At 33.0% G+C, this 115,343-nt stretch carries 105 protein-coding genes, 4 tRNA genes and 3 rRNA genes (2 of these 112 cut by a window edge); 48 read left to right on the top strand and 64 right to left on the bottom strand.

Going from position 1 to position 115,343, the window contains the following annotated elements:
• Positions 1–6: the beginning of a putative type IX sorting system protein PorV2 gene (locus ACUN3A_RS05760; protein ID WP_445550380.1), read on the bottom strand. 1,065 nt of this gene lie to the left of the window's left edge; 6 of the gene's 1,071 nt are visible here — the first part of the coding sequence; its start codon is at positions 4–6; its stop codon lies off the left edge, out of view.
• Between the two features lie 189 nt (positions 7–195).
• Between ACUN3A_RS05760 and ACUN3A_RS05755 the strand changes: the two genes are divergently transcribed.
• Together ACUN3A_RS05755 and ACUN3A_RS05750 are read left to right on the top strand one after the other, a co-directional pair.
• Positions 196–918 (top strand): CDP-alcohol phosphatidyltransferase family protein, encoded by a 723-nt coding sequence (locus ACUN3A_RS05755; RefSeq protein ID WP_445550379.1) that lies wholly within the window; start codon positions 196–198, stop codon positions 916–918.
• Positions 919–929: 11 nt separating this feature from the next.
• Positions 930–1,778 carry a glycoside hydrolase family 25 protein gene (locus tag ACUN3A_RS05750; protein ID WP_445550378.1) on the top strand — a complete coding sequence of 283 codons (849 nt, stop codon included), beginning with the start codon at positions 930–932 and terminating at the stop codon, positions 1,776–1,778.
• A gap of 104 nt (positions 1,779–1,882) precedes the next feature.
• Here ACUN3A_RS05750 and lptB read toward each other — a convergent pair whose 3' ends face one another.
• The 4 genes from lptB to ACUN3A_RS05730 form a co-directional block, all read right to left on the bottom strand.
• Positions 1,883–2,623, bottom strand: a complete 741-nt coding sequence (gene lptB / locus ACUN3A_RS05745; protein WP_315199096.1) for an LPS export ABC transporter ATP-binding protein — start codon at positions 2,621–2,623, stop codon at positions 1,883–1,885.
• An 86-nt stretch (positions 2,624–2,709) separates the two neighbouring features.
• Positions 2,710–3,063: a carboxymuconolactone decarboxylase family protein gene (locus ACUN3A_RS05740; protein WP_445550377.1), complete on the bottom strand. Its 354-nt coding sequence runs from the start codon at positions 3,061–3,063 to the stop codon at positions 2,710–2,712.
• Positions 3,056–3,871: a twin-arginine translocase subunit TatC gene (gene tatC / locus ACUN3A_RS05735; protein WP_445550376.1), complete on the bottom strand. Its 816-nt coding sequence runs from the start codon at positions 3,869–3,871 to the stop codon at positions 3,056–3,058. Before tatC ends, ACUN3A_RS05740 begins: the two co-directional genes overlap by 8 nt.
• Positions 3,871–4,836: a KpsF/GutQ family sugar-phosphate isomerase gene (locus ACUN3A_RS05730; protein WP_445550375.1), complete on the bottom strand. Its 966-nt coding sequence runs from the start codon at positions 4,834–4,836 to the stop codon at positions 3,871–3,873. The genes tatC and ACUN3A_RS05730 overlap by 1 nt, the downstream gene beginning before the upstream one ends.
• An 84-nt stretch (positions 4,837–4,920) precedes the next feature.
• On the opposite strand from ACUN3A_RS05730, the gene recQ reads away from it, so the two are divergent.
• Positions 4,921–7,116 carry a DNA helicase RecQ gene (gene recQ / locus ACUN3A_RS05725; RefSeq protein ID WP_445550374.1) on the top strand — a complete coding sequence of 732 codons (2,196 nt, stop codon included), beginning with the start codon at positions 4,921–4,923 and terminating at the stop codon, positions 7,114–7,116.
• 60 nt (positions 7,117–7,176) lie between these two features.
• Here recQ and ACUN3A_RS05720 read toward each other — a convergent pair whose 3' ends face one another.
• Positions 7,177–7,428 carry a hypothetical protein gene (locus ACUN3A_RS05720; RefSeq protein WP_445550373.1) on the bottom strand — a complete coding sequence of 84 codons (252 nt, stop codon included), beginning with the start codon at positions 7,426–7,428 and terminating at the stop codon, positions 7,177–7,179.
• A 170-nt stretch (positions 7,429–7,598) separates the two neighbouring features.
• Here ACUN3A_RS05720 and ACUN3A_RS05715 point away from each other — a divergent pair, with 170 nt between their 5' ends.
• On the top strand, positions 7,599–9,161 hold the full coding sequence (locus ACUN3A_RS05715; RefSeq protein WP_445550372.1) for an NAD(P)/FAD-dependent oxidoreductase: 1,563 nt from the start codon (positions 7,599–7,601) through the stop codon (positions 9,159–9,161).
• Positions 9,162–9,290: 129 nt separating this feature from the next.
• Here ACUN3A_RS05715 and ACUN3A_RS05710 read toward each other — a convergent pair whose 3' ends face one another.
• Entirely contained in the window at positions 9,291–10,250 is a 960-nt protein-coding gene (locus ACUN3A_RS05710; RefSeq protein WP_445550371.1) for a quinone oxidoreductase family protein, read from the bottom strand.
• 248 nt (positions 10,251–10,498) lie between these two features.
• Positions 10,499–11,038, bottom strand: coding sequence for a MepB family protein (locus ACUN3A_RS05705; protein ID WP_445550370.1), 540 nt, complete (start codon positions 11,036–11,038; stop codon positions 10,499–10,501).
• A gap of 450 nt (positions 11,039–11,488) precedes the next feature.
• Between ACUN3A_RS05705 and ACUN3A_RS05700 the strand changes: the two genes are divergently transcribed.
• Positions 11,489–12,298 carry a polysaccharide lyase family 7 protein gene (locus ACUN3A_RS05700; protein ID WP_445550369.1) on the top strand — a complete coding sequence of 270 codons (810 nt, stop codon included), beginning with the start codon at positions 11,489–11,491 and terminating at the stop codon, positions 12,296–12,298.
• Positions 12,299–12,443: 145 nt separating this feature from the next.
• On the opposite strand, the gene msrA is transcribed toward ACUN3A_RS05700, so the two are convergent.
• Together msrA and msrB are read right to left on the bottom strand one after the other, a co-directional pair.
• A complete protein-coding gene (msrA, locus tag ACUN3A_RS05695; protein ID WP_445550368.1) occupies positions 12,444–13,073 on the bottom strand; it encodes a peptide-methionine (S)-S-oxide reductase MsrA in 630 nt (209 codons plus the stop codon).
• Between the two features lie 14 nt (positions 13,074–13,087).
• The gene (msrB, locus tag ACUN3A_RS05690) at positions 13,088–13,630 is read right to left on the bottom strand and encodes a peptide-methionine (R)-S-oxide reductase MsrB (protein WP_445550367.1); all 543 of its coding nucleotides are present in this window, start codon (positions 13,628–13,630) and stop codon (positions 13,088–13,090) included.
• A 437-nt stretch (positions 13,631–14,067) separates the two neighbouring features.
• Here msrB and idi point away from each other — a divergent pair, with 437 nt between their 5' ends.
• The 11 genes from idi to ACUN3A_RS05635 all read left to right on the top strand — a co-directional run bounded on the left by idi (position 14,068) and on the right by ACUN3A_RS05635 (position 20,606).
• Entirely contained in the window at positions 14,068–14,607 is a 540-nt protein-coding gene (gene idi / locus ACUN3A_RS05685; RefSeq protein WP_445550366.1) for an isopentenyl-diphosphate Delta-isomerase, read from the top strand.
• 36 nt (positions 14,608–14,643) lie between these two features.
• Complete coding sequence (locus ACUN3A_RS05680) at positions 14,644–15,054, top strand: 6-pyruvoyl trahydropterin synthase family protein (RefSeq protein ID WP_445550365.1); 411 nt, start codon at positions 14,644–14,646, stop codon at positions 15,052–15,054.
• Positions 15,054–15,512: a peroxiredoxin gene (locus tag ACUN3A_RS05675; protein WP_445550364.1), complete on the top strand. Its 459-nt coding sequence runs from the start codon at positions 15,054–15,056 to the stop codon at positions 15,510–15,512. Before ACUN3A_RS05680 ends, ACUN3A_RS05675 begins: the two co-directional genes overlap by 1 nt.
• A gap of 53 nt (positions 15,513–15,565) precedes the next feature.
• Positions 15,566–16,534 (top strand): type I phosphomannose isomerase catalytic subunit, encoded by a 969-nt coding sequence (locus ACUN3A_RS05670; RefSeq protein ID WP_445550363.1) that lies wholly within the window; start codon positions 15,566–15,568, stop codon positions 16,532–16,534.
• A 56-nt stretch (positions 16,535–16,590) separates the two neighbouring features.
• On the top strand, positions 16,591–16,857 hold the full coding sequence (locus ACUN3A_RS05665; protein WP_445550362.1) for a hypothetical protein: 267 nt from the start codon (positions 16,591–16,593) through the stop codon (positions 16,855–16,857).
• 78 nt (positions 16,858–16,935) lie between these two features.
• Positions 16,936–17,009: transfer RNA gene (locus tag ACUN3A_RS05660), tRNA-Thr, on the top strand.
• Between the two features lie 70 nt (positions 17,010–17,079).
• Positions 17,080–17,153 (top strand) — tRNA-Thr (locus ACUN3A_RS05655).
• A 122-nt stretch (positions 17,154–17,275) separates the two neighbouring features.
• A complete protein-coding gene (locus ACUN3A_RS05650) occupies positions 17,276–18,145 on the top strand; it encodes a chromate resistance protein ChrB domain-containing protein (RefSeq protein ID WP_445550361.1) in 870 nt (289 codons plus the stop codon).
• 60 nt (positions 18,146–18,205) lie between these two features.
• Positions 18,206–18,706 (top strand): hypothetical protein, encoded by a 501-nt coding sequence (locus tag ACUN3A_RS05645; RefSeq protein WP_445550360.1) that lies wholly within the window; start codon positions 18,206–18,208, stop codon positions 18,704–18,706.
• 8 nt (positions 18,707–18,714) lie between these two features.
• Positions 18,715–19,881: a chromate transporter gene (locus ACUN3A_RS05640; protein ID WP_445550359.1), complete on the top strand. Its 1,167-nt coding sequence runs from the start codon at positions 18,715–18,717 to the stop codon at positions 19,879–19,881.
• Positions 19,878–20,606 carry a superoxide dismutase gene (locus tag ACUN3A_RS05635; protein ID WP_445550358.1) on the top strand — a complete coding sequence of 243 codons (729 nt, stop codon included), beginning with the start codon at positions 19,878–19,880 and terminating at the stop codon, positions 20,604–20,606. Before ACUN3A_RS05640 ends, ACUN3A_RS05635 begins: the two co-directional genes overlap by 4 nt.
• Positions 20,607–20,786: 180 nt before the next feature.
• Here the strand turns inward: ACUN3A_RS05635 and ACUN3A_RS05630 are convergent, their stop codons facing one another.
• The 8 genes from ACUN3A_RS05630 to ACUN3A_RS05595 form a co-directional block, all read right to left on the bottom strand.
• Entirely contained in the window at positions 20,787–21,794 is a 1,008-nt protein-coding gene (locus ACUN3A_RS05630; protein ID WP_445549790.1) for an IS110 family transposase, read from the bottom strand.
• A gap of 369 nt (positions 21,795–22,163) precedes the next feature.
• Complete coding sequence (locus ACUN3A_RS05625; protein ID WP_445550357.1) at positions 22,164–22,880, bottom strand: DUF4369 domain-containing protein; 717 nt, start codon at positions 22,878–22,880, stop codon at positions 22,164–22,166.
• Positions 22,881–23,072: 192 nt separating this feature from the next.
• Positions 23,073–24,935 (bottom strand): M61 family metallopeptidase, encoded by a 1,863-nt coding sequence (locus ACUN3A_RS05620; RefSeq protein WP_445550356.1) that lies wholly within the window; start codon positions 24,933–24,935, stop codon positions 23,073–23,075.
• Positions 24,936–25,144: 209 nt separating this feature from the next.
• A complete protein-coding gene (locus ACUN3A_RS05615; RefSeq protein WP_445550355.1) occupies positions 25,145–25,423 on the bottom strand; it encodes a DUF2805 domain-containing protein in 279 nt (92 codons plus the stop codon).
• 170 nt (positions 25,424–25,593) lie between these two features.
• Positions 25,594–26,196 carry an alpha-ketoglutarate-dependent dioxygenase AlkB family protein gene (locus ACUN3A_RS05610; protein ID WP_445550354.1) on the bottom strand — a complete coding sequence of 201 codons (603 nt, stop codon included), beginning with the start codon at positions 26,194–26,196 and terminating at the stop codon, positions 25,594–25,596.
• Between the two features lie 79 nt (positions 26,197–26,275).
• On the bottom strand, positions 26,276–26,983 hold the full coding sequence (aqpZ, locus tag ACUN3A_RS05605; protein ID WP_445550353.1) for an aquaporin Z: 708 nt from the start codon (positions 26,981–26,983) through the stop codon (positions 26,276–26,278).
• Positions 26,984–27,151: 168 nt separating this feature from the next.
• The gene (locus tag ACUN3A_RS05600; protein WP_445550352.1) at positions 27,152–28,045 is read right to left on the bottom strand and encodes an EamA family transporter; all 894 of its coding nucleotides are present in this window, start codon (positions 28,043–28,045) and stop codon (positions 27,152–27,154) included.
• A 31-nt stretch (positions 28,046–28,076) separates the two neighbouring features.
• Positions 28,077–28,508 (bottom strand): DUF2721 domain-containing protein, encoded by a 432-nt coding sequence (locus tag ACUN3A_RS05595; protein ID WP_445550351.1) that lies wholly within the window; start codon positions 28,506–28,508, stop codon positions 28,077–28,079.
• Between the two features lie 990 nt (positions 28,509–29,498).
• Between ACUN3A_RS05595 and ACUN3A_RS05590 the strand changes: the two genes are divergently transcribed.
• From ACUN3A_RS05590 to ACUN3A_RS05565, 6 genes are all read left to right on the top strand, one after another.
• Positions 29,499–31,012 (top strand): 16S ribosomal RNA (locus ACUN3A_RS05590).
• A gap of 165 nt (positions 31,013–31,177) precedes the next feature.
• Positions 31,178–31,251: transfer RNA gene (locus tag ACUN3A_RS05585), tRNA-Ile, on the top strand.
• A gap of 89 nt (positions 31,252–31,340) precedes the next feature.
• Positions 31,341–31,414, top strand: a tRNA-Ala gene (locus ACUN3A_RS05580).
• 181 nt (positions 31,415–31,595) lie between these two features.
• A 23S ribosomal RNA gene (locus ACUN3A_RS05575) occupies positions 31,596–34,478 on the top strand.
• A 156-nt stretch (positions 34,479–34,634) separates the two neighbouring features.
• A 5S ribosomal RNA gene (gene rrf, locus ACUN3A_RS05570) occupies positions 34,635–34,744 on the top strand.
• The 16S, 23S and 5S rRNA genes sit together here with 2 tRNA genes alongside, the layout of an rRNA operon.
• A 501-nt stretch (positions 34,745–35,245) precedes the next feature.
• The gene (locus tag ACUN3A_RS05565; RefSeq protein ID WP_445550350.1) at positions 35,246–35,653 is read left to right on the top strand and encodes a secretion protein; all 408 of its coding nucleotides are present in this window, start codon (positions 35,246–35,248) and stop codon (positions 35,651–35,653) included.
• 260 nt (positions 35,654–35,913) lie between these two features.
• On the opposite strand, the gene ACUN3A_RS05560 is transcribed toward ACUN3A_RS05565, so the two are convergent.
• The 3 genes from ACUN3A_RS05560 to htpG all read right to left on the bottom strand — a co-directional run bounded on the left by ACUN3A_RS05560 (position 35,914) and on the right by htpG (position 40,077).
• Positions 35,914–36,861: an MASE1 domain-containing protein gene (locus tag ACUN3A_RS05560; protein WP_445550349.1), complete on the bottom strand. Its 948-nt coding sequence runs from the start codon at positions 36,859–36,861 to the stop codon at positions 35,914–35,916.
• Between the two features lie 228 nt (positions 36,862–37,089).
• On the bottom strand, positions 37,090–37,896 hold the full coding sequence (locus ACUN3A_RS05555) for a hypothetical protein (protein WP_445550348.1): 807 nt from the start codon (positions 37,894–37,896) through the stop codon (positions 37,090–37,092).
• 294 nt (positions 37,897–38,190) lie between these two features.
• On the bottom strand, positions 38,191–40,077 hold the full coding sequence (gene htpG / locus ACUN3A_RS05550; RefSeq protein WP_445550347.1) for a molecular chaperone HtpG: 1,887 nt from the start codon (positions 40,075–40,077) through the stop codon (positions 38,191–38,193).
• Between the two features lie 402 nt (positions 40,078–40,479).
• Between htpG and ACUN3A_RS05545 the strand changes: the two genes are divergently transcribed.
• The 5 genes from ACUN3A_RS05545 (at position 40,480) to argS (ending at position 46,014) form a co-directional block, all read left to right on the top strand.
• Positions 40,480–40,992, top strand: a complete 513-nt coding sequence (locus tag ACUN3A_RS05545; protein ID WP_445550346.1) for a hypothetical protein — start codon at positions 40,480–40,482, stop codon at positions 40,990–40,992.
• A 14-nt stretch (positions 40,993–41,006) separates the two neighbouring features.
• Positions 41,007–41,690: an OmpA family protein gene (locus ACUN3A_RS05540; protein ID WP_445550345.1), complete on the top strand. Its 684-nt coding sequence runs from the start codon at positions 41,007–41,009 to the stop codon at positions 41,688–41,690.
• Between the two features lie 130 nt (positions 41,691–41,820).
• Positions 41,821–42,765 carry an ABC transporter ATP-binding protein gene (locus ACUN3A_RS05535; RefSeq protein ID WP_445550344.1) on the top strand — a complete coding sequence of 315 codons (945 nt, stop codon included), beginning with the start codon at positions 41,821–41,823 and terminating at the stop codon, positions 42,763–42,765.
• 72 nt (positions 42,766–42,837) lie between these two features.
• Positions 42,838–43,845, top strand: coding sequence for a 3-oxoacyl-ACP synthase III family protein (locus ACUN3A_RS05530; protein ID WP_445550343.1), 1,008 nt, complete (start codon positions 42,838–42,840; stop codon positions 43,843–43,845).
• A 390-nt stretch (positions 43,846–44,235) separates the two neighbouring features.
• Positions 44,236–46,014, top strand: a complete 1,779-nt coding sequence (gene argS / locus ACUN3A_RS05525; RefSeq protein WP_445550342.1) for an arginine--tRNA ligase — start codon at positions 44,236–44,238, stop codon at positions 46,012–46,014.
• 486 nt (positions 46,015–46,500) lie between these two features.
• Here the strand turns inward: argS and ACUN3A_RS05520 are convergent, their stop codons facing one another.
• Positions 46,501–46,845: a DUF6686 family protein gene (locus ACUN3A_RS05520; protein ID WP_445550341.1), complete on the bottom strand. Its 345-nt coding sequence runs from the start codon at positions 46,843–46,845 to the stop codon at positions 46,501–46,503.
• Between the two features lie 15 nt (positions 46,846–46,860).
• The gene (locus ACUN3A_RS05515; RefSeq protein WP_445550340.1) at positions 46,861–47,772 is read right to left on the bottom strand and encodes a DUF6607 family protein; all 912 of its coding nucleotides are present in this window, start codon (positions 47,770–47,772) and stop codon (positions 46,861–46,863) included.
• A 106-nt stretch (positions 47,773–47,878) separates the two neighbouring features.
• Between ACUN3A_RS05515 and ACUN3A_RS05510 the strand changes: the two genes are divergently transcribed.
• The 4 genes from ACUN3A_RS05510 to ACUN3A_RS05495 all read left to right on the top strand — a co-directional run bounded on the left by ACUN3A_RS05510 (position 47,879) and on the right by ACUN3A_RS05495 (position 54,063).
• Positions 47,879–50,026, top strand: a complete 2,148-nt coding sequence (locus ACUN3A_RS05510; protein ID WP_445550339.1) for a TonB-dependent receptor plug domain-containing protein — start codon at positions 47,879–47,881, stop codon at positions 50,024–50,026.
• A 13-nt stretch (positions 50,027–50,039) separates the two neighbouring features.
• The gene (locus ACUN3A_RS05505) at positions 50,040–51,449 is read left to right on the top strand and encodes an HmuY family protein (protein WP_445550338.1); all 1,410 of its coding nucleotides are present in this window, start codon (positions 50,040–50,042) and stop codon (positions 51,447–51,449) included.
• A 297-nt stretch (positions 51,450–51,746) separates the two neighbouring features.
• Positions 51,747–53,108: a signal recognition particle protein gene (ffh, locus tag ACUN3A_RS05500; RefSeq protein WP_445550337.1), complete on the top strand. Its 1,362-nt coding sequence runs from the start codon at positions 51,747–51,749 to the stop codon at positions 53,106–53,108.
• A gap of 73 nt (positions 53,109–53,181) precedes the next feature.
• Positions 53,182–54,063: a bifunctional 5,10-methylenetetrahydrofolate dehydrogenase/5,10-methenyltetrahydrofolate cyclohydrolase gene (locus tag ACUN3A_RS05495; protein ID WP_445550336.1), complete on the top strand. Its 882-nt coding sequence runs from the start codon at positions 53,182–53,184 to the stop codon at positions 54,061–54,063.
• Between the two features lie 132 nt (positions 54,064–54,195).
• On the opposite strand, the gene ACUN3A_RS05490 is transcribed toward ACUN3A_RS05495, so the two are convergent.
• On the bottom strand, positions 54,196–55,233 hold the full coding sequence (locus ACUN3A_RS05490) for a glycoside hydrolase family 43 protein (protein WP_445550335.1): 1,038 nt from the start codon (positions 55,231–55,233) through the stop codon (positions 54,196–54,198).
• 778 nt (positions 55,234–56,011) lie between these two features.
• Here ACUN3A_RS05490 and ACUN3A_RS05485 point away from each other — a divergent pair.
• Positions 56,012–58,735 carry an outer membrane beta-barrel protein gene (locus tag ACUN3A_RS05485; RefSeq protein ID WP_445550334.1) on the top strand — a complete coding sequence of 908 codons (2,724 nt, stop codon included), beginning with the start codon at positions 56,012–56,014 and terminating at the stop codon, positions 58,733–58,735.
• Positions 58,736–58,997: 262 nt separating this feature from the next.
• Positions 58,998–59,426, top strand: a complete 429-nt coding sequence (locus ACUN3A_RS05480; RefSeq protein ID WP_445550333.1) for a PBECR3 domain-containing polyvalent protein — start codon at positions 58,998–59,000, stop codon at positions 59,424–59,426.
• Between the two features lie 132 nt (positions 59,427–59,558).
• Here the strand turns inward: ACUN3A_RS05480 and rluF are convergent, their stop codons facing one another.
• The 5 genes from rluF to ACUN3A_RS05455 all read right to left on the bottom strand — a co-directional run bounded on the left by rluF (position 59,559) and on the right by ACUN3A_RS05455 (position 63,633).
• Positions 59,559–60,371, bottom strand: coding sequence for a 23S rRNA pseudouridine(2604) synthase RluF (rluF, locus tag ACUN3A_RS05475; RefSeq protein ID WP_445550332.1), 813 nt, complete (start codon positions 60,369–60,371; stop codon positions 59,559–59,561).
• 63 nt (positions 60,372–60,434) lie between these two features.
• Positions 60,435–60,782, bottom strand: a complete 348-nt coding sequence (locus ACUN3A_RS05470) for an antibiotic biosynthesis monooxygenase family protein (RefSeq protein WP_445550331.1) — start codon at positions 60,780–60,782, stop codon at positions 60,435–60,437.
• Between the two features lie 65 nt (positions 60,783–60,847).
• Positions 60,848–61,705 carry an alpha/beta fold hydrolase gene (locus ACUN3A_RS05465; RefSeq protein ID WP_445550330.1) on the bottom strand — a complete coding sequence of 286 codons (858 nt, stop codon included), beginning with the start codon at positions 61,703–61,705 and terminating at the stop codon, positions 60,848–60,850.
• Between the two features lie 47 nt (positions 61,706–61,752).
• The gene (locus ACUN3A_RS05460) at positions 61,753–62,532 is read right to left on the bottom strand and encodes a zinc ribbon domain-containing protein (protein ID WP_445550329.1); all 780 of its coding nucleotides are present in this window, start codon (positions 62,530–62,532) and stop codon (positions 61,753–61,755) included.
• Between the two features lie 3 nt (positions 62,533–62,535).
• Positions 62,536–63,633, bottom strand: coding sequence for a Nif3-like dinuclear metal center hexameric protein (locus tag ACUN3A_RS05455; RefSeq protein WP_445550328.1), 1,098 nt, complete (start codon positions 63,631–63,633; stop codon positions 62,536–62,538).
• Positions 63,634–64,000: 367 nt separating this feature from the next.
• Between ACUN3A_RS05455 and lpxK the strand changes: the two genes are divergently transcribed.
• A complete protein-coding gene (lpxK, locus tag ACUN3A_RS05450) occupies positions 64,001–65,020 on the top strand; it encodes a tetraacyldisaccharide 4'-kinase (RefSeq protein WP_445550327.1) in 1,020 nt (339 codons plus the stop codon).
• A 14-nt stretch (positions 65,021–65,034) separates the two neighbouring features.
• Here the strand turns inward: lpxK and ACUN3A_RS05445 are convergent, their stop codons facing one another.
• The gene (locus tag ACUN3A_RS05445) at positions 65,035–66,192 is read right to left on the bottom strand and encodes a hypothetical protein (RefSeq protein WP_445550326.1); all 1,158 of its coding nucleotides are present in this window, start codon (positions 66,190–66,192) and stop codon (positions 65,035–65,037) included.
• Between the two features lie 100 nt (positions 66,193–66,292).
• On the bottom strand, positions 66,293–66,667 hold the full coding sequence (locus ACUN3A_RS05440) for a hypothetical protein (protein WP_445550325.1): 375 nt from the start codon (positions 66,665–66,667) through the stop codon (positions 66,293–66,295).
• A 379-nt stretch (positions 66,668–67,046) separates the two neighbouring features.
• Here ACUN3A_RS05440 and ACUN3A_RS05435 point away from each other — a divergent pair, with 379 nt between their 5' ends.
• Positions 67,047–67,859, top strand: coding sequence for a purine-nucleoside phosphorylase (locus ACUN3A_RS05435; protein ID WP_445550324.1), 813 nt, complete (start codon positions 67,047–67,049; stop codon positions 67,857–67,859).
• On the opposite strand, the gene ACUN3A_RS05430 is transcribed toward ACUN3A_RS05435, so the two are convergent.
• The 3 genes from ACUN3A_RS05430 to lipA form a co-directional block, all read right to left on the bottom strand.
• Complete coding sequence (locus ACUN3A_RS05430; protein WP_445550323.1) at positions 67,856–70,042, bottom strand: ATP-binding protein; 2,187 nt, start codon at positions 70,040–70,042, stop codon at positions 67,856–67,858. The genes ACUN3A_RS05435 and ACUN3A_RS05430 overlap by 4 nt on opposite strands.
• 76 nt (positions 70,043–70,118) lie before the next feature.
• Complete coding sequence (gap, locus tag ACUN3A_RS05425; protein WP_445550322.1) at positions 70,119–71,123, bottom strand: type I glyceraldehyde-3-phosphate dehydrogenase; 1,005 nt, start codon at positions 71,121–71,123, stop codon at positions 70,119–70,121.
• Positions 71,124–71,198: 75 nt separating this feature from the next.
• Positions 71,199–72,068 (bottom strand): lipoyl synthase, encoded by an 870-nt coding sequence (lipA, locus tag ACUN3A_RS05420; RefSeq protein ID WP_445550321.1) that lies wholly within the window; start codon positions 72,066–72,068, stop codon positions 71,199–71,201.
• A 179-nt stretch (positions 72,069–72,247) separates the two neighbouring features.
• Here lipA and ACUN3A_RS05415 point away from each other — a divergent pair, with 179 nt between their 5' ends.
• Positions 72,248–73,135: a M48 family metalloprotease gene (locus tag ACUN3A_RS05415; RefSeq protein WP_445550320.1), complete on the top strand. Its 888-nt coding sequence runs from the start codon at positions 72,248–72,250 to the stop codon at positions 73,133–73,135.
• 83 nt (positions 73,136–73,218) lie between these two features.
• On the opposite strand, the gene ACUN3A_RS05410 is transcribed toward ACUN3A_RS05415, so the two are convergent.
• The 11 genes from ACUN3A_RS05410 to ACUN3A_RS05360 form a co-directional block, all read right to left on the bottom strand.
• Entirely contained in the window at positions 73,219–74,064 is an 846-nt protein-coding gene (locus ACUN3A_RS05410; RefSeq protein WP_445550319.1) for an energy transducer TonB, read from the bottom strand.
• Positions 74,065–74,250: 186 nt separating this feature from the next.
• The gene (locus tag ACUN3A_RS05405) at positions 74,251–74,802 is read right to left on the bottom strand and encodes an RNA polymerase sigma factor (RefSeq protein ID WP_445550318.1); all 552 of its coding nucleotides are present in this window, start codon (positions 74,800–74,802) and stop codon (positions 74,251–74,253) included.
• The gene (locus tag ACUN3A_RS05400; RefSeq protein WP_445552813.1) at positions 74,793–75,899 is read right to left on the bottom strand and encodes a glycosyltransferase; all 1,107 of its coding nucleotides are present in this window, start codon (positions 75,897–75,899) and stop codon (positions 74,793–74,795) included. Before ACUN3A_RS05400 ends, ACUN3A_RS05405 begins: the two co-directional genes overlap by 10 nt.
• A 73-nt stretch (positions 75,900–75,972) precedes the next feature.
• Complete coding sequence (locus tag ACUN3A_RS05395) at positions 75,973–76,587, bottom strand: FMN-binding negative transcriptional regulator (RefSeq protein WP_445550317.1); 615 nt, start codon at positions 76,585–76,587, stop codon at positions 75,973–75,975.
• Between the two features lie 17 nt (positions 76,588–76,604).
• Positions 76,605–77,063 (bottom strand): GNAT family N-acetyltransferase, encoded by a 459-nt coding sequence (locus ACUN3A_RS05390; protein WP_445550316.1) that lies wholly within the window; start codon positions 77,061–77,063, stop codon positions 76,605–76,607.
• A 23-nt stretch (positions 77,064–77,086) separates the two neighbouring features.
• A complete protein-coding gene (gene murB, locus ACUN3A_RS05385; RefSeq protein ID WP_445550315.1) occupies positions 77,087–78,100 on the bottom strand; it encodes a UDP-N-acetylmuramate dehydrogenase in 1,014 nt (337 codons plus the stop codon).
• Positions 78,101–78,183: 83 nt separating this feature from the next.
• Positions 78,184–79,737 carry a rhomboid family intramembrane serine protease gene (locus ACUN3A_RS05380; protein ID WP_445550314.1) on the bottom strand — a complete coding sequence of 518 codons (1,554 nt, stop codon included), beginning with the start codon at positions 79,735–79,737 and terminating at the stop codon, positions 78,184–78,186.
• Between the two features lie 147 nt (positions 79,738–79,884).
• The gene (locus tag ACUN3A_RS05375; protein WP_445550313.1) at positions 79,885–80,556 is read right to left on the bottom strand and encodes a DUF2461 domain-containing protein; all 672 of its coding nucleotides are present in this window, start codon (positions 80,554–80,556) and stop codon (positions 79,885–79,887) included.
• Positions 80,557–80,566: 10 nt separating this feature from the next.
• Positions 80,567–81,256 (bottom strand): thioredoxin domain-containing protein, encoded by a 690-nt coding sequence (locus tag ACUN3A_RS05370; protein ID WP_445550312.1) that lies wholly within the window; start codon positions 81,254–81,256, stop codon positions 80,567–80,569.
• A 76-nt stretch (positions 81,257–81,332) separates the two neighbouring features.
• Positions 81,333–82,412 (bottom strand): DNA replication/repair protein RecF, encoded by a 1,080-nt coding sequence (gene recF / locus ACUN3A_RS05365; RefSeq protein WP_445550311.1) that lies wholly within the window; start codon positions 82,410–82,412, stop codon positions 81,333–81,335.
• 192 nt (positions 82,413–82,604) lie between these two features.
• Positions 82,605–83,369: an N-acetylmuramoyl-L-alanine amidase family protein gene (locus ACUN3A_RS05360; protein WP_445550310.1), complete on the bottom strand. Its 765-nt coding sequence runs from the start codon at positions 83,367–83,369 to the stop codon at positions 82,605–82,607.
• Positions 83,370–83,746: 377 nt separating this feature from the next.
• On the opposite strand from ACUN3A_RS05360, the gene ACUN3A_RS05355 reads away from it, so the two are divergent.
• The 6 genes from ACUN3A_RS05355 (at position 83,747) to ACUN3A_RS05330 (ending at position 90,285) form a co-directional block, all read left to right on the top strand.
• Positions 83,747–84,523, top strand: a complete 777-nt coding sequence (locus ACUN3A_RS05355; RefSeq protein ID WP_445550309.1) for a tetratricopeptide repeat protein — start codon at positions 83,747–83,749, stop codon at positions 84,521–84,523.
• A gap of 105 nt (positions 84,524–84,628) precedes the next feature.
• Positions 84,629–85,201 carry a 6,7-dimethyl-8-ribityllumazine synthase gene (ribH, locus tag ACUN3A_RS05350; protein ID WP_445550308.1) on the top strand — a complete coding sequence of 191 codons (573 nt, stop codon included), beginning with the start codon at positions 84,629–84,631 and terminating at the stop codon, positions 85,199–85,201.
• Between the two features lie 374 nt (positions 85,202–85,575).
• Complete coding sequence (mutL, locus tag ACUN3A_RS05345) at positions 85,576–87,474, top strand: DNA mismatch repair endonuclease MutL (RefSeq protein WP_445550307.1); 1,899 nt, start codon at positions 85,576–85,578, stop codon at positions 87,472–87,474.
• Positions 87,471–88,229, top strand: coding sequence for a rhomboid family intramembrane serine protease (locus ACUN3A_RS05340; protein WP_445550306.1), 759 nt, complete (start codon positions 87,471–87,473; stop codon positions 88,227–88,229). The genes mutL and ACUN3A_RS05340 overlap by 4 nt, the downstream gene beginning before the upstream one ends.
• 76 nt (positions 88,230–88,305) lie before the next feature.
• Positions 88,306–89,166: a rhomboid family intramembrane serine protease gene (locus ACUN3A_RS05335; protein WP_445550305.1), complete on the top strand. Its 861-nt coding sequence runs from the start codon at positions 88,306–88,308 to the stop codon at positions 89,164–89,166.
• Between the two features lie 72 nt (positions 89,167–89,238).
• Positions 89,239–90,285, top strand: coding sequence for an endonuclease/exonuclease/phosphatase family protein (locus ACUN3A_RS05330; protein ID WP_445550304.1), 1,047 nt, complete (start codon positions 89,239–89,241; stop codon positions 90,283–90,285).
• Positions 90,286–90,378: 93 nt separating this feature from the next.
• Here the strand turns inward: ACUN3A_RS05330 and ACUN3A_RS05325 are convergent, their stop codons facing one another.
• From ACUN3A_RS05325 to dnaA, 12 genes are all read right to left on the bottom strand, one after another.
• Complete coding sequence (locus ACUN3A_RS05325) at positions 90,379–91,002, bottom strand: WbqC family protein (protein ID WP_445550303.1); 624 nt, start codon at positions 91,000–91,002, stop codon at positions 90,379–90,381.
• A gap of 50 nt (positions 91,003–91,052) precedes the next feature.
• Entirely contained in the window at positions 91,053–92,612 is a 1,560-nt protein-coding gene (lepB, locus tag ACUN3A_RS05320) for a signal peptidase I (protein WP_445550302.1), read from the bottom strand.
• A gap of 80 nt (positions 92,613–92,692) precedes the next feature.
• Positions 92,693–93,397 (bottom strand): 4-hydroxy-tetrahydrodipicolinate reductase, encoded by a 705-nt coding sequence (dapB, locus tag ACUN3A_RS05315; RefSeq protein ID WP_445550301.1) that lies wholly within the window; start codon positions 93,395–93,397, stop codon positions 92,693–92,695.
• Positions 93,398–93,445: 48 nt separating this feature from the next.
• Positions 93,446–94,012, bottom strand: coding sequence for a DUF5683 domain-containing protein (locus tag ACUN3A_RS05310; protein ID WP_445550300.1), 567 nt, complete (start codon positions 94,010–94,012; stop codon positions 93,446–93,448).
• Positions 94,012–94,911 carry a ParB/RepB/Spo0J family partition protein gene (locus tag ACUN3A_RS05305; RefSeq protein ID WP_445550299.1) on the bottom strand — a complete coding sequence of 300 codons (900 nt, stop codon included), beginning with the start codon at positions 94,909–94,911 and terminating at the stop codon, positions 94,012–94,014. The genes ACUN3A_RS05310 and ACUN3A_RS05305 overlap by 1 nt, the downstream gene beginning before the upstream one ends.
• Before the next feature lie 4 nt (positions 94,912–94,915).
• On the bottom strand, positions 94,916–95,683 hold the full coding sequence (locus tag ACUN3A_RS05300; RefSeq protein WP_445550298.1) for a ParA family protein: 768 nt from the start codon (positions 95,681–95,683) through the stop codon (positions 94,916–94,918).
• 236 nt (positions 95,684–95,919) lie between these two features.
• Positions 95,920–96,801 carry an SDR family oxidoreductase gene (locus tag ACUN3A_RS05295; RefSeq protein ID WP_445550297.1) on the bottom strand — a complete coding sequence of 294 codons (882 nt, stop codon included), beginning with the start codon at positions 96,799–96,801 and terminating at the stop codon, positions 95,920–95,922.
• A gap of 144 nt (positions 96,802–96,945) precedes the next feature.
• Positions 96,946–98,073, bottom strand: coding sequence for a methionine aminotransferase (locus tag ACUN3A_RS05290; RefSeq protein WP_445550296.1), 1,128 nt, complete (start codon positions 98,071–98,073; stop codon positions 96,946–96,948).
• A 44-nt stretch (positions 98,074–98,117) separates the two neighbouring features.
• A complete protein-coding gene (locus tag ACUN3A_RS05285) occupies positions 98,118–98,963 on the bottom strand; it encodes a tetratricopeptide repeat protein (RefSeq protein ID WP_445550295.1) in 846 nt (281 codons plus the stop codon).
• A 381-nt stretch (positions 98,964–99,344) separates the two neighbouring features.
• On the bottom strand, positions 99,345–100,067 hold the full coding sequence (locus ACUN3A_RS05280; protein ID WP_445550294.1) for an SAM-dependent methyltransferase: 723 nt from the start codon (positions 100,065–100,067) through the stop codon (positions 99,345–99,347).
• Positions 100,068–100,169: 102 nt separating this feature from the next.
• Positions 100,170–100,640: a low molecular weight protein-tyrosine-phosphatase gene (locus tag ACUN3A_RS05275; RefSeq protein ID WP_445550293.1), complete on the bottom strand. Its 471-nt coding sequence runs from the start codon at positions 100,638–100,640 to the stop codon at positions 100,170–100,172.
• Positions 100,641–100,644: 4 nt separating this feature from the next.
• Positions 100,645–102,072 carry a chromosomal replication initiator protein DnaA gene (gene dnaA, locus ACUN3A_RS05270; RefSeq protein ID WP_100433499.1) on the bottom strand — a complete coding sequence of 476 codons (1,428 nt, stop codon included), beginning with the start codon at positions 102,070–102,072 and terminating at the stop codon, positions 100,645–100,647.
• 184 nt (positions 102,073–102,256) lie between these two features.
• Here dnaA and ACUN3A_RS05265 point away from each other — a divergent pair, with 184 nt between their 5' ends.
• Positions 102,257–102,661: an acyl-CoA thioesterase gene (locus tag ACUN3A_RS05265; RefSeq protein WP_445550292.1), complete on the top strand. Its 405-nt coding sequence runs from the start codon at positions 102,257–102,259 to the stop codon at positions 102,659–102,661.
• A gap of 30 nt (positions 102,662–102,691) precedes the next feature.
• On the opposite strand, the gene ACUN3A_RS05260 is transcribed toward ACUN3A_RS05265, so the two are convergent.
• The 3 genes from ACUN3A_RS05260 to ribD form a co-directional block, all read right to left on the bottom strand.
• Complete coding sequence (locus ACUN3A_RS05260; RefSeq protein WP_445550291.1) at positions 102,692–103,321, bottom strand: IMPACT family protein; 630 nt, start codon at positions 103,319–103,321, stop codon at positions 102,692–102,694.
• A 151-nt stretch (positions 103,322–103,472) separates the two neighbouring features.
• Positions 103,473–104,078 (bottom strand): HAD family hydrolase, encoded by a 606-nt coding sequence (locus tag ACUN3A_RS05255; RefSeq protein ID WP_445550290.1) that lies wholly within the window; start codon positions 104,076–104,078, stop codon positions 103,473–103,475.
• Positions 104,071–105,114, bottom strand: coding sequence for a bifunctional diaminohydroxyphosphoribosylaminopyrimidine deaminase/5-amino-6-(5-phosphoribosylamino)uracil reductase RibD (gene ribD / locus ACUN3A_RS05250; protein ID WP_445550289.1), 1,044 nt, complete (start codon positions 105,112–105,114; stop codon positions 104,071–104,073). Before ribD ends, ACUN3A_RS05255 begins: the two co-directional genes overlap by 8 nt.
• A 107-nt stretch (positions 105,115–105,221) precedes the next feature.
• Here ribD and ACUN3A_RS05245 point away from each other — a divergent pair, with 107 nt between their 5' ends.
• Positions 105,222–105,707 (top strand): GNAT family N-acetyltransferase, encoded by a 486-nt coding sequence (locus tag ACUN3A_RS05245; RefSeq protein WP_445550288.1) that lies wholly within the window; start codon positions 105,222–105,224, stop codon positions 105,705–105,707.
• A 41-nt stretch (positions 105,708–105,748) separates the two neighbouring features.
• Positions 105,749–106,606: a peptide chain release factor N(5)-glutamine methyltransferase gene (gene prmC / locus ACUN3A_RS05240; protein ID WP_445550287.1), complete on the top strand. Its 858-nt coding sequence runs from the start codon at positions 105,749–105,751 to the stop codon at positions 106,604–106,606.
• Between the two features lie 95 nt (positions 106,607–106,701).
• Here the strand turns inward: prmC and ACUN3A_RS05235 are convergent, their stop codons facing one another.
• Positions 106,702–107,709: an IS110 family transposase gene (locus ACUN3A_RS05235; protein ID WP_445549790.1), complete on the bottom strand. Its 1,008-nt coding sequence runs from the start codon at positions 107,707–107,709 to the stop codon at positions 106,702–106,704.
• Positions 107,710–108,025: 316 nt separating this feature from the next.
• Entirely contained in the window at positions 108,026–109,270 is a 1,245-nt protein-coding gene (locus tag ACUN3A_RS05230) for an ABC transporter permease (protein WP_445550286.1), read from the bottom strand.
• 313 nt (positions 109,271–109,583) lie between these two features.
• Between ACUN3A_RS05230 and hisS the strand changes: the two genes are divergently transcribed.
• Positions 109,584–111,008, top strand: coding sequence for a histidine--tRNA ligase (gene hisS / locus ACUN3A_RS05225; RefSeq protein WP_445550285.1), 1,425 nt, complete (start codon positions 109,584–109,586; stop codon positions 111,006–111,008).
• An 82-nt stretch (positions 111,009–111,090) separates the two neighbouring features.
• On the opposite strand, the gene ACUN3A_RS05220 is transcribed toward hisS, so the two are convergent.
• Complete coding sequence (locus tag ACUN3A_RS05220) at positions 111,091–111,894, bottom strand: hypothetical protein (RefSeq protein ID WP_445550284.1); 804 nt, start codon at positions 111,892–111,894, stop codon at positions 111,091–111,093.
• Positions 111,895–112,451: 557 nt separating this feature from the next.
• Positions 112,452–113,192 (bottom strand): tyrosine-protein phosphatase, encoded by a 741-nt coding sequence (locus ACUN3A_RS05215; protein WP_445550283.1) that lies wholly within the window; start codon positions 113,190–113,192, stop codon positions 112,452–112,454.
• Positions 113,193–113,840: 648 nt separating this feature from the next.
• On the opposite strand from ACUN3A_RS05215, the gene ACUN3A_RS05210 reads away from it, so the two are divergent.
• The gene (locus ACUN3A_RS05210) at positions 113,841–114,791 is read left to right on the top strand and encodes a GDP-L-fucose synthase family protein (protein WP_445550282.1); all 951 of its coding nucleotides are present in this window, start codon (positions 113,841–113,843) and stop codon (positions 114,789–114,791) included.
• A gap of 93 nt (positions 114,792–114,884) precedes the next feature.
• Positions 114,885–115,343 carry the start of a GDP-mannose 4,6-dehydratase gene (gene gmd, locus ACUN3A_RS05205; RefSeq protein WP_445550281.1) on the top strand. Its footprint extends 636 nt past the window's final position, so only the first 459 of its 1,095 coding nucleotides appear in the window; it begins with the start codon at positions 114,885–114,887; the stop codon falls past the right edge of the window.

The raw sequence follows: 115,343 nt of genomic DNA, 5'->3' as shown, positions 1-115,343 counted from the left end.
TTTCAAGAGCTGTTATTTGTATGTTTAAAACCTTTAATTATTTTCCAAAAATAAAGTTTTTTGATGATGTAGCTACTTCAATTCAAATAATTAATAATTTTTGTTGTTAAGAATTTAAAATCTCTCAGTAAAATCAGTATCACTTTCACATATTGTATTAAATTTGCCGAGCCTATTATTCAATTAAAAAACACTATGAACATCAAAAAACACATTCCAAATACGATTACGTTACTAAACCTTTTTTGTGGTTGTATCGCTCTGATATTTGTAAGTAAGGATCAATTTGAAATGGCTTTCTATTTCGTTTGTCTCGGAATATTTTTAGACTTTTTTGATGGTTTTTTTGCTCGTTTATTCAAAGTATCAGGACCTTTAGGATTACAATTAGATTCTCTTGCTGATATGATAACTAGTGGTGTCGTTCCAGGTTTCGTAATGTTTAAAATGATGCTTTCTAGTAATGTTAACATGAGCGAAGGGTATCTTCAATATTTTCCATATTTAGGTTTTATCATTACTTTAGGTTCTTGCATGCGTTTGGCTAAATTCAATATTGATACCCGTCAAACCGATTCATTTATAGGATTACCAACTCCAGCAAATGCACTTTTTATATTGAGCCTTCCGTTAGTGCTCGATTATTATTCTGTAGAGTCATTAATGGTACTTGAAATTTTGACAGAAAAATGGGTTTTACTTTTTATATCCTTGTTCAGTGCTTATATTCTGAATGCTGAAATACCTTTGTTTTCTTTAAAAATAAAAAAGTTTAATTTTAAGGATAATGCTCTTCAAATAGTGTTTTTGGCTATCGCTGTTTTATTATTGATTTCACTAAACTATTTAGCGATTCCGTTAATCATTATCTTGTATGTTTTACTTTCAGTAATCAACAATAAGTTTCTAAAAAAGTAGTTTTATTTTGGATGAAAAATAAGAATACAAGAACTACTTATACTCGAAAGACCAAAAAGAAAAGTACTGTTTTTACCGCTAAGTTTTTTGGTAATTTGATACTTGTTTTTTTCTTCTTTGTTGTCGTTTCCATTGCTTATCATTATCGTTCTAGTTTTGCCCGTTATTTGGGTTTTAAATCGCAATATACTAATGAAAATACAGATGTTTTTTCGGAAGCCCGCAATTTAAAAGTTTTAGAGAAGAATGATGGTAAAGTGGTTGGGATAGATGTTTCCGAATATCAGGGCGAAATTCGTTGGTCTTATGTTGATACTATAGAAGATAAATATCCTTTGCGATATGTTTTAATTCGTGCAACTGTTGGAAGGGACAGGTTAGATCGTCAGTTTAAAAGAAATTGGCTTGGGGCCAAAGAAAATAAAATGATTCGCGGCGCTTATCATTATTATCGACCAAACGAAAACTCTCTAGAACAAGCAGAACTTTTTATTAAAACTGTTACTTTAAAAAAAGGTGATTTGCCTCCTGTTTTAGATATCGAAAAATTACCGAAAGAACAATCTATTGAACGTTTGAAAGTAGGTTTAAAACGCTGGTTAAAAGCGGTCGAAAAGCATTATGGGGTGAGACCAATAATTTATTCGGGAGAGAAATACTATGATGATTTCTTGAAAGAGGAGTTTAGTGATTATCTTTTTTGGATAGCCAATTATAATTTTTATCGAGAAGAAATTCAAGATGATTGGCTTTTTTGGCAATTCACAGAGAAAGCCAAAGTGCCTGGAATTGATTGTAAAGTAGATGTTAACATCTACAATGGAGACTTACAACAGTTGGAATACATTACGGTTGAGTAGAGTGTTCAGATTTCAGATTTCAGATTTCAGATTTCAGATTTCAGATTAAGAATGTTAAGCATCTAGTCTGAAATCTGTTTTTTATTTTTTCTGTGAACTGTTATTTAAAACTCTAGTTTTTTCTTTCTTAATTCGAAATTCTGACCCAAATACACACGACGAACCATTTCGTCTTCAACCAATTCTTCAGGGATACCCGCTTTTAGAATACCTCCTTCAAACATCAAATAAGTTTTGTCAGTGATGGCAAGTGTTTCTTGAACGTTGTGGTCGGTAATTAAAATCCCTATGTTTTTGTTTTTTAGCTGAGCAACAATTCTCTGAATGTCCTCTACGGCGACAGGGTCAACCCCTGCAAAAGGTTCGTCAAGTAAAATAAATTTAGGATCGGTAGCCAAACAACGAGCAATCTCGGTACGACGACGCTCTCCTCCCGAAAGTAAATCTCCACGGTTGGTGCGAATGTGTTCCAAACTAAATTCGGCAATCAAGCTTTCCATTTTAGCTACTTGTGCTTCTTTTGAAAGTTTGGTCAATTGTAATACACTCAGGATATTATCTTCAATACTTAATTTTCTAAAAACAGAAGCTTCTTGTGCCAAATATCCAATTCCTTGCTGAGCTCTTTTGTACATTGGATAATCAGTAATATTCAAATCGTCCAGATAAATGTTTCCAGAATTTGGTTTTACTAAACCTACAATCATATAAAAAGAAGTCGTTTTTCCAGCACCATTAGGTCCCAAAAGACCAACAATCTCACCTTGATTTACTTCTACCGAAATCCCTTTTACAACACTTCGACCTTTGTAGGTTTTTATTAAATTTTCTGCTCTTAATTTCATTTTTTGAGTTTAATCGTTTAAACGTTTGATTCGTTTATTCGCCCAAATTAACGAATAAACGAATCAACAAATAAACCTATTAACAATTATTTAGTCTCCGTTTCTTCCAAAGCTTCCCAAAATTCATAGGCTCTGCGTAAATGAGGTACTACGATTGTTCCTCCAACTAGAGTTGCAATTCCCATAGCTTCCATCATTTCTTCTTTGGTAACTCCTTCTTTGTAACTGGTTTCCAAGTGGTATTTTACGCAATCGTCACATCTCAAAACTGCCGAAGCAACTAATCCAAGCAGTTCTTTAGTTTTTACATCTAAGGCTCCAGGAGCATAAGCATTGGTGTCAAGATTGAAAATACGTTTTACAATTTTATTATTGTCGGCCAATAATTTTTCGTTCATTTTAGAACGGTAGTCATTGAATTCTTGTACGATATCAGACATTTGCTTTCTTTTTATTTAATACTACAATTTTTGAAATCAAGATACTTACTTCATAAATAATCAGCATTGGGATAGCAACAATAGTTTGACTAACCACATCTGGAGGTGTTACAATTGCAGCTACAATCAAGATGATTACAACGGCATACTTCCAGTATTTTCTTAAAAAAGTAGGTGTTACTAAATCTAATTTTGTTAAGAAATAAATAATTATAGGGAGTTCAAAGAACAATCCACTGGCCAGAATACTGGTTTTTACCATTCCGATATAAGAGTCTAATGTAAATTGGTTTTTTACAACATCACTAATCGTAAAAGTTGCCACAAAATTTACAGACATCGGAATTACAACAAAATAACCAAATAAAACCCCCAAAAAGAACAGTAAAGAAGAAGAAAATATAAACGTTCTCGCATTTTTCTTTTCTTTTTCATACAAAGCAGGGCCAATAAATTTCCAGACTTCCCACAAAATATAAGGGAAACTTAAAATAAAACCAGCCAAAATACACATCCATACAAAAATATTAACCTGACCTTCCATTTCTGTATTTTGGATTATAAATGGCATTTCGGTTATACAAATGCTATCAGCAAATCCTAATTGATGAGATAATTCACAGAAATAGCGGTAGGTGAAAAAAGTTGCTCTTGTTGGTCCAAATATAATGGTGTCAAACAAATAATCACTTATAAAATAAGTAAAACAAGCCATGATAATTACTGCCGTTGTACTTCTAACTAAAAGCCATCTTAACTCTTCAAGATGGTCTAAAAAAGACATTTCGCCTAGGTTTTTCTTTGCCATTATACAATTCCCTCTTTTAAAATGTCATGCAAATGCAATACGCCTTTGTATTCTCCATTATCAACAACTATTAATTGAGTGATGGAGAAATCTTCCATAATGTTAAAAGCATCTACTACCATGGCAGTAGATTGTATTGTTTTTGGGCTTTTTGTCATAATGTCTTTAGCTGTTAAATCGGCAATAGTGTCTCTGTCGTTTAACATTCTACGAATATCACCATCTGTGATTATTCCAATTACCTTGTTGTTCTCTACAACTGCAGTTACTCCTAAGCGTTTTTCCGAAATTTCGAAAATTGCTTTTTTGACAGGAGTATCTGGGCTCACTTCGGGTTTTAAAGTATGTTCTAACATGTCTTTTACGCGAAGCAATAATTTTTTACCTAAAGCACCACCAGGATGATAAACAGCAAAATCTTCTGCTTTAAAATCTCTCATCTCCATAAGACAAACAACCATGGCATCTCCCATAACTAATTGAGCAGTTGTACTGTTGGTAGGCGCTAAGTTCAATGGGCAAGCTTCTGCATCAACGGTTGTGTTCAATACGTAATTAGAACCTTTAGCTAAAAAGGAAGTTATATTTCCTGTCATGCCGATTAGTTTATTTCCAAAACGAGTCAAAAGAGGAACTAATGCTTTGATTTCTGGACTATTGCCACTTTTGGATATGCAGATAACGACATCGTCTTTTTGTAGCATTCCTAAATCACCATGAATGGCTTCTGAGGCATGTAAAAATAATGATGGGGTTCCGGTTGAATTGAATGAGGCTACCATTTTTTGAGCAATAATAGCACTTTTTCCTATGCCGGTAACGACTAATCTCCCTTTAGAATTGTAGATACATTGTACTGCTTCTACAAACGTATTGTCAATAAAATCAATTAGTTTGGCAATAGATTGGCTCTCGGATTCAATTGTTTTTTTAGCTTTGGCTAATATGTTTTCAGTTGTAATCAAACTAGATAATTTAAATTTGTAAGTGTAAAAGAAAATTGTATCTTTATGTGCCGCAAATTTATATAAAATACCACATATTAAAGAATGAATTCAAACGAAATTGACATAGACAAAGAATTAAAGAAGTATTTTGGCTTTAGCAAGTTCAAAGGACTTCAAGAAAATGTTATAAAAACTTTGCTTAATAAGCAAAATACGTTTGTGATTATGCCTACCGGTGGTGGGAAATCACTATGTTATCAATTACCTGCTTTAATTCAAGATGGAACCGCAATCGTTGTATCTCCTTTGATTGCATTAATGAAAAATCAAGTAGACGCTATCCGAAGTCTTTCTTCCGAAAATGGGATTGCCCACGTTTTAAATTCTTCACTTACCAAAACTGAAATAGCACAAGTTAAATCCGATATTTCAGCGGGTATTACTAAGCTGCTTTATGTTGCACCTGAATCTTTAACAAAAGAAGAATATGTTGCTTTTCTACAAACTGTCCCAATTTCATTTGTAGCGATTGATGAAGCGCATTGTATTTCAGAATGGGGGCATGATTTTAGACCAGAATATCGTAATTTAAAAAATATTATAAAGCAATTAGGGGAAGTGCCAATTATTGGTCTTACCGCTACTGCAACTCCAAAAGTACAAGAGGATATCTTGAAGAATTTGGAAATGGCTAACGCAACTACTTTTAAAGCTTCATTTAATAGAGCCAATTTATTTTATGAAGTGCGTACCAAAACAAAAAATGTTGAATCGGATATTATTCGGTTTATCAAACAACACAAAGGGAAATCAGGTATTATTTACTGTCTGAGCCGTAAAAAAGTAGAATCAATCGCCGAAGTTTTACAAGTAAACGGAATAAGTGCTGTTCCTTATCATGCAGGTTTAGACGCTAAAACAAGAGCAAAGCATCAAGACATGTTTTTGATGGAAGATGTAGAAGTTGTTGTTGCTACAATTGCTTTCGGTATGGGAATCGATAAACCCGATGTGCGTTTTGTGATTCACCATGATATTCCAAAATCATTAGAAAGTTATTACCAAGAAACGGGTAGAGCGGGTCGTGATGGAGGTGAAGGGCACTGCCTAGCGTATTACTCGTATAAAGATGTAGAGAAATTAGAAAAATTTCTTTCTGGAAAGCCAATTGCTGAACAAGAAATAGGTTTCGCTTTATTGCAGGAAGTAGTCGCTTATGCCGAAACTTCAATGTCTAGACGAAAATTTTTGCTTCATTATTTTGGTGAAGAGTTTGATAGCGAAACAGGCGAAGGTGCCGATATGGATGATAATGTCCGCAATCGAAAAACAAAAGTGGAAGCCAAAGATGAAGTGCTGAAACTGTTGGAAGTTGTCAAAAAAACTAAGCATATTTATAAATCAAAAGAGATTGTTTTTACACTAATTGGCCGTGTAAATGCAGTTATCAACGCGCATAAAACAGATTCTCAGTCCTTTTTTGGATCAGGTTCCAATCACGATGAGAAATTTTGGATGGCATTATTGCGACAAGTTCTTGTGGCAGGTTTGTTGTCAAAAGATATTGAAACTTATGGCATTATAGAAATCACAAAAGAAGGTCTGGCTTTTATGAAAAACCCAGAATCTTTTATGATGTCCGAGGATCACGAATACAATGAATCCGAAGATGAAGCAATAGTAACTGCAGCGAAATCATCGGGAACTGCCGATGAATTATTAATGCAAATGTTGCGTGAGTTACGTAAAAAAGTAGCCAAAAAACTTGGAGTTCCTCCGTTTGTGGTTTTTCAAGATCCTTCTTTAGAAGATATGGCTTTGAAATACCCAATTTCTCAAGCGGAATTAATTAATATCCATGGTGTTGGAGAAGGAAAAGCAAAAAAATATGGTAAAGAATTCATTGAATTAATAAACCGTTATGTAGAAGAAAACGATATTATTCGCCCTGATGATTTGGTTGTGAAATCTACAGGAGTTAATTCAGTCAATAAATTATATATCATTCAAAATATTGATAGAAAATTAGCTTTGACAGATATCGCTTCCGCAAAAGGGTTAAAGATGGACGATTTAATAAAAGAGATGGAACAAATTGTGTATTCTGGAACCAAATTGAATATCAAATATTGGATAGACGAAATGCTAGACGAAGACCAGCAGGAAGAAATCCATGACTATTTTATGGATTCAGAATCGGATAATATTGAAAAAGCTCTTAAAGAATTTGATGGAGATTATGATATAGATGAATTGCGTTTGATGCGTATTAAATTCATTAGTGAAGTGGCTAATTAAGTCTTAAAGTTATAAAGTCAAAAGTCTTAAAGTCCCAAGTTTGTGTTTAAACTTTTGATTTTAAGACTTTTGACTTTCTACATATGTTTCCCCACGATGCGGTTTCAAAGCATCTCTTACCTGAATCATATTTTCTTCCATTACGACCATATAGGCGATTGCATACATTTCATCCAAGATTTGGAATCCGGTAATGTTTAACGGTAATTTTTCAATGGCGATGTATTCTTTCAAATGGATTTCGTGATGTTCGGCTGTTTTTGCAGATGCAGTACCACGAAAATCCCATATTAGTTTTATTTTTCTAGACATTATATTGTTGCGAATTTGATTTGATTTAAGTGTGTAAAGTTACACAGTCTTCTGGTAAATAAATATGATTTTGCATTGGATTCTTGTTTGATTAATTAGAATTGGATTCAAAATACTACTTTTGCAAACAGATTATTTATTTAATAGTCTAAAATTGAAGTATAGAAAACATGCCACAAGAACTCCTATTACAAGTTTCTCCAGAAATTGCCTCTAACGAATCGTTGCTGAAAGATTATTTGTCTAAACAAATAAAAGTTTCGGCAAATGAGATGCAGCATGTCGTTATTTTGAAACGATCTATTGATGCAAGACAAAAAGCAATCAAAATCAACTTGAAGGTTTCGATTTATTTAAAAGGAGAACCTTTTCAAGAACAGAAAATAGAACTTCCAGATTATAAAAACGTTTCAACTGCTCAAGAAGTAATTGTTGTTGGAGCAGGGCCAGCGGGACTTTTTGCTGCTTTGCAATTAATTGAGTTAGGTTTAAAACCTATAGTAATCGAACGCGGAAAAGACGTTCGTGGTCGCCGCCGCGATTTGAAAGCAATTAATAGAGATCATATTGTAGATGAAGATTCTAATTATTGTTTTGGTGAAGGAGGAGCAGGAACTTATTCGGATGGAAAATTATATACCCGTTCTAAAAAACGTGGTGATGTTACCCGAATATTAGAATTGCTTGTTGCCTTTGGTGCTACTGGAGATATTTTGGTAGATGCGCATCCGCACATTGGAACCAATAAATTGCCTCAAATTATACAAGATATTCGAGAGAAAATTATCGAATATGGCGGGCAGGTTTTGTTCGAAACTCGTTTGACCGATATTTTGATAAAAAATAATGAAGTACAAGGAATTGTAACTCAAAGTGGAGAAACTATTTTAGCTAATAAATTAATTCTGGCGACAGGACATTCCGCTCGAGATATATTTGAATTGTTAGACAAGAAGAAAGTGTTTATTGAAGCCAAGCCTTTTGCCCTTGGCGTAAGAGCCGAGCATCCACAATCGTTGATTGATAGTATTCAGTATAGTTGTGATTATCGCGGAGAGCATTTGCCACCAGCACCTTATTCTATAGTGAAACAGGTGAACGGTCGTGGTATGTATTCATTTTGTATGTGTCCAGGAGGCGTTATTGCACCTTGTGCTACAAGTCCTGGGGAAGTGGTTACGAATGGTTGGTCACCATCTAAACGTGATCAGGTAACTGCTAATTCAGGAATTGTAATTGAATTGAAATTGGAAGATTTTAAACCTTTTGCCAAGTTCGGAGCTTTAGCCGGAATGGAATTTCAAAAAAGTATTGAACAAAAAGCATGGCATTTAGCTGGACAAACTCAAAAAGTTCCAGCACAGCGCATGATCGATTTTACACAAAATAAAGTTTCATCAGATATTCCAAAAACATCTTATGTTCCAGGAACTACTTCGGTGGAAATGGGACAGGTTTTTCCAGGATTTTTATCTCAAATTTTAAGAGAAGGATTTACAGAATTTGGTAAATCTATGCGTGGCTATTTGACAAACGAAGCCATTTTACACGCACCAGAATCGAGAACTTCCTCACCAGTTCGTATTCCTAGAGACGGTATTTCTTATGAGCATTTGCAAATAAAAGGATTGTATCCTTGCGGTGAAGGAGCGGGTTATGCAGGTGGAATTATTTCGGCGGCTATAGATGGAGAAAAATGTGCTTTGAAAATTGCAGAGGCGTTAAAAAATTAAAGGTTTCTTGTACGCGTGAGGGATAGGAGCTAACTACCAAAGTAGCGTATAGCCCGACAGCATTATAAAAAGGGGCGACTAAGCGGTGCTAAAAGTCAGCCCCTTTTTATAATGGTGGCACGCCCTAATTTAAGGAATCAATATAATTTTACCGGTACTTTTTCGGCTTTCTAAATAGTCGTGAGCTAGTTTTCCTTCGGATAATTTGAAAGAAGTTGGTGTAGCAAGTGTAATTTTTTCTTCAATAATCCAATCGAATAATTGATTTGCTCTTTTGATTCTTTCTTCTCTGGAATTTAAATAACTCCATAAATCTCCTCCTGTCAAGGTTTTTGAAGTATCCATTAGCATTCTTGGATTTATAAATTCTGGATCGCCACCTGCCATACCAAAGAAGACAACCTGACCACATTCTTTAGTCACTTCAAAACTATCCATTAGAGTACTTCCGATACTATCATAGACAACATCAACACCATTTGGAATTGTTTTGAGAATCTGAGATTTCCAATCTTCATTGTATAGAAAAACATGATCAGCGCCTTGTTCGATGGCAACTTTTGCTTTCTCTGATGATGAGGTTAAACCAACAACATTGGCGCCAAAAAGCTTGCTGATTTGAGTCAAGAATTGACCAACTCCGCCAGCAATGGCATGAATTAAAACGGTATCATCTTTTACGGTTTTGTGACTATCTGTTGCTAAATAATGGGCGGTTAAACCTTGCAATAATATAGAGGCTGCCGTTTCAAAAGAAATGGCTTCTGGTAAAGGAAGCACATGATTTATATTGACCGCAACCAGTTCGGCGTTAGCAAAAGGAACATCGGCGAAAGCTACGCGATCTCCAATTTTAAAATCAGAATTTCCATTGGTTTCTACAACAATTCCTGCGCCTTCATAACCAGCAATAAATGGAGGATTTCCTTTTAGATGATAATTTCCTTTTCTCCTGTAAACATCGGCAAAGTTTAATCCGATGGCTTTCATTTCTACTAAAATCTCATCGGATTTTAATGTAGGTGAAGGAATTTCAATATATTCGAGTACATCTGAATTTCCGAATGCTGAAAAGGTAAGTGCTTTCATTTTATTTGTTTTGAAGATACAAAGAAAACTAATTTTCATCAGTTAATGGAAATTTCAAATCAATGATCGTAGCTTATCATTCTTGAAATTTTCCATTGGTTGTCAATTTTTTTCCAAATAGCAACAAATAGCTTCATATTTATTGGTTTCAGTTGGATAGATTTTTTTAAGATTATAAATATGTAATCGATTTGTTTTTAGATGTATATTGTTAGAAAGATAAGAAAAGATTACTTTGTCTATAAAAATCAACTGTTGATTAAAAGAGCATGTAATCGTGGTTGATCAAAATCTGATATTGCGTTTTGTGGTATTTCTAAGAAATAATCCAGTTGCCATTTTTGTGTTTTTTGTGCTTGTTTACTAGTTGTTATGTCCCAAGGTGGATAAACACGAATAGCACGTTTGCCTTCTTTTTTGTCTGAAACAATTTCTTTGGTTATAAGAACAGATTTTGGGAAAATAAATAGTCCGAAATGATTATCCTTTCGAACACTAATAATGAATAAATCTATAGGATCGATACTGTCAAATGGCTGAATTGTTCCTTGATTCATTCTTTTCCAAAGTGTAACAAATTGCCCAGTTTTGGTAGGCGTAATTTTGGCAGTACGAAACAAAATGGTTGAGTTATTTATAAGAAAACGACAGGCTCCATATTCCGTACTTTCTAATTCAATTGTGGGCTGGTTGATTTTTAAGGTTTCAATTTTGGATACTAATTTTTCTATATATATGAACTCTTCTGGTAATTCTTTACTTGTGATTTTTGGATTTTGAATGCTCATCTGATTTGGATTAGTAGGGACTAAGTTGTTTTAGCTAAAGTAGCCATAAAATACTCCAGATAATGACTGTTTTTCGGGTAATTTATTTTTTTATAAATAGATTGTTTGCGCTTTAAAATGTTTTTTAATTTTCTTTTAAAAAATGCTCAAAAATACAGTTGATGTTTTGCTTTTTTTATTGATGATATCTGATTAATTAGTAGTAATTATTGGATATATATTTTTTAAAATCTTATTTTTTATTTATTTAATAAAAAATAATGGCAAATAAGTAGTAAAATTGAAAAAAAAATCTAATTTTTGTAATCGATTACAAAAGACATTATGAAGTTTTATTTGAAGATTAAAAGTCATTTTTAAAATTTGTTTTTTTTTAATGATTTTGTCATTTATATACTTCTTATTAAAAACTAACTGCTTAATAATTTTAAACCTTAAATAACCTATAATATGAAAAAAATTAGAACTTATCTTTTATTATTATTTACAAGTGCTTCATTTATTAGTCATGCTCAAAAAGTGGCAAAAATTGATTTAACCTTATGGAAGCTTACGATACCAGCAGGAACGGTAACAACATTTAAAGGTCAGAAACTTTTTGATTATAGTGAAAACTTAGATATTCAGAAATTCATGTTTAATGATTTGAATGATAAGTCTTTAGTGTTTTTTGTTAATCCATCTACAAAAGCTAAAAAAACTGAATTAAAAGAACAAAATTCATTTGGAGGTGATGCAGGCTGGACTTTTAAACAAGGTGCTAGTCTAAAAACAGTTTTGAAAATGGGTGAAGTTTCTAAAAAGGATGCTGATTATGCACGAGTTATTTTTGTTCAGATTGGTGGTAGATTAAAAGAAGAACAAGTTAGTTTAATAGGTGCAAAAGATAAAAAAGCGCCATCAATATTAAAAGTTTATTGGGATAATGGATATGTAAAATTAAGATCAAAGCGAATTGCAAATCCATCTATTTCTGGAAATGATTTATTAAAAGAAGAATCCTGGATTGATGATGATGGTTTTACATTTAAAAAGCAAGTAGGTTTTGATAAATTTACTTTGCAAATTGTAATCAAAGAAGGAAAGATGGAAGTGAGTGTTGATGGTGAGAAAAAAGTATACTCAGGTGACAATTATGAAAAATGGGGTTTGTTTGATAATTATTTTACTGTTGGATGTAATCCTCAAAGTGATACTACAAGTGATGATGCTGGTGCTTCAGCAAAAGTTAAATATTATTCGTTAGAAGTTGCTCACTAATCGAATAACATTGAAAATATAGATATTTAAATGTTTGATTTTTTAGGTAAAAAAGGCTGTTTCGCGATTGTGAAACAGCCTTTTTTCTATTGGTTGAGTATGGATTTCAAATATTGAATCCTTAAAATGGATTGCGAGTGACTCTTTATTTTTTTAATTTGTCTTTAAAGACTTTTTCGAATTTCTCAATTTTTGGCTGAATTACCATTTGGCAATAAGGCTGGTTTTTGTTATTAGCATAATAGTTTTGGTGGTAATCTTCTGCAGGATAAAATTCTGTAAAAGGTTCTATCGTAGTAACAATTGGGCTGTGGTAAACTTTTGCCTTATTTAATTCGTCAATAATAGATTTGGCTTCTTGTTTTTGTTTTTCATTTGCATAAAAAATCACAGATCGGTATTGTGTTCCTATGTCGGCACCTTGTCTATTAAGAGTTGTTGGGTCGTGTACGGTAAAGAACACTTTAAAAATTTCATCTAGATTGGTCACGGTTTTGTCAAAAGTAATTTGAACAACTTCAGCATGTCCTGTTGTGCCAGTACATACATCCTCATAACTTGGATCGGCAGTTTTTCCTCCTGAAAATCCAGAAACAACTGATTTTACGCCTTTTAAATTTTCATATACAGCTTCTACACACCAGTAGCAACCTCCGCCAAGGGTTATCGTTTCAAAATTAGATTGTGTCATTTTTTTATTTTTTTTAGTATTGTCTTGAGAAAATAGAGCTCCAGTAAAGAGCAGACCTATCAAAATTAATGCTTTTGTTTTCATAATCATAGTATTTTTTAGTGTGTATCAGGTACAAAATCAAGAGCGATAGAATTCATACAGTATCTTTTTCCTGTTGGAGCTGGTCCATCGTCAAATAAATGACCTAAATGACCACCACATCTTCCGCAAAGTGCTTCTATTCGTTCCATTCCTATAGAATTATCGTCTTTAAAAACGATGCTGCTTTTGTTTTCTTGTTCAAAAAAACTTGGCCAACCACACTCACTAGCAAATTTAGCTCCAGATCGGAAAAGTGTATTGCCACAGGCTGCACAATAATAAGTGCCTTTTACGTCGGTATTCCAGTATTTACCTGTGAAAGGTCTTTCGGTATCTGCTTTTCGGGAAACTAAGTAAACGTCTTCGGGTAGAATTTTTTTCCACTCAGCATCAGTCAGATTTAATTTCTTTGTATCGGTATGCGAATAATACGGATTTTTAGGTTTGGTTTCAATCGAAGTCATTTCGCTACTTTTAGTCTCTTTGTTTTGTCCACAGGCTTGGAAGACAAATAGAGGAAGTAATAGTAAAATGCAAAAAAGAGTTGTTGTTTTCATAATGCTGATTTTTAAGTACATCAAATGTAATGGAAGATTATCGATAGAAATATCGAGTAGGTTACAATTTGCGTTGATTTATATAATTTTTAACTATTGATAGTTACGTTAAAAATGTCTTTTTGGATTTAAGATACAATATAAAGATGTTTTTGATAAACCGTACTCAGTTCGTAGATCGAATCTGATTTTGGTTATTGCTGTAATTGGGTTTGAAAAATTATTATGGTTTTCTTTAGCCCCGATAGAAGTGGAAATCCTTGTTGCCCGGGGTTCGGGCAACAAGATTGGAACGGATAGCGGGACGATGTTTCTTGAAAGCCCTCATGTTTTTGCTACTAAAAATAAATCTTGAAGAGGTAGATTTCTAATTCTGAATTGGAGTTTTGACCTTTATAAGGCTAAGTTTTTGTATTTTTGTGTTATCAATACAGAATATGGAAGAAGAGAAAGTAATATTAGTTAATGAATTGGATCAACAGATTGGATTGATGCCAAAGTTAGAAGCACATGAAAAGGCTATTTTGCATCGTGCTTTTTCTGTTTTTGTTTTAAATGATCAAAATGAGATTATGTTACAACAAAGAGCACATCAAAAATACCATTCGCCTTTGTTGTGGACCAACACTTGTTGTAGTCACCAAAGGGATGGAGAGTCAAATATGGAGGCGGGGAATCGCAGATTGTATGAAGAAATGGGTTTTAGTACTGAATTAAAGGAACTTTTTCATTTCATTTATAAAGCTCCTTTTGATAATGGTTTGACGGAGCATGAGCTCGATCATGTAATGATTGGTTATTATAATGAAGAGCCTGTAATTAATACCGAAGAAGTGGAAGCTTGGAAATGGATGAAAATTGAAGATGTAAAGGATGATATGCTTTTGAATCCGGATAGTTATACGGTTTGGTTTAAAATTATTTTTGATGAGTTTTATCACTTTTTGGAAGAACATGCTTTAGAGCAAAAGAACTAATCTTATAATTTTCAAATTTAAATTCTAAAATTTCCCATGAGAGTAACCTTATCTAGAAAAGCCCATTTTAATGCAGCGCATAGATTGTATAGAAAAGATTGGACTTTTGAACAAAATGATGCTGTTTTTGGTAAATGTAATAATCCTAATTTTCACGGTCATAACTACGAACTAATAGTTAGTATTACAGGAGAAATTGACAAAGAAACGGGTTATGTTATGGATGTAAAATTCTTAGCAGATATCATAAAAGAAGAAGTTGAAGACCAATTTGATCATAAAAATTTGAATTTAGATGTTCCAGAATTTCAAGATTTGAATCCTACAGCCGAGAATATTGTAGTAGTGATCTGGAATAAAATTAGAAGGAAAGTAAAGCTGGAATTCGATTTAGAAGTAGTTCTTTATGAAACGCCTCGTAATTTTGTAACGTATAAAGGAGAATAATGGGGTTAAAAGTAGGAGATAAAATTCCAAATTTTACGGCTAAAGATACTAATGGAAATGATTTTGATAGTCAGAACGTGATAGGTAAAAAGCCATTGGTTATTTATTTTTATCCGAAAGATAATACTCCAGGATGTACAACTCAAGCTTGTAGTTTTAGAGATCAATATCAAGATTTTAAAGATTTTGGAGCTGAAGTAATTGGAATTAGTAGTGATAGTGTTGCTTCACATCTACAGTTTTCGCAACAATTTAAATTGCCTTTTATTCTTTTATCAGATTTAGATAAGAAAATTAGAACTCTTTTTGGAGTTCCAAATAGTTTGTTTGGATTATTGCCGGGTAGGGTAACTTACGTTGTCGATAAAAAAGGAATAATCATTATGGTATTTGATAGTATGAGAGCAAAAAATCATATTTCAAATGTGCTTGAAGCGATCAGAAACATAATAGAATAATAAACACTAACCCTGTTTGATTATAAAAATATAGAAATTTGTAAATAAAAGATATGAGTTCAAAGAATTATCCACTACAGTTTAATGCCATTCTGAAAGAAAGAATTTGGGGAGGAGAAAAATTAAAAACTATTTTGAATAAACCAATTACGTCTAGTATTACTGGGGAAAGTTGGGAATTGTCTACGGTAGAAGGAGATGTGAGCGTAGTAGCAAACGGAGAATATAAGGGGAAACCATTGACGGAATTAATCAATGAATATCCAAATGAAATTTTAGGAACTGCTGTTCATGAAAGATTTGGAAAACAATTTCCATTGCTTTTTAAATACTTAGATGCTCGTGAAGATTTGTCGATTCAAGTACATCCTAATGACGAATTAGCTAAAAAACGTCACAATTCATTTGGTAAAACTGAAATGTGGTATGTTACACAGGCTGATAAAGATGCTAGAATTATTGTAGGGTTTAAAGAGGATTCTAGTCCTGAGGAATATGTAGAGCATTTGAATAATAAGACTTTGGTAGATATACTTGATGATGTAAAAGCAAAACCAGGAGATGTTTTTTTCTTAGAAACAGGGACAGTTCATGCTATTGGAGCAGGATTGGTAGTTGCCGAGATACAGCAAACTTCGGATATAACCTATCGTTTGTATGATTTTGATAGAAAGGATGCGCAAGGAAATACAAGAGAACTTCATATAGATTTAGCATTAGATGCTATCAATTATAAAAAAGTAGATACGTATAAAAAATATACTAAAGAGACTGATAAGTCGAATGTAGTGGTAGATTGTCCTTATTTTACAACCAATTTTATTCCGTTAGAGAATGAAAAAGCTGTTGAGAATTTAGGTTTGTCCTTTTGTGTGTATATGTGTATAGAAGGGGCTTTTGAACTAGAGTATGATGGTGCAATTTACCAATATAAAAAAGGAGATACAGTACTAATTCCTGCAGCAATGAAGTCTTATAATCTTAAGGGAAAAGCTTCAATTTTAGAAATTTACATTTCATAGCTCGTAATAGAAAGATTATGTGTACTTTTGCAAACGCAAATTAAATAAAAAATAAAATGGCAAACGTTAAGAATTTAAAGAAAGACATCAACTACGTTTTAGGAGATATTATTGAAGCAGTTTACTTGTTTGAAATTTCTACAACAGGAAAACCTACAGATGAAACGAATGCATTAATTGACGAAGCTATTGCTGCTTTTGACGGTTTGATCACTAAAGTGAACGCTAAAAACGTTGAAAATAAAAAAGCGCATTTCAAACAGATAAATGTAGAATTGGAACAAACTGCTAATCAATTGATTGCTAAAATCAACGATTTGTAGTTAAAAAAAGGGCAAAAAAAGTTTGAATTTATTTTGGAAAAACGAAATACAGGCTTATCTTTGCACCCGTAATGAGTCGCCAGCGTAGCTCAGTTGGCTAGAGCAGCTGATTTGTAATCAGCAGGTCGTGGGTTCGAGTCCCTCCGCCGGCTCAAAAAAACCATCTATTCATTTAGATGGTTTTTTATTTGAGTTCGACAAATTACAAAATACATTGAGTCTGCCAGCGTAGCTCAGTTGGCTAGAGCAGCTGATTTGTAATCAGCAGGTCGTGGGTTCGAGTCCCTCCGCCGGCTCAATTTAAAACCATCTAACTTTTGTTAGGTGGTTTTTTTATTTTATGGCTGTTTGTAATAGTCTATTGAATATAAAAAAATGTAATTTAGCCTGAACTTCAAAAAGGAATAATTACTTAAAGATGAAATGGATTACTAGAGAACGCCCTAAAATTGACAGAATAGCTTCCCCTTGGTTAATAAAAAATTTTGTTGACAAAGAAGCAGAATTTGTATATGTTCCATTCAGTCAGGTTTTAGATAAAGCAAAGGAATTGGATGCCATTCCATTTGATATTCCCAATGTAGAATTTACCCATTACGATGAGCATAGCACCTTTGACTACATCGTAAAAAAATATGAGATTAAAGATCCTGCAATTCTAATTATAGCCGATATTGTTCGCGGAGCAGACACAGACAGGCATGATATCGCAAAAGAAGCGGCAGGACTTTGGGCAATTTCTGCGGGACTTTCGTATAATATTACAGATGATCATAAATTATTGGAAAACGGAATGGTTATTTATGATGCGTTATACAGTTGGGCAACGCATTTATACAAACAAAAACATTTGCAGAATAGTCCTTTTGAAAATTTATTGCACGAAGTATATCATAAATTTTTAAAGAAAGAAAAAGCAAATAAGAAAAAAACTCCTGCTTGGGTCAAAGATTTGAAGGCAATTATTCAGGATCAGATAGATACCCAATTTACTTTTGATCTAAAGAAAATTTCGAATGACTTGGAACTTAATCCTTCTTATTTATCAAGGGAGTTTTCCAAGTATTTTGAAGATCTCAACTTTGGAGATTATGTTAGGAAATTACGAATTGAAAAAGCAATTTCCCTTATTCAAAATTCAGACTATACTCTTACAGAAATAGCCTATATGACTGGATTTTCGGATCAAAGTCATTTTACGAGAATTTTTAAACAGAGTACAGGGAAAAATCCGTCTTCTTATCGAAAAAATTCCCAAAAAAGTAATTCAGATACAAAAGGTAAATAGCGTACTATTTCTATCTTTTTAGTATAATTAATTTTGTTGTCATAAATAAATTAAATTATTATGACACAAGTTAGATATGTAATCCTTTTTGCTGTATTGGCATTAAGCACTTCTGTTTTTTCTCAGACAACTTATCCGAAAATAACAGGGTATTTTTCGGTAATGCATCCTATAGCAACTTTTAGTGAAGAAGAAACTACCGTAAATTTTAGAGATTATTATTCTGTAAATTTTCCAACTGGAATCAATATTTGGAAAAGTGCCAAAATTGGATTTTCTTTTGAAATAGCCCCTAGCATAAAAACTGATGATGGGATCAGTAAAGTAAATAGTGTGTTGTTTCATCCGGGTGTATTGGTTGCATTAGGTCATGGCTACATTTTTGCAGGAAGAGCTGCGTTTGAAACTAGCGGCAGATTTGGTGTTACGCCAGTAATAACGAAAACAGTAATAAAAAATACTAACAGCAGTTATTATGTTTCTGTTCCATTTCCGGTACGATTTGGAAATGATCATCCCGCCAGTTTTACTGTAGGCTTGCAACTTGGTATTGCTTTTTAAAAAAAAACATGAAAGAGAACCCAACATATAGTTTAAAAGAATTACTTCTTTATTTCCTGAAATTAGGTACAATTGGTTTTGGTGGACCAGTAGCATTGGTTGGCTATATGCATAAAGATTTAGTTGAAAACAAAAAATGGATTTCAGAAGAAGAATATAAAGAGGGTTTAGCTTTAGCACAATTAGCACCTGGTCCATTGGCGGCTCAATTGGCGATTTACCTTGGATTTGTGCATTACAGTTTTTTAGGAGCAACGCTGATAGGATTTGCGTTTGTTTTACCTTCATTTATTATGGTTGTGTTATTAGGGATCGTTTATAAATTATATGGGGGATTATCTTGGATTCAAGCTGTTTTTTACGGCGTAGGTGCAGCAGTTATTGGTATTATTGTGATGAGTTCTTATAAACTGACTTTAAAGTCTATTGGTAAATTCAATTTAGTCTCTTTTAAAACCAATTGGTTATTGTGGTTATTTTTTATAGTTGCTGTGATTGTAACATTGGTTACACAACAAGAACAAGTTTTATTATTTGTATTGGCAGGACTTATATATATGTTTGTCAAAGCCCCGCCAAAATGGTTTAATGGTAAAACTGCCAATTCTATTGTTTTGTTGCAAATGGGTTTTTGGAGCTATGACAATTCTACTTTAATCAAAATTGCCGTTTTTTTTGCCGAAGCTGGTGCATTTGTGTTTGGTAGCGGATTGGCAATTGTTCCATTTTTACATTCAGGAGTTGTGATTGAAAATCATTGGTTGACGGAACATCAATTTGTGGATGCGGTAGCCGTTGCAATGATTACTCCTGGTCCAGTTGTTATCACTGTTGGTTTTATTGGTTATTTAGTTGCGGGTTTTCCGGGTGCTTTGGTTGCAGCTTTAGCAACATTTTTGCCATGTTATTTTTTTACAATAGCTTTAGCTCCATCCTTTAAGAAAATAGCACAAAATAAATCAATCAAAGCTTTTGTAGACGGAATTACTGCGGCGGTAGTTGGGGCATTAGTGGGAGCTGTTGGTGTAATTGCATCCAGAAGTATTTTGGATATTCAAACAACTATTATAGCTATTGCAACAATTTTTGCTTTACTTTATATTAAGAAAATTCAGGAACCTTATATTATTGCTGTTGCAGCGATTGTGGGAATCATTATAAAATTAGTGTTATGAATAGAAAAGATTTTTTAAAATCGAGTACTTTGTTTGGAGCTGCTGCATTAGTACTTCCTACTACGAATGCATTTGCAGAAAACTTAGCCGACAATTCTATTGATAAATTGGTAGATGCCAATGGTAATTATATTCAGCAAATATTACCATACAGCGAAAATTTTCTAGAACCCTATATGGATGCCGAAACTTTACATCTGCATTATACTTTTCATCATGGTGGAGCAGTAAAAGGAGCAAACAAGGATATGCAAATGATAAAAAAAGCATTGGACGATAACAATTTGGAAACGGTTGATTTTTGGACAAAAAAGTTATCTTATCATTTTTCGTCACATATTTTACATTCGATATTTTGGACAAATCTTACGAATAAAAGCAACTTGCCAAAAGGGGATTTGTTAAAACGAATTGAGAAAAACTTTGGCAGTTTCGATAGATTAAAAGTTTTAATTGCTGCAACTGCAAAAAATGTTGACGGTAACGGCTGGGGAATATTAGCCTACCAACCTTACAGTGATAGCTTGGTAATTTTGCAATGTGAAAACCACGAAAAACTAACACAGTGGGGAGCAATTCCAATATTAGTTATTGATGTTTGGGAACATGCTTATTATTTGAAATACAAGAACAAACGTACTGATTTTGTAGATGCTTTATTTAATATCATCAATTGGGATAATGTAGCATTGCGATTGAATGATGCATTGAGATTGATGAAATAGTATTGTTTAATTGTTTTTAAAAAAAATATGTTTGTTGTGATAGACAGATGTTTTTTTATTTTAAATAAAATTTGATTTCTTCTACGATTGGGGTGTTGATTCCTATTGGTTTGCGAGAGGGATAGAAGCAAGCTACCGAAGTAGCGCATTCTATGATAAAAAACAATTAAATTTAAAAGATTAACAGGCAAATTTATATGTGTTTATATATGGTGTTTGTCTGTTAATTACAGAGAAAACACGTCCTATTATTTTGCATTTTACATTGTTTAAGATTAACATAGCATTTTTGCCTTCCCTTTTTTTTCTTTCATAATATTCTTTGAGTTGCGGATCATGTTTTACTGCTACTAAAGCACACATTTGTAATATTGATTTCATTTTTTTATCTGCCATATGATTTACTTTGGTTCGTCCTTTTATACTCGAACCCGACGTATGTTCAAAAGGGGCGGTTCCAGCGTAACAAGCCAATTTCCTCGCATTATCAAATGCTGTAAAACCTCTTGTAACAATTAACATATAGATAGCCGTTTTATCTCCAATGCCAGGAACACTTTTAATCAATTCAAATTGTTTTTTCAATTCAGAATGACTAGATATTATTGCTTCCATTTCCTTCTCAATAGATTTTAATGTTGCTTTTAAAAACTTCACCGTTTTATTATTTATTCCTTTAATTGATTGATAAATCTGTTTTGGCATAAAAGCAGCATTCTCTTTTGTCCTCTCAAAAATTTTAAATGATTTCATTACTTTTTCTCTTTCAGTGAAAAGCAATTTTAATTGTTGAATTACTGTTTCTGGCAAAGTAGAGAGTTTTAGTTTATCAACATTTCGGAGGCTGTACAAAGCAATGTCTTTAGCATCTGCTTTGTCATTTTTGCCTCTCGAGATTCCTTTAGATCGTTTGATTTCAATGGCTGGTACAACCCAGAAATCAAGATTGCTTTCAGATAGACAGCTACTCAAAGGAAAAGTATAAACCCCGGTGTTTTCACAGCAAAACAAAACAGCAGTTAAATCTATCTTCTGTTTTGTTAAGTTTTTTAAAATTTCCTTAACACCTTTTAAATTGTTTTCTACAATGAAATGATTAATTACATTTGGCTCTTCTTTTTTTAAAAGCACTACATCTAATTTTGATTTTGAAATATCAACACCTACATAAAATAAATAGTTTTTCATAACTTTGAATTTAGGATAAACAAAAATGTTGAACTTCTTTAGAGCCTTTATTAGACCTTGATGTCTATCATTCTATTTGAAGCAATTCAACGGGATTCAAGGAGAAGACAGAGGACTAATGCGCTACATAAGTCACAAGCTTGGCGGATAGCATAGTTCACCTCTGTTTTCCTTTGAATAAAGTTACTGTTTTTATTAAACACAAAGTAAAGGCGTATAGCCCGACCGCATTACAGCAAGGGGGCGAATAAGCGTTATGAAAAGTAGCCCCATTGTTGTAATGTGGTCTCGCTCTAAAATTTCTTATTTAATATATAGGTATAAAAAAACCGCCTTGATTAGGCGGTTTGAAATGTAAAATAAGTTGAATTATTTAGCTTCACTTTTTTTGATGGCATCAACATATTTAGTCAATTTTTTACCATAAAATGAGTTGGCAACTTTTGGTGTCATTGTTTTTTGAATGGTATCCAAGTATTTAATATTGATGTCGTATATTTCGGCTAAAGCGATATATGGCGCTATTTCATGGTCTTTATGATTTACAGCAAAATTGGTTGCATAAAGATATTTACGTCTAATGTTGTTGTCTTGAGCAGCAGTAATGCTGTCTATTGTTTTAGTGTTGTTACTTTTTATTGCTTTGAATTTTTTTTCAATCAAGGTTAGATTTTCATCAGTAAAGCGAGAGTTTATTTTTTTGTACTCCTCGTATAGTTCCTGATTTTTAGATCCTGTGACTTTAGCACTTGAAATGAATGAATCTAAGTTGGTATCAATATTGATGATTCCAGGTTCAGCAAAAAACATGATGTTATTGTCAAGTGAATTGGTTACACCTCTGTCAAGATATAGGTATAACATCTCAGGTGATTTTAAATCAATATTACTTTCAAATGTAGATTGTCCGTCAATTTTGATACTGTCAATAGCAACAAGAGCAGAATCATTATATCTTTGAATATATAAAGTGCCTTCTTTTAGTCCTTTTATATTTCCTGTAATATGAAGATTTTTTTTGGATTCATTTTTGTTACATGCAACCAAAAGGATTAGGGAAGCAAAAGCAATAATAGCGTTTTTCATGGGTAATTAAATTTGTTTTTTTTAGACATAAAAAAGCAATTTTTCAGTATTGAAGTATAGCAATTTTAGGGTTGTTTATTTTTGGCGCAAAATAAAGAAAATTGTTGAAATGAATGGTCTATCGTCTCTGAATTTCAAAAAAAAATCCCATCCGCAGCGGCGAATGAGATTTTATGTATAGTTGATTGATTATTAACCTTTCAGCCAAGCTTCTCTTAAAGCAGCTTTTGATGCATCTGTAGCTTCAAGGCCTTCGACATCTATATAAGGGAATTTTACTTTTCCAGTCAATATTTGCTCTTTCCCATCTCTTCTAATTTTAATAGAAATTGGATCGTTCTCTTTCCATTTTTGACTATCAGTAATCATGTCATATATATTGTCTAGAGAATACGGTTTGTCATTAATGGCAAGGATAACGTCTTCACCTTTTAGATTTAATGTACTATAGAAAATATTTAATTCTTTGTTTGGAGCAACAAAAATTTCTTTAGTTTCTTTGTCTACTCCAATATATGGGACCTGTCCTTTTAGAAAAATTCCGTCTGGTATTTTTTTGGTGTTTTTGGTTACACCAACTTTGGCTAGATAATCATAATATGGAATTGGAGTTGGCCCAGAAACGTATTTGGTTAAAAACGTACCTACCTCTGGATAAGTTAATGAAGTGATTTTGGCAAATAAATCTGCATCATTAAATGGTTTTGATATACCATATTCATTAGATAATTGGTGCATTAAATCTAAGATTCCTCTTTTTCCATTACTGCTTTCTCTAATTTGGATATCCAAACACATTCCAATTAAGGCTCCTTTTTGATACACATTTAAATATTGATCTTTATAAGGTTCAGTCAAAACATTGGCGCTCATTGTGGTGAAAGGCATTGTGTCATTCATTGCATTGGCACCTTGTATTTTTTCGGCAATACGAGAATAGAAATCATTTTCATCGATTAAGCCTTGATTGATTTGAAATAAATTAGCAAAATATTCTGTTACCCCTTCATACATCCATAAATGCTCTGACATTTTTGGAGCATTGTAATCAAAATACTGAATTTCTTTGGAATGAATAGTCAAAGGAGTTACAATATGGAAGAATTCATGAGAAACCACGTCTTTCATTTGTTTTACCAATTCCTCTTTAGGCATCATTTCCGGCATAACTACGGTTGTTGCTGTAGGATGTTCTAATGCTCCAAATCCTTTGGCATCGGTAGGGGACATTGTAGAGAGATATAGAATAACAGTATATTTTTTTGTTGAATTAATTTTTCCTAAAAATGTTTTTTGGGCAGTCATCATTGTTTTCATTTCAGGAGTAATGCTCTCGGCTGTAAATTTTCCTGATGGTGAGTAAACTGCAATTTGAATATCCATTCCATCTACTGTAAATGTAGTATAGTCTGGTTTAGAATACATAATAGGATTTTCTATTAACTTTGAATAAAGAGGCATCTCAAAAAGATCTACAGAAGTAGAATCATTTTTATCAATCATTGATGTCGCGCCCCAAAGTGTTGCGGGATGTAGAATGGTAACCTTATAAGGCGTTTCTATTTTGTCTTTAAAATAACCTATAAAACCATGTAAGTTAAGCATGAAGTTTTTGCCTGCATCGATATTTGTACCACATGGTGAAAAAATATCATCTTGTCCAAAACCACTTCCTTTTTCTATATCAAATGTATCGTTTACTAAATACGTGATTTTTACTAATGATTTTGCATTTTTGATTGACCAAGTGTTGTCATCCGTTTTTGTAACGGTCAATAGATCCCCTTTTTTGTTATAGGCTTTAAAATCGGCAACATATTTTCCATAATCATCTACTGAATAAGTTCCAGGGACAGTTTTTGGAAGGCTATATGTGATTTCTTCTGTTTTGATTTTTGGAGCTTTGACAGTAACTAAAACCTGATCATCTTTTACATCGGTAAGGTTGATAGTTACATCAATTTCTTCTTTTTTTGAATCGATAGCTCCCATTGTGTTCGCTTTACTAGTCCAGATTAGAGAAGAGAAAGCAAGTGCAAATATTATTTTTTTCATTTATTTATTAGTTTGTTTTGTGAATTAGTATTTCAGATTTTAAAAATGTTACAAAAATATCATAACAAAAGGTTTAAGTTAAAAAATAGTCTGATTGCGAACTGTCCATTTTAGGGTATTCTTTGATTTAAAAAAAATCAATAAACGATATAGTAATACTAATTCTAAAAATGAAAAACTCCTGATTATCAGGAGTTTTTAAGGCTTGGTTAGTCTAGTTTATTTTTGATATAGTATTTTCCATCTAAGTCTTCATCAAAATCATCGATTTTTTGAGGCTTTGGTTTCGGTTTACTTGCAATTGCTTTCTTTTTCCACATTTCGTATTTTTCAGTCGGCATTTTCTTTTTCATAATTTCAAGAACCTCCTTTTCAGCTAATCCAAATTCTTTGTGAATAATTTCAAATGGATTTCTCTCTTCTTGGGCCAATGCAATCAGTCTTTCTGTTTGTTCCCAGTTTAATTCTTTACGGTTACTCTTTTTCATCACGTGAAAATTAATTCAGTTTGGTGTTAATGATTAATAAATTTGATTTTAAATCTTATACCAATATTAATAAAAATTATAATTACTTTTTATTTTAAGTAAAAAAAAAATCATTTTTTTTATTCTTTTAAATTAGTGATATTTTTTAATGAGGAATATTGAGTATTCTGTTATTTAATCACTCTAAAAGTAAGATTTATTCTTGGGCCTATTGATTTTGTAGTCTTAGGAACTTGATGTTTCCAAAAATGTTGTGTTGTACCTTTCATTAATAATAGGCTGCCGTTTTCTAGAATGATGTTCTTTTTTTGGGAAGTATCTGTATTGTGTTTTAATTGAAAGTTTCGTTCAGCACCCAGGCTTAATGAAGCAATTATTGGATTTACACCTAATTCTTTTTCATTATCAGCATGCCAGCCATTCCCATCATTGCCATTTCGATAATAATTCAACAAAACGGTGGTGAAATTTGTAGCACAAGTATTTTCGATAAGTGATTTAATTTTCTGTAAAGCCGGTGTCCAATAATGCGGTTGCATGATAATATTAGAATAGGAGTATGGCTTGCCTTCATTTCCATATAATGCCGTCAATCGTGGCTGAAAATGTTTTTTGCCATAAACTGTGATTTCATCCTGTTGCCATGGAATGTTTTTCTGTAATTCCTGAAAAAGAGAATTGGCTTCTTCTTCTGAGAGAAAGCTTGGGTAGTAGATGATTTCTGCATCAGGTAGATTAAAAAATAAGGGCTCGGATTGAAAAAGTGAGTTCATATTGTAAAAGTAAAGAGAAAAACGAAATACTTGATTTCATTTTTCTCTTTAAGATATTATTATAAAAGTAGAGTTGTTATTATGCTTCGGAATGATCTTCAAGTAACGTTTTATAAATAAAACCCGCTACAATAGCACCTAAAATAGGAGCGGCCCAAAACAACCAAAGTTGTGATAATGGTTCACCACCAACAAAAATAGCCTGCGATAATGATCTTGCAGGGTTTACAGAAGTATTGGTAATAGGAATGCTGATTAAGTGAATCAGTGTTAGACCAAGCCCAATAGCAACTCCAGCAAATTTTCCGTTTGCAAATTTATCCGTAGCGCCAAGTATTATTAAAAGGAAAAATAAAGTCAGTACAAATTCAGCAATAAAAGCAGCTTGAAGTGAATAACCATCAGGTGAAAATGCACCATAACCATTAGATGCAAAAGTACCAGCTTTTGTATTATCTATTATAAAACCAGCTTTTCCTGATGCAATTGTAAAGAGTGTTCCTGCTGCGGCAACAGCTCCAATACATTGTGCTATAATATAAGGTAATAAATCTTTGGCTGAAAATCTTCCGCCTGCCCATAATCCAAAAGATACCGCAGGATTAAAATGCCCTCCCGAGATATGTCCAACAGCATAGGCCATGGTTAAAACGGTAAGTCCAAAAGCTAGTGAAACTCCAACAAATCCAATTCCTAAATTAGGTATGCCTGCCGCAAATAGTGCGCTACCACAACCTCCAAAAACTAACCAATACGTTCCGAAAAATTCTGCAAAAAGTTTTTTCATGATAAAAAAAATTAAGTTAATAGTTTATTAAGTGAAAATTAATCAATCAGTATTCCGATACAACTTATTATCAATTTAATAATGAATTGTATATATTACGAATTTATAAAAAAATTAACACATAATTACTATCGTTTTTAATCTTTTAATGTTGATAGTCAGTAACTTTTATTGTTTCTTTAAATTTACATTCATTATAATGATGGCCAATATAATAAGGACTATTCCAATCCATTGTATCAGGACGACTTTTTCATGAAGCAGAAAATAAGCCATTAAAACAGAAACAGGAAGTTCTAATGCCGAAACGATACTTCCTAATCCAATACCAGTAAGTGGGAAACCGGCATTCATTAACATTGGCGGAATAATAGTTCCAAAAAGTGATAGTATAATTCCCCATTTCAAGAGTATTTCATAATGAAAAGCAGTATTCTGGGTGGCAATGGCAAAGATTAAAACAATTATAGCGCCTCCAAAAAGCATGTACAAGCTACGCTGAGCAGAGGAAATCCCTAAACCAATTCGGTTTGCCGTAAACATTGTAGTTGTAAACGAACAAGCTGCCAAAATCCCCATTAAAAGTCCTCGCCAATCCAATTGAATTTTATTTTGAAATATGTTTGTTGCTAAAAGGGTTCCTATTAATACCACACCTGCAGCAATAATTTTTTGTGTAGAAGGAATCTTCTTTTCCAAAATCATTTCTAATAATAAACCTATCCATACAGTTTGCATTAACAATACAATAGCAATAGAGACCGGTATGTATCTTACAGCTAGATAGTAAAATACACTAGTCAATCCCATAGATGTTCCAGCAAGCATCAATTGAAATACGTTTTTCATGCTAGCTTTTACAATCTCATTCTTGTTTTTCGCTTTTTGAAATCCATTAATGATCAGCATTCCTGCAATGCCTAATATAAATTGAGAGATAGTAACTTCCGCAGTTGAGTACCCTTCTGTATAAGCCATTTTTACAAAAGTAGCTAGCATACCAAAACTAGAGGCACCAGCAGCGACCAGGAAAACGCCTTTGAATGTGTTGTTTTTAAACATTTTAAGGATGTGATTATTTAGGTAAAAAATACTATTCTACTTCAGTAGTAGGATTTTGCTCTTTGTCAATTCCTATATGAGTCAGGTCGCTCAAATGCAAACGTAGCGCTTCAACAGAAATATTAATTTCCCAAAAGCAAAGTGCCAAAGAGATTAATAAAGCAAATAAGCTAGAACCAAATAAGTATATTCCGATCAATTGATGATCTAAAAATAATACAAGCATGGTAAATACAGATAAGAATAAACTCAACACACCAGCCATCTGCATAAAGCGAATAAGCGTCAGCCTTAGATTCAGATTTTTAATTTCAAGCAAAATCATTCGATTCTCTTTTTCTTTATAAGCTCTCTTCAAACCGCGAATAATAGTAGCAAGTGTCAAAAAACGATTGGTATAAGCCAATAGTATTAAGGAAGTAGCCGAAAACAATAAAGCAGGGGTTTCAATATGAAGTGTCATTCGTACCGTTTTAGATTACAAAGGTCGTACATTTTAAGTAGTATCAAAAAAATGCTGCCAGTAAATATAGAATAGTGCTACTACTTAGGAGCTATTTCCTGCTATATGTTACAATCTTGTGTGCCGAACCCCGGCTCACAAGGATTTCCACTGCTATCAGGGTTAGGGCATCAGGTTTCATAATAAAGAAAGTAGAAAACCACACCTTATATATAGTATAGGAGCAATAAAAGAAACCCCCTGTTTCATACAATTCCAACGCAATCCGAACTGCCACCACCCAAGAACCCCAAGTAATAAAAGAAAAAATCCGTGTAAATCCGCTTGATCCGTAAAATCTGTGGCCTATGCCAAAGTGATACACCCCACATAAAAACCAAAAAACGGCTTCAAATCCCATCAAAACGTCAAAAAGAGCAATAAAAGGTGGTTCTAAATTACGAACTCATCAAAAAGTACTACCTGTAACTTGCGATAAACCAGAGTATTAAAAAATAAACAAAAAATAGTTGCGAAAAGCCATTGCAGAAACGAATAAACGAGCTACTTTTGCACCCGCAAGAACTGCTACGCTCTTAGAAACCCTGACAAGTTAAAAAATCAAAACGAAAAAATATTTTCAAAAAAAAATTTAAAAAAGCTTGTGAGATTTAAAAGAGTAGTTTACTTTTGCACCCCGCAAAACACGCAACGTTCCTTGAGATACTGATAAGAAAAGAGAAGAAATTGAGAATTAAATTTTTCAAAAAAAAACTTTAAATTTTCTTGCCAGTTAAAAAGAAATTGCTACTTTTGCACCCGCTTTGAGAGACAATCGAAAAGCGAAATAATAAAGAAGACACGTTCCTAGACATATTGAATTGACAGCCGTTCTGATGCAAATCAGAACAAATAAAATAAGAGTAATAGAATCGTATAGATTTGAATAAAGACCAATAGAGACTGAGTCGAATAATAATTAGAATTAGATTAATCTAATTCAAACAATATACGATGAAGAGTTTGATCCTGGCTCAGGATGAACGCTAGCGGCAGGCTTAACACATGCAAGTCGAGGGGTATTGTTCTTCGGAATGAGAGACCGGCGCACGGGTGCGTAACGCGTATGCAATCTACCTTTTACAGAGGGATAGCCCAGAGAAATTTGGATTAATACCTCATAGTATTATGACTCGGCATCGAGATATAATTAAAGTCACAACGGTAAAAGATGAGCATGCGTCCCATTAGCTAGTTGGTAAGGTAACGGCTTACCAAGGCTACGATGGGTAGGGGTCCTGAGAGGGAGATCCCCCACACTGGTACTGAGACACGGACCAGACTCCTACGGGAGGCAGCAGTGAGGAATATTGGACAATGGGCGCAAGCCTGATCCAGCCATGCCGCGTGCAGGATGACGGTCCTATGGATTGTAAACTGCTTTTGCACAGGAAGAAACAACATTACGTGTAATGTCTTGACGGTACTGTGAGAATAAGGATCGGCTAACTCCGTGCCAGCAGCCGCGGTAATACGGAGGATCCAAGCGTTATCCGGAATCATTGGGTTTAAAGGGTCCGTAGGCGGTTTAGTAAGTCAGTGGTGAAAGCCCATCGCTCAACGGTGGAACGGCCATTGATACTGCTAGACTTGAATTATTAGGAAGTAACTAGAATATGTAGTGTAGCGGTGAAATGCTTAGAGATTACATGGAATACCAATTGCGAAGGCAGGTTACTACTAATGGATTGACGCTGATGGACGAAAGCGTGGGTAGCGAACAGGATTAGATACCCTGGTAGTCCACGCCGTAAACGATGGATACTAGCTGTTGGAAGCAATTTCAGTGGCTAAGCGAAAGTGATAAGTATCCCACCTGGGGAGTACGTTCGCAAGAATGAAACTCAAAGGAATTGACGGGGGCCCGCACAAGCGGTGGAGCATGTGGTTTAATTCGATGATACGCGAGGAACCTTACCAAGGCTTAAATGTAGATTGACCGGTTTGGAAACAGACTTTTCGCAAGACAATTTACAAGGTGCTGCATGGTTGTCGTCAGCTCGTGCCGTGAGGTGTCAGGTTAAGTCCTATAACGAGCGCAACCCCTGTTGTTAGTTGCCAGCGAGTCATGTCGGGAACTCTAACGAGACTGCCAGTGCAAACTGTGAGGAAGGTGGGGATGACGTCAAATCATCACGGCCCTTACGCCTTGGGCTACACACGTGCTACAATGGCCGGTACAGAGAGCAGCCACTGGGCGACCAGGAGCGAATCTACAAAACCGGTCACAGTTCGGATCGGAGTCTGCAACTCGACTCCGTGAAGCTGGAATCGCTAGTAATCGGATATCAGCCATGATCCGGTGAATACGTTCCCGGGCCTTGTACACACCGCCCGTCAAGCCATGGAAGCTGGGGGTGCCTGAAGTCGGTGACCGCAAGGAGCTGCCTAGGGTAAAACTGGTAACTAGGGCTAAGTCGTAACAAGGTAGCCGTACCGGAAGGTGCGGCTGGAACACCTCTTTTCTAGAGCCTTAGTGTTAGTTGATTTATCAACACGGTAAGGAAAGAAGACGAAGAATTTATGGGTTACAAATTAAAGATTATATTACTCTTGCTGTTAATTTAAAAAAAAAGAATAAATGTATAGACGTTGCATTGCAACGACTGTTACAATTTAAGAATAAAGAGTGTCTCGTAGCTCAGCTGGTTAGAGTACTACACTGATAATGTAGGGGTCGACAGTTCGAGTCTGTCCGAGACAACTATTTAAGCTTAATAAAAAGGAAATTCTAGAGTTGAGAGGTTATGAAACAAGATTCATAATTCATAATTCACAATTCATAATTAAATTGGGGGATTAGCTCAGCTGGCTAGAGCGCCTGCCTTGCACGCAGGAGGTCAACGGTTCGACTCCGTTATTCTCCACAAATCAAAAGTTGATTTGTTTATTTGTTGAATCGGTTAAACGATTAAACAAAAATAGGATTAAACTAGCGATAAAAGTTCATTGACATATTGAGATAAGAAATAATAAAAGTAGAAAGCGTTTTTTACTATTTATAGTAAAAGACAAAAACAACGGTCATAATTGATTTTATGATTGGTACAATAAGCAAAATAAGGGCGTATGGGGGATGCCTTGGCTCTCAGAGGCGATGAAAGGCGTGATAAGCTGCGAAAAGTTACGGGGATTGGCACACACGATACGATCCGTAAATACCTGAATGGGGCAACCCACTATGTTGAAGACATAGTACACCGATAGGTGGGCAAACCCGCTGAACTGAAACATCTAAGTAGGCGGAGGAGAAGAAAACAAAAGTGATTCCGTAAGTAGTGGCGAGCGAACGCGGATTAGCCCAAACCAATGTTGTTACGGCAATGTTGGGGTTGTAGGACCACGACATTTTATGCAAACTGAACAAGAAGTTACTGGAAAGTAGCGCCAAAGAGAGTGATAGCCTCGTATTGGTAAGGGATGTAATAGATAGTGGTATCCTGAGTAGGGCGGGGCACGTGAAACCCTGTCTGAATTTGGCGGGACCATCCGCTAAGGCTAAATACTCCTGAGAGACCGATAGTGAACCAGTACCGTGAGGGAAAGGTGAAAAGAACCGTGAATAACGGAGTGAAATAGATCCTGAAACCATACGCTTACAAGCGGTCGGAGCCCTTTTGTGGGGTGACGGCGTGCCTTTTGCATAATGAGCCTACGAGTTAACGTTGCTGGCAAGGATAAATGGTTAAGCCATGGATCCATAGCGAAAGCGAGTCTGAATAGGGCGCTTTAGTCAGTAGTGTTAGACGCGAAACCGTGTGATCTACCCATGGGCAGGATGAAGCGCTGGTAACACAGTGTGGAGGTCCGAACCGGTTGACGTTGAAAAGTCTTCGGATGACCTGTGGGTAGGGGTGAAAGGCCAATCAAACTCGGAAATAGCTCGTACTCCCCGAAATGCATTTAGGTGCAGCGCATATTATAAGTTATATAGAGGTAGAGCTACTGATTGGATGCGGGGGCTTCACCGCCTACCAATTCCTGACAAACTCCGAATGCTATATAATGTTTTTATGCAGTGAGGGCTTGGGTGCTAAGGTCCAAGTCCGAGAGGGAAAGAACCCAGACCATCAGCTAAGGTCCCCAAATATATGTTAAGTTGAAAGAACGAGGTTTGTCTGCCCAGACAGCTAGGATGTTGGCTTGGAAGCAGCCATTCATTTAAAGAGTGCGTAACAGCTCACTAGTCGAGCGGACGAGCATGGATAATAATCGGGCATAAACATATTACCGAAGCTATGGATTTGTAATTTATTACAAGTGGTAGGGGAGCATTCTAACAGGGTTGAAGGTGTGTTGTAAAGCATGCTGGACTGGTTAGAAAAGAAAATGTAGGCATAAGTAACGATAATGCGGGCGAGAAACCCGCACACCGAAAGACTAAGGTTTCCACAGCTATGCTAATCAGCTGTGGGTTAGTCGGGACCTAAGGCGAACCCGAAAGGGACAGTCGATGGACCACGGGTTAATATTCCCGTACTACTAATTACTGTGATGGGGTGACGGAGTGATGAAAGCGCCGCGAACTGACGGAATAGTTCGTTGAAGTACCTACCTATAAGCTGCGCAGGCAAATCCACGCGGCTTGGGGAAATACGATAGTACTCGGAGTCTTCGGACAAAGAGATAGTGCGCCTAAGGGCTTCCAAGAAAAACCTCTAAACTTCAGGTAATTAGTACCCGTACCGCAAACCGACACAGGTAGTCGAGGAGAGAATCCTAAGGTGCTCGAGAGATTCATGGCTAAGGAATTAGGCAAAATAGACCCGTAACTTCGGGAGAAGGGTCGCCCCGAGTAATCGGGGCCGCAGTGAAGAGGTCCAGGCGACTGTTTATCAAAAACACAGGGCTCTGCAAAATCGTAAGATGAAGTATAGGGCCTGACACCTGCCCGGTGCTGGAAGGTTAAGAGGAGATGTTATCTTCGGAGAAGCATTGAATTGAAGCCCCAGTAAACGGCGGCCGTAACTATAACGGTCCTAAGGTAGCGAAATTCCTTGTCGGGTAAGTTCCGACCTGCACGAATGGTGTAACGATCTGGACACTGTCTCAGCCATGAGCTCGGTGAAATTGTAGTAACGGTGAAGATGCCGTTTACCCGCAGTGGGACGAAAAGACCCTGTGCACCTTTACTATAGCTTAGTATTGACCTTGGATAAATGATGTGTAGGATAGGTTGGAGACTGTGAAGTGGCGTCGCTAGGCGTTGTGGAGTCATTGTTGAAATACAACCCTTTGTTTATCTGAGGCCTAACCCCATTTTGTGGGGGACATTGCTTGGTGGGTAGTTTGACTGGGGTGGTCGCCTCCAAAAGAGTAACGGAGGCTTCTAAAGGTTCCCTCAGTACGCTTGGTAACCGTGCGTAGAGTGCAATGGCATAAGGGAGCTTGACTGAGAGACATACAGGTCGATCAGGTACGAAAGTAGAGCATAGTGATCCGGTGGTTCCGCATGGAAGGGCCATCGCTCAAAGGATAAAAGGTACGCCGGGGATAACAGGCTGATCTCCCCCAAGAGCTCATATCGACGGGGGGGTTTGGCACCTCGATGTCGGCTCGTCACATCCTGGGGCTGGAGAAGGTCCCAAGGGTTGGGCTGTTCGCCCATTAAAGTGGCACGCGAGCTGGGTTCAGAACGTCGTGAGACAGTTCGGTCTCTATCTACTGTGGGCGCAAGAAATTTGAGTGGATCTGATTCTAGTACGAGAGGACCGAATTGGACTAACCTCTAGTGTATCTGTTGTCCCGCCAGGGGCACCGCAGAGTAGCTACGTTGGGAAGGGATAAGCGCTGAAAGCATATAAGCGCGAAACCCACCACAAGATGAGATTTCTTTTAAGGATCGTGGGAGATGACCACGTTGATAGGCTATAGATGTAAAGGCAGTAATGTCATAGTCGAGTAGTACTAATAATCCGTAAGCTTATGTACACCCTTTTCCTCCCGAGTAATCGGGAGGAAGAAACTTTCTAATAAAATACTTTTATATTCTTTATCTCAGTATGTTAAAATATTGGTTTATGGTTGATAGTTGTCGGTTGACAGGCTATCATCAATAAACAAGTTGTCCAAAGCAACTAACAACCTTAAGGTGGTTATTGCGGCGGGGCTCACCTCTTCCCATCCCGAACAGAGTAGTTAAGCCCGCCTGCGCAGATGGTACTGCAGTTATGTGGGAGAGTATGTCGCTGCCTTTTTTTATAAAAACCCTGTTTCAATCTGAAACAGGGTTTTTTGTTTGGAAAAAATCCAGTTTTAAAACGACAGCACTATGGATCAGATGCAAAAGTTGGGGATTGTGCATAAAGATTAGATAATCTGAATAAGAAAAAATCTATGTGTCTTAACTCCTCTAAATTGAGATCTAAAAGCTTTTATTTAGCATTAAAAGATTCCGTTGAGGCATTGGTAGTTCTATTGTCAAAATAGTTTAAATAAGTTGATACTCTTGAAATAAGTACGGGAACAATTTTTTTTGAGTTATTTTTTTAATTAGTATATAATTTAAAGCTATTATAAAAATCAATTTGATAATAATTTGAGAATTCAAAATAAATGGTATTTTATCTAATATGTAATACATCGTTTTCGTAAAAGGTAAAATAGCATATATTTAAGAGAATATAGTTGTGTTTTGTAAGATATTGTAGAGGTAATTTAGCAGTAGAAAATAATTACTAATTTAAAACGATGGTATTATGAAAACGATTTTAAGACTTAGTTTAGTGGTATTGATAACTCTGGTTAGCTTGAACACATACGCAGATAATGGAGATTTTTTACTTAATGTAAAAAACGGAGAAGGTAAAAAGATTGTTTTTTTGGTGAATGGGATTCAAAAAGCCAATGTAACGATTTATGATAAATTTCATAATGTGGTTTATAGTGAAACTCTAACTGGTAAAGAAGGAATCGAAAGAGCTTATAATCTTGAGGACTTTTCGGATGGTGTTTATTTTTTGGAAGTTGAAACTAACTTAAAAAAAGTAACTCATGAGATTGTAATTTCTGATAATGTTTCTACCTTATCTAGAAAATCTGTAGCTGAAGTTACTAAAAGCGATGTGAAAGTAAAGAATCAAAATGTTGCAGTAACTAATGAATAATATTTTTTATTAGAAGATTGTATTTGAATATATAAAACAGCTTTTGGGGCTGTTTTTTTTTGTTTAAAGTTTTTAAATTACCGAGAAGTTGTCTTGAAACCTGATTTGCATGAGGGATGGAAATGGCATCCTTTTCTTTTCCTCCTTTAGGAAAAGAAAAGATACAATGGACAGCCCGGCCCTTGGGACATGCCCAAAATGAAATGGAAGAAAAGAGCTTGTTGATTTAACTTTTTTGTTAGTTTACAGAAATTGTATTACTAATTTTTTAATGGTTCTTGTTTTCGGTGTAAATAATCCGAATAGTATCCTGACAATATTAAGGCAATGACAGTTGCTGTTCCAAAGAAAGGATTAATATTAATCAATGAGTCTTCTGAATTGACAACTACAAATGATCCATAACCAAGGTATCCGTATATCGATGATAAAAGGGCAAACATGGAGGCCAAGATAGATACGCCTCTGATTCTAAAACGAAATGTAGCCCATAATAATATTATAATGAATAAGTATTGATTATTTGGATGACCAAAAGCAATTAATACACAAACTAATGCTGTCGCTAATCCTAGTGAAATGGCTTCAAAAAAAGAGGTTGCAATAATTTTAATATGATGGCGATAAAACCAAGATATTAAAAAAGGAGTTATAAGTATAGTGCCTATTAAATCACCTTTCCATAAAGTTATCCAATTGGAAATAAAGTGGTTTGGTGTGCTTAGTCCCCAAAAAGAAATAGCAGCAACGCATAATAAAGAACAGATCCCACAATATAAAACGCTAAGTGCTAAAAATGTAATTACAGAAGCTCCTGATTTTAATGGATATTGTCCTTTGTTGAATGAATTGATTAAATAGGTGCTTATAGCTACTCCAATTACAACACCTGTAGCTACAGATGCTGAAGATAGTATAGTTTCGAGTAAAGATTTATCCAGCATTTTACATACATCCCAAAAAGAAAATATGTTTGCAACAAAAGAGCCTATCCAGACTCCAATTAATGCTTTGCGACCTATAATTAGTACAGTTGCAAGCGCAAATCCAACGTCTGGAAAAATTGGTGAGAGATTGTCTGGGGAAACAGTTATTCTAAAGCTTAAAAAGGCAAGTACGTTGAATACAAATGCAACCAAAATAATTTTAAAAAGTGAAGACTTTAAAAAAAAAGGAGTGTAATAATCGTTTATATCTAACTTGTACATAATGAACGGTTTTATTGTTATTCTTTTGTGAAAGAATGTGAATTAATCTAACAAATTTAGTATTTAAATTTTAATTGTTAATTTTTTTGAAATTTAATTTTATTCGAAAGATGTTTTTTAATCTTTATTTATAAATAATGAGTTTTGAACTTAATATAGGTTTTAAATAGTATATAAAAAAAGAGACTGTCTTTTTGGGCAGTCTCTCTAGATCTTTTTTAAAATGATTTACATTGTAAAAGGAAATATTATTCCATTTTGTGTGTAAGTCGCATTGTTATCACAATCGCCATTACCGTAGTCTATTGTGCCATTTAAAAGAGTGCTATTTACTTTTAGTTTTCCTTTTGATACATAATCACAGTTATAACTTTTAATTAATGATTCTGAAACGGTCAAAGTAATTTTGGCCCCATTCTGTTTTGTAACAGTATGAGTTCCTTCTATCATTTCGTATGTATTGTCGTCTAATGTTGGTGTTGAAACTCCTACTGTTTGTTTGATTGTATGTGTACCGGTGTTTATATATACATCCCCTTTGGTGTCAGTAAATTTTCCGTCTATTACCGTTCTTGTCCATTGAATGGTATTTGGACTCGAGGTTATGTTCTTATACTCAATTTTTCCTTCTACTTTGTTACCATTTACATAATAGTCAACTCTTTCAATTGTCATAGTACTTCCAGTTTCGGTAATATAGTTTGAGAAAGTGATTTTTAATTTCCCTTTTCTTGTAATGCCATTTATAGTGCAGCCAGTTCCAAAATCGACATTGTATGTTTTAGGAAAAGCAGATGTTGCAATATCGGTTATTGTAGCACATGAAGTTGCTGAGGATTTGCCAGTTTGTTTGGCCGTCAATTTTTCAAATGATATTTGGCTTCCTGTTTTAATGTCTAATTCATTAACTAAATCAATAGAGGCAGAAGCTACAATTGGATCATTATCTGTTGCTGCCAAAGAATCTTCCTTTGTGCATGAAATAAATGAAAAGATAAAAGCAAAAGCTGATAGTAAGAAAAAATTATTCTTCATAAAATTTAAATTTAAGTTGAGTTAAGTTTTTTGGGTAGGCAAATTTATTCTTTTAACGGAAGTATCAATTAATAAAGCTGTTAAATATTTTAAGAAAAGATTTTATTTATAATTATTTAAGTTATAAAGCTTATTCACTAAGGGATTCTTACTTTATTCAAAATTTTAGAAACTACTTTTAAAAAAAACGGATAATACAATTAAGGATAATTTTAGAAATAAAAAACCCTGCAAATTACTATTTGCAGGGTCATTTTGATGATAACCTATTTCTAAGTAGTATCTTCGGGCTTATTATTTTATCAATTCAAAACTTCTTTTAACAAAAGCTGTTAATGCTTCTCCTTTTAATAAGTTTTGGGATAATTTAGCTAAATCTAAAGCTTGTTTTACTAAGTTTTCTTGAGCTGATTGATCTTTGTTGTTAAGAATGCTAGTAGCTAATTCGGAGTTAGTATTTACAACCAAATTATACATTTCTGGCATATTACCCATTCCGAACATTCCGCCGCCGCCTGATTGACTCATTTCTTTCATTCTACGCATAAATTCTGGTTGCGTGATAATGAATGGAGCAGCTTCACTGTCTAATGCTTCAAGTTGTACAGTGTAGGTTTGTTTAGGAACGATAGTTTCAAGAACTGTTTTTAAACTTACTTGCTCTTCTTCTGATAATTTAGAAATAGCAGCGTCTTCTTTTTTGATTAAATTATCAATATGGTCAGAATCGACACGGACAAACTGCATACCATTATTATCTCCTTCAATTTTTTGAATTAAATGCGAAATGATCGGCGAATCTAACAATAAAACTTCGTACCCTTTGTCTTTTGCTATTTCGATATAAGAATGTTGTGCTTCTTTATTTCCAGCGTATAAAACAACAAGTTTTCCGTCTTTATCCGTTTGATTTTCTTTGATTTTCTCTTTTAATTCTTCTAAAGTGAAGTATGTATTATCAACCGTTGGGTATAATACAAAAGCTCCCGCTTTTTCGTAGAATTTATCCTCAGAAAGCATTCCGTATTCCAGAACGATTTTAATGTCATTCCATTTTTCTTCGAAATCTGCTCTGTTTTCATTGAATAAAGATTTCAATTTATCAGCGACTTTACGAGTGATGTAGTTCGATATTTTCTTAACCGCACCATCAGCCTGAAGCCCTGAACGAGAAACATTCAAAGGAATATCTGGAGAATCAACAACACCGCGTAGCATCATTAAGAATTCAGGAACAATTCCTTCAACATTATCCGTTACATAAACTTGATTTTGGTATAATTGAATTTTGTCTTTCTGAATTTGCATATCAGAACCCAATTTTGGGAAATACAAAATACCCGTTAAATTAAATGGATAATCTACATTTAAGTGAATATGAAACAATGGCTCTTCGAACTGCATTGGATACATTTCACGGTAGAAATTTTTATAATCTTCATCAGATAAATCTGTTGGCTGTTTAGTCCAAGCTGGATTAGGATTGTTTACAATATTATCTACTTCGATAGTTTCAGCAGTGAAATCTTCTGGAGCATCTTCTGGTTTTGGAAGTGTTTCTGTTTTTGTTCCAAATTTAATTGGAATAGGCATAAACTTATTGTACTTACTCAATAAACCAGAGATTTTAAATTCTTCTAAGAATTCTAATGAATCTTCTGCAACATGCAAAATGATTTCTGTTCCTCTAGTCGTTTTGTCAGCTGGTTCCAAAGTGAATTCTGGGCTTCCATCACATGTCCAGTGTGCTGCTGGCTCGTCTTTGTATGATTTGGTGATGATTTCTACTTTTTCAGCAACCATAAAAGCTGAATAAAAACCAAGTCCGAAGTGACCGATAATACCAGAATCTTTAGCAGAATCTTTGTATTTATCTAAAAATTCTTCAGCACCCGAAAAAGCAACCTGATTGATGTATTTTTCTACTTCATCAGCAGTCATCCCTAATCCTTGGTCGATAATGTGGATTTTTTTGCCTTCTTTGTCAATTTTAACTTCGATAATTGGCGTACCATATTCAACATTGGCTTCTCCAATACTGGTTAGATGTTTTAATTTTAAAGTTGCATCGGTTCCGTTAGAAATTAATTCACGCAAGAAAATTTCGTGATCACTGTATAAGAATTTCTTGATTAAGGGAAAGATGTTTTCAACCGAAACATTAATTTTACCTGTTGTCATATTTTTAAATTATTTAATGGTTTTACAATCGAAAAATATATCTTTCAAATAGAATACCAATTAATACTGAAGTGACAAATTGTCGTAAGTAAATTAAGTTTAAAAAGATGTCTTCGACGAGTTTTTAAATTTCAAATCTGCATTTGAATATATAAGTATTTACAAGATAGAGTACAAATGATAAAGACTTATAATATTTTTTAACAGCTAAAATATTTCTATAAATTTGCGTTAGATTATTTAGTATTATTTGAGTAAAATGTACTTTAAATAGAATACTAATTGTTATAGGAATACCACATTCTTTTGGGTTTCCGTCAGTAAATTATGTAAACAAAAAAATATTTTTCTATAAAATTCATATGTATCTTTGTAATTAAATTAATCTTAAAAATGATAAAAATGAGAAAAATTCTTTTAATATGCACGATGGCCATTTTGGTCTTTGCTTGTAAATCGGCAGCTACAGCTCCTACTACGCCAGAACCAGTATCTAATGCTCCTATGACAAAATTAGATAAGACTTCTCAAGTTGGAATAAAAGGTGATTGGCAGATTGCTGGCGTTAGTTATCCAGGTTCTGAATATATTAAAGTCAATTCTTTTAATCTTGCTGATTCAAAATGTTTTATTGGAAGTACTTGGCATTTTATTTCAAACAATAATAAAGGAAATATGACTTTGAATAGTCCAAATTGTACTGCTTTTACTTCGGCAATTACTTGGTATATTAATAAAGAAGGGCAGTTTGTATTAAAAATATTAGATGAAGGATTGAAATCTAAAAAAGTAAAAACAGGTTTTGTTCTTGGGGTTAGAAATCAAGCAGAAAATTCTTTTGAATTAGTTGATAAAATAAATGTGGGTAGCAAACCTACAGATGTTGTTTACCAATTTCAAAGAGTTAACCAATAAAAAATATGATAAAGATGAAAAAAATAGCAATTTTAGGCTTAAGTGGTTTGTTGATGATGAGTATGCTTTTTACAGGATGTGATTCTGTGAAAAATGCAAATAATACTCAAAAAGGTGCAGGAATAGGTGTTGTTGCAGGTGGAGTTATTGGAGCAATTATTGGAAACAATAGTAGACTTGGAACTGCTGCCGGTGCTGCCATTGGTGCCGCTGTTGGTGGTGGAACTGGAGCCTTGATAGGAAACAGTATGGATAAACAGGCCCGTGAAATCGATCAGGCTTTACCTGGTGCAGATGTGGAAAGAGTAGGTGAAGGAATTCATTTAACTTTAAATGAGAATGCGGTTCGTTTTGATCTAAATAAAGCAACTTTGACAACTCAGGCTAAAACTAATTTGGATAAATTAGTTCCAGTATTTAATTCGTATGCAGATACTAATATTGAAATATTTGGTTATACAGATTCTACAGGGAAAGCGGATTATAATTTAACTCTTTCACAAAAAAGAGCTGAATCTGTAAAGACGTATTTGGTATCAAAAGGATTAGCAGCCAGTCGTTTTAAAACATCAGGTTATGGAATTGCAAATCCAATTGCATCGAATGATACTAAAGAAGGTCAAAGTCAAAACCGTCGTGTAGAATTTGCAATTACTGCAAATGACAAAATGGTTCAAGATGCCAAAAGTAAACAATAGCCAACAGGCTCATTATGTTAAAAAAACTGCTTTATTATAAAGCAGTTTTTTTTTGGATATAAATGAATTATCAACATTATTTTTTTAGTAAAGAAACTATCTTTGTTATCCAAAAAAATAATAATATAGAATGCTTCAAATTCAAAATATTTCATTCGGCTATACCGAAAAAATTATTATTCAGAATGTAGATTTTACTGTAACCAAAGGGCAAAACATAGCCATTCTTGGTGAAAGTGGCTGTGGAAAAAGTACTCTTTTAAAACTTATCTATGGAATGTATGACCTCAATGAAGGACGTATAATTTATAATGATACTGAGATTCGTGGGCCAAAATACAATTTGATTCCAGGAATGCCATTCATGAAATATTTGGCACAAGATTTTGATTTGATGGAGTATGAAACAGTAGCCGAAAATGTAGGCAAGTTTCTTTCCAATGGTTTTTTGCCATTAAAAAAGTTGCGTGTTCAGGAGTTGTTAGAGATGGTCGAAATGACTGATTTTGCCAATGTAAAAACAAAATTATTGAGTGGTGGACAACAACAACGTGTTGCTTTAGCTAGAGTTTTAGCATTAGAGCCAGAAGTATTGCTGTTGGACGAGCCCTTTAGTCATATTGATAATTTTAGAAAAAATGCACTTCGGAGAAACCTTTTTGCTTATCTAAAGAAAAAAGGAATCACTTGTTTTATAGCTACGCATGACAGCACCGATGCACTTTCTTTTTCGGATGAGACCATTGTTTTGAGCCAAGGTAGAATTATCGAAAAAGGACCTTCGGCGGATGTCTATAATTATCCTTTAAATAAATATGTTGCTTCACTTTTTGGAGAGGTAAATGAATTGAAATTATCACAGTTAATGCCTATTGACGGAGAAGATGAGATAGTTTTATTATATCCTCATCAATTAAAAGTGGATGCTAATGGAACCATAAAAGTAGTAGTAAAAGAATCTTTTTTTAAAGGAAGCCGTTTTTTGATAAAAGCCGTTTTCGACAGAAGAGTAATTTTCTTTGAACATGAAACTGCTTTGCCATTCAATCTGGAAGTGCTATTGAGAATTATATAGTAGAGTTACTAAGTTGCTAAGTCTCTCCAAAACTTAGTAACTTAGCAATTCAGTAACTAAAAAGAAAAATATATGTACCATTCAAAAATAACGGGATTGGGATATTATGTCCCAGATAATGTAGTGACCAATGATGATTTATCTAAAATCATTGATACGAATGATGAATGGATTCAAGAAAGAACAGGAATTCAGGAAAGAAGACACATCATTCGTGGTGAAGATACTACTACTTCGATGGGTGTTAAAGCTGCTAAAATTGCGATCGAGCGTTCGGGCGTTGCCAATGACGATATTGATTTTGTAGTATTTGCTACACTAAGTCCTGATTATTATTTTCCAGGGCCAGGAGTTGCGGTACAACGTGATTTGGGTCTTAGAACTGTTGGAGCATTAGATGTAAGAAATCAATGTTCGGGTTTTGTTTATGCTATTTCAGTTGCTGACCAATATATCAAAACTGGAATGTACAAGAATATTTTGGTAATTGGTTCCGAGGTTCATTCTACTGGTTTAGATATGACAAGCCGTGGAAGAAGTGTTTCGGTAATTTTTGGAGATGGAGCAGGAGCAGCAGTTTTAAGCCGTGAAGAAGATACTACGAAAGGAATTCTTTCTACACACTTGCATTCAGAAGGATTGCACGCTGAGGAATTAGCATTACAAGCACCAGGAATGGGAGCGCGTTGGGTTACTGATATTATTGCTGATAATGACCCCAATGACGAAAGTTATTATCCTTATATGAATGGACAATTTGTATTTAAAAATGCAGTTGTGCGTTTTGCCGAAGTAATCAATGAAGGATTAGAAGCTAATAATTTACAGATTTCGGATATTGATATGTTAATTCCGCATCAAGCCAATTTGAGAATTTCTCAATTTATTCAAAATAAATTTAAACTATCTGACGATCAGGTTTATAATAATATTCAAAAGTACGGAAATACTACAGCTGCATCTATTCCGATTGCCTTGACCGAAGCTTGGGAGAAAGGAAAAATTAAATCAGGCGATACTGTGGTTCTAGCTGCTTTTGGTAGTGGATTTACTTGGGCAAGTGCTATTATTAAATGGTAGATTTTTAATTTCAGATTGTAGATTAGCGATTTATGATTTCAGATTTGATATTAGGTGGAGTTATAAATACCAAAAGCTCTTTTTTTTTGAATCTAGTGGTAAATGATTATTAAAACTTTCGATATAAAATAAATATAAGAAACCCCAGAGTTGGCATTCTCTGGGGTTTCTTGCTTTGTAACCTAATTATTAAAACTAATCGTTATTGTCTGTCATTTTTTTATGAAGTGACAGAATATAATTGTGTTTGGTATATATAAGACTCCTTTTTTCTTTTTTTGTAACAGCCTTATTTTGAAAAAAATACAATGTTTTTTATAGTTGCATCTTTCACTTTCTATATTTGGCGAATAAGCCTTATATTTGCACACTTAAAAAAAGCAAGTACACATGTCATTATCCAGTATTCTTACCCCATCTATAGAGAAAGCAATTCAAACTTTGTTTGATGTTACCATTGATAAAATAGAGTTTCAAACGACTAGAAAAGAGTTTGAAGGTGATATTACAATGGTTATTTTTCCATTATTGAAATTGGTAAAAAGTAATCCAGTAGAATTAGGGAATAAAATTGGAAATTATTTGGTAGAAAATGTATCTGAAGTGGCTCGTTTTAACGTGGTTTCAGGATTTTTGAATATTGTAATTGCTGATAGTTATTATTTGGATTTCTTCAACGGAATCAGAAGCAGTGATAAATTTGGATTTGTAACGCCTTCGGCAAATGACAAAGCAGTAATGGTAGAATATTCTTCGCCAAATACTAATAAGCCATTGCATTTAGGACACGTTCGAAATAACCTTTTAGGATATTCAGTTGCCGAAATTATTAAAGCTTCGGGTAAAAAAGTATACAAAACTCAAATCATTAATGATAGAGGAATTCATATTTGTAAGTCAATGTTGGCTTGGCAAAAATTTGGAAATAAAACAACCCCAGAAAGTACCGGTTTAAAAGGTGATAAATTAGTTGGAAATTATTATGTGGCTTTTGATAAAGCTTACAAAGAAGAAATTAACCAATTAATCTCGGAAGGAAAAACCGAAGAGGAAGCAAAGAAATCAGCACCAATCATTTTGGAAGCACAACAAATGCTTTTGGATTGGGAAAATGGAAAACCAGAAGTAATAGCACTTTGGAAAACCATGAATCAATGGGTTTATGATGGTTTTGCAACAACTTATAAAAATCTTGGTGTAAATTTTGATAGCTTTTATTACGAAAGCAATACGTATTTACTAGGTAAAGATGTAGTTCAAATTGGTCTTGAAAAAGGAATTTTTGAAAAAGATCCTGATGGTTCTGTTTGGATTGATTTGACTGACGAAGGTTTGGATCGTAAAATCGTGTTACGTTCAGATGGAACGGCGGTTTATATGACTCAAGATATTGGAACTGCTATTCAGCGTGTAAAAGATATGCCAGATGTTGGCGGAATGGTTTACACAGTGGGTAATGAGCAGGATTATCACTTCAAAGTATTGTTTTTAATCTTGAAAAAATTAGGATTTGACTGGGCTTCTAATCTTTTTCATTTATCATACGGAATGGTAGATTTACCTTCTGGGAAAATGAAAAGCCGTGAAGGGACTGTGGTCGATGCTGATGATTTAATGCAGGAAATGACCGATACAGCTCAGAAAATTGCTGAAGATTTAGGGAAATTAGATTCGTATTCTGTAGAAGAAAAATCAAAATTATACAATACAATTGGACTTGGAGCTTTGAAATATTATATTTTGAAAGTAGATCCAAAAAAACGAATCTTGTTTAATCCGGAAGAATCTGTTGATTTTGCTGGAAATACAGGACCGTTTATTCAATACACATATGCAAGAATTCAATCTATTATTCGCAAAGCTGATTTTGATTTTGTTGCCAATGCAGCAATAGAAGAACTTCACGAAAAAGAAAAGGAATTGGTAAAACAATTGGAATTGTTTCCAGAAGTGATTCAAAATGCAGCACACAATCATAGCCCAGCTTTGATTGCCAACTTTACTTATGAGTTGGTTCGTGAGTATAATTCTTTCTACCAAGCCGTTTCTATATTGGGAGAAACTGATTTGAACAAAAAAATATTCAGAGTACAATTATCCAAAAAAGTAGCCGATGTTATCGCTGATGCTTTTAGCTTACTAGGAATAAATGTCCCTGAAAGAATGTAAAAAGTTCAGCAGAGTTTTTAGAGCAGAAATCTTCGGTGTTTTGGGTTATAGAGTTCTGCTCTTTATAAATCTTTTTTAAGAAAATAGGGTAATGATGCTTTATAATTTAATTCGAAAATAAAACATTTTAGATTCGATTTAAGAAGTGTTATTGGTACAAAGTTTTCTCTCTTTAAGGAGAAGAAACTTTTTTTCTTAATGGCCATAAAATTTATAGGACCCCATAGCTGATAATACAATTAAACTAAATTTTATAATCTTTTTCATAATTCTGTGTTTTTAAATTAGTAATTATTTATACAACAAAAGTACAATCACAATCCTTTTCAAAACACAACAGCATTTTCTAATATAAATGCTATTTTAACCTTACGAAAACGATATATATAAAATTTAGGTAATATAACATTGATAAAGGTAGATATCACACATAAAAAAATCCGAATTATAGTTCGGATTTTTTTATGGGCTATTCCTAAAAATAAATCAATTAGACATTATTTGATAGTTAATCTCTACTGGCTTTAGGATTTTATATTGACTAATAGAGTCTACCAAAAAGCGCAATTCTTCCAGTTCTTTTCTGTTTAATAAAATGATAAAATTGGATTGTAAAGTAGGGATTGGAATTTTCTTCTCATAAATAGAGTGTTTGTATTCGGTTTCCCAATAATCAATGTCAATTTGTTCCAAATAGTTTGAAAAACTAGTCATTTCAATACTACTCAAATCAAAGGTCAGATTGTTAAACAGTAATTGGTACATATCTCTGTGTTGACAATGCAATAGAATGCCATTCGAGGTTCTGTTTAATACTTTTAGATTGCACATAATCGTAAATGTTTATTATTTGATTACAAAAGAATCAATGATAGCGTCAACTTCAGCTTGTGTTGCCGTTGGTTTTAAATCGAATAAAACAGAGAAAAGCGATTTTTTATTTACTTTATTCTGCAACGCTAAATCTTTGTTGCTACCATATACTTTTTCCCATTTGCTTCTTACTTTTAACCAAAGTTCTTGATTGTTTTTCCACCAGTTTTGAGCTAATAAACATTTACTAGCATCAACTTTGGTATAAATATCCAGTCCTTTTTCTTCGGCTAATAGAGTATCTTTTCCATCAGTACCTCTGATTATTTTTTTGTTATCTTGTTCGTGGTTCCAACCAGTAGCAGTAATCCAATGGATATTTCTTCTATTTAGAACATTATAATCATTTCTTTTTGTGTGCTCTCTTCTTGGTAAAGGAGCGTCTGCGGTATTCATCCAATAATTATTGCCATCAATATGTGTCCAGCTAGAAGAACCTTCATATCTCGGACTATCATCAACTTGAAACACTTTTTGTGTCCATTGTCCTTTTACATTTTTGGCAGATAAGCTATTGAATTTCCAAGTATTGTCTTTGTAAAAAGAATACAAGTTGGTGTTCTCATATAACCAATCTTGTCTCCAGTGCTTTACAATATCATTTTCACCAGTACCAACAATTAATAAATGTTGTAATACAATTTTATTAGGCTTGTCTTCTACTAATTCTACCCATTCTAAACCCGTTTCGTGTTTTGTTGATGATGGTTTGTAGGTTGCAGAATCTTTTGGATATTCAAAAGTTTCGGTAAAATTGAATTTCACTTCATAACAGCCACACATCGATTTAATGGCTTTAATGTCTTCTTTTTTTGATTCTTGACTAAATCCAGTTAGTGTTGTAATTGCCATTAAGGCAGATAGATAAGTTTTTTTTGTAATCATAACTACGTTTTTATTTGAAAAAAATTTCGACAAATATATAAAATTTATTTAGAATAAATAAAAATAAGTATATATTTGCATCGATTATTAAGACTAAATAAAAATAATGAAATATAGAATTACTCTTTTTACAGCCTTTCTTTTTTGTCAAGTTTCTTTTGCTCAGGAAAAAGATACTACGGCTGTAAATAAACTTTCTGAAGTGGTAGTTACAGGTCAATTGGGACCACAATCTATCAAAAAATCGGTTTTTAATGTTCGGGTTATTTCAAAAGAAGATATTAAACAATTGGCAGCAAATAATCTTTCGGATGTTTTAAATCAATATTTAAATATTACCATTCAGAATAGTGGAAGTGATGGGCGTTCGACAGTTTCTATGTTTGGATTAGACTCGCAATATTTTAAAATATTAGTAGATAATATACCATTAGTGAGTGATACTGGTATGGGAACAAATGTCGATTTGACTCAAGTAAATCTGGATGATGTAGAACGAATTGAAATTATCGAGGGATCAATGGGTGTTACGCACGGAGCCAATGCGGTGAGTGGTGTTTTAAATATAATCACTAAAAAAACGGGTGCTAAAGATTGGGAGATCAGTGCTACAATTCAAGAAGAAACAGTGGGTGATGAGTATGCTCTTTTTGATAAAGGACGTCACATTCAATCATTGAAAGTAGCCCATAAGTTTAATGAGAATTGGTTTGTGAATGTAGGAGCAAATCACAATAATTTTGCTGGTTTTTATGATGGAAGACAAGGGAAAGATTATAATGTAAATGATGGTTTGAGAGGATATAGTTGGTTGCCAAAACAACAGTTTGTAGGTAATGCTTTGGTTGGATATCAAAAAGACAACTTTAGGATTTTTTACAAATTTGATTACTACGGGGAAAATGTAGATTACTACAATCCAATACTAAATCCACAGGATAATTATCCTTTTCCAGAAACCTATTATGCTAAAGACAAACGTTTTATTACAAATCGTTTTTACCAACATTTGAATTCGAATGGAAAATTGTTTTCTAAATTAAATTATAATGTTTCGGTTTCCTATCAAAAACAACAGCGTGATCTGGAAAAGTTTAATTATCAGTTGGAAACACAGAAAGAATTTGATGAAACCAGAGAAACATTTCAATCGAATAAGGTATTCTATTCAACCGGAACATTGAGTAATTTCTTTGATGATAAAAAAGTAGACTTTCAATTGGGTTATGAATTAAATGATGAATTGGGTAACGCATCTGCGACTTCTGGAACTTTTTTTAATGAAGATAAACAATTAAAAGACATAGAGAAGCGATTAAAAAATTATGATTTTTTTACTGTTGCCGAAATTAATTTATCTGATAAATTTTCTGTTCGTCCAGGACTTCGGTATTCTTTTCAGTCCGTTTTTGACAATCAATATGCTAGTTCTTTGGGTTTGAGATATATTTTTAAAAAAGGATTAGAAACCAGAGCATCAATTGGGAAATCGTATCGTACTCCTAATTTTAATGAACTCTATACTTATTTTGTAGATACCAATCATAATATTCAAGGAAATTCTGAATTAGTTCCTGAGAATAGTACTTCCTACGAATTGAGTTTTAAACGCTCTTGTTATTTTGATTCGGGCGCTCAAATTGCTAACAATCTTGCGGTAACTTATTTAGATGTTAATGACCGAATTGATATGGTGTTAACCCAAGTAGTGCCAACTATGAACTATAAATACATAAATATCAATAAATATAAAATGTGGAATATTTCTACCACAGAACAATACAAGTATAAAAACTGGGATTCAAAAATAGGAGTAGCGGTAGTAGGTATTTCTCAAAAACTGGATTTAGCAGCTTTGAATGTTACTTCGGATGATAAATTTCTATACTCTTTACAACTAAATTCCAGTGTTTCTTATGCCATTCCAAAATGGAATACTTTGTTCGCTTTGTATTATAAATACAACGGAAAACAGCAACAATTCGTTGCAGGAACTGACGAGAATGGTAATGCTAAATTTTATCTAAATGAAATAAATCCATACAGTTGGATGGATGCTTCGGCTAGAAAATCATTTTTCAAAAATAAATTTGAAGTTACTGTTGGAGCCCGAAACTTATTTGATATTCAAAGTGTACAACAAATTCAAAACGGAGGAACTGGAGGAGTTCACTCAAGCGGTTCGTCTGATTTACTTTTAGGCTATGGACGCTCTTATTATCTTAAACTTACGTATAACCTTAATTTTAATTAATATATAAATACCCATGAAAAACAATTTTATCTTAATCCTTTCTTTTGTATTACTTGCTTTTACCGCTTGTAACAATGACGACGCTGCTGTAGTTGAAACGAGTACAGTTGCTTTAGCAGGAGCTTCATTAAATTTGACTGCTAAATCTACTCCTATAGAAGTGAAATTTGACAAACCTGCAGCTGAAGCAGGATCTATAACATTAACTTTTACCGAAGCAGGCGTTGTTTACGGTACTGATTTTGCTACTACACCAGCTGCAACAGGAAAAACACTTGTAATTCCTTTTGCAAAAGATGCTACTTCGGTAACTTTTGCTTTTCATAAGCTAAAAGAGGCTGTTGAAGGTGAAGTAAAAAATGTTGTTTTTACTATATCAAGTGTTACAGTTAATACCGCAATTGCGGCAAACAAATCGATTCAACTTAATTTTAATGAGACGGCTTCTTTGGGAGGTGCTTTGGCAGCTTTAGTAGGCGGAGCTAACGAACCAAATCAAGTTTTTGTTGATTTGAGTAGTGGGACAATGACTAGTGTTGTTAGAACTTCTTGGGATTTAGGTTTTTATGGCGGTTCTGATTTTAGAGTGGTTTTGAATGCTACTGTGAAAATGGCTGCAAAACAATTAACAACGACTAATATTGATGAGATTCAAACATCTGATGATACTATGATTATTGGAGGTGGGGCCGGTTCTGTTTCTCAAATTGACGATGTTACTGGGGACATTTCGAAAACAGCGATTGCAACAATTTCAGCTACTGATGCTGATAATAAAGTATATCTAATTTATATGGGAAATAATCCTTTAACTACGGCACCTGCTTTAGGGTCAGAAGGATCATCTTCTGGAACTTCTAGAGGGTGGATGAAAATTAGAGTTTTGAGAAGTGGAACGGGTTACAAAGTTCAATATGCTGCAATTGATGCAACTACTCATAGCGAGGTTACAATTTCTAAAGATGCTGCATACAACTTTACTTTTTTTAGTTTATTAGATAAAAAAATAGTGACTGTTGAACCACAAAAAGCCAAATGGGATATTTCTTTTACAACTTTTACCAATTTAGCAGGACCAACTACACCTTATTTTTATGCAGATTTTGTTTTAAATAATTTGAAAGGTGAAGCAAAAACATATCAAGTTCTTACTACAGAGTTTGCGTATGATAATTTTACTTTAGCAAATGTTGCTGAGGCTAAATTTACTGCAGATCAAAGAAATATAGGATCTAACTGGAGAGGTACTACTAATGGTGTAGATGCAAATGGAAATCCAAAAGCTGGTTTTACACTAAAAACAGATCGTTTCTTTGTTGTTAAAGATCCAGCAGGAAATGTTTATAAATTAAAATTCACAGGTGGTGCAAGTGAAACTGGTGAAAGAGGATTTCCTAAATTTCAATACGCCATCTTAAAATAAGATATAAAGACAGTAGTTGTAGTTAGTTTTTTTTTGAAGAAGAGGAGGCTGTCTTGAAAAAGGCAGCCTTCTTTCATATTAGGATAATTCCAATTCCAATAATAGTATTGAAATTCAAGATTTAGTAATTCGTAATAATCGGTTTTGATGCAAATAAGGGAATTTTACACTTAGTGAGAGATTATTTCGAATCTTTTGCATTTTATTTTAAAAACAATTGATTTTTTATTTCTAATACTATTTAAACTTCAATATCAAATCATTAAATTTGCGCCTTAATTAAAGAGAAATACAATTATGTTCGATAATTTAAGCGATAAACTAGACAAAGCCTTTCATATATTAAAAGGACACGGAAAAATCACTGAAGTAAACGTAGCCGAAACTTTGAAAGAAGTTCGTCGTGCTTTACTCGATGCCGATGTCAATTTTAAAATAGCCAAAGATTTTACAACCAAAGTAAAAGAAAAAGCAATTGGTCAAGATGTATTAACAACATTACAGCCAGGGCAATTATTGGTAAAGTTAGTCAAAGATGAGCTTACTGAATTAATGGGTGGAGATGTTGCTGGAGTGAATCTTTCTGGAAATCCATCGGTAATATTAATGTCAGGGTTACAAGGGTCTGGGAAAACTACTTTTTCAGGTAAATTGGCTAATTTTCTTCAAACAAAAAAGAATAAAAAAGTCCTTTTGGTTGCCTGTGATATTTATCGTCCAGCGGCTATTCAGCAATTGTATGTTGTAGGAGATTCTATAGCTGTTGAGGTTTACTCTGAACCTGAAAATAAAAACCCTGTTGAGATTGCTCAAAATGCAATTAAACATGCCAAAGCTAACGGGTTCAATGTTGTAATTGTCGATACTGCAGGTCGTCTTGCTGTCGATAAAGAAATGATGGACGAGATTGCCAAAGTGCATCAAGCCATCCAACCACAAGAAACTTTATTTGTTGTAGATGCTATGACAGGTCAGGATGCTGTAAATACTGCAAAAGCGTTCAACGATATCTTAAATTTTGACGGGGTTATTTTAACCAAATTAGATGGTGATACTCGTGGTGGAGCTGCGATTTCTATTAAATCGGTGGTAAACAAACCAATTAAGTTTGTAGGTACTGGCGAGAAAATGGATGCAATTGATGTATTCTATCCAAATCGTATGGCTGAGCGTATCCTTGGTATGGGGGATGTTGTGTCTTTGGTAGAAAGAGCGCAAGAGCAATATGACGAAGACGAAGCTAGAAAAATCCAAAAGAAAATTGCTAAAAATGAATTTGGTTTTGATGATTTCTTATCACAAATTCAGCAAGTGAAGAAAATGGGTAATATGAAAGACTTAGTTGGAATGATACCTGGTGCTTCAAAAGCGATGAAAGATGTCGAAATTGAAGACGATGCTTTCAAACATATCGAAGCTATTATTCATTCAATGACTCCTATTGAAAGAAGTAAGCCTGCTATCATAGATGTAAAAAGAAAAGCAAGAATTGCCAAAGGTTCTGGTACAAAAGTGGAACAAGTTAATCAATTGATGAAACAGTTTGAGCAAATGAGCAAGATGATGAAGATGATGCAAGGACCAGGCGGAAAAAACCTAATGAAAATGATGGGTGGAATGAAAGGTGGTATGCCGGGTGGAATGCCAGGAATGAGATAATTAAATCAAAAGTCAAAAAATAAAATAATAACTCAGCTTAAAGCCAAAAGCTTAAAGCCAAAAGCTTGAAAAAATGCAAATATTAGACGGAAAAAAAACATCGGAAGATATTAAAAATGAGATTGCTACTGTAGTTCAAAAAATGAAAGCTGATGGGCAAAAAGTACCTCATTTAGCAGCTGTTATCGTTGGTAATAACGGTGCAAGTTTGACTTATGTAGGAAGCAAAGTAAAATCTTGTCAACAAATTGGTTTTGATTCCACTTTAGTAGCTTTGCCAGAAACGATTACTGAATCAGATTTATTGGCAAAAATTAAAGAATTGAATGAAGATGATAACTTAGATGGTTATATCGTTCAATTGCCTTTGCCTAAACATATTGATGAGCAAAAAATCTTAATGGCTATTGATCCAGATAAAGATGTTGATGGTTTTCATCCAGCAAACTTTGGAAAAATGGCTTTGGATATGGAGACATTTTTGCCAGCAACTCCATTTGGAATAATGGAATTATTGGAACGTTATAAAGTAGAAACAGCAGGAAAACATACTGTAGTTATTGGGCGTAGCCACATTGTGGGAAGACCAATGAGTATCTTGATGAGTCGCAAAGGATATCCTGGAGATTCGACAGTTACTTTGACACACAGCCGTACTAAAAATTTAGAAGAATATACTAGAAATGCCGATATCATTATTACCGCTTTAGGGGTGCCTGAATTTTTAAAGGCAGATATGGTAAAAGAAGGTGTAGTAGTAATTGATGTTGGAATTACCCGTGTTGATGATGCTTCAAATCCAAAGGGATATAAAATCACTGGTGATGTTGACTTTGATGGAGTAAGTAAAAAATCTTCTTTTATTACTCCAGTTCCAGGAGGAGTAGGACCAATGACTATTGCAATGTTGTTGAAAAATACACTTTTGGCAAGAGAAATTAGAAGTAGAAAATAAGACACACATTATTATAGTAAAAAGCCTTAAACGAAAGTTTAAGGCTTTTTTTGTGGGTTGATTTTACTAATATAATAACAACTCAATTTTGATCAATTTTGAGGTAAAGTCATTACTGAGTTTTATTTTTTCTTACTTGGTTCCTTTCAATGCCATTTCATTATCATCAAATTCTTGTCCAAAGTCAGGCATACCGTCTTTAGTCCATTTAAGTACGCGGGCACGAGTATTACGGTTAGGATCAGAAAGAGCATCTCCAATGATGTCTTTGTAATCACGGGCGTGGTAAATCATGATATCGGTTTTGCCATCTTCAGAAGTGGTAAAACTGTTGTGCCCAGGTCCATAGCGTTTGAATTTTTCGTTGGTATAAAAAACAGGTTCAGGAAGTTTGTGCCAAGAGGCTGCATCGAGTAAGTTAGCATCAATATCAGCCCAAAGTAATCCAAGGCAATAAGTAGCATCGGTAGCACTGGCAGAAAAGGTTACAAAAACTTTTCCGTTTCTAATGAGTACCGCTGGACCTTCGTTTACTTTGTATTTGTGCATTTCCCAAGGATAATCGGGTTGAGTAATTACCGTTTGAATGTCTTCTAGGGTAGTAGGACTGCTCATTTTAGCAATGAATAATCCAGTGTTATCCTTTTTAGCTCTATCAACCCAAATCATATAGCGTTGTCCTTTGTGTTCAAAAGTTGTAGCATCGAGTGAAAAAATATCCACCTTACTTTTAATTTGACCTTCTTCTGTCCATGTTCCTCGAGTTGGATCTTCAGAAGGGTTTGACAGCGCATACTTGTGTATATCCCATTTGTTTTGGGTCGAAGCGGCAGCAAAATAAACATACCATTTGCCATCAATGCGGTGTAACTCGGGTGCCCAAATATGGTTGCCCATGATGCCGTTGTCATGCTTATGCCAAATTACAACTGGTTCACTATTTTTGATTCCGTTGATTGTTTTGGAACTGTATATTTCAATTCGGTCGTATTCTGGAGCGGTAGCAATAAAATAGTAAGTTCCATTGGCGGCTTTGGTTACAAATGGATCAGCACGTTGCAGTGCCAGCGGATTGTTAAACTGATTTTTTTTTAATTCTTGGGCTTGCAGATTAAAGTTTATAAGGAGTAATAGCACAATACTTTTGCAAACTAGCAGGTTAATTTTCATGTTTTTTATTGATCTAATTTTAAAAAAAAGTGTTTTAGGTACATTTAACAAATATAGAAATGTAAATTGGAATTTTTGCGTCTTTTTATTGAATATTATCTTTGGCGATGTATTGTTTTTTCTTTCTTTTTATTGTGAATCATAGAGTCTTTTTTCAATAGACAAAAAATCACATACATTTTTTAAATAATTATATTATTAGTAAAATCAATAGTTGTAAGGGTTTGTGGTTAGATAAATCTCGAATAAATACGGTTATCAAGTAAAGAACCAATGCTTTGTCTGGAAGTTTAATAAATTAGTCTGACTTAGGTTTTTCTATGAGCAATACCGTTAAACTTGATTGAAATCAAACAAGTAATTATGACTTTTATAATTATTCTAATCAGAAGTAAGTGTAGTTTTAACATTTAATTGTAGTTTTTTTCTATAGTAATTAAGTATGTTTGGCGGATTAAAAAAATGTAATAAATAAACTATTTTACTTAATAATAACTAAATAATTATGAAAAAAATCTTCTTTTTCTTTATTGTATCATTGTTTACTTGCTTTGCATTTTCATAAAATATTTTTAAAAAGTAAAAACTATTATTTTAGTTAAACAACTATACTTTTAGTTTTTTAACTAACAACATATTTATAGGTTTATTCTTGACTAAAATGAATTCTTTAAATAAATAGGCAAATTCATATTTTTTTGAAATTGTCTGTTTTATGACTACCATTAACTAACCAAATATTAGTGTTTTTAAAACACAAATTATTACCAATTAAAATATGAATAAAATTTTATCCTTAATTTTTATTTTGCTGTGTTCTTTTTCTTGCTTTGCACAAAGCGGCATTACTTTAAAAGGTAAAATCTTTAAAGATAACTCCCAATCTCCAATAGAATCGGCAACTATTTATTTGATTCGTTCCAAAGATTCCTCGGTGGTTGATTACACTATTTCAGATAAAAATGGAATTTTTAAATTAGAAACCAAGAAAATAGCAGAGAGGGTCATTCTTAAAATAGCTAGTGAAGGTTATCAAGATTTTTCTCAAAATATTGAAAAAATAAATGCTGACAAAGATTTCGGAACAGTGTATTTGATTGAAAAGATAAATGAACTTAGCGAAGTGGTGGTAAAATCAACGGCACCGCCAGTCCGTGTCAAAAAAGATACTTTAGAGTTTAATGCAGCTTCATTCAAGTTGCGTCCCGATGCCAATGTGGAAGCTTTATTGAAACAATTGCCTGGTGTGGTAATTGATGCAGACAAGAAAATTACGGTCAACGGTAAAGAAGTGAACCAAATATTAGTTAACGGAAAATCTTTTTTTGGTGAAGATGGAAAAGTAGCACTTCAAAATTTACCTGCCGAATTAATCAAAAAAGTACAGGTTTCGGATACCAAAACCGAAGAAGAAAAGTTTACCAAACAAGCTTCAAGTTCCAATAATGCAAGTATCAATTTAACCATAGAAAAAGATAAAAACAAAGGTCTTTTTGGGAAATTAATGGGTGGCTTTGGATCATCTGAGCGCTACGAAAGCAGTGCATTAATGAGTTATTTCAAAGACAAAAGGCGTATTAGTTTTCTAGGATCTTCTAATAATATCAATGCCACAGGTTTTTCTATGGATGAGGTTTTTGATAACATGGGTGGCGGAAGGAATAATGGCTCAAGAGCACCAAAAATAGGAGGTGGAAATGGAATTATAAAATCGAATTTGATTGGTTTGAATTATGCGGATGAATGGTTTAAAAAATCCAAAAGCAACGGTAATTATTATTATACCAACATGGAGTCTGATAATAAAAACACAACTAAATCGCTGAATTTACAGCCTGACACTTCCAATCGTTCCGAATCGAATTCCGATTCGAAAAGAAATACTACGGATCATAATTTTGATTTTAATTTTGAGCAAGAAATTTTGCCACAAACCAAATTGATAGTCAAACCCAAAATAGTTAAAGGGTTTTCTAAATCCTATTCTAAATTCGATAATACAACTTGGAATGAAGCCAACCAAGTTATCAATAAAACCGATGGATGGAACTCGGATGAAAACGATAAAACTAATTTTGTAAACGATATTTCTATTTTTAAAACCATGAAGAAAGTAGGAAGGTATTTCACGGGTAGCTTTAAGAACGATAATACCAATTCCGATTCCAATTCTTTTCTTAATCAAACTAACTTGTTTGAATTGGAACCCGATAAAAATATAAAGCGAGAGCAAAATACAAAATCTGCAAATCAAAGAGATTTGTATTCTGCTAATTTTCAATATTCAGAACCCATAACCGATTCGTTGAGCATCAACATTCAATTGCTTTCGGATTGGGAAAAAACAACTGATGAAAAAACAACCTTTGACCTCGACACGATTACCAAAACGTATAGTAATTTGAATGAATTGTATAGCAATTTTAGTACTTCTACAAAATTTCAAATTAGTCCAAAAGCAGGATTTAGCATCAATAAAAAGAAATTTAACATAAGAGTTTCAACGGGAACATATATGATTAATCTCGATAGTCATTCGTTATATACAGGTACCTCTACCGATTTGAAAAAGAATTATATTATTCCAGATGCCTCCGTAAATGGTAGTTATCGGTTTTCAAAAACGGCAAGTCTTTATTTATTCTATGACCGTCGATTTACAATTCCGAAAGACTATCAACTTTTGCCTGTTGATGTTATATATGGTCCTTTATATAAAACTACAGGAAATCCGAATTTAGAAGCAGGAAAATCGCATTATATGAATTTAAATTATTCGAATTACGATTATAAGACCCGTTCGGGATATTATGTATATTCTAGTGTAACTTACAATGATAATAAAATCATCAATTCTACGGAATATGATACTAGTGGAAGGCAAGTCAGTTCCTATACCAATATTGCAGGAACTTATACTAGTTATTTAGGTGGAAATTTTTCGAAAACCTTTAAAAAAGAAGCTCATTCTTTCGGACTTGATTTAGGATTGTTTGCTAATTATAATTTTGATAAAGGCTATACAAACGTTCAACTTTTTGAAGCTAAAACATTAGGTTTTTCGCCTACTGTAAGATTGAATTATGATTATGGTGAATTGTTGAGTATCAAACCATCCTATAATTTTAATTACAATAGTACGACTTATGATAATAGTTTTCTTGCTTCAACTTCTAATAGATTTCATAATGCAAAAATTGAAATCACCAATAAATGGCCAAAGAATTGGGTTTTCGGAAATGATTTTGGATATTCTTATAACTCTAATATATCGCCAGGCTTCAAGAAAGATTTTTTCCTTTGGAATATCAGTTTGTCTTATGAATTTGCAAAAGATATGAGTTTCAAAGTCAAAGTCTATGATCTTCTGGACCAGAATCAAAGTGCTTCGAGATATATCACACCAACTGCTGTTATCGATAGTGAAAACACTGTGCTGAAACGTTATGTGATGTTTTCTTTATTGTATAAATTTCAAAATTTTGAAACGAAGAAGAAGTAAATGATTATTGGAAAGAATAAAAACAAAAAAATCTCATTTGTCATAGGGAACAAGTAAAACAATTTAAATTTTAAGCTCTGAATATAAAATTTGTATAATTCATTGGGGAGTTTTAAAGCGATATTTTAGCCTATATGTAATTGATAATTTAAAGGGTTGTTTATTTTTATGTAATTAATTTCTTATATTGTGTTTTTTAAAACAACAGGTTTTATGGGAACTGTAAAGTATTTAATTAAACTTAAAAATAAAGAACATAAAAATGAAGGAACAAATAAAGCGTTTAGTCGAATTTGCTAAAAACAGTAAAAATGCAACGAACTCTAAATTACAAATTAATATTATTGATGAAATAGAAGCTGAATTTTTAGAACTAAAAACAGGATTTAAATTATTGGGTTATAAAAGAATTATTGATAAATTCAGCATAAATCACACACTTAAAAATCATGGAAATATAAAAACGGAAGCATTAAGAGGTCAAATTGCAATTACGGATGAAGATTTTGAATTAATACCTAAAATAATAATTTCAAAAAATATAATTCATACTAGTAAAAATAATATGGGGAATGATTTAATACTTTATGAAGCTATAATAGAAAATACTTTTTATTATGTAGAAGAAGTTAGAAAAGGTAAAAAGGAACTTTGTATGACAACAATGTATAAAAGAAAACCAACTACTTAGGAAAAATAGTTGGTTAAAAAATCAACGAGTTATGCTCTATTTCACCTACTCCTTACGTCCAAAACGTACTTTGATTATACAAATATAATCATAATGTATTGAAAATTAATGATTGATGGTTTATATTAACATTTAATAATCGCCTCTTTTCTTAAATCGAGGATCGTCTTTTTTTATAAATTCTGTTCTTCGTTTGGGAGTTTCTATTTTTGGTAAACTAGCTTCTTCCGTTTTGCTAGAAGGTTCTATAAGTTCATTTAATTCTTTTATTTCAGCATCAGTCAAATCTCGGTAACGACCAACTGGAACGTCGAGTGAAATATTGATAATTCGGATGCGTTTTAAAGCCGTAACTTCATACCCTAAATATTCGCACATTCTACGAATTTGACGATTCAATCCCTGTGTCAGAATGATTTTGAAAATATTCTTACTGATTTGCTCTACTTTACATTTGCGTGTAACCGTGTCCAAAATGGGTACTCCATTTCCCATTCGTTCAATAAAACGATCCGTTATTGGTCTGTTTACTGTTACAGTATATTCTTTTTCGTGATTGTTTCTAGCACGTAAAATCTTGTTTACAATATCACCGTCATTAGTCATGAAAATTAAACCTTCACTGGCTTTGTCCAAACGACCAATAGGAAAAATACGTTTTGGATAATTGATATAATCTACAATGTTATCACGAACGTCCAGATTGGTAGTACATTCTATTCCAACAGGTTTATAGAAAGCAAGATATACTGGTTTTTCATTTTTCTCCCGAATTAATTTCCCATCTATACGCACTTCGTCATATGGTGAAACTTTGGTTCCCAATTCCGGTACAACACCGTTGATGGTTACTCGACCTTCTTCGATAATTTTATCAGCTTCGCGACGAGAGCAATAGCCAGTTTCTCCGATGAATTTATTGAGACGTTTTAGATTTTCTTCCATACTGCAAAAGTAGTCAAAATTTAGACTTCTTGGATTGTTAGACTTCTTAGATTTAATTTGGTTTTATTTCTGATGAAATTTAAAACTGTCTTGTGGTGCTTCTTTGCGATCAAACATTCCGTAGTCACGATTTACTGTTGCAATTCGTAAATGATAATCTTTAAATATTTCTTGACGCCCTTTTGATTGTGCATATCGATGCATTTCAAGATTTCTCCATTGTTGAATACTTTCTTCATCTTTCCAAAAAGATAATGACAAAACTTTTTCAGGATCATTAAAACTCTGAAATCTTTCTATAGAAATAAAACCTTCTATCTTCTCTAATTCTGGTCTTAATTGTGAAGCGATATCAAGATATTCTTCTTTTTTTCCTTCGTTCGGGATGACTTCAAAAATTACAGCTATCATATTGTTTTAATTTATTAGGTGAAGTCTAAATTAATATAATGAGCGGGAATAGATAATAATAAAGCCTATTTTTTGGCTTCAAATAAAAAATCATATATATCTTTGTATAGTGTGTCGTCATGCATGGAATGCCCCAGATTGTTAGTAGTTATAAAACGACCGTTCTTCCAATTAGCTGCAATTTTTTTGCCTTCTTCAAATGCAACTATTGTATCGTTGATATCGTGTGCAATAATACCTTCGATTTTAATTTGTTTGGCTAATGTGGCTCCTGAGAAATTGTCTAGTTTAATACTGAAATTTTTCAAATAATGTTTTTCCAAAGGAGTGAACATTTTTGGATTCAAACTCAACATTCGGATGTAATTATCAAGTAGTGTTTTCAAATCAGAAGGAGCGCCGAGAATGACCATTTTCTGAATGCTCGTTTCGGGGTGTAAATATTGATGGTATATACACGCAGCTCCACCAATAGAATGGCCGATGATAATAGTTGGCTGGTATTTTTCTACTGCTTTATTGATGAATTCTGTATAAAGCGGGACATTGAAATTTACACCGCTACTTTGTCCGTGCGCAGGAGCATCTATTGCAATAATGGTGCTTCCTGATTGTTGTAAATAAGGCAGCAATTTTCCCCAACGTGCCGAATTACTTTCCCATCCATGAACCAAAAGGATTTTGGTATCGTTACCTTTCCAGGTATAAGTTTGAAATTGATGTTCGTTGTGTTGAAATGTTTCTTTATCAGTGTCTTGTAGTACGCTTGGAAGGTCTTTATTAGAAATCCGTCCCACTCTTGGATTGGTAAAAAGTGTATAAGATAAATGCAACGCTTTTTTGGGATCAATAAAATGGAGAAGATTGATGTATTGTCCAACGGATTTGACAACGATAAATCGGATGCTTTTTTTTAAACTCAAAATAAAGGATATAAAAAAAAGCCTCGAAATTCGAGGCTTAGTTATTTTTAGAACTTAGAAAATAATTGTTCCATTTTCTCTTTTTCTTCTTCAGCCAATACACTGTCAACTAAAATTCTTCCAGAGTGCTCATCAATTAAGATTTTCTTTCTAGCCGCAATTTCTACTTGTGTTTGTGGTGGAATAGTAAAGAATGATCCTGCAGAAGCTCCTCTTTCGATAGAAACAACAGCTAGTCCGTTACGAACACTGCTTCTAATTCTTTTGTAAGCAACTAATAAACGTTCTTCAATTAATGCTTCAAATTCTGCTGATTTCTCAGTTAAGAAGATTTCTTCTTTTTGAGTTTCAGACATAATAGCATCCAATTCTGATTTTTTATGTTTTAAATGCGATGATTTAGAATCTAATTTTTCTTTTGAAGAATTGATTACTTCTTTTTTGTGTTCAATAGAAGCTTTCATTTCTTTAATTTGCTTCTCAGCTAATTGAATTTCTAATTCTTGAAATTCAACTTCTTTAGTCAAAGAGTTGAATTCTCGGTTATTACGAACACTTTCTTGTTGTTTAGTGTATTTTTTTACCGCTTCTTTGTGTTCGTCAATTGCGTTCTTTTTTTCTTTGATAAGGTTCTCGATTACCTCAAGTTCACTTTTCAATTTTTCTGAACGAGTGCTTAAACCTGCAACTTCATCTTCTAAATCTTCAACTTCTAAAGGAAGTTCACCTCTAACGTTTCTGATTTCGTCAATTCTAGAGTCAATAAGTTGTAAATCATATATTGCTCTTAACTTGTCCTCAACACTTAATTCTTTCGTATTCGCCATATTCTATAAGTACTTAACTGGATTTGTATTTTCTTCCGATAAAATGATTGCAAAATTAAGGATTTTTTTTCTAAGATAATCAACAATATACTCTTTTGTATAACGTTCGCTTTCAAAATGTCCAATATCGGCTAATAAAAGCTGATTTTCGGCTTCATAATATTGATGATATTTTAAATCGGCAGTCAAAAAGACATCAGCGCCAGCCTGAATTGCATTTTTTATAGCAAAACTACCAGATCCACCCAAAACAGCTACTTTCTTTATTTTTTTTCCTGTAAAGGCCGAGTGACGAATTCCATTGGCTAGCATTTTATTTTTTGCATAAACCAAAAATTCCTTTTCATCCATTTCTTCTTTTAGTTCACCAATCATTCCCAAACCAATATGATTAAAAGTATTTTTCATATTGTAGATTTCGGTAGCTACTTCTTCGTAAATATGATTTTCACGAAGCGCTTTTATGATTTTTGATTCTAAATGTTTAGCATAAACCACTTCAATTTTGGTTTCGGTTCCTCTAGACATCACACCTCTTTCACCAACGGTTGGTTCACTTTTTTCGTTACCTTGATAGGTAAAAGTTCCCTCGGAGTTAAAACTGCATTTGTCATAATTACCAATACTTCCTGCTCCAGCTTCAAACAATGCATTACGAACTTTTTCGGCATTGTCACGAATCGTGTAGGTAACTAATTTGCGAATGTGATTTTGTTTTGGAATTAATATTTTAGTGTTTATAAGTTCCAAAGTATCACAAAATATTTTATTTACTCCCTCAGGATGGTTATCTAGCGCAGTGTGAACGGCGTATATAGCAATATCATTTTTTATAGCTTTGAGAAGGGAGCGTTCTACATAATTTTTACCAGTTATTTTCTTTATACCAGAAAATAAAATAGGATGGAAACAAACAACCAAATTGCATTTTTTTGCAATAGCTTCATCAATCACATTTTCTAAAGCATCGTGGCATACTAAAACACCAGTTACTGTTGCATTTTCGTCTCCAACTATTAATCCTACATTGTCAAAATCTTCGGCATAAGCCAATGGAGCCATTTCTTCGAGAACAGAGAGAATTCCTTTTATTGTACTCATTTTTTAATCTTTTTTGGGGTATTTTATTTATCTAAACGCTAAAAATCAATAATCCTTATTGGGTGTTATTAATTTGTATTGTAAGACTCAGATTTTTTTAAAAATTTACGTTCAAAGATAAAATATTATATTTTCGTAATATCAATTTATATTGAAAAAATTACGAGTTCATTAGCTAATTTGTATGACTTTTTAGCTGTTCATTATTATAACAAATTGTATGTTTATTTGAGTTTAATTATTTAGACAAAATAATAATCTAAAAGTTTAAGCAGGTTTTAATATTCAGAGATATTTAGTTGTTGTTTGGTTTTTTTAGACTTGCGATTACTTTTACTATTATGATAAAATGTTTTACTTTCGTAAAATGAATTTACTTCGAAAAATACTGTTTCCGTTCGCCGTTTTGTATGGCTTTATTACAAGTATCCGGAATTTTCTTTTTGATAAGGGACTTCTAAAATCATATTCTTTTGATTTACCAATTATTGCGGTGGGAAATCTAAGCGTTGGAGGAACAGGGAAAACACCACAAATAGAAGGTTTAATTCGGTTACTTTCTAATGAATTTAGAGTAGCAACCTTGAGCAGAGGTTATAAAAGACAATCGGAAGGTTTTGTTTTGGCAAATTCAACTTCGGATGCTTTACAATTGGGAGATGAACCGTTTCAGTTTTATCAAAAATTCAAGAATATTCAGGTTGCCGTTGATGCTAATCGAAAGAATGGAATTGAGCAATTACTTTCTGGTTCGGTTAAACCTGAGATTATTTTATTGGATGACGCTTTTCAACATCGAAAAGTAAAAGCAGGGTTTTACATTATGCTTACTTCGTATGGTGATTTGTATTGTGATGATTTTATGTTGCCTACTGGAAATTTGCGTGAGAGTAGAAGTGGAGCGCAAAGAGCGAATATTATTATTGTTACCAAATGTCCACCTAATTTATCTTCGGAAGCTCAAAATACTATTAAAAATCAACTAAATCTTTCTCCAACTCAAAGTTTGTTTTTTACCTTTATTGAGTATGATGAAGTGGTTTATTCGAATGAAAAAACAATAAAAGTTGATGCCGTTAAATCGATGGAGAAGTTGCTTTTAGCTGGTATTGCCAAGCCTGAATCGTTTTTTACCCATTTGAAGCAAGGAAATGATGAATGTTTGACTTTTACGGATCACCATCATTTTAGCGAAAGCGAATTACAAGAAATTAAGAAAAAAGCAAACGGTAAAATTATCGTAACAACCGAAAAAGATTATGTTCGATTGAAGGGGAGTATTTTAAGTGAACAACTTTATTATTTGCCTATAAAAAGTTCATTTCTATCAGGAAGCGAAAACTTTGAGAAAATCATTTTGAATTACGTGACAAAAAGTATCGTTTAGTTTTTTAATTTGGATTAAAAGTTGCCTATTATTCGATATTCTTTAGTCTTATCTTTTTTATCAACTACAGATTTTAAAAACAGCTCTAATTCTTTAGTCAGTGGTAATTGATTTTGATTATCCCAAAAATCTTTAGAATATGAAAAGTCAGCTTTAAAAACATCTTTATCGGCAGAAAAATTGGGTTTTATTTCTTCCTTAGTCGGGCAGTTTGTTACAAAATAGTTCATGTTTAAATTCAAATAAAATGTTTTTTCATTTGCTATTAATTCTATTTTTTCTTCCAGTTTTAAATTATTCAGATAATATTTATTTGATTCTTTATCTTTGGTAAATTGTGCCCATTTTGTCCATTCAACTGATCTGTATTTTCCGCTTGAAAGCAACATTTCTTTATAAGGAATATCCTTTGGATCACTAAATGGATTTAGACTGTATTCGACTATTGCATAATCGTTACGATTAATAATAAAATAGCCTTTCCAAATTTGTCCAATCTCATTTTTTTCAATCGTTTCGAATAATATTTTCTTGAAATTACTATCATTAAATGGGATTTCTGTAAATGAACATTTGTTATATAATGGACCTACAATGTTTATAAAATTATTTAAAGCAGGGAATTTAAAACCGATGTGGTCTTTTTTTTCAAATAAACTAATTTTTCTCATATTCAAAATTTCAATAGTAGTCTTCTTTTTTTTGCTATTGTTTTTATTTTGTTTGGCGTAAACATCTTGTAAAACAATAGTAGTATTGTTTTTTTTAAGTGTGTTTCTTAAGAAAAAATTAATCGTATAATTTGGGAGATAGTTATCTTTAAATTTTTCAAACACTTTTTTCATAAAAGCGGGAGTGTTACTCACAACAACTTCTTCCAATTGAGTGGCTTTTATTTGCATAAAAATGGTGTCGTTGGAAGTCTTTAGTTTGTCAAACGTAGTTTTTATGGCTTCATAGCCTAATAAGTTTAAATTGATTTCATTTTTTTGAGAAACAAAGACGAATTTTCCATCTGCATTTGTGGTAGAGTTGTCACTTTCATTAAAAATAAGGACGCTTTCTAGAGGAGATTTGGTGTTTTTATCAACAACTATTTTGTTAACTTGAAAGTTTTGAGAATAAGAAAACGAAGAGATTATAAATAAATGTAGTACTATTATATATTTCAATTTTTGTTTTTTTGTGTTAAACAGTTATGCTTTTCTTTTAGTTTATTTTACACTATTTCTTCAATTCGTAACTACTGAATATTTAAATTTGATATGAAAACTATAATTTAAAATTGTATTTAAAAACTGTATTTATTGCTCCCATAATAAGTCCTGTTCCTAAATTGTTCGCTCCGTATGGATTGAATGAATCCTGTTTTATAAATTGATAAGTATTAAAAACTACTGATTTTGTAGCATAAATGGAATCTTTAGGAAGATAGTAGATATCATTTAATTTAGTGTTGCGATTGTAAACTGACAATACAGGAATAGTAGTCGCCTTAAATTTATAATTTAAATTTGGTTTAAATTTGGATAAAAGATCTGGTTTAAAACTAAATACAGATAAGTTTTTTGCTTTATTGTATATTGTATCATTAGTTTGTGAAAAAGAAAGGAAGCAAAAAAAGAGGGCTGGAATTATATATCTCATAATAGTTATGTATTAATAAGTGTAACGATACATTCTTTCTCTATCAACTAAGGAAATAATCTTGCTTAGTAGGCAGAAATTACTTGCTAATGTAATATTTATAATAATAAATTTTTTAGCATTATGATTTTTTTATGAATTTTCTTCTTTTTTAATTTGAAATTAAAATACGGATATGAAGCAATGTCATTAATTTATGGATTTTTATCTAAGATTTGTTTGAATCCATCTCTCGCAGAGACGCGAAGACGCAAAGAAATTGGTTCTAAATTTTGCGTCTTTGCGCCTTAGCGAGAATAATTAAAAGCTTAACTTAATGATATTATGATATGGAGTTGTTGCAAAATATTTAAAAGTAAATCTATTATAGAAAACAATTATGTGGGACCAAGTACAAGAAACAGTTAGTTATATTAAAGGAAAAATTAATTTTATTCCTGAGTTTGGTGTGATTTTAGGATCTGGATTAGGTGGATTTTCGGAGGAAATTGCGATTGATTACCTATTGCCTTATGATGAAATTCCTAATTTTCCTGTTTCGACAGTTCAAGGTCACAAGGGAGCATTGGTTTTTGGAACTATTGGATCTAAAAAAGTGGTTGCTATGCAAGGCCGCTTTCATTATTATGAAGGATATTCGATGCAAGAGGTGACTTTTCCAGTTCGGGTGATGAAGTATTTGGGAATTGAAAAATTAATAGTTTCAAATGCTTCTGGAGGTGTGAATCCAAATTATAAAGTGGGTTCCATTATGATAATTAAAGATCATATTAATTTTATGCCAGAACATCCTTTAAGAGGTAATAATGATGAACGTTTTGGTCCAAGGTTTGTAAATATGAGCCAGCCTTATTCTGTTGAAATGATTCGTGAAGCAAAAGTCATTGCAAAAGAATTAAACATAGAAATTCATGAAGGGGTTTATTTAGGATTGCAAGGACCTACTTTTGAAACATTAGCAGAATATAGAATGGTCAAAATTTTGGGAGCTGATTGCGTTGGAATGTCCACTGTTCCAGAAGTAATTGTAGCTCGCCATATGGAATTGGAAACTTTTGGAATTTCTATTATTACAGATATGGGGAATGAGGAAAGTATATCAACAATTTCTCATAATGAGGTTTTAGAAGCTGCCAAAAGTGCTGAACCTAATTTACGAATGCTTATAAAAGAATTGATTGTGAGGAGTTAACAATTGCTGAAGTTTTTTGCAATTGTCGTATAGAAATCTTCGGGAATGAAAGGTTTTGTTATTACATCGGTCATACCAAACGAAATCAGCATTTCTCTATTTTCATTTAATGATATAGCAGTAAGTGCAATAATTGGAGTTTTGTTGTCAAACTCTCTAATTTGTTGAGTAGCAATAGTACCGTTTATGCCTAAAAGATGAACATCCATTAGAACTAAATCGTAGGTGTGTTTTTTTAAAATTTGAATTGCTTCTTCACCGTTATCCAAAATGGTGCATTCCATATCCTTTCGGGTAAGCATCTTTTGGGTAATCATTTGGTTGATTTTATTGTCCTCAACTAATAATATCTTTTTATTTTTGAATATTTCAGGATTATAATTTTTAATTACCGATTTGATTTGAACTGGTTTAGGGTTTATTTTAAAATTCAATTCAAATGAAAAAGTGGAGCCTTCACCAACAGTACTTTTCAATCGTATGCGACCTCCTAATATTCGAACAAGTTTTTTAACAATAGTTAGTCCTAGCCCTGTGCCTCCAAATTTTCTGTTGATTTCAATAGATCCTTGTGAGAAACTCTCAAATACAGTTTTTAATTTGTCTTCAGGGATTCCAATACCTGTATCAATAATTTGGAAATAAATAGTAGCAGTATCTGTTGTCTGATTCCTTAAACGACCAACAACACTCACTGTTCCATTGTTGGTGAATTTTAATGCATTATTGATTAGGTTCATGAAAATTTGAGATAATTTTGTTGGATCACCAATTAAATTTTCAGGAATTGCGGAGTCAATTTTTAGGATGAATTTGTTGTTGTTTACAGTGGCGATTTCCTTAAGAGAGTTTTGAATGTCTGCCAATAATTGTTTAAGATTGAAAGAAATGTATTCAATTTCTATTTTATTGGACTCAATTTTGTTTATCTCTAAGATGTCATTAATAAAATTGGTTAAATAGTTGCCAGAAAACTGCAATGACGTTAAGTAATGCATTTGGGTTTTTTTCGGATTTTCTTCTAATAGTAAATGCGTTATTCCGTTAATAGCATTTAAAGGTGTTCGAAGTTCGTGGCTAACTGTCGATAAAAATTCAGCTCGGGCTTTTGATGCTTCTTCAGCTTTGTTTTTGGCAATAATCAATTCATTATTTTTCTCTTTTAATAATGAATAAGTATTATTGCGTATAATATTGTTCTTGTAAAGAGATAAACTTAATAATGAGAGGATAGAAATAATAGCAACAGCTAATATGCTAATTAATTTAGAAACTTTATCGCTTTCGTCTTTTTCCTTATTTTCTTTTTCTTTCTGTAATTCGTCTTGAATTTGCTGAGATTCTTTAAAAGCTTCATAATCGTTAATACCTAGTTTTTCTTCATTAGCTAGTGTAATGCTTTCTTTTAGATTCAGATATTTTTTCAAATAGGTGTAAGCTACTGTTTTATCTAATAATTTATCATGGGTTGTGCTTAATGCTAATAAAATATTTGATTGTTGGTTAAGATCGTTGGTTTTTTTGTTTAATTCCAGCGCTTTATTGAAGTAAATTAAGGCAAGGTTATGACGTTTGTTTTTTTCTTCAATAGCTCCTATTTGGTATAAAGCTTCCGCTTTTGTGTTTGCTAAAACATTGTTTTCTGGTTTAGCAGCAATAGAACCAAAGTAAGACGATGCCAAAGAATCATTGTCTTTGTGCATAGAAAGTATTCCTTTTTGCAAAATGATTCGATCTGTGTATTCTTTAAGATCTAATTTTTTATTAATTTCTTCAGATTTAAAGATAGAGGTTTCTGCAAGAGTGAAATTCTTTTTTTCAATATAAATCAACCCTAAATAATAATAAGCGGCGGCTACTTTTTTATTTGGGTTTGTGGAGATGCTATTGAATATTAAAATGCTTTTTCTAAACGCTTCAATAGCATCATTGTGAAGTTTTAAATCGAAGTAGATTTTGCCTAAGTTGAAATTTTGAATAGCTTCGGCTTCAATTTTTTTGTTTTTTTTGCAATAATTGATTAGTTTCTGAGAATAATATAGCACATACTTGTAATCATTTTGTTTCTCATTAGCTATTACTAATTTTGTGTAATAGGCAATACTATCATTCTCTATCTTTACTCTTTTTTGAGGATAGAGCAGGGTTTGAAAGAGAAAAAATAATAACAAGAAATATTTCATATGTTGCTATTTATGAATAGGCATTATCGCCGGATAGTAACTTGTAGGTAATTACTTGTACTGCATTTTCTTAAATTTATTTTTTATTAGAATTTAATAATAAAATAAGATCAATGATTCGGGAAGAATATCCAATTTCATTATCATACCAACCAACTACTTTTACCATTTTATCAATTACTGAAGTTAGTTGGGAATCAAATATACATGAATTTTTGTTACCAAGCACATCTACTGATACAATTGGATCTTCAGTATATTCTAAAATCCCTTTTAAATTGGTTTCCGAAGCTAGTTTAAATGCATTGTTTATCTCTTGAATAGTGACAGATTGTTTTACATTGAATGTGATATCAGTCAGAGAGCCATCAGGCACTGGAACACGAATTCCACAACCACCCATTTTACCATCAAGTGAAGTGAAAATTTTAGTTAAAGCTTTGGCTGCACCAGTCGTTGTTGGAACAATAGATTGGCTTGCTCCTCTGGCTCTTCGTAAATCTTTATGAGGTTGGTCGTGTAAACTTTGATCCGTAGTAAAAGAGTGAATTGTTGTGATGTACGCTTGTTCGATACCGCAAAGTTCTTGAATGACTTTAATCATAGGTGCCGCATTGTTGGTCGTACAACTTGCGTTAGAGATAATAGTTTCGGTTCCGTCAAGAATAGATTCATTAACACCTAATACTACTGTTTTTATGGTGTCTACTTCAGATGGAGCTGATAAAATTACCCTTTTGGCTCCAGCCAAAACATGAGCATTAATTTCTTCAAAAGTTTTGTATTTCCCAGTTGATTCTATTACAAAATCAATGTCTATAGTTTTCCAATCTAGGTTAGAGATTTTTTTTTCGTGAAAAAATAAAATATGTTTTCCATCAACTGTAATTCCTTTTTCGTCATGGGTTACAGCAAAAGGCAAAACACCGTGAATACTATCGTATTTCACCAAATGAGCCATTGTTTTTTTATCGGCAATATCATTGATAGCAATTACTTCAATAGTTGGGTGGTTTAATAGAAGTCGGAATAAATTTCTTCCAATTCTTCCAAAACCATTAATAGCGATTCTTGTTTTCAAGTTTAATCGTTTAATTGTTTATTTGGTAAATCGTTTAGTCGATTAAACAATTAAACGATTTTCCGAATAAACGATTTATAATATATGTTTTTGTGCTTTATAAGAAGAGCGTACTAATGGGCCACTTTCTACATGACGGAAGCCAAGTTCTAAGCCATATTCTTCATATTTTTTGAATTGCTCTGGCGTAATGAACTCTTTTACAGGAAGATGTTTTTTACTAGGTTGTAAATATTGACCAATAGTAACTACATCAACATTGGCATCTCTTAAATCTCTCATTGTTTGATAGACTTCTTCTTCTTGTTCGCCAAGACCAAGCATAATTCCAGATTTAGTTCTGTTAATACCTTTTTCTTTAAGGTATCTCAAAACTTCCAGGCTTCGGTCGTATTTTGCTTGTATACGTACTTCACGAGTCAATCTACGAACTGTTTCAACATTGTGTGATACTACTTCAGGATTAGCTTCAACGATACGATCGATATTTCTTTCGATACCTTGAAAATCGGGAATCAAAGTTTCGAGAGTTGTGTTTGGGTTCATTCTACGGATAGCTTTTACTGTTTCGATCCATATAATAGATCCGCCATCTTTCAAATCATCTCTGTCAACACTTGTAACGACAGCGTGTTTTATATTCATTATTTTTATCGAACGGGCTACTTTTTCAGGCTCATCCCAATCTACAGTTTCGGGTCTTCCAGTTTTTACACCACAAAAACCACAAGAACGCGTACAAACATTTCCCAGAATCATAAAAGTAGCAGTTCCTTCACCCCAGCATTCTCCCATATTAGGGCAACTTCCTGAAGTACAAATAGTATTCAAGCTATATTTATCGACTAAGCCTCTAAGTTCTGTATATTTTTGACCTATTGGTAGTTTTACTTTTAACCATTTTGGCTTTCCAACGGGTAATGTATTATCTAAAACAGTTTCCATATTTCATTTTTCAGACTGCAAAGATAAGCAATGTAGTTTTAGAATTAGAGTTCCATATTTGTGAATTTTGATAAAACTTGTTGGTTAATCAAAACTGATTTTGAATATAAAAAGGGAAGAATATTCAGGAATTTTTAAACTTGTAGTATATTTGCGTATTCAATTAAACTAAATACAAAATGAATACGAAATCATTACTACTAGGAGCTTTTTTAGCTACTTTGTTTGGAATATCTACAGTACAATCGCAAATTAATTTTGGTGAAAAAGCCCTAGGGGCGGTTCAAAAAGGAATAACAGGATTTACTTTTAGCGATGCAGATGCTGCGGCTTTGTCTAAGCCAGCTGTCGACAAAATGGATGCTGAAAATAAAGTAGCAGAAGCTACAAATCCTTATGCAATTCGTTTAGCTAGAGTTTTTGGAAAATATACAAAAGGAGAATTTTATACCTTGAATTACAAAGTATATTTAACTAAAGATATCAATGCATTTGCAACTGCCGATGGTAGTGTACGTGTTTTTTCTGGTTTGATGGATGTAATGGATGATAATGAATTAATAGCGGTTATTGGTCACGAAATTGGTCATGTTAATAATCATGATTCCAGAGATGCTATGAAAGCTGCCTATCAAAAAGAAGCTTTGATTGATGCGGCTTCTTCTCAATCAGTTAAAATTTCTACAATTACGGATAGTCAGTTGGCTAAGATTGGTAGTGCTATGATTGATAGTAAATACAGTCGTAAACAAGAATCGGAAGCAGATTTGTTTGCTTATGATTTTATGAAAAAAAATGGATATGATGTAAATGCTGAAGAATCTGCATTTAGAATATTGGAAAAATTGAGTGAGGGTACTCAAAGTTCTTTTATTGATCAAATGATGAGTTCTCACCCTGATTCAAAATTAAGAGCCGATAATGCAAAAGCAAGAGCTACGAAAGATGGTTTGTATAAAGCTTATGTGCAAAAACCAATTGTGAATACTATTCCAACTAAAGTGACGACACCTACTACAGTTAAAAAGACAACAACAACTAAAAAGACGACTACAACTAAAAAATAATTAGTAGTAGTTTATAAATATCAAAAAAGAGAAAGCCGAATTATAAAAATTCGGCTTTCTCTTTTTTATTTAATTAGCTGAAATTAATCTATTTGAATTAGAATCGGTAAGCTATATGAGGTACGAACTGCTTTGCCTTCGTATATGCCTGGAATCCATTTAGTTTTTAATGATTTTAAAACACGGATGGCTTCTTTTCCTAATCCATAACCTGGGTCTTTCAAAACTTTGATATCTGTCATGCTTCCGTCTTTTTCAATAACAAAAGAAACATTCACACGGATTAGACTCTCATTTTCTATTTCTGGTTTTTCAAAATTATTACCAACGTAGGTGTAAAACTTATTGATTCCTCCTGAAAATTCAGGTTTTTTGTCAACTACATTGCTAGACAGGATACTGGTATCAGTAATTCCAGAATTGTCTCCTGTTCCTATTCCAGTACCAGTTCCGGTTGAGGTAGTTGTGCCTGTACCTGTGCCTGCTGTACTTGAAATATTGTCACTAGGATTGTTTTTAAGGTCAACGTTACTGGCAATATTATCAGGGGTTGCTAATGCGGCTTGAACTACTACTGGATTTATAAGTTGAGCATCGGTATTAATTTTATCTGTAATTGGACTTTCAATTTGAGGCATAGGTGCTTCATCCTCTGTTGTTTTTGGCGGTACATATGGGGCAAATTCTGAAACCACAAGTGGAGGTAGTTCAGCTATTGGGCACGAAATTATAGTTCCATGTTCTGAATTTAAATGATTATAAATCATAGGAATACTTATTACAGCTGTCAAAAGCGATATTCCCATGAGTAGCGCAAAAAAGGCTGTTTTGGTGTTTTCTTGGCGTAAATGATACGCACCATAGTCTTTGTTACGGTTTTCGAATACGATGTCGGTCCAGCTTGTTTCGTAGAGGTTTAGTTTAGACATAATTTATGAATTTAATGGTTAAGTAGTAATTAAATCATAAGCTAGCGTAGTTTAAACTTCTAACGCAAATAACCAGAATATTAGTATGTGGAATAGTGTGAATTTATTAATTATTTTGTTAAATAATTAAATTTTTAAAACAAAGTCAATATTTATAAGGGATGTGTGTTTAAAAAATTAAGAATATCATCTTCTGTTTTGAATGATTTCAGAAAGTAATTTTTTGGCACGAAGCAATTTGATTTTTACATTACTCAAAGGTTCGTCAATTTTGTTGGCGATTTCTTGATAACTCATTTCCTGAAAATAACGCAATTGGATTACTTCCTGATAATGAGGTTTCAATTCTTTGATGAATTGTAATAATTGAGAAAGATTTTGCTCAGTGATTAATACATCTTCTGCCGATGGTGTAGTATCGGCAATATTGTAAGCGGTTTGGTCTTGCTCGTCAGTAATTTCAATAAAAAGGCTTGATTTTTTTTTACGAATTAAATCGATGTGCACATTTTTTGCAATAGAAATTAACCACGTATTAAATTGAAATTCGGAGTTGTATGTGGCTATTTTATCAAATGCTTTAGAGAAAGTTTCAATAGTAATATCTTCCGCTGTGGTTTCGTTTTCAGTACGTTTTAGCATAAAACCATACACTTCATTCCAATAGTAATCCAGTAGAAAAGTAAAGGCAACTTGATTTCCGTTCTTTGCTTTTTCTATTTGTTTACTTATTTCCAATGTGCAGGTTTTGAGAAGATGTTTGTTACAAAGACATTAATTTGAGTGAATATAAGGATAATTTCGATAATAGGATACCAATACATCACATCTTTTTCTTTTAATTTTCCAGCAGCAAAGCCAATTACAATCCAAGTAACTAAATATCTAAAGCCGATAAGACTCAATACCAATATCCATTGGAATTGAAAAAGCAATAAAGCAATTGGTAGTAATATGAACAATAATTGGGTGCTAAAGAATAATCCAAGTTGCATTTTGTCGAATGTTTTATAAAATTCGGCTGTTGCAACGTGTCTTCTTTTTTGAATAAACCAATCCTTATAAGTAGTTTTTGGTGTAGAGGCTGTAAAGCTTTCAGGTGAATAACTTATAGCGATATTGTCTGAATTTGCTGCTTGATTAATAAATAAATCATCATCTCCAGAACGAATCTGAATGTGATCTATAAAGCCATTTACCTTGAAAAACTCGTCTTTTTTGTATGCTAAATTACGTCCAACACCCATGTACGGTTTGCCCATTTTTGCCCAGGAAAAATACTGAAGAGCAGTTAGCAAAGTCTCAAAACGGATTATTTTATTCAAGAAAGAATTAGCAACTTTTTCATAAGCGCCATAGCCTAAAACAATTGTTTCTTCTTTTGTAAACTGAGCGCTCATAGAAGTGATCCAATCTTTAGAAGTTGGGTAACAATCGGCATCTGTAAATAAAAGATAGTCTTTTTTGGCAGCTTTAATTCCTAATGTTAATGCGTATTTTTTATTTCCCCAAAAAGCTTCGTTGTTTTTTACTTTAACCAAACGAATATTACTATGTTGTTTTTCATATTCTTCAAAAACTTCCAGGGTATCATCACTTGAAGCGTCGTCTATCAAAACGATTTCGAAGTCGGGATAGTTCTGTTCCAATAATAAAGGGATGTACTTAATAACGTTTTCTTCTTCGTTTTTGGCACAAACAATTACAGAAATAGGAATGTTTTTTGGAGTGTTTTCTTGTGTTTTAGCAAAAGAAAATTTTGCAAAAACAACCAAATAATAAAAAAGTTGAATGACAATTATTGCAATAAAAAAGTATAAAGTAAAGGTTAGCATCATTGTATTTTGGCTTTTAAAAACGTTTGCAAAGGTAATTCGCAATTGTGAATTATCAATATGAAATTAGTAATTACTTTCTGTGTTTATTCATTTCTTTTGCTACAGCTATAGATTGAGGATTTTTGGTCTTTTCTAGTTCGGTAATAATGTTTGCATAATTTTTGTCATCTCGGTTTTGAGATAGTTTTTTTGTGGCTTGAATTTCATCAATTTCAATTTCAAATGCAATGATTCCTTTGGCTTCACGCATAGTTTTTGCAGATAAATTTTCAACACGAACTGGGCATTCTGAATTGGCTTCGTATTTATCGACTAATTTTTTTAGCGATTCTATGGCAGCGGCTTTATCAACAATTTTAATTCGGCCGTAAACATGTACGGCTATATAATTCCAAGTTGGTACATTTTCATGATCGTACCATGAAGATGAAATATAACTATGCGGACCTGTAAAAACAGCTAAAACCTGATCATTTTCTGCAAAACCATCAGCTTGCGGATTTAATTTTGAAATATGTCCTTGTAAAATTTCTTTTCCAGTTTCGTTAATTTCAAGTTCTATCGGGATATGCGTAGCACATAATTTTCCGTTAGTTTGATTAATCAAAATGCCAAAACTGTTTTCTTTCAAAAAAGTTTTGATGGATTCTGGATCTTCATTGTTATATAAATCTGGAGTATACATCTTTATTGTTTGTGAAATTATTTTAAAGATTTCCCAAAGCAAATAGCTTCTGGTTTGTCTATATATTTTCCGTAATTCGGTATAATCTTATATTCTTTTTTGATGTAAAATTGTGTTGCTTGCTCGTTTTTTACACGTGTTTCCAAAATCAATTCTGAGTATCCAATCGTTACAGCATGATTTTCCAAATAATTTAAAATTGTTTCTCCAATTTTCTTTCTCGGAAATTTGGAATACATTCGTTTTACTTCTCCAACGGTTTCGGAAACGGGTCTAATGGCTCCGCAGCCAACAATTTCATTATTCAATTCAGCAACAACAAATACATATTTTGAATTGTTGTATTCCCAGTCAGTGAAAGAATTTTTTCCGTCACTTCCAAAACGGAGATAAAGATTTTTTGACAATTCATCTATGATTGCAGCTGCTTTTTCGTCGTTTGGATCCGTTATTTTTATTGAAAGAGTTTGAGTCATTAAATTTGGATATGTGTTTTGTATTAAATCACATTTACTTCGGCTTCGATGTTAATACCGAATTTATCAAAAACTGTATCTTGAACTGTTTTGGAAACATCCAAAATCTCTTGTCCGGTTGCACCACCATAATTCACCAAAACAAGAGCTTGGTTTTTGTGAATACCGGCGTCTCCAAAACGTTTTCCTTTCAATCCTGCTTGTTCAATCAGCCATCCTGCAGGAACTTTAACTTCGGTTGCTGAAATATCAAAGAATTTCATTTCGGGAAATTTTTGGTGTATTGGTTCGAAATCAGTTTTTAAAAGTATTGGATTTTTAAAAAAACTACCACTGTTTCCTAATTCGGCAGGATCAGGTAATTTGCTTTTGCGAATAGCAATTACAGCGTTACTTACATCTTTTAAGCCAGGAGTTGTGATGTTGTTTTTGGCTAATTCGGCTTGAATATCTCCGTAAGAAGTATTGATTTTATGATTACGTTTTGTTAGTTTGTAAATTACTGATGTGATAATATATTGGTCTTTTACTTCATTTTTGAAAACGCTTTCTCTGTATCCAAAATCACATTCGGCATTAGTAAACGTTTTTATTTCCTGAGTAAGAATATTTATGGCTTCGCAAGAAATAAAAGTGTCTTTAATTTCGGTGCCATATGCACCAATGTTTTGAACAGGTGTAGTCCCGACATTCCCAGGAATAAGTGACATATTCTCTAATCCACCAAAGTTTTGATCGATAGTCCAAAGTACAAATTGATGCCAATTTTCACCGGCTTGACTTTCAATCCAAACGAAAGCATCATCTTCTTTTACTATTTTTTTTCCTTTCAAATCAATATGGATTACCAAAGCATCGATGTCTTTTGTTAAAAGCATATTACTTCCTCCGCCAAGAATGAATTTTTTTTCGGTTTTGTTTTGTTCCAAAATTGTTTTTAATTCATAAACAGTATGAACAGCAACAAATTGTTTGGCTTTGGCTTCAATGCCAAAAGTATTATAGTTTTTTAAAGAAAAATTGGACTGGATTTCCATAAATAAAAGGCTTTTTGTGTTCCGAAACTTCGGGATAATTCTGATTTCAAAAGTAAGGATTATAATTTATTTGAGTTGATTTTTTATTCATTACCAAGCTCAATTTGTTCTCTTAATTGTGATGACATTATACATCCCATTATAAATCCACTCAAAAGACCACCAATGTGCGCTGCATTGTCAATACCTCCCATTAATCCCATTATTAAATTATAACCAACAAATATTAAACTAAAGGATAGAAAGCCTTTGCTTAATTGTGGTGGGAAAACTTTTAGAAGTAATGAAGCTATAAAAAAACCGTAAAGACCAAAAATGGCTCCAGATGCTCCAATACTTACAGTTGCTTCGTGCCACCAAATACTCGCTAAACTTGCAATAATGCCAGTAAGCAAATAGCTAATTAAATATTTTGTTTTTCCTAAAATGGGCTCCAAAAATAAACCGACGATATAAAGACCAACCATATTTGATACTAAATGCATAATTCCACCATGTAGGAATGTCGATGTTAGTAATCTCCAATATTGTCCGTTAGCAACCAATGGTTTAAAGTTTGCTCCCCATTCCAGTAAGTCATTCCCTTTAAAAGAAACAAAACCCAAACCTGAAAAAACCATGAGAATAAAAATGATAAGATTGAGATTTATCAAAATGGGTGTAATATAAAAGCCTTCTCGTGGAATTAAAAAATCAAATGTTTCTTTTAAATTTGTTTTTTTGAGCTGTTTTTGAGCTTCTAAGTTTCTAATTTTTTCTGGCTTAAGTTTAATAAATGTCAGAATGATTAACCAAATTAAAAGCCCGATTCCTAAAGCGCCAATAAACCATTGAAGTTTTTTGCCGTTTCGGTTTTCAAAAGATTCATTATGTGCTTCTAATAAAACAGGTTTGTTTAGGTTGTATTGTATGTTTTTTTCAATTGCTTCATTAAAATTGTCATGGTCTTCTGTGTTTCCAACCAATTCTAAATAATTAAATTGAGAAAAATCTGCATGTTTAAATTCTTGTTCAGTTGTTGATGCAAATTCTTTAAATCTGATTTGTTTCTCGCTATTAGAGAGATGATTACTGATCTGTTCGGAATATTTTTTCCCTAACCAATATTTGCATTCATTAAGAGAAGTGTCTTTAGCTTTTTCTAAAATAGGCATTGTAACATAAATGAGCATATTAAAATGTTCGTTGTTTTTCCCAGATACATCGCTAGTGTTTAGAACCCCGATATTTTTCTTGTCAATATAGAATTTTTGTAAAGCGTAGTATTTTGTTTTTTCATGTTTTCGAATCTCCGAAATAGTTTTAATTGAGGTTAGTTTTCCAGTTGCAGTGATTAAATATTCTTGTGCAATCATAGTTGGAATCGCTATTATTATGACAGCTAAGCATTGGAATCCAAATGATTTATTATCATCTTTAAATTTTAGAAGTTTTAATCTTGGGCGTAAGAAAAAATAAACAGGAATGCATGGTAATCCAAAAGGCAACCAGAATTTTAAAAATATTTCCTTAACAGAAAAAAAATCTAATTTGATAAATAACAGCCAATGCAGGAAAGTGTAAATAGAAATAAAACTAATTATGATAACTAAAAAAGGTAAATAAATTAATTTGATTTTTTCGGAAAGATCTTTCATTTTAAAATTTCTTGTTTAGTAGTTTTTTGTAATTACAGGATGATAATAGCAAGTGATTACTCCAAGCAAAGAAGCCTAAATTTATTAGGCTGTTTCCATTCTTGTATTAAAGTGATTACTGTAAAATTTAGGGTTGTGCTTTAGGATTTATTCTGTGTATAAAGCTCTGTCGATAAAATTATTGAAAGGTTTCAGCGCAATCATTTTTTCTACAATCATCGGAACAAAATCTTTTTGAGTTACCAATTTTGAGTCGAATTTTTGAGTAGCGGTAAAGCTTTTTAATTTTAAAAATTCAATGGCTGGATCTCCTTTATCGTAGCCTTTTGGAGGGTTTTTTAAAGTCGAATTTTCATCTCTGTTTAAATTTTCATAAATAGATCGAAAATTCTTGTCATTCAAAACTTCAAGTAAATCATCGTAGAAAAAGTGAATTTCTTTTCTGATTTTTTGAAGTTGGTCAGGTTGAGGGCAATACAATCCACCGCCGACAAAACAAGTTCCATTTTCTATATGAAGGTAATAACCCGAAGCTTCTGTGTGTTTGGCTCCTGAAGATATCCAGATTCCTAAATTGGTTTTGTAGGGCGATTTGTCTTTGGCAAAACGAACATCACGATTGATTCTAAAAGTACAATCTTTTACTTCGAGCATTTCCAATGAAGGGTCAAGAGGTTTTAGCGCTTCAAGTAAAGCAGCAATCAATTGATGATAATCTTTCTTTACGATCTCGTAACGTTTTTTGTTTTCCAGAAACCAATCTCTATTGTTATTAGCTTTTAAATCTGCAAGGAATTGTAAGGTATCTTTTGAGAGCATAGGGCTTATATTATAATTGTTTTTTTAAATCCTCTTCACTGATAAAACCTGATTTTTGCCATTTCACGGCTTTATTCTCATAGAGTACTAAAGTAGGAAGTTCACTGATTTTTAACTCTTGCATGATGGTTTTGTTTTCGTCAGCATTCAAGCGAACGATAACAACTTTATTAGCCATGTCTTTTTGCATTTTTAGGATATAAGGCTCCATTTTTTTGCAAGGCGCGCACCAAGGCGCATAAAAGCTAACTAAGACTTTTTTGTCGGTTTTTAATAACTCGGCATATTCCTGAGGGCATATTCCAATAATTTTGGTGTCTGGTTTTGTTAATCCGGCAGCTTCCCATTTCAGCATTCCTCCGTCAAGATTGTATATGGTTGTAAATCCTAATTCGGCTAGTTTTTCGGATGCTTTAAGGCTTCTTCCACCGCTTTTACAGTATACAAAAACGGGTTTTGTTTTGTCGTATTTATCAGTTAAAGCAATAAAACTATTGCCTAGCCAGTCAACATTATCAGAGTTTTCGATGTGACCTGTGGTATATTCCTCGGGTGTGCGAACGTCTAGAACTTGAGCTTTTGGAGTAGCCTCTATTTTCTTTGAATACGAAGTAACATCAATGGTTTGAACAGTTGTTTGCGAATAACAAGCTTGGATTATAAAGGAAATAACGAATAAATAAAGATGCTTTAATTTCATTAGGGTGTTGCGTTTTAATTGACGTAAAATTAAACAATTTTTACCTTTTGAATCTGGAACTCATCTTAAATAAAAGTTACAAATTAAAAATAGTGTAGCTCTGGAGCGTTGCTTTTACAATTGTTTCAGTACGTTCGGGATGAGTATCTGAAATAAAGAGTTGTCCGAAGGTGTCGTTATTGACCATTTCTATGATTTTGGATACACGATTTTCATCTAATTTATCAAAGATATCATCAAAAAGCAGAATTGGTTTTACGCCACTTTGTTTTTTTAGGAATTCAAATTGAGCAAGTTTTAAGGCAATTAAAAATGATTTTTGCTGTCCTTGAGATCCAAATTTCTTGATAGGGTAGTTGTCTATTTCGAATGACAGGTCATCTTTATGAATACCTACACTGGTGTATTGCAACATTCGGTCTTTATTGATGTTTTGTTGCAATAAAGTGAGTAAATTATTTTCGAATAAATGACTTTCATAAATGATTTGAACCGATTCCTGCGAACCTGTAATGTTGTGATGATGAAAGTTAAATATGGGAATGAACTCGGCAATGAACGCTTTTCTTTTTTCGAAAATGGATTGACCATATTCTGTTAGCTGTTCATTATATATAGACAAAGTATCATTGTCATAAGTGTGATTCAAAGCAAAATACTTTAATAAAGCATTGCGTTGATTTATTACTTTTTGATAATGAATAAGTTGTTGCAAATAGTTAGAATCGAGTTGGGAAATCACGCTGTCCATAAATTTTCTTCGGGTTTCGCTTCCTTCTATAATCAAATCCCTGTCGGCTGGGGAGATGATAACTAGGGGGATGAATCCAATATGATCCGAGAATTTATCGTAGGCTTTTCCGTTGCGTTTCAGGATTTTTTTTTGCCCTTTTTTGAGGCTACACACAATTTGTTCGGTTCTTTCTTTCTTTTCAAATTCGGCATCAATTACAAAAAACTCTTCGCCGTGTTTGATGTTTTGAACCGCCAAAGGATTGAAATAACTTTTTCCATACGACAAATGATAGATAGCATCCAATACATTGGTTTTTCCGATGCCGTTCTTGCCTACAAAACAATTGATTTTGTTGTCGAATTCGAAATTGGCTTCGGAGAAATTTTTGTAATTGAATAACGATATTTTTTTTAAATACATCTGAAGGTCTTGCTGGAATTGTTGACTTTGAAGCCTTTTTATTTACGGTTTCTAAGAGGGTGCAAATTATTGAAAAATATCGATATATAAGGAGATGAATTTGTGTTTTCGTTTTTTTGAATCTAGCTTAACAAAAGCTATTCAGTTTCTTTATGTATTTGGTAAGTTTTTAATAGTTTCAGTTTTATTATCTCAAAAATTTTCATTCTTGTAACTTATGATAGCATTGGCAATTGCTTTTGCAATATCATTTTGTCCCTCTTCTGATTCTAGTATACTCACGTCAATTTTGTTGGAAATAAAACCTATCTCGATTAAAACGCCTGGCATCGTAGTAGCATCCAAAACCCATAGTGGTTCTTGCTTAATACCTCTCGATTTTATGCTAATAGAATTTGAAAAATTATTCTGTATTTTAGTTGCAAGATCAATACTACTCGTTAAATTACTTTCCTGTACGATTTGAAGTCCTATTAATGTTTCTGGTTTATTTGGGTCAAAACCTTTATATGTTTTCTGGTAATTATCTTCTAAAAGGATTACGGAGTTTTCCGCTTTAGAAACTTCTAAATTCATATTTGCTCTCGACATACCCATTACGTACGTTTCACTTCCGTTTCCTGTAGAACTTCTATTTGCATTACAATGAATGGAAACAAATAAATTTGAATTAGCGCGATTGGCAATTTTTGCTCTTTCTCTAAGCTCAATGAACTCATCAGTTTTTCGGGTATATATTAAGGTAACATTCGGATTTTGTTCTAATAGTTGACCTACTTTTAAGGTAACTGCCAAGGTTAGGTCTTTTTCTTTGTTGTTAAAATACTTAGCTCCGGTATCTTTACCGCCATGTCCAGCATCTAAAGTAACTATGAAATTGTTGGATTGCCCATACGTAGTACCCATCAGCATTATTAAAAATGCGAATGCAATTTTTGTTTTTTTTGATATACTCATCTAATTGTTGGTTTAATTAAAAGATTACAAATCTGTGCTGTTGGGCGCAAATTATTGAAAAATATCGAGATAAAGAAGTTCAATTTATTTTTTTGATTTTTTAGCACGTTCGTTTGTTCGCGTGAGGGATAGGAACAAGCTACCGAAGTAGCGTGGATAGCCTGACAGCAGCTAGGAAAAAGGGCCATGACGACAAAGAAGATAGCCCTTTTTTCTAGCTGGTGGCACGCCCTGATTATTCGTATATTAGAGGGTAAATAGGTAGTGAATATAGGGACTTGAAAATATTTTTCTAAAATTTAATATAAAATCGAAATTTTTTACGTGCATTAGAATAAAAATTTTATTTTTGCCGTTCACATAAATTAAATTTATAAATGGCTACTTACAATAAAAGAGGATATAAAGCACCAAAGGAAAAGGAAGTAAAAGACGATGCAATTGAAAATGTAACGATTGACGAAAAAGACAGTGCTACGGCTGAGGTTTTTTCGAAATTAGATGAAACAGCTTCTAGAACAGAGGACTGGGTTGCTAAGAATCAAAAAATTATTATTGGTGTTGTTGGTGCTATTACTTTGGTAACTGTTGGTTATTTTGCATATCAAAAATTTATTGCTTCTCCAAAAGAAGAAGATGCGGCTAGCGAAATGTTTGTTGCGCAATCTAATTTTGAACAAGCAACAAATGGTGTAGCTAGTGATTCATTATATAAATTGGCATTGAACGGTTCTGAAGGGAAATTTGGATTTGTAAAAATCGCTGACGAATATTCTGGAACTGCTGCTGGAAATCTAGCTAATTATTATGCTGGTATCGCTTACCTGAACACAGGTAAATATGATGAGGCAATTACTTATTTAGGTAAATTTAGTTCAACAGATATTATGTTGAGCGCTTTGGCTAAAGGAGCTATTGGAGATGCATATTCTCAAAAAAATCAGCCAAAAGAAGCTTTGGAAAATTATATTAAAGCAGCTGAATCTAGTAAAAATGATTTTACAACGCCGCGTTTCTTGATGAAAGCTGGAAAAGTTGCTTTGGCTTTAGGAAATAAAGAAGATGCTTTGAAATATTTCACAGACATTAAAGATAATTACGAAAATTCTCCTGAAGCTGGTACAGTGGATGGTTTGATAGGTTTAGCACAATAATAGAAAGATTTAAGATTGTTGATTTAAGATTGTCGATTTTTGATTTCAAAACTCTATCTTTAATATCTGAAATCTAAGTTCTAAAATTCTAAATTCTAAAATTAAATGGCTACCGAAAATAAAAATTTATCTGATTACGATAAAAACTCAATCCCAAACGCGAAAGATTTTCGCTTTGGGATTGTTGTTTCAGAATGGAATGATACTATAACCGAAGGACTTTATAATGGAGCTATTACTGCTTTGTTAGAAAATGAAGTACCGCCTCATCACATTATTCGTTGGAATGTTCCTGGGAGTTTTGAGTTGATATATGGTTCTAAAAAAATGTTGCAAACTCAGAATGTTGATGCTGTAATCGCCATTGGTTGTGTGATTCAGGGGCAAACTAAGCATTTTGATTTTGTTTGCGAAGGAGTAACTCAAGGTATTAAAGATTTGAATGTTCAAACGGATATTCCTGTTATCTTTTGTGTGTTGACAGATAATACTTTGCAGCAATCTATTGACAGAAGTGGAGGTATTCACGGAAATAAAGGAACTGAAGCGGCTATTGCAGCTATCAAAATGGCATATATTCGTCAACAAGCTTCTTTGACACATCAAATTGATGATCAGCATTTATTGTCTGCGGGTGCTTTGCGAATTGGAAATGAACCTTTGCAAATAGAAGAATAAATTAATTACGAATTATTAATTAGGAATTACGAATTGGTTGTTATCAAAAAAAGAACCTATACTGTTCGCTGAATAGTATAGGTTTTTTTATGCTTTTTTTGTGACTAATGAAATTTTAGAAAACATTCTTAATTGGTATATTTGAAAGAGCAGTATCTGAGTTTTTAGCTGCTTTTAAAAAGTTTCAAATGTAAATAAGTGAGGTTCTATGGTTGGTTTTAAATGAGTTAACTTCAGTTGTAAAATTCATATTTTTTGTGAATAACAAACTGTCAAAACACAATGGAAATTCCTTAAATTTGTACTCTTTGGTTTTAATCATTAATTTAAAATCAGCAATCAAAAATCGTTAATCTACAATCAAAAATCTTTCGATGTCGAGTATAATTCAATTGCTTCCTGATCATGTTGCTAACCAAATTGCTGCTGGTGAAGTAGTGCAAAGACCTGCTTCAGTAGTGAAAGAACTATTGGAAAATGCAGTTGATGCCAAAGCGACCGACATCAAATTGATTATTAAAGATGCTGGTAAATCATTGGTACAAGTGATTGATAATGGTTCGGGAATGAATGTAACCGATGCTCGTATGTGTTTTGAGCGCCACGCAACTTCTAAGATTCGACAAGCAGAAGATTTGTTTTCATTGCATACCAAAGGGTTTCGTGGTGAAGCTTTGGCCTCTATTGCTGCGATTGCCCACATGGAAATGAAAACCAAATTGGAGCAGGAAGAATTAGGAACTCACATCGTTATCGAAGGAAGTAAATTTATTTCTCAAGATGTGGCAGTTTTGCCTAAAGGAACTTCGTTTGCTGTCAAAAATTTATTTTTTAATATTCCTGCACGCCGTAATTTCTTAAAATCAGATACGGTAGAATATCGTCATATTATTGATGAGTTCCAACGCGTGGCTTTGGCACATCCCAAAATTCATTTTACATTTTATCACAACGGTAGTGATATGTATAATTTGCCGCCATCAAGCCTAAGACAACGTGTTGTTAATTTTTTTGGTGGAAAAACCAACGAAAAATTAGTTCCTGTTGTTGAAGATACCGAGATGATGAACATTCAGGGTTTTGTATGTAAACCTGAATTTGCTAAAAAGAATAGAGGAGAACAGTTTTTCTTTGTCAATGATCGCTTTATCAAAAGTCCATATTTGCATCATGCCGTTATGGCCGCTTATGAAGGAATTTTGAAAGATGGTTCGCAACCTAGTTATTATTTGTATTTAACGGTTCCGCCGAATACGATTGATATCAACATACATCCTACGAAAACCGAAATCAAGTTTGATAACGAAAGTGCAATGTATGCTATTTTAAGAGCTTCTATAAAACACAGTTTGGGGCAGTTTAATGTGGCTCCAGTTTTGGATTTTGAAAGAGATGCTAATTTGGATACACCTTATCATTATAAAAATTTAGAAGGGGAAGTTCCAACGATTCAGATCGATACGAATTTTAATCCTTTTGCCGAAGAAAAGCCGAGTAAGAGTTATTCCTCATCGTATAAAAGAGTAGAGCCAACTGCTACTTGGGAAAGTTTGTATGTGGATGTGAAAAAGGATACAAATGTTGTTTTTGGAGGGAATGAATTTCCTTCAAGTAATAACAGTGATTATTCGTTTGAAAATAATGAGTTTACTTTTGAAAACGAAGAAGTAACTTCGTCTTTGTTTAATGATGAAGAGGTAGAACAGACCGTTCAGAAAACCTATCAAATTCATAAAAAATATATTGTTTCGCCAATAAAATCTGGAATGGTAATTGTCGATCAAAGTAGAGCGCATCAACGTATTCTTTACGAACAATTTTTGGTAAACATGACGGTGCAACACGCTTCGAGTCAGCAATTGTTGTTTCCAATTAATTTGTTTTATTCAGCAAGCGAAATGGAGCTTATTGCCGAATTACAGCAAGCATTGATTAATACTGGCTTTGTTTTTGAGGAGTCAAATTCAGACCACATTGTGATTTCGGGTATTCCAGTTAATAGTACTGAGAGCGAAGTGGCAGTGGTTTTAGATCAATTGTTGAGCGATTTGCATAACGGAATTCCAGAGAATAGTTTCAGCCAGAACGATACAATTGCTAAATCAATGGCTAAAAGTTTGGCTGTCAAGACAGGTGCTTATTTGACCGAAAAAGAACAAGAAAATTTAGTAAACGGTCTTTTTGCTTGTAAAGACCCTAATGTATCACCTTTTCAAAAACCTACTTTCATCACCATGCGTGTGGAAGATTTAGATAAAAAGTTTGCCTTATGATGAATATCACGCCTACAGTAAAGCAGTTGTTAATAATAAACGTGCTTTTTTATATTGGTTCTATGATTGTTGGAGATCCAGCTTATAAATTGCTTTCGATGTATTTTTTCGAAAATCCGGATTTTCATTTCTGGCAAATCTTTACACACATGTTTATGCATGCGCCACTACCAAATATTATGCATATTGCTTTTAATATGTTTGCATTGTATTCTTTTGGTTCAGCATTGGAACATTTTTGGGGTGGTAAAAAGTTTATTTTCTTTTATATTTCTTGTGGTTTAGGAGCGGCATTATTGCATACGCTTGTTAATTATTACTTTTTTGAAAGTGGACTCGAAACGTTGATTGCTAATGGTTTTTCAAAGGTTGAAATACTAAAAACATTAGGGGAAGGTAAATTTGACACTAGGTGGCAAGAGCTATTAACTCCTTCCGATTTTCAAAGCTTTATGGGAGCTTATTTAGGCAATGTGGTTGGAGCTTCTGGTGCTATTTACGGTTTGTTAGTGGCATTTGCGTTTATGTTTCCTAATGCTGAATTGGCTTTAATGTTTATTCCAATTCCAATTAAAGCAAAATATTTTGTTCCTGGATTATTATTAATTGATTTATATTTGGGTATTTCTGGAGGTTCTATTTTTGGTAGTTCAAGCGGAATTGCACATTTTGCCCATCTAGGGGGAGCAATAGTAGGTTTCTTAATGATGTGGTATTGGAAGAAAAATGAGTTTAATAATCACCGTTGGAACTAGTTAAAAGAGCATGTTAGTCAATTGAAATTAAATTATAAATTGTAGATTTCAGATAAATAATCGAAAAGGAAAACGTATGAATATTTTAGACGATTTGAAAATGCAATATAGATTAGGTGGTATCGCTATGAAAATGATCTATTGGAATATAGGTTGTTTTTTGGTTTCCTTACTTTTTTTCTATCAATATAGCATTGGGGAATTTGATTTTCCCAATTGGATTGCTTTGTCATCAGAGTCATTGGTTTTTGTTATAAAACCTTGGACTTTCTTATCGTATGCTTTTTTTCATGATGGCTTTTTGCATTTGTTTTTTAATATGATAGTGCTAAATTTTGCCAGCTATTTGTTTTTGACTTTTTTTTCAGCCAAACAATATTTAGGAGTATATATTTTAAGCGCCATTTTTGCAGGATTAATTTTTACTTTAGGTTTTAATCTATTGCATTTAAGTGGTTCAATAGTCGGTGCATCGGCAGCAATAATGGCTATTTTAATGGCTGCAACGACCTATAATCCATTGATGGATGTGAGGCTGTTATTGGTTGGTAACGTTAAATTATGGCACGTTACAGCAGTAATTATTATTTTGGATTTAATGCAATTTCGTTTAGGAAACTCTGGCGGACATATTTCGCACTTGGCGGGAGCCTTTTTTGGCTTTATGTATGTGAAGCTATTGCAAAATGGAACTGATTTAAGTAAGATAGTGAGTAGCATTCTAGATTTCTTTACTAATCTTTTTAAAAAGCCTTCAACTCCCTTCAAAAAAGTACATAAAAATTATAAAAAGCCAATAGAAAAGTCAACTTCTAAAATAGTGGTGAAAGATAAAAAGCAGCAACAAATTGATGAGATTTTAGATAAAATCAGTCAGTCTGGTTATGATAGTTTGAACCAAGAAGAAAAAGAATTTTTGTTTCAAGCAGGAAAATAACTTATTTTTATATCAATATTGAAGTGTAAATCGAGAACTTTTGATTTTATAAAGTTCAAAATACATTAAAAAATGAAGAACCTTTCATGGTTTAATAAAGGAATGTATCTTTTGAATTTAGTGCTTATAGTGCTGACATTCATTGCCTATTTGCTCCCTTTTTTGGCACCAAAAATCTTTCCGGTTTTATCGGTATTAACCTTATTTATGCCTTTGGTTTTTTTATCCAATGGATTGTTCTTTCTTTATTGGGCAATGCAGTTTAAAAAGCGCATGATTTTATCTGGTTTGGTACTTTTGGTCGGAATTACTTTTTTTAATAAATTTTATAAATTTACTGCTAAAGAATTCCCAGAAAGTGATAAGGATTTTACGGTTATGAGTTATAATGTAAGATTGTTTAATGTGTTTAAATGGTTGGATCGAGACGATATTCCTGATACAATTTTAGAATTTATCAATACCGAAAATCCAGATATATTGTGTATTCAGGAATTTTCGAATTCAGCTAATATTGATCTAAAAATATACCCTTACAAATATGTTTTAATGGAAGGGAAACAAATTAAAACAGGTCAGGCAATATTTTCTAAATTTCCGATAATCGATCAGGGACATATAGTTTTTCCTCGTTCAAATAATAATGTTGTTTATGCCGATATTAAGAAAGGAAAAGACATTATTAGAGTCTATAATATGCATTTACAATCTATAAAAATATCTCCCGATGTGGATGAGATTTCAGAAAATATAGATGTAATTGATAAACAAAAGTCGAAACACCTTTATAATCGAATTAGTAAAGCCTTTAAACAACAGCAGGAACAAGCTGCTATTTTTAAAGAGCATGAAAAGAATTGTAAGTACCCAATTATTATCTGTGGAGATATGAATAATAGTGCTTTTTCTTATGTATACCGCAATATAAAAGGAAAATTGAAAGACAGTTTTGAAGAAGCCGGCCAGGGATTTGGAGCTACCTATAAGTTTAAATATTATCCCGCTAGAATAGATTATATTTTTGCCGATGAAACTATGGAAGTGAAACAATTTGAAAGCTTTTCTGATTTTCAAAATTCAGATCATTTTCCCATCATGGCAAAATTATCTATGCAATAGTTTCGTGTTACTGTAGTCTTATAAAAATTCAACCCCTTAAGAAATTAATTTCAATATTAATTTCTTAAGGGGTTTTGAATTAAAGATGTAATATTATTGAATAAGTTTTTGATTTTTCAAATAATCCATCGCAAATTTCCCCTCATTAAACAGTAAATCAAGAACGCTTAGATTGTTCAAAAATCCATGTTTATCATCAAAAACCTGAGTGTAAGGTTCAAATATAGAATTATCTTTTTTACCATTTATTAAATAGCGAAAATCAACAATTTCTTTATTTTCTATTTCATGAAAATATTCGGTTGTGGTATTAAACTCGAATTTCATTCGCAGACATTTGCATACTATATCAAAGGCTTCTAAATTAAGATCCATCAAGAAAGTATGTTTTTTTTGAAAAATTGGAAGTAAATCATCTTCAAAAAATTCAAAGAAAGGGGAGCTTCTATAGGCAGCTTCTAACGATTTAAAATGTTGTTTCTGCCAATCAAACTCCTGTTCTATTTTAATTTCTTTTGTTTTTTGATGGCTTAAATTAGAATGTTTTATTGGGATATTTAGTAATTGAATCCCATTAGGACTGTAAACATAAGTTCGGTTCCGATTCGTTTGTTTTTGAAAATTGTCTTCCATCTCAAATGTAACACTGTCAGATTGAGCAATTGCTGCAAAATGACTTATAGATGGAAAATAGGAAGGGTGTAGTAGTGTTTTCATCGACTAAAAATAGAAGGCTTCAAGTTTTTATACTCGAAGCCTTGTGTTTTTTAAACTATCTCTTTTTTCGCTTTTCTTTTTTTCCAAAAATACTCTCCTACAAAAAAGGCGGCAAGAGCAATTAAGAAAAATTTGAAGTAAGATTGTGGCTGTCCTTCACCGCTAACGGTTGTAAAGACTCTATTCCAACGAATTTTATTTAAACCTTTACCATTAGTGTCCCAGCTTAACCAAATGAAAATTGGTTTTCCTACAATGTGGTTTTCAGGAACATAGCCCCAATAACGGCTATCTTCAGAGTTATGACGATTATCTCCCATCATCCAATAGTAATTTTGATCAAAAGTATAGGTAGTAGCTACCTTTCCATTAATTAAAATTTGATTACCATTAACTTGTAGCGTGTTTTTCTCGTAATCGGTGATAATTGTTTTGTAAAAAGGCAATGTTTCTAAGTTTAAGGCAACAGTCTTTCCTTTTTGAGGAATATAGATTGGTCCAAAATTATCTCTGTTCCATTTGTTAATGTGCGGGAAAATACCATCTTCTGTTCCTTTAGAAATAATTCTGTTTACTGAAGTTATTCCTGGAACATTTTTTAATCGCTCAGCACCAGCAGCTGTTAGTGCGCTCATGAATAAAGTGTCTCTTGTTTGTTGGTTTAAGAATCCAGCTCCATCAGTGATATCCATATCTTTAAAAAGATATTCAAAGTCAATAGGCGTTTTACCATCTAAAACAACATTGTATGAAAATTGAGGTTTTGCACGCTCTGGCAAAATTAATTCCTTTCCATTTATATATACTAATCCGTCTTTTATTGATAAGCTGTCTCCAGGAATACCAACACAACGTTTTACATAATTTGATTTTTTGTCAATAGGTTTGTCTACTCTTTGTCCAGAGTGATCTCTAAATTTATAAACCGTATCAGCTGGCCAGTTGAAAACAACAATGTCAGTTCGGTCAATATTTTGAATACCTGGAAGTCTTAAGTAAGGCAATTGTGGCCAATTTAAATACGATTTTCGTTTGGTCATAGGAATCGTATCGTGTACCATAGGTAATGCTACCGTTGTCATAGGAACTCTGGCTCCATAATTCATTTTGCTTACAAACAAAAAGTCTCCAACCAGTAATGATTTTTCTAATGAAGAAGTAGGAATCGTGTATGGCTGAATGAAGTAAGTATGTACAATGGTCGCAACAATAATTGCAAAAAGTAAAGAACTAACAGTGTCTGCAGCTTTATGCTCCGTATTTGCATTTCTGTCAGCTATATAGTTTAGTGGTTGTGTGTAATTTAGATAAGCAATATAAAGTCCAAATGTTGCAATGACAAGCAAGGTGTCTAAATTTGACTTTTTCCCAAAACTACGAATCGTTTCTACCCAAATAACAGGAAACATAATCAAATTAATAATTGGGATGAAAAGTAAAATAGTCCACCAAGTTGGGCGACCAATTATTTTCATTAGAACAATAGCATTGTAAACAGGAATGGCGGCTTCCCAACGTTTTCTTCCTGCACTTTCGTATAATTTCCAAGTTCCTAAGAAATGAATAACCTGAACAGCTAAGAAAAATAGAAACCAAAGAGATAGTGTCATAATTTGAAAATTTGATGTTGAAAATTAGAAGTTAGGTTTGAGTTCCAAATTCTATTTTAAAATTGTATTTGAGATTGTTATTAAGAATTTAAATTCAATACATCTTTCATGGTAAATATGCCATGTTTTCCTGCGAGCCATTCAGCAGCGATTACAGCTCCTAAAGCAAAACCTTCACGATTATGAGCGGTATGTTTTATTTCAATTGAGTCTATTTCTGAGTTGTAATTCACAATATGAGTTCCGGGAACTGTTCCTGTTCTTACTGCTTCTATATGAATTTCGTTGTTTTTAGGATTGTTTAATGTCCAATCGGTATAATTGCTATTTTCGATAACTCCTTTAGCAAGAGAAATAGCAGTTCCGCTTGGGGCATCTAGTTTTTGATCATGGTGAATCTCTTCCATGTCTACTTTGTAATGGTCGAATGGTGCCATTATTTTAGCCAAATATTCGTTGAATTCAAAGAATAGATTAACACCAAGACTGAAATTAGAACTTGATATAAATCCACCTTTTTTCTCTTTACATAAAGCAATCATTTCGTCATAATGTTCTAACCATCCTGTTGTACCTGAAACTACAGGAACGTTAGCGTTAAAACAACTAGAAATATTAGATACTGCTGCTGTTGGGACACTAAAATCGATGGCAACATCGGCAGTCGAAAGACCTTCGTATGTATTGAATTCATCTTTCTTTAAAACAATTTCATGTCCTCTTTCTAAAGCAATTCTTTCGATTACTTTACCCATTTTTCCATATCCTAAAAGCGCAATTTTCATTATGTGTTATTTTTTTGATTTTTAAAAAGAACCGAATAAGTTTCGAGTCTAAAAATGATAATTAAGAGTTAGTCCTACATTTGATTTAAATGTTACAGCATCGGGAGTTATTTCTGGTCTAACTGATAAATTTTGATTGACGTTGAATTGTATTAATGCAGCGTCAACATTAGCATCGATTATGTTTAATACATAAAAACCAAGCACGAAAAATCCTGATAACGAAGCATTTCTTTGATAGAATTCTTGTGCAGAAATTAATTGAGTGTCTGAAAGATAATCGTATTTTGGATCTGGATTACCTGCTAAACGACTTTTATAAGCATCTCGATATTCGTGGTAACTTTTTTTACTGTCAACATAAAAATACAAACTTGTTCCAATAGCTCCATAAACTAATGGGATTTTCCAGTATCTTTTATTGTATGCTTGCCCTAATCCAGGTAATATGGCTGAGAAAAAGGCAGCTTTTGCAGGTGTCAAAGGATCTATGTCTACTGATGTTGATTTTAAAGTATCTTTTGGTTGTATAGCTTTATCCTTTTTTGCTTGCGCAAAAAGAGGTGAGCTTCCAAAAAGAAAAAGCAATAGACCTATGGAAATGATTTTATTCACTACCCTTCGATTAATTTTATAATTCTATTAAAGTCTTCTTCAGAATGAAAAGGAATGGTGATTTTTCCTTTACCATTTCCAGCTACTTTTACGTCTATTTTTGTTCCAAAATATTTATTAAAAGTACTTACATCTTCATCATTAATTTCAAAAGAAGCGCTTTTTGCAGCAGTAATAGGTTTTGGTTTTAGACTTTCATGATAGTTTTTTACCAAAGTTTCGGTCTCTCTAACAGAAAGATTTTGACTCACTATTTTTTGATAAATATCAGTTTGAACATCATGATCTTCAATATTGATGATAGCACGACCATGTCCCATACTAATAAAACCATCACGAATTCCCGTTTGGATAATCGGATCTAGTTTTAAAAGCCTCAAATAATTAGCAATAGTGGAGCGTTTTTTACCAACTCTTTCACTCATTTGTTCTTGAGTTAATTGAATTTCGTCAATTAATCGTTGGTACGAAAGTGCAATTTCTATTGGGTCTAAGTCATGACGTTGAATGTTTTCAACCAAAGCCATTACCAATGACTCATTATCGTTTGCAATACGGATGTATGCAGGAACGGTAGTAAGTCCAATTAATGTAGAAGCGCGCAAACGACGCTCTCCAGAAATTAATTGGTATTTATTAAAGTCTAATTTACGTACAGTAATAGGTTGAATTACACCTAATTCTTTAATAGAAGTGGCTAATTCACGTAATGATTCTTCATTAAAATTGCTTCGAGGCTGAAACGGATTTATTTCTATAGCATCGATTTCAAGCTCAATAATATTCCCTACAACTTTATCCGCATTTTTGTCTTCTACCGATTGAATATCGTTTTCAGGATCTTTTAATAATGCAGATAAACCTCTACCTAAGGCTTGTTTTTTTATTGCTTTTGACATACAACTATTTACTATTTTTCTTTATAATTTCTTGAGCCAAATTAATGTAATTTACTGCTCCTTTGCTTGTAGCATCATAGTTGATGATACTTTCACCAAAACTAGGTGCTTCGCTCAATTTTACATTTCTTTGAATTATTGTTTCAAAAACCATATCATTAAAATGCTTTTGAACTTCTTCTACGACTTGATTAGATAAACGCAATCTAGAATCAAACATGGTTAATAATAACCCTTCGATATCCAAATCTGGATTGTGAATTTTTTGAATACTTTTGATTGTATTCAATAATTTACCCAAACCTTCTAATGCAAAATATTCGCATTGAATAGGGATAACAACTGAATCTGCAGCTGTTAAGGCATTTAAGGTCAATAATCCTAGAGATGGTGCGCAATCAATTAAGATATAATCGTATTGATCTTTCACACTTTCTAATGCTTTTTTCAGCATGTACTCTCTGTTTGGTTTGTCGACTAGTTCTATTTCGATCGCAACAAGATCGATATGCGCTGGAATTAAATCTACATTTGGAGAAGAACATTTAACAATAGCCTCTAATGGAGTGTTACTGTGTTCCAGAATTTGGTAAGTTCCTATTTCAACTGTTTCAACATCAATACCTAAACCTGACGTGGCATTTGCCTGAGGATCAGCATCTATTAGTAATACTTTTTTTTCTAATACACCAAGTGAAGCAGCTAGGTTAATAGAAGTTGTTGTCTTTCCAACTCCACCTTTCTGATTCGCAATCGCTATGATTTTGCCCATTTATTTTCTAAATTTTGAACGGTAAAAATACAATTATTTATGGGTTTTGGAAATCTATTTTGTTAACAAAAACAAATAGTTTTTAGACTCCTTTGTATGTCTTAAGTATTACTGGATATTATTGATTGTTTTTGTATTTAATGCAATAAAAAAGAGAACTGTATAAAGTTCTCTTTTGAGGTTGTATCTTACTTATTTTATTTTTTTAATAAATTTCAAATAGATTAAGATCTTTATTAGCTATTCTTTTTGGCTTTAATCATCATTTCTAATTGATCCCAAAGTTCCTCAGGAATTGCTTCTAGTAAGTTAAATTGTCCAGCACCTTTTAACCATTCGCCTCCATCGATAACAATTACTTCGCCATTTACATAAGCAGAAAAATCTGAAACTAAATAAGCAGCTAAATTTGCCAATTCTTGATGATCACCGACTCTTTTTAAAGGTACTTTTTTTGCCATATCAAATTTTTCGGCAAGATCTCCAGGCAATAATCGATCCCAGGCACCTTTGGTAGGGAATGGGCCTGGTGCAATTGCATTAGTGCGAATGCCGTATTTTGCCCATTCTACAGCAAGACTTCTCGTCATGGCTAGAACTCCAGCTTTGGCAGTAGCACTTGGAACTACATAAGCAGAACCTGTCCAGGCATAAGTTGTAACAATATTTAAAACTGTTGAAGAGGTTTGCTTGGTGTCTATCCAGTGTTTTCCAAATGCAAGTGTGCAGTTTTTGGTTCCTTTTAAAACAATATCAATTATAGTATCGAAAGCATTGGATGATAATCGTTCAGTTGGAGAAATGAAGTTTCCTGCCGCATTATTCAACAAAACATCTACTTTGCCAAAAGCCTTCAAAACTTCTTGCAACATGTTTTCTACTTCTTCATAATGGCGAACGTCACATTGCAATGGTAAACAAATGCCGCCTGTTTCAGTTTGTAATTCTTCCGCCGTTTTTTTTAGTTTATCTAAATCTCTAGAGGTAATGGCTACTTTTGCGCCTAATTCTAAGAAATATTTGGTCATTGCTTTTCCTAATCCACTTCCGCCTCCTGTAACTACAATCACTTTGCCTTGTAAAGCATCGTCTCTTAACATTTTATCGGTATAACTCATATTTTTTATATTTTGGATTGTAAATGTAATAAAATAAAATAGTATGCATGCATAATTGTTTTTTTTAAAAGAAGCTAAGTTTCTAAGATAATGAAATGTATGATAAAAAAAACTTAGACTCTTAGGATCTCAGTACCTTAGTAACTATACTGCTTCCAATCTTCTCGCAGCTTCTTCCAAAGTATGATTGTCTTTGGCGAAGCAAAAACGGATTAACTTTAAATCTTTTCCATCAGCATAGAAAGTAGATATTGGAATAGCGGCAACACCATGATCAGTAATCAAACGTTTGCAGAAATCAACATCATTTTCGTTTGAAATATTAGCATAAGATACAACCTGAAAGTAAGTTCCTTCGCAAGGCATTAATTCGAATCGGCTATTTTTTAATAATGTTCTAAAGTAGTCTCTTTTTTGTTGATAAAAAGAACTAATTTCTTTTAAGTCAACTAAATCTAAATATTCAGAAATGGCTGCTTGACAAATACTATTAACGCTAAAAACTAGAAATTGGTGAACTTTTTTGATTTCTTTCATTAAATATTCGGGAGCTACCAAGTAACCAATTTTCCAGCCTGTTATATGAAATGTTTTTCCAAATGAAGAAACGGTGATGCACCGATCGAGAAGTTTTTTTCGAGTATGAGTTGAGATGTGTTTTTCTTCGAAAGTAATGTATTCGTAAACTTCATCTGAAAGCAATAATACATTAGGATTTTTTTCTAAAAGTAATTCTAGATTTTCCAAATCTGACTCATTTAAAATCTTCCCAGTCGGGTTATGTGGATTATTAATGATAATCATTTTGGTTTTGTCCGAAAAGGCATTTGCAATAGAATTCCAATTTGGAGTGTAGTCATCGTTGAGTGCTACACGAATAGGTTTTGCGTTACTTAGTAAAATAGGAGCTTCGTAACAATCATAACTTGGATCTAGAATTATTACTTCATCATTTGCTTTTAGTAAAGCTAGTATTGTTGTGAATATGGCTTGTGTTGCACCAGTTGTAACCAATATTTCGGTTTCGGCTGATACGCTTCTATTGTAAGATGATTTTACTAATGTTGCTATTTTGGCTAACAAAGGAGGGTATCCAGACATTGGAGTGTATTGATGTACATCTTCTGTTGATAGTCGAGAAATAATTTGCGTTAATCTTTCATCTACTGGAAAATTTGGAAATCCTTGCGAAAGATTAATTGCATTGTACTCAACGGCCATTTTGGACATTACTGTGAAAATGCTTGTTGTTACATTTGGGAGTTTGCTCATGTAATAGGTGAATTTATTCAGAGGTATAAAAGTAGTTTTGAAAACTAATTTAGTTTTTCCAAATCCTTTTTAAATTTCTCGACATAAGGTTTGAAGCGTTCGTCTTTGTCAATTTGAGTGCTATTTATCCACTCGTTGAATTTTTTTAAGTTATTCTGACTGTAGAATGCGCATAAAATATTGAATGCGTTTTCAGATTTATACGTTTTGTCAGTTATGTCTTTTTCTATTTTATAATAGGTTTTTATTGCGTCGGGGAGCTGATTGTTATGTACTTGTGAATAAAGTAATTCTTTGTAAGCATAAGCGTTGTCAGGCGTTTGTTTGATTTCTTCTTTCAGGATATTAATCGCATTTTGAGGTTGATTTAAACAATTATATGAAAAAGCAATCTCGGTTTTAAGCCCTTTGTAATTCGGGTCGATTTTTTTTACTTTTTCTAAGTATGACAACCCTTTTGCACATTCGTTCCAAGCGTTATAAGTAAAGCCCCATCTGAATAGTCTATTGGTTGAGTTTTCATCTCCTTGATAGGCTTTGAGCCAATCGGGAGTTTTTGAAATATCGAATTCGGTAAAATAAGATTCAGGAATGATTGCTACTAATGATTTGTTTGGTTGTAATCTGAATTTCATAGATCTTTCCGCTTCATTTTTACTGATAAGAAATTTTCCAGTGCTGTTTATTTTGAATGAACCAGCAAAATCGAAAGTTAAACCAGCTTGATTGTCCATGTATACAAAACCATAGTTGTAGGAGCCTGATGAGTCAGACGGAAAGACTATCCATTTATTTTCGCAATCAATAGGTTTTGAATTGAAATTTAATTTGTCTTGAGCTACACAACAATTGCTTATAAAAAAGCTTATAATTAAAATGAAGGTTTTCATATATGTAAAAGTTATTTTTTATAGGTCATATATTTTATCGCCTTTTATTTATGAGTCTTTGTTTGGAACAGACTGTTTGTTAGTGGCGATTTTATAATTATTGTTGGTTTTTAAAAGAGGTCTTAGTTGTGGTTTTATTTTCAAAATTAAGAAAAATTGTATTATGCCTTCCAGGTTGGCTAATTGTTTTTCAAAAAATAAAAACTTAGTGCGGTAAAATAAACTGGTTATCTTACGGTAAATTTTCTGCGGGTTTGCGTGAGGGATAGAAGCTAGTTACCGAAGTAACGCGAATGACCCGACAGCATAAAGGAAATGGGCCGACTTACCGTTACGATGAGTTGGCCCATTTTCTTTATGGTGGCACGCCCAAAATAGCTGCTACATTTTATGGATGATAAAAATGGTTGGACGTTTGTGTAAATCGATGGTTTCTTTTTTCCAAGCTGAAATTTTCTTTGTTTTGATGTATTCCGTTGGTAAAGTGATATCGGTGGCTATACACAAATGTGTTTCGGGATGCAAAGTTTGGATTAAATCTTCTAGTAATTTATTGTTGCGGTACGGTGTTTCAATAAAAATCTGAGATTGGTTTTTTTCGAAAGAGATACGTTCTAAACTTTTGAAACTCGCTTTTTTTTCGTCTTTTTCAATGGGTAAATAACCGTGAAAAGTAAAACTTTGGCCGTTCATTCCAGAGGCCATCATGGCTAATAGAATAGAGGAAGGGCCGACAAGAGGGATAACTTGAATCCCTTTTTCGTGCGCTAATTTTACTATTACGGCACCAGGATCGGCTACTCCAGGGCAACCAGCTTCGCTCATCAATCCCATGTCTTTACCTTCTAAAAGTGGTTTTATGAAATCTTGATGTTCTTTAGTTTCGGTATGTTTGTTGAGTATAAACAGTTTTAATTCGGATTGTTTTTTCTCGGGATTGGTCAGTTTTATGGATTTCCGAGCAGTTTTGTCATTTTCAACTACGTAGTAATCGATAAGTTCAACACATCTTTTAATGGTTTGTGGTAATACATCCATTGGGTCGCAATCGCCCATTGTAGTTGGAATTAAGTATAGTTTTCCAAAAAGAGGTGTTGGTTTCATAAGGTAATTTGTTTTTAAGGATGAAAAAATTCACCCTTATAAGAATAGTTTCTTGCTAGTGTTTGTAGTCGCTGGCAAAGTTATGAAAAAACAGATTTGGTTTTACTCTGAATGTTTGGTAATCAGTCTTTCGGCAATTACATCACAAGCTTCGTCTAGCATTTGATAAACCATGTCAAATCCATTTGCTACACCATAGTAAGGATCTGGCACATCTACATTTTCATCAGGGAATATAGCATTCAGGATAAGTTGGACTTTTTCTTTTTGAGCTTCGTTTTGAGCCAAATGAATTACATCATTGTAGTTACTGTTATCCATTACAAAAATATAATCAAAAGTATCAAAATCAGCCCTTGAGAATTGTCTTCCTTTTTGATTGCAAATGTCTAAGCCATTTTTTTTTGCGGTAGATATGGAGCGTTTGTCTGGAGCATGACCAACATGCCAAGAACCAGTTCCTGCTGAATCAACATGGAATTTTTCAGTAGGAAGTTTGGAGGCTAATATACCTTCTGCCAAAGGAGAACGGCAAATATTACCCAAACAAACCATTAAAATTTTAACAGGCATTACTTTATAGCGTTAATTTTGAATTGATATCCTCGACATACTTTTTGAATTGTTTGTCGGTAGCAACTAAATTATCAACCGTTTTACAAGCGTGTAATACGGTAGCGTGATCGCGGTCTCCGATTTGAGAACCAATATTAGCTAATGAAGCTTTAGTGAATTTTTTCGCAAAAAACATAGCTAACTGTCTAGCTTGCACAACATGTCTTTTTCTTGTTTTGGATTGTAGTGTTTCTAAATCCAATTGGAAATAATCGGAGACAATTTTTTGAATGTAGTCGATTGATATTTCTCTCTTTACATTTTTTACGAATTTTTCTACGACACTTTTAGCAAGCTCAATGGTTACTTCTTTTTTGTTGAAAGAAGATTGAGCAATCAATGATATGATGGCGCCTTCTAGTTCACGAACATTAGATTTGATGTTTCTAGCCACATATTCGATTATTTCATCAGGCATTTCAACACCATCACGATATAAAATATTTTTTAAGATAGAAATTCTAGTTTCGTAATCTGGTTGGTGTAACTCGGCAGATAATCCCCATTTGAAACGAGATAATAAGCGTTGTTCAATATCTTGCATGTCAACAGGAGCCTTGTCTGAAGTCAAGATTACCTGTTTTCCGTTTTGGTGTAAATAATTAAAAATATGGAAAAATACATCTTGTGTTCCTGATTTTCCAGAAAGGAATTGAACATCATCAATGATTAATACGTCTATTAATTGATAAAAATGAATGAAATCATTTCTGTTATTTTTCTTTACAGAATCAATGTATTGTTGTGTGAAAATTTCGGCAGAAATATATAAAACCGTTTTTTCAGGAAATTTATCTTTGATCTCAACTCCAATAGCGTGTGCTAAGTGTGTTTTTCCTAATCCAACCCCACCAAAAATTAATAAAGGATTAAAGGAAGTTCCTCCAGGTTTATTGGCAACTGCCATACCTGCAGAACGGGCTAGTCTATTAGAATCACCTTCTAGGAAATTATCAAAACTATAATTAGCATTTAATTGAGATTCAATTTTTAAATTACGAATACCAGGAATTACAAACGGATTTTTTAATTCTGGGTTAAGGTTTTTAAAAGGAGCGTCTACTTCTTGTGCTTTTACTGGACCTCTATTGGCGCTTGGCAACTGTTCGGTAAACGGTTGTTTGTTGCCATAAGTGTTCTCCATTTTAATTTTATAGAGTAACTTTGCGTTTTTTCCAAGTTCTTTGGTTAGGGCAACTTTTAATAATTTTACATAGTGCTCTTCTAACCATTCGTAGAAAAATTTACTTGGTACTTGAATATATAATGCATTATCGGTAAGTTCAACTGATTTGATTGGTTCGAACCAAGTTTTATAGGCTTGATCTTGAATGTTGTCCTTTATGAAGGACAGACAGTTTTCCCATACTGATTGTGCAGTCTTGTTCATATATCTAGTTAAATTATTTTATTCTGAGTATCTATTGTCTTACAAAAAGAATGTAAAAAATATTCTTTTTTCGGGATAACAAATATGTGAACAATTATCTGTAAAAAAAAATAATTTAGGTTATAATTTTTGAAAATATTGTTGTAAGCAGCTTTTTTAAATTTAAATTTTTAATGCAAAATTAATGAAGGATCATCAAATTCAAGTTCGTGTTCGTTATTCTGAAACAGACCAAATGGGAGTCGTTTATCACGGAAATTATATCCCTTATTTTGAGATAGGAAGAGTCGAATGGCTTAGAAACAAAGGGATTTCATATAAAAAGATGGAAGAAAGTGGTGTTGGGCTTCCAATTGTGAATATGAATATCAGTTATAAAAAATCGGCGAGATATGATGAGCTATTAACGGTGCACACGGTTTTCAAAAGTCAGACGTCTGTGAAGATCGAATTTGATTGTGCAATTTATAACGAAGCGAAAGAGTTATTAACAACGGCTCAATTTTTGTTGGTTTTTGTGTCGTTAAAAACAGGTAAACCAATTGCTCCTCCAGATTACATTTTAGAACTACTAAAATCTTTTGAATAATCATCAAAAGGAGGTCTTTTAAATGAGAATTTATAGTTTTTTTATGTCAATTTCAAACAATGAATTAAAAGTGTCGAATATCATTTCGGCATTTTTTTTTCTGGTTTTTATTACAAATTTGCCAATTGGTAAATTAGTTTCCTCATTTATTTCCATTTCTTGAGTCACAATGTCCAGTTTTTTTTCTTTGATTACTCGCATTACTTTATTCATGTTTTTATAATCAAACGAAATTTGAAAAGAGATATCAATTGTTTTTTCGATAATTTCACACGATTCTAAAGTGATTTGTGCTGAAGTTTTATAAGCGGTGATTAAACCACCAACACCCAGCTTTATTCCGCCATAAATGCGAACAACCACAACAAGTGTATTAGTAAGTCCAAAAGATTGAATTTGGCCATAAATAGGTGTGCCAGCCGTGTTGCTAGGCTCTCCGTCATCGTTGGCTCTGTATTGAAGAGTTTCTGTTCCTATTTGATAGGCATAACAGTAGTGAACAGCATGAGGGTGTTTCTTTTTTAAAATTTCAATAATGGGTTTTACTTCGTCCTCAGATTCTATCGGGAATGCATAGCCAAAGAATTTGCTGCTTTTTTCCTTGAATAAAGTTTCTTCAGAAGGAAATGCAATAGTATTGTAAGTATCTTTCATGTTCAATAGCAATAACAATTGCAATTTCAAAAATCAATAGCAATATCAATTTTAAAAAATAAATTTAAAAATAATAGCTTTTAATTTGAATGAGTTTTTGTTTGTTTGTTTTTCTTTGACTTTTGCCATTGCCATTGAAATTGATTTTTGAAATTTGCTATTGAATAATTTTTTTATCAAATAAATGTACGACGTCTTCTTCACCTACTTGTAAATTCCAAATATGAAGACCTAGTGCAGCTGCGGCATCAGTATTTTCTTTTTTGTCGTCTATGAATAAGGTTTGCTTGGCTTGCAGTCCATGTTGATCGAGTACGTAACTGTAAATGTCTGGATTAGGTTTTCTCATACCAATTTCAAACGAAAAATATACTTTTTCAAAACATTGGTAAAAATCGCTGTAAAATGAAGTTCCTGATCTTTGTTCGAAAGTAGCAATATGAATGGCATCTGTATTGCTTAATAAAAATAAGCGATACTTTTGCGAAAGCATTTGAAGAAATTCCAATCGATATAAAGGGAAATCGGCTAATATAGAGTTCCAGGCTTCACGAATATCTTCAATTGAAGCTTCATTAGTATGTTTTTGAATTCCTGATAAAAAATCTTCTCCCGAAATGGCTCCAACTTCATATTGTAAGTTCAATTGGTTTAAATCTTCGTTCCAATTGGATATACCAAGATTTTTTAAACCATCTAAGGTTGCTTGTTTGTCTAAATTGATAAACACATCTCCAAAATCAAAAATAATAGCATTAATCATGGTTTTTTAGTATTGTAAGTTCGTCTTTTTCGATTAAGTGTTTTTCGAAATTTATTTTTTCTAACAAAGGAGCTTTAATGCCTTTGTTTAAATTTGTTCTTCCTGTAAAAATTCGTGCTTCATCCCAAAGATTAGCATCGATAAAGGTCTGTAAAGTTTGAAGCCCGCCTTCAATAATGACCGATTGGATGTTGTATTTGTATAACGAATCAACAATTTGTTCGGCAATATTTTGTTTAAAATCTATTACTTCAAAGGTAGTGTTTTCTTTGGAGATGGTGCTTTCGGAATTGGTAAAAACAATGGTTTTCACTTGATTGTCAAAAACAGCATTCTCTTTTGGAATCCGATTGTTTTGATCTAATACGATTCGGATAGGATTATTTCCTTGCCAATCTCTGGCATTTAGTTTAGGATTGTCATCAATAACGGTTTGTGTTCCTACTAAAATAGCTTGTTCTTCTGTTCGCCATTTGTGAGTTAATTGTCTTGAATACGTATTGCTAATCCAAACTGGTTTTTTCTCGCTTTTTTCAAAAGGTGCAATAAAACCATCTTGGCTTTGCGCCCATTTTAATATGATATACGGTTTTTTCTTTTGATGAAAAGTAAAGAAACGTTTGTTGAGTTCATTGCATTCATCTTCTAGAATTCCAACTGTAACATGAATGCCAGCTTCGATTAATTTTTTAATCCCTTTTCCTGCAACTTCACTAAAAGGATCTATTGTACCAACTACTACATTTGGGATTTTATTTTTGATGATTAAATCACAGCAAGGAGGTGTTTTTCCAAAATGGCTACACGGTTCCAAGCTAACATATATAGTAGCTTTTTCTAGTAATGATTTGTCTTGAACGGAGTTTACAGCATTAACCTCGGCATGAGGTTCGCCTGCTTTTTTGTGCCAGCCTTCGCCTATGATTTTGTCTTCATAAACAATGACGCTCCCGACCATAGGATTGGGATAAGTTGTTCCAAGACCATTTTTGGCCAGAGCGATGCAACGGCTCATGTATTTTTCATGTATTTTCACTTTGCAAAAATAGTAATTTTGAGATTAGGATTTAGTTTGAAAGTTTGGATGTTTTTACCATTTACAATGGCTATTTTTGTGTTGTAGAATCGATAGTAACAGATATAATGAATAATTGGATTATTAGAAAAATACAAAAAGAAGACAATCAGGCGGTTGCTCAACTGATAAGAGCTGTTTTTGATGAATTGAATATTCCAAAAACAGGAACTGCTTACGAGGATCCTTATCTTGATTTAATGTTTGAAGAATATAGTAAACCAAGATCTGTTTATTATGTAGTGGAAAGTGAAGGACGAATTATGGGCTGTGCAGGAATAGCGCAATTAGCAAATGAAGCAGATACTTTTTGTGAATTACAAAAAATGTATTTGCTGTCTGAAACCCGCGGAAAGGGAATTGGAAGCCAAATGATGGAACAATGTTTGCAAAGTGCTCGTGATTTTGGTTACGAGAAATGTTATTTAGAAACGATGCCTTTTATGTTGGATGCCCAAAAGCTATATAGAAAAGTAGGTTTCGAAAACATTTGCTCGCCAATGGGAAGTACTGGACATACAAGTTGTCCGGTTTGGATGCTGAAGGATTTATGATTAACAATTTTTGATTGAAAGCCGAATATTTATAATAGAACATGAAAATAAAAGAATACAGAATCCAATTTATTCAAATGCTCACTTCGTTGTATGGAGAAGGCGAAGCGGAGAGTTTTTTCTATTTGATATTGGAGGAAAAGCAAAAACTGAAAAGAATTGATCTGGCTTTACAACCGGACTTGGTTTTTTTAGAAGAAGAAATTGTGGTTTGGAATTCAATTTTAGAACAATTGAAATTAGAAATTCCAGTTCAGTATTTGTTAGGCAAAACGAGTTTTTATGGATTGGATTTTGAAGTTAATTCCAATGTTTTGATTCCAAGACCGGAAACAGAGGAGTTAGTAGATTGGATAATCTCTAATAATCTAAAAATCGAACAATCTAAAAATCTAAAGATTCTGGACATTGGAACGGGAAGTGGTTGTATTGCTATTTCGTTGGCCAAGAATCTTCCGAATGCTCAGGTTTTTGCTCTTGATGTTTCTGAAAAAGCTTTGGCAACAGCCAAAAAAAATGCAGATCTTAACGAAGTGAATGTAACTTTTCTTCATCAAAGTATTTTGGATACAGAAGATTTAGGACAAGAATTTGATATTATTGTTTCAAATCCGCCATATGTTCGGAATTTGGAAAAAGAAGAAATCAAGAAAAATGTTTTGGATTACGAACCGCATTTAGCACTTTTCGTAGAAGATAATGACGCCTTGATTTTCTATAGAAAAATAGCTGAATTGGCTCAGAAGAATTTAACTAATTCAGGGCAATTGTATTTCGAAATCAATCAATATTTAGGGAAAGAAATGGTTGAATTACTTGAAAAAATGAATTTTAAAAATATTGAATTACGTAAAGATATATATGATAACGATAGGATGATGTTAGGTTATCTTTTATAGCAGTCATTTCTCGTTTTCTGTAATCTTGCGTGAGGGGTAGGAGCAAGCTACCGAAGTAGCGCATTCTATGATAAAAAACAATTAAATTTAAAAGATTAACAGGCAAATTTATATGTGTTTATATATGGTGTTTGTCTGTTAATTACAGAGAAAACACGTCCTATTATTTTGCATTTTACATTGTTTAAGATTAACATAGCATTTTTGCCTTCCCTTTTTTTTCTTTCATAATATTCTTTGAGTTGCGGATCATGTTTTACTGCTACTAAAGCACACATTTGTAATATTGATTTCATTTTTTTATCTGCCATATGATTTACTTTGGTTCGTCCTTTTATACTCGAACCCGACGTATGTTCAAAAGGGGCGGTTCCAGCGTAACAAGCCAATTTCCTCGCATTATCAAATGCTGTAAAACCTCTTGTAACAATTAACATATAGATAGCCGTTTTATCTCCAATGCCAGGAACACTTTTAATCAATTCAAATTGTTTTTTCAATTCAGAATGACTAGATATTATTGCTTCCATTTCCTTCTCAATAGATTTTAATGTTGCTTTTAAAAACTTCACCGTTTTATTATTTATTCCTTTAATTGATTGATAAATCTGTTTTGGCATAAAAGCAGCATTCTCTTTTGTCCTCTCAAAAATTTTAAATGATTTCATTACTTTTTCTCTTTCAGTGAAAAGCAATTTTAATTGTTGAATTACTGTTTCTGGCAAAGTAGAGAGTTTTAGTTTATCAACATTTCGGAGGCTGTACAAAGCAATGTCTTTAGCATCTGCTTTGTCATTTTTGCCTCTCGAGATTCCTTTAGATCGTTTGATTTCAATGGCTGGTACAACCCAGAAATCAAGATTGCTTTCAGATAGACAGCTACTCAAAGGAAAAGTATAAACCCCGGTGTTTTCACAGCAAAACAAAACAGCAGTTAAATCTATCTTCTGTTTTGTTAAGTTTTTTAAAATTTCCTTAACACCTTTTAAATTGTTTTCTACAATGAAATGATTAATTACATTTGGCTCTTCTTTTTTTAAAAGCACTACATCTAATTTTGATTTTGAAATATCAACACCTACATAAAATAAATAGTTTTTCATAACTTTGAATTTAGGATAAACAAAAATGTTGAACTTCTTTAGAGCCTTTATTAGACCTTGATGTCTATCATTCTATTTGAAGCAATTCAACGGGATTCAAGGAGAAGACAGAGGACTAATGCGCTACATAAGTCACAAGCTTGGCGGATAGCATAGTTCACCTCTGTTTTCCTTTGAATAAAGTTACTGTTTTTATTAAACACAAAGTAAAGGCGGATGACCCGACCGCATTAAGGAAAGGGGCAACTAGCACGTATGCTGAGTTGCCCCTTTTCTTAATGTGGTCACGCCCAAAATGTTTGACAAAAACTAAAATCTATTCATATCTAAGCGCTTCAATCGGGTCTAAATTTGCCGATTTTACTGAAGGATACAATCCAGACACAACGGCAACGATAAAACTGGTAATAAAAGCGGCCATAATAGCCCCCCATGGAATTACAAATACAAAGTTCATTGCAGACGAAATTCCATATCCAATTAAAATTCCAAAAACTATTCCAATCAAGCCGCCTATTTGTCCAATCAGTAAAGTCTCAATAAAAAACTGAAATGCGATTGTCGTTTTTTTGGCTCCCAAAGCTTTTCGAACTCCAATTTCTCGGGTGCGCTCCGTTACGGATACAATCATAATATTCATTAATGCTATAGAGGATCCCAAAATGGTAATAATTCCAATAAGCCAAGAGGCAAGTCCTAAATATTTTGTGATACTTAGAATTTTATTAATCAAATCATCGCTTCGTACTACGGCAAAATTATTGTCTTTTACGGGGCTTAATTTTCTAATTCTGCGCATTGCACTAATTGCGTAATCAATGGCAGGGGCTAATAATTCTTTTTTCCCAACCATTACGCTAACCGTATAATTAATTTTGGGAGCTGTAAATAAAGAACGAGCTACTTGTATTGGAATTAAAACCCTTAAATCTTGGCTGTTTCCAAAGGTGGAGCCTTTTTCTTTTAGTACACCTATCACTTTAAACTTGGCACCGCGTATAGAAATTGTCTTGTCAATTGGATTGGTATCTTTCAAAATTCCTTTTTCAAAATCCGAGCCAATTACGCAAACATAAGCATTGTCTGAAATGTCAAAACTTGTAAAATTTCTACCCAGATGGGTTTCTAATCCCGAATTACCCAAAAAATGTTCATCAACACCAAGTACACTTATTTCGGGATCGGTTTTTAAGGCTTCATATTTTACTTCAGCGGTTGATGTGGCTGTAAATGATAATGACGTTTCGGTCATTGGGTAGTTGTATTTGTTTTTGAAAGCAACTGCTTCGGGATACGAAATAACAGGATTTATGATTTCGCGTTCTTTGCCACCACGACGTCGAGATGTATTTTCGTATTGGTTAATATTAAAAGTATTCGCTCCCATCGAGGCAAAATCAGATGACAGGTTATTCTCCAGTGCAGATACAACAGTTAGGGTCCCAACCAGCGCCGTTATTCCAATGGCAATAATCATCACCGTCAAAATGGTTCGTAACAATTGGGTCCGAATAGAACTGTATGCGATTCGGATATTTTCTTTAAATAGTTTTAGCATCATGGTAGTTTGACACGAAAATACAATTTTTGTTACAACTACCTTTTGAGAAATCCGGCTAATTTTTTAAGGAGCTAAGTCCTGCTATACGTTTCAATCTTATGAGCCGAACCCCGGCTCATAAGGATTTCCACTTCTATCAGGGCTAGGGCTTACCGTCATTAAAGACACATTAAATTAAATCACAAATTTTCAAACAGAATTATTTTAAAAGTAAGATATTTGCAGAGTGATATAGAAAATTACGTTTTCGATTAAGAAAGTTTTACTTGAATCTAATAATCTAAAAATCCAAAAATCTAATTAATCTAAATAAATGGCTTCAAAACCGAGCATTCCAAAAGGAACTAGAGATTTTTCACCTGCTGAGGTGGCAAAAAGACAATACATTATTCAAATCATCAAAAGCAATTTCGAGAAATTTGGATTCCAACCAATAGAAACTCCTTCATTCGAAAACTCCGATACTTTAATGGGGAAATACGGAGAAGAAGGCGACCGATTGATTTTTAAAATATTAAACTCGGGTAATTTTTTCTATAATAAAAGTAAAATAGAGTTGCCAGATTCATTGACTGAATTACAAACTAATTCGGCAGAAAATATAGCCATAGAACAAAGAGTAGAGCTAAATAAATTTACCAACAGAATTTCCGAAAAAGCACTTCGATACGATTTGACAGTTCCCTTTGCGCGTTATGTAGTGCAACACCAAAACGAAATCGAATTTCCATTCAAAAGATATCAAATTCAACCCGTTTGGCGTGCTGATAATCCTCAAAAGGGACGTTTTAGAGAATTTTTTCAATGTGATGCCGATGTGGTAGGTTCTAAATCGTTATGGCAAGAAGTAGAGTTGGTACAATTGTATGATTCTGTTTTTACGGCTTTGGGATTACAAGGTGCTACAGTGAAAATCAATAACAGAAAAATACTTTCTGGAATTGCCGAAGTCATTGGTGCATCGGATAAATTGATTGATTTTACGGTGGCATTAGACAAGCTCGATAAAATTGGTGAAGACGGTGTGAAGAAAGAAATGATCGAAAAAGGAATTTCTGAGGAAGCGATTGTCAAAGTGCAACCGTTATTTAACTTCACAGGAACAACTTCAGAGAAAATCGAAAAGCTTTCCGTTTTATTGTCTTCCTCAGAAGAAGGAATGAAAGGAGTAGAAGAGCTTCGTTTTATTTGCGATAATGTATTGAATTTAGGATTGTCTACAGCTAATTTAGATTTGGATGTCACATTAGCAAGAGGATTGAATTATTATACAGGTGCTATTTTTGAAGTGGCCGCACCAAAAACTGTTGCGATGGGTTCTATTGGCGGCGGTGGGCGCTATGATGATTTGACAGGTATTTTTGGATTAAAAAATATGAGTGGAGTAGGAATCTCTTTTGGACTTGACCGAATTTATTTGGTTATCGAAGAATTAGGTTTGTTTCCAGAAGCAGTAACTTCTACATCTAAAGCATTGTTTGTTAACTACGGTGAGAAAGAAGCTTTCTATTCAATGAAAGCCATCAAGGAATTACGTGCTGTCGGAATAAAAGTAGAATTGTATCCTGATAACGCCAAAGTAGGCAAACAGTTTCAACATGCTGATAAACGATTCATTCCTTATGCTGTAATTGTGGGGGAAGAAGAAATGAATAACAATCAATATAGTTTGAAAAATTTAGTTTCTGGAGAGCAGAAAAAAGTAAGTTTCGATGAGTTGAAAATAATTTTGAAATAGAAACAAAGCTACCCAAAAGAAAAATGCCTCCAAAAAGTTAGAAAACTATTTGGAGGCATTTTTATAGTATTGTTTTGATTTTTTATTTTGCTGCTAAAATGCGAACAGTTGTTTTTGTTCCGTCACTAATAACTTCAAGTTTTTTACCTATAGTACAACTGATTACACGGCTTTTAACTAATGCCTTTAGCGCCTCTTCTTTATTTCCTTTAACAATAAGTACACCGTTATCGCTTATAAAAACATGTCCATTTATACCAATATTAAGTGCGGTCTCAATAGTTACTGTTCCGCCTTTAATTCTTAAATCAGCTATAGGATCTCCTATTCCTGTTCCTAGTTCCATAGTGCTTAATAGTTCCACAGATGTTCCTGTATTTACAGTTATCAAACCATTTCCTCCAACACCATTCCCTACATAAAAAACATTTTTAACGGATACTTTTCCTCCATTTATGTTTAATATTCCTGACGCTCCTTTACCTAGATAACAAGTATTTCGGATGCCAAACTGAGCATTTACCCCATCAAGTGTAATTGTTCCGTTTAGAGTAGATGCACCATTCGGGAAAAATATACCTGTTATAATAATATTTGCACCAACATTAGTTGTTAATGAACGAGGGCGTTTATTCATAGATTCATTAGAGCCTGTGAATCCTACATTTGTTGGGTTGTTAGGGCTTCCTGCTCCGATTACTATATCTGTAGTAATTAAATTGGCATAATCAATACTGGCATTGTCCCAGTTTTTTACATTGTAGAAATTTTTATCAGCTGCTCCAACCCAGTTAATAATTTGTGCATTTGAAAAATTAATAAATCCAAAAAAAGAAATTGCAAAAAGGTAAAATCTCATTTTCGTAATAGTAAAATTGGTTTTCATAGGTAAATGTTTAATTGAGAATTTTTTAGGTATCGTTTAATGTTTATTAAGTGCTTTGTTTCTTTATGAATTAAGATTATTTTTAAATTTTAGTATAATTCTTAAAAAAAAGTGAGATCAATAATAAAAGTGATTTAATATTATTGATGTGATTTTAAAGTCTTAATAAAATTATAGTAAACTTATAAAATGTTTTGCAATTAATAACAAAAGTTTAAGACCACTATCCTGTTGTGACCTGTTTTTTTATATCTTTTTATAATCAATTTAATAGCCGTATTTTAATACAGAATATGATTTAAATTCTAAATTTATTACAAGAAAATGTCTGATGATTGTTTTATAAGTTTTATTTTATTAAAAACGCAAAAAAAGGAATATGTTTAGGAAGTAGTATTTTTGAATGCTTTATTTTGAAAAGCTATTTCTTGGTAGATTTAAAAAATAAGGGAATAATAATTGTTAAATACTATGATATAATATGTCTTCAAAGAGAATTTGATTACTAGAGTATAGAAAGTTTATTTCCTTTAAATGACTGTCTTTTGTAGTTTCTTCTAATCAATTTTAAAAAATTGATTATTAACAATAATCTCTTTTAACGGAGATAAATCTTTCAGTTGTACTTTTTGTTGAAAAGCGTTAAGATGATTGTTATGATGTACATCTGAACCTACAAAGTCATACATTCCTTTTTTTAGGAGTTGTTCAGCAATCTTAGCAATACTGCTTCCGTAATAGCCTGTTATTGATAATAAATTGAGTTGAAAAAGACATCCAGACTTTTTTAGTTTTTCATATTCATCAAAATTATTATGATAGAATAAATAACGTTCTGGATGAGCTAAAACAGGTATATAACCTGCAACTCTGAGGTCAAAAAGGATATTGTGTAAATGAATAGGAGGGTTAATATAAGACATTTCTACAAGAACATAATTGTCTTTTAATGTTAATAATTCTCCAGATTGAAATAATCGGACAAATTGTTCATCCATAAGGTATTCAGCAGCTGCGCGGAAAGGGATGTTTATATTGTTTTTCTCCAATTCTTTTAATGTGACAGTTTTATTAGCTATAATTTGCTCATGTGTATTGTCCCAAACATGTTGGATAATGTGAGGTGTTGTTATAAATTGAGTTATACCAAAACTCTGGAGTTTTTGCACAAGTCTTAAGGTGTCTTCAAAAGTTTTAGCGCCATCATCAATGCCTGGTAAAAGATGTGAATGGATATCGACATGATTATCAGGAATGAGAGTATTTAGAGTCGGTTTTGATTTGAAAAATGTAAGCATGTTGCAAAGTTAATAAAATAGTTTGTAGTGAATCTTGAGATTTGAGTTGTTAATTAGAAAAAGAGGAATAGTAGTTCTATATCATAGAACAATAAACTTAATAATTGAAGTTTTAGTATACGATAGTCTTGATAGTTGTGTTATGATAAAAGTATTGTTAGCCATGGCTAATGGTTGAGGAAATGAATTAAAATATATGTTTTAATTTTTTACCAGATTTTTCAGTATAATATTTCTCAGTGTTTTTGGATTATTGGTTTTATGGTTATAAAGAATATACTTGCAAAAAAATAAAATAATAGTTTTGTAGTTTGTTTTGTGTTAATTAAATAAATTTAAATTGCTGATATATAATCAGTTGGTTTTTTTGAAATTTTTCACATAAGAGAATGTTAAAAATAACATAATGTCATTATATTTGCATTCGATTAAATAAAATTTTTGGCTCCAATAATGGGAGTCTGAAAGGCGTAGCTGTGGAATTTTATTACTAAAAGTTTTAGAGATTTATTAATCACTTGATTTTTAATTCAAAATTAGATAATTCTCCCAATTTTTAAGATGAATTTGTCAATAATTGAAATTTGAACATCTTATTTGTTAAACATAAATGCCTTAATTAATAGTAAAAAAAGGAAAGTTAAAAAAATGAATAAAAACACCAAAATTTATATTGCTGGCCATAAGGGTATGGTAGGTTCGGCTATTTGGAGAACACTTTTAGCTAAAGGATATACTAATTTAATAGGGTCATCTAGTAGCACATTAGATTTAAGAAATCAAGAATCTGTAAAAGAATATTTATTTCAAGAAAAACCAGAAGTAATTATTGATGCGGCTGCAAAAGTAGGAGGCATATTGGCGAATAATGATTATCCTTATCAGTTTATTATGGAAAATATGCAAATCCAGAACAATCTTATTGATTCTGCTATGCAAATTGGAATAGATAAATTTATTTTTCTGGGAAGTTCTTGTATTTATCCAAAATTAGCAGCTCAACCTTTGAAAGAAGAATGTTTACTTACAGGAGATTTGGAGCCAACTAATGAATGGTATGCTATTGCCAAAATTACAGGTGTAAAAGCATGTCAAGCCATTCGTAAACAATTCGGAAAAGATTATGTGAGCTTAATGCCTACTAATTTATATGGTACCCACGATAATTTTGATTTGAATACTTCTCATGTTTTGCCAGCAATGATACGAAAATTTCATCTAGCAAAAGAAAGTAATCATGCTCCAGTAATACTTTGGGGTAGCGGTACACCAATGCGAGAATTTTTATTTGTTGATGATATGGCTGCGGCAGTGGTTTTTGCATTAGAAAACAAACTTCCAGATTATCTGTATAATGTTGGAACAGGATTGGATTTAACCATAAAAGAGTTGGCAGAAACCATTCAAAAAATTACGGGACATCAAGGTGAAATTATTTGGGATTCGACAAAGCCTGATGGGACACCAAGAAAATTAATGGATGTAACCAAAATGCATGATTTAGGCTGGAAACATCAAGTTAATTTAGAGGAAGGTATTCAGAAAACATATAATTGGTTTTTGGAACATATAAAAGAAATTAAGGAAGTTAAAATGTAGATTTTAGTTTTAACTGTTTAGAAAATGGGTTGATTTTTTAGAATATAATTAACTGAATCACCAAATTAAAAAACGCTGTCAAATAGAAATAGTATGAGTAATACAAAACAAAAAGTAGCCCTTGTAACTGGGATTACAGGTCAAGATGGATCTTATTTAGCCGAATTATTATTAGAAAAAGGATATCAAGTTCATGGAGTAAAAAGAAGAGCATCCTCTTTTAATACCCAACGAATTGATCATATTTATCAAGACCAACACGAGAATCATGTTGATTTTAAATTGCATTATGGTGATTTGACTGATTCTACTAATATCATCAGAATCATTCAGGAAGTGCAACCAGATGAAATATATAATCTTGGAGCAATGTCTCATGTAAAAGTTTCATTTGATTCTCCTGAGTATGTGGCTAATGTAGATGGAATAGGTACTTTAAGAATATTAGAGGCGGTTAGAATTCTTGGTCTTGAAAAGAAAACCAGAATCTATCAAGCGTCAACGTCTGAATTGTATGGAGGGTTGGCTGAAAATAAAAATGCAGCTGGTTTC

Source organism: Flavobacterium sp. WC2509, from assembly GCF_052683105.1.
This window is presented reverse-complemented; position numbering and strand designations above follow the sequence as displayed.

Excerpts from the sequence above, each read along its gene's own strand:
- ACUN3A_RS05755 (WP_445550379.1), top strand. The coding sequence starts at position 196 with ATGAACATCAAAAAACACATTCCAAATACGATTACGTTACTAAACCTT.
- ACUN3A_RS05750 (WP_445550378.1), top strand. The coding sequence starts at position 930 with ATGAAAAATAAGAATACAAGAACTACTTATACTCGAAAGACCAAAAAG.
- lptB (WP_315199096.1), bottom strand. The coding sequence starts at position 2,623 with ATGAAATTAAGAGCAGAAAATTTAATAAAAACCTACAAAGGTCGAAGT.
- ACUN3A_RS05740 (WP_445550377.1), bottom strand. The coding sequence starts at position 3,063 with ATGTCTGATATCGTACAAGAATTCAATGACTACCGTTCTAAAATGAAC.
- tatC (WP_445550376.1), bottom strand. The coding sequence starts at position 3,871 with ATGGCAAAGAAAAACCTAGGCGAAATGTCTTTTTTAGACCATCTTGAA.
- recQ (WP_445550374.1), top strand. The coding sequence starts at position 4,921 with ATGAATTCAAACGAAATTGACATAGACAAAGAATTAAAGAAGTATTTT.
- ACUN3A_RS05720 (WP_445550373.1), bottom strand. The coding sequence starts at position 7,428 with ATGTCTAGAAAAATAAAACTAATATGGGATTTTCGTGGTACTGCATCT.
- ACUN3A_RS05715 (WP_445550372.1), top strand. The coding sequence starts at position 7,599 with ATGCCACAAGAACTCCTATTACAAGTTTCTCCAGAAATTGCCTCTAAC.
- ACUN3A_RS05710 (WP_445550371.1), bottom strand. The coding sequence starts at position 10,250 with ATGAAAGCACTTACCTTTTCAGCATTCGGAAATTCAGATGTACTCGAA.
- ACUN3A_RS05705 (WP_445550370.1), bottom strand. The coding sequence starts at position 11,038 with ATGAGCATTCAAAATCCAAAAATCACAAGTAAAGAATTACCAGAAGAG.
- ACUN3A_RS05700 (WP_445550369.1), top strand. The coding sequence starts at position 11,489 with ATGAAAAAAATTAGAACTTATCTTTTATTATTATTTACAAGTGCTTCA.
- msrA (WP_445550368.1), bottom strand. The coding sequence starts at position 13,073 with ATGAAAACAAAAGCATTAATTTTGATAGGTCTGCTCTTTACTGGAGCT.
- msrB (WP_445550367.1), bottom strand. The coding sequence starts at position 13,630 with ATGAAAACAACAACTCTTTTTTGCATTTTACTATTACTTCCTCTATTT.
- idi (WP_445550366.1), top strand. The coding sequence starts at position 14,068 with ATGGAAGAAGAGAAAGTAATATTAGTTAATGAATTGGATCAACAGATT.
- ACUN3A_RS05680 (WP_445550365.1), top strand. The coding sequence starts at position 14,644 with ATGAGAGTAACCTTATCTAGAAAAGCCCATTTTAATGCAGCGCATAGA.
- ACUN3A_RS05675 (WP_445550364.1), top strand. The coding sequence starts at position 15,054 with ATGGGGTTAAAAGTAGGAGATAAAATTCCAAATTTTACGGCTAAAGAT.
- ACUN3A_RS05670 (WP_445550363.1), top strand. The coding sequence starts at position 15,566 with ATGAGTTCAAAGAATTATCCACTACAGTTTAATGCCATTCTGAAAGAA.
- ACUN3A_RS05665 (WP_445550362.1), top strand. The coding sequence starts at position 16,591 with ATGGCAAACGTTAAGAATTTAAAGAAAGACATCAACTACGTTTTAGGA.
- ACUN3A_RS05650 (WP_445550361.1), top strand. The coding sequence starts at position 17,276 with ATGAAATGGATTACTAGAGAACGCCCTAAAATTGACAGAATAGCTTCC.
- ACUN3A_RS05645 (WP_445550360.1), top strand. The coding sequence starts at position 18,206 with ATGACACAAGTTAGATATGTAATCCTTTTTGCTGTATTGGCATTAAGC.
- ACUN3A_RS05640 (WP_445550359.1), top strand. The coding sequence starts at position 18,715 with ATGAAAGAGAACCCAACATATAGTTTAAAAGAATTACTTCTTTATTTC.
- ACUN3A_RS05635 (WP_445550358.1), top strand. The coding sequence starts at position 19,878 with ATGAATAGAAAAGATTTTTTAAAATCGAGTACTTTGTTTGGAGCTGCT.
- ACUN3A_RS05630 (WP_445549790.1), bottom strand. The coding sequence starts at position 21,794 with ATGAAAAACTATTTATTTTATGTAGGTGTTGATATTTCAAAATCAAAA.
- ACUN3A_RS05625 (WP_445550357.1), bottom strand. The coding sequence starts at position 22,880 with ATGAAAAACGCTATTATTGCTTTTGCTTCCCTAATCCTTTTGGTTGCA.
- ACUN3A_RS05620 (WP_445550356.1), bottom strand. The coding sequence starts at position 24,935 with ATGAAAAAAATAATATTTGCACTTGCTTTCTCTTCTCTAATCTGGACT.
- ACUN3A_RS05615 (WP_445550355.1), bottom strand. The coding sequence starts at position 25,423 with ATGAAAAAGAGTAACCGTAAAGAATTAAACTGGGAACAAACAGAAAGA.
- ACUN3A_RS05610 (WP_445550354.1), bottom strand. The coding sequence starts at position 26,196 with ATGAACTCACTTTTTCAATCCGAGCCCTTATTTTTTAATCTACCTGAT.
- aqpZ (WP_445550353.1), bottom strand. The coding sequence starts at position 26,983 with ATGAAAAAACTTTTTGCAGAATTTTTCGGAACGTATTGGTTAGTTTTT.
- ACUN3A_RS05600 (WP_445550352.1), bottom strand. The coding sequence starts at position 28,045 with ATGTTTAAAAACAACACATTCAAAGGCGTTTTCCTGGTCGCTGCTGGT.
- ACUN3A_RS05595 (WP_445550351.1), bottom strand. The coding sequence starts at position 28,508 with ATGACACTTCATATTGAAACCCCTGCTTTATTGTTTTCGGCTACTTCC.
- ACUN3A_RS05565 (WP_445550350.1), top strand. The coding sequence starts at position 35,246 with ATGAAAACGATTTTAAGACTTAGTTTAGTGGTATTGATAACTCTGGTT.
- ACUN3A_RS05560 (WP_445550349.1), bottom strand. The coding sequence starts at position 36,861 with ATGTACAAGTTAGATATAAACGATTATTACACTCCTTTTTTTTTAAAG.
- ACUN3A_RS05555 (WP_445550348.1), bottom strand. The coding sequence starts at position 37,896 with ATGAAGAATAATTTTTTCTTACTATCAGCTTTTGCTTTTATCTTTTCA.
- htpG (WP_445550347.1), bottom strand. The coding sequence starts at position 40,077 with ATGACAACAGGTAAAATTAATGTTTCGGTTGAAAACATCTTTCCCTTA.
- ACUN3A_RS05545 (WP_445550346.1), top strand. The coding sequence starts at position 40,480 with ATGAGAAAAATTCTTTTAATATGCACGATGGCCATTTTGGTCTTTGCT.
- ACUN3A_RS05540 (WP_445550345.1), top strand. The coding sequence starts at position 41,007 with ATGAAAAAAATAGCAATTTTAGGCTTAAGTGGTTTGTTGATGATGAGT.
- ACUN3A_RS05535 (WP_445550344.1), top strand. The coding sequence starts at position 41,821 with ATGCTTCAAATTCAAAATATTTCATTCGGCTATACCGAAAAAATTATT.
- ACUN3A_RS05530 (WP_445550343.1), top strand. The coding sequence starts at position 42,838 with ATGTACCATTCAAAAATAACGGGATTGGGATATTATGTCCCAGATAAT.
- argS (WP_445550342.1), top strand. The coding sequence starts at position 44,236 with ATGTCATTATCCAGTATTCTTACCCCATCTATAGAGAAAGCAATTCAA.
- ACUN3A_RS05520 (WP_445550341.1), bottom strand. The coding sequence starts at position 46,845 with ATGTGCAATCTAAAAGTATTAAACAGAACCTCGAATGGCATTCTATTG.
- ACUN3A_RS05515 (WP_445550340.1), bottom strand. The coding sequence starts at position 47,772 with ATGATTACAAAAAAAACTTATCTATCTGCCTTAATGGCAATTACAACA.
- ACUN3A_RS05510 (WP_445550339.1), top strand. The coding sequence starts at position 47,879 with ATGAAATATAGAATTACTCTTTTTACAGCCTTTCTTTTTTGTCAAGTT.
- ACUN3A_RS05505 (WP_445550338.1), top strand. The coding sequence starts at position 50,040 with ATGAAAAACAATTTTATCTTAATCCTTTCTTTTGTATTACTTGCTTTT.
- ffh (WP_445550337.1), top strand. The coding sequence starts at position 51,747 with ATGTTCGATAATTTAAGCGATAAACTAGACAAAGCCTTTCATATATTA.
- ACUN3A_RS05495 (WP_445550336.1), top strand. The coding sequence starts at position 53,182 with ATGCAAATATTAGACGGAAAAAAAACATCGGAAGATATTAAAAATGAG.
- ACUN3A_RS05490 (WP_445550335.1), bottom strand. The coding sequence starts at position 55,233 with ATGAAAATTAACCTGCTAGTTTGCAAAAGTATTGTGCTATTACTCCTT.
- ACUN3A_RS05485 (WP_445550334.1), top strand. The coding sequence starts at position 56,012 with ATGAATAAAATTTTATCCTTAATTTTTATTTTGCTGTGTTCTTTTTCT.
- ACUN3A_RS05480 (WP_445550333.1), top strand. The coding sequence starts at position 58,998 with ATGAAGGAACAAATAAAGCGTTTAGTCGAATTTGCTAAAAACAGTAAA.
- rluF (WP_445550332.1), bottom strand. The coding sequence starts at position 60,371 with ATGGAAGAAAATCTAAAACGTCTCAATAAATTCATCGGAGAAACTGGC.
- ACUN3A_RS05470 (WP_445550331.1), bottom strand. The coding sequence starts at position 60,782 with ATGATAGCTGTAATTTTTGAAGTCATCCCGAACGAAGGAAAAAAAGAA.
- ACUN3A_RS05460 (WP_445550329.1), bottom strand. The coding sequence starts at position 62,532 with ATGGCGAATACGAAAGAATTAAGTGTTGAGGACAAGTTAAGAGCAATA.
- ACUN3A_RS05455 (WP_445550328.1), bottom strand. The coding sequence starts at position 63,633 with ATGAGTACAATAAAAGGAATTCTCTCTGTTCTCGAAGAAATGGCTCCA.
- lpxK (WP_445550327.1), top strand. The coding sequence starts at position 64,001 with ATGAATTTACTTCGAAAAATACTGTTTCCGTTCGCCGTTTTGTATGGC.
- ACUN3A_RS05440 (WP_445550325.1), bottom strand. The coding sequence starts at position 66,667 with ATGAGATATATAATTCCAGCCCTCTTTTTTTGCTTCCTTTCTTTTTCA.
- ACUN3A_RS05435 (WP_445550324.1), top strand. The coding sequence starts at position 67,047 with ATGTGGGACCAAGTACAAGAAACAGTTAGTTATATTAAAGGAAAAATT.
- ACUN3A_RS05430 (WP_445550323.1), bottom strand. The coding sequence starts at position 70,042 with ATGAAATATTTCTTGTTATTATTTTTTCTCTTTCAAACCCTGCTCTAT.
- lipA (WP_445550321.1), bottom strand. The coding sequence starts at position 72,068 with ATGGAAACTGTTTTAGATAATACATTACCCGTTGGAAAGCCAAAATGG.
- ACUN3A_RS05415 (WP_445550320.1), top strand. The coding sequence starts at position 72,248 with ATGAATACGAAATCATTACTACTAGGAGCTTTTTTAGCTACTTTGTTT.
- ACUN3A_RS05410 (WP_445550319.1), bottom strand. The coding sequence starts at position 74,064 with ATGTCTAAACTAAACCTCTACGAAACAAGCTGGACCGACATCGTATTC.
- ACUN3A_RS05400 (WP_445552813.1), bottom strand. The coding sequence starts at position 75,899 with ATGCTAACCTTTACTTTATACTTTTTTATTGCAATAATTGTCATTCAA.
- ACUN3A_RS05395 (WP_445550317.1), bottom strand. The coding sequence starts at position 76,587 with ATGTATACTCCAGATTTATATAACAATGAAGATCCAGAATCCATCAAA.
- ACUN3A_RS05390 (WP_445550316.1), bottom strand. The coding sequence starts at position 77,063 with ATGACTCAAACTCTTTCAATAAAAATAACGGATCCAAACGACGAAAAA.
- murB (WP_445550315.1), bottom strand. The coding sequence starts at position 78,100 with ATGGAAATCCAGTCCAATTTTTCTTTAAAAAACTATAATACTTTTGGC.
- ACUN3A_RS05380 (WP_445550314.1), bottom strand. The coding sequence starts at position 79,737 with ATGAAAGATCTTTCCGAAAAAATCAAATTAATTTATTTACCTTTTTTA.
- ACUN3A_RS05375 (WP_445550313.1), bottom strand. The coding sequence starts at position 80,556 with ATGCTCTCAAAAGATACCTTACAATTCCTTGCAGATTTAAAAGCTAAT.
- ACUN3A_RS05370 (WP_445550312.1), bottom strand. The coding sequence starts at position 81,256 with ATGAAATTAAAGCATCTTTATTTATTCGTTATTTCCTTTATAATCCAA.
- recF (WP_445550311.1), bottom strand. The coding sequence starts at position 82,412 with ATGTATTTAAAAAAAATATCGTTATTCAATTACAAAAATTTCTCCGAA.
- ACUN3A_RS05360 (WP_445550310.1), bottom strand. The coding sequence starts at position 83,369 with ATGAGTATATCAAAAAAAACAAAAATTGCATTCGCATTTTTAATAATG.
- ACUN3A_RS05355 (WP_445550309.1), top strand. The coding sequence starts at position 83,747 with ATGGCTACTTACAATAAAAGAGGATATAAAGCACCAAAGGAAAAGGAA.
- ribH (WP_445550308.1), top strand. The coding sequence starts at position 84,629 with ATGGCTACCGAAAATAAAAATTTATCTGATTACGATAAAAACTCAATC.
- mutL (WP_445550307.1), top strand. The coding sequence starts at position 85,576 with ATGTCGAGTATAATTCAATTGCTTCCTGATCATGTTGCTAACCAAATT.
- ACUN3A_RS05340 (WP_445550306.1), top strand. The coding sequence starts at position 87,471 with ATGATGAATATCACGCCTACAGTAAAGCAGTTGTTAATAATAAACGTG.
- ACUN3A_RS05335 (WP_445550305.1), top strand. The coding sequence starts at position 88,306 with ATGAATATTTTAGACGATTTGAAAATGCAATATAGATTAGGTGGTATC.
- ACUN3A_RS05330 (WP_445550304.1), top strand. The coding sequence starts at position 89,239 with ATGAAGAACCTTTCATGGTTTAATAAAGGAATGTATCTTTTGAATTTA.
- ACUN3A_RS05325 (WP_445550303.1), bottom strand. The coding sequence starts at position 91,002 with ATGAAAACACTACTACACCCTTCCTATTTTCCATCTATAAGTCATTTT.
- lepB (WP_445550302.1), bottom strand. The coding sequence starts at position 92,612 with ATGACACTATCTCTTTGGTTTCTATTTTTCTTAGCTGTTCAGGTTATT.
- dapB (WP_445550301.1), bottom strand. The coding sequence starts at position 93,397 with ATGAAAATTGCGCTTTTAGGATATGGAAAAATGGGTAAAGTAATCGAA.
- ACUN3A_RS05305 (WP_445550299.1), bottom strand. The coding sequence starts at position 94,911 with ATGTCAAAAGCAATAAAAAAACAAGCCTTAGGTAGAGGTTTATCTGCA.
- ACUN3A_RS05300 (WP_445550298.1), bottom strand. The coding sequence starts at position 95,683 with ATGGGCAAAATCATAGCGATTGCGAATCAGAAAGGTGGAGTTGGAAAG.
- ACUN3A_RS05295 (WP_445550297.1), bottom strand. The coding sequence starts at position 96,801 with ATGAGTTATACCGATAAAATGTTAAGAGACGATGCTTTACAAGGCAAA.
- ACUN3A_RS05290 (WP_445550296.1), bottom strand. The coding sequence starts at position 98,073 with ATGAGCAAACTCCCAAATGTAACAACAAGCATTTTCACAGTAATGTCC.
- ACUN3A_RS05285 (WP_445550295.1), bottom strand. The coding sequence starts at position 98,963 with ATGAAAACCTTCATTTTAATTATAAGCTTTTTTATAAGCAATTGTTGT.
- ACUN3A_RS05280 (WP_445550294.1), bottom strand. The coding sequence starts at position 100,067 with ATGAAACCAACACCTCTTTTTGGAAAACTATACTTAATTCCAACTACA.
- ACUN3A_RS05275 (WP_445550293.1), bottom strand. The coding sequence starts at position 100,640 with ATGCCTGTTAAAATTTTAATGGTTTGTTTGGGTAATATTTGCCGTTCT.
- dnaA (WP_100433499.1), bottom strand. The coding sequence starts at position 102,072 with ATGAACAAGACTGCACAATCAGTATGGGAAAACTGTCTGTCCTTCATA.
- ACUN3A_RS05265 (WP_445550292.1), top strand. The coding sequence starts at position 102,257 with ATGAAGGATCATCAAATTCAAGTTCGTGTTCGTTATTCTGAAACAGAC.
- ACUN3A_RS05255 (WP_445550290.1), bottom strand. The coding sequence starts at position 104,078 with ATGATTAATGCTATTATTTTTGATTTTGGAGATGTGTTTATCAATTTA.
- ACUN3A_RS05245 (WP_445550288.1), top strand. The coding sequence starts at position 105,222 with ATGAATAATTGGATTATTAGAAAAATACAAAAAGAAGACAATCAGGCG.
- prmC (WP_445550287.1), top strand. The coding sequence starts at position 105,749 with ATGAAAATAAAAGAATACAGAATCCAATTTATTCAAATGCTCACTTCG.
- ACUN3A_RS05235 (WP_445549790.1), bottom strand. The coding sequence starts at position 107,709 with ATGAAAAACTATTTATTTTATGTAGGTGTTGATATTTCAAAATCAAAA.
- ACUN3A_RS05230 (WP_445550286.1), bottom strand. The coding sequence starts at position 109,270 with ATGATGCTAAAACTATTTAAAGAAAATATCCGAATCGCATACAGTTCT.
- hisS (WP_445550285.1), top strand. The coding sequence starts at position 109,584 with ATGGCTTCAAAACCGAGCATTCCAAAAGGAACTAGAGATTTTTCACCT.
- ACUN3A_RS05220 (WP_445550284.1), bottom strand. The coding sequence starts at position 111,894 with ATGAAAACCAATTTTACTATTACGAAAATGAGATTTTACCTTTTTGCA.
- ACUN3A_RS05215 (WP_445550283.1), bottom strand. The coding sequence starts at position 113,192 with ATGCTTACATTTTTCAAATCAAAACCGACTCTAAATACTCTCATTCCT.
- ACUN3A_RS05210 (WP_445550282.1), top strand. The coding sequence starts at position 113,841 with ATGAATAAAAACACCAAAATTTATATTGCTGGCCATAAGGGTATGGTA.